Source organism: Caballeronia sp. HLA56 (genome assembly GCF_054655155.1).
Genome location: NZ_BAAHOB010000001.1, coordinates 682,763 through 795,319, shown reverse-complemented (window position 1 = coordinate 795,319; position 112,557 = coordinate 682,763). Strand labels below are relative to the sequence as shown.

Here is a 112,557-nt window from a genome sequence, read left to right as displayed (position 1 = left end):
CCGACGCTGGTGCCCGTCATGATGAGGCTACGGAATGCCTCGATCTGGCGAAAACGAATCATTTTGGGACGGCTTTGTCAAGCGGCTCTGGTAGTGCAGTTTCGGTACTGCGAGGACGCAGATCTTATAGGAAACAATGCTTTACTGCCTTTTCGCTGCGCTTTGACGCATGCCGACCGTGTGTGTTTTGCCAACAATTCGCACGAGTATTCGAAAAATTTAGTCACTATAACCACATGTGAGTGGCATCCGTCTTATTGATACGAAATACTCGCCGCCAACCTAGAAGCGCGATGAAAGGCCCGGCGTAAGCCAAAGGCTGGCCGCGGCGCGCGGGGGCAGTGCTTCGGGCTCTACGAATCTAGCCATGATGATTCGTAGAGCCAATTGTTTAGTGCAGCCAAACTAAACGACCGGCGCAACAGCAACGATAACCAAGACAACGAGACAAGAAGGAAAACGCAATGCGCACGACCTCACTTACGCCCAAATACACTCTCGCGATGCTCGCGGCGCTGGCCTTCACGATGTCGGCGCACGCTGCCATCGTGCCGTCGGGCGTTACGCTTGCCGCCAAGCAGGAACTGGTGCGCAATAACGGCTCCGAAGTCGAAACGCTCGACCCCGCGCTGGTCGAAACGGTCGTGGCGGCGAACGTCACGCGCGACCTGTTCGAGAGCCTCACCGCCGCCAACGCGGACGGCACCGTGGTGCCGGGCGTGGCGGAAAAGTGGGAGCAGAAGGACGCAACAACCTGGCTCTTCCATCTGCGCAAGAACGCCCGTTGGTCCAATGGCGAGGCTGTCAGCGCAAACGATTTCGTGTACGGCTGGCAGCGTTTCATCGACCCGAAGACGGCATCTTCTTATGCGAGCGTGTTCGGGCCGTTTCTCCTGAATGGCGCCGAGATCGTCGCGGGCAAGAAGCCGGCTAGCGCGCTCGGCGTGCGCGCCATCGACGCCTATACGATCGAAGTCAAGACCGCCGGCCTCGTGCCGTTCCTCCCGGAACTGATGTCGAATCAGAACTTTGCGCCGGTGTATCGCGCGGGCGTCGAGAAATATGGGAAAGACTGGACCAAGCCGGGCAAGCTCGTGAGCAACGGCGCGTTTCAGTTGAAGGACTGGCAGGTCAACAGCAAGCTCGTGCTGACGAAGAACGCGAGTTACTGGGACAAGGAACATGTGCAGCTGACGCAAGTGACCTATCTGCCCGTCGAGGACGAAAACACGGACGTGAAGCTCTTCCAGTCGGGCGATAACGACATGACTTATCAGATTCCGACTGGCACGTTTGCCAAGTATCGCCAGCAGTTTCCGAACGACATTCGCAATTCGCTGATCCTCGGCACGCGCTATTACAGCTTCAACAATCGCGATCCGCTCCTGAAGGACGTGCGCGTGCGCAAGGCCTTGTCAATGGTGATCGACCGCGATCTGCTCGCGCAGCGCGTGACCGCCGACGGCCAGACGCCCATGTACGGGCTGATGCCCAAGGGCGTGCAGGGCGCGGATGTATCGGCATATGACTGGTCTGCCTGGCCGATGTCCAAGCGCGTCGAGGAAGCGAAGAAGCTGCTCGAACAAGCCGGCGTGAAACCCGGCACGAAGCTGCGTTTCGCCATGAACACGAGCGACTACAACAAGAAAATGGCGATTTTCGCGGCGTCGGAATGGAAGACCAAGCTCGGCCTCGACACGCAGATCGAATCGATGGAATTCAAGGTTCTGGTCAAGAAGCGTCACGAGGGCGACTATCAGATCGCGCGCAATGGCTGGGTCGCCGACTACAACGACGCCACCACGTTCCTCACGCTCGTGCAGTGCAAGTCCGAGCAGAACGACAACTTCAATTGCAATCCGAAGGCCGACGCCCTCGCGCAGCAAGCCAGCGAGACGACCGATCAGGCGAAGCGCACGCAGTTGCAGACGCAGGCGGCGAAACTCGTGATGGAGGATTATCCGTTCCTGCCGCTCCTGCAATACGGCCTGCCGCGACTGGTGAAGAGCTACGTAGGCGGCTATTCGCTCAAGAATCCGATGGATCACTACGGCAGCAAGGACCTCTACATCGTCAAGCACTGAGATACCTATGTGGTCTTATACATTGCGGCGCGTGCTGCTCACGCTGCCTACGCTTCTCATCGCGATCACGGTGTGCTATTTGCTGCTGCACGCCACGCCCGGTGGTCCGTTCGACGGCGAGCGCAAGGTTTCCGCCGAAGTGCTCGCGAATCTGCAGGCGAAGTATCACCTCGGCGAGCCGTTGTGGAAGCAGTACCTGCTGTATCTCGACAGCTTGTTGCACGGCGACCTGGGCGCCTCGTTCCGCTATGCCGACTGGAGCGTGAACGAACTCGTGCTGCGCGCCTTGCCGGTGTCGCTCTCCATCGGCGGCGTGTCGATGCTGCTCGCCATCATTATCGGCGTCGCCTTCGACGTGGCGGCGGCGCTTCGGCGCAACAGCATGATCGATTACGCGCTCATGTTCGTGAGCAACGCGGGCAACGCGTTTCCCTCGTTCGTGATCGGGCCGGTACTGATCCTCGTGTTCGCCATTGCGCTGAAATGGCTTCCCGCGGGCGGCTGGAACGACTTTCAGATGCGCTACATGGTGCTGCCCATCGCGCTGCTCGTGATGATCAACGTCGCCACCGTGGGCCGCGTGACGCGTGCGAGTCTCATCGAAGTGATGAACACGCAGTACATCCGCACCGCGCGCGCGAAGGGCTTGCCCATGCGCACCATCGTGCTTCGCCATGCGATGAAGCCCACGCTCATTCCAGTCGTCTCGGTGCTCGGTCCGCTCGCGATTTCCTCGATCACGGCGGCGGTCGTGACGGAGTCCGTGTTCTCGTTGCCGGGCATCGGCAAGCTGATCGTGAATGGCGCGGCCAACCGCGATTACACACTGGTGCTGGGACTCGTCGTGCTCGTCACGGTGGTGGCCGTGCTGCTCAACCTTTTGGTCGACCTCGCCTATGCGTGGCTCGATCCGAAGATCCGTTACTAAAGGGCGCCCAATGAAATCCGTATCTTTAGCGCCGCTCATGGAACAGGCCGTCGCGGGCCGAAGCCCCTGGCAGGACGCCCGCGCGCGCTTCGTGCGCAACAAGGCGGCAGTGGTCAGTCTCGCGTTGCTCGCGGTGATCACGCTTATCTGCATAGTCGGACCGTGGCTCTTGCCGAATCAGTTCGATTCCGCCGATTGGAACGCCATGAGCGCCGCGCCCACGTTCGAAAACTGGCACCTCTTCGGCACCGATGAAACCGGGCGCGATCTGCTCGTGCGCTGTCTCATCGGCGGACGCGTGTCGCTCGTGATCGGCGCGCTCGCCACGTTGACATCGGTCACGCTCGGCATCGTGTGGGGCGCGCTGGCGGGATTCATCGGCGGGAAGATCGATAACGCGATGATGCGTTTCGTCGACATGATGTACGCCATTCCGTACCTGCTGATCGCCATTCTCATGGTCACGCTGCTCGGCCGCGAGTTCTATCTCGTCGTGCTCACCATCACCGTGTTCTCGTGGATGGACATGGCGCGCGTGGTACGCGGCCAGACGCTCGCCATTCGCTCGAAGGAATACGTGGAAGCGGCGCGCGCCATCGGCGTGCCGACCTCGCGCATCATCGTGCGGCATGTGGTGCCGAATCTGCTCGGCATCGTCGCGATCTATACCACCGTCACGGTGCCCGGCGTCATTCTCACCGAATCCGTGCTGTCGTTTCTCGGGCTCGGCGTGCAGGAACCGATGACGAGCTGGGGCGTGCTGATTCAGGACGGCGTAGGCGTGATGGAAACCTCGCCGTGGATCTTGCTGTGTCCGGCGGCGCTGCTTTCGATCACGCTTTATTGCATCAACTTCGTCGGCGACGGTTTGCGCGACGCACTCGATCCGAAGGACAGGTGAGTCATGCCGCTACTTCATGTCAGCGATCTTCAGGTCGAGTTCAAGACCAACGACGCCACCGTGCGCGCGGTCAACGGCGTGAACTTCACGCTGGAAGCGGGGGAAACGCTCGGTATCGTCGGCGAATCGGGTTCGGGCAAGAGCCAGAGCGTGCTCGCCATGCTTGGGCTGCTTGCATCGAACGGACGCGCGAGCGGGCAGGCGCTGTATCGCGGGGAAAATTTGCTCGGGCTGTCGGGCAAGGCGCTGAACCGCATTCGCGGCAACCGTCTCTCGATGATCTTTCAGGACCCGATGAGTTCGCTCAATCCGTACCTGAGCATCGAACGGCAGATGACCGAAGTGCTCGAACTGCACAAGAACATGACGCGCCGCGCGGCGAAAAAGCGCGCCATCGGCATGCTCGAAGCGGTACGCATCCCGGAAGCGGCGCATCGTATCGGACAATATCCGCATGAGTTGTCGGGCGGCATGCGTCAGCGCGTGATGATCGCCATGGCGCTGCTCTGCGAGCCCGAAGTGCTTTTCGCCGATGAACCGACCACCGCGCTCGACGTCACCGTGCAGGCGCAAGTGCTGCAATTGCTGCGCGATCTGCAGCGCGACTTCGGCACGTCGATCGTGTTGATCACGCACGACCTCGGCGTGGTGGCCGGTCTCTGCGAAAAAGTCATGGTGATGTACGGCGGCCGCGTGATGGAGCAGTGCGATGCGAGCAGCCTGTTCGCAAAGCCGTCGCATCCGTACACCATCGGGCTCTTGCGCGCGTTGCCGCGTCTCGACAAGAGCGGCGGCGAACTGACCGGCATTCCGGGCAACCCGCCGAACATGGCGCATCCGCCCGCGGGCTGCCCGTTTCACGAACGATGCGCGCATGCCGCCGAAGACTGCGTGCAGCACGTGCCCGCGTTGCGGCCGGTCGATGGCGTGCACTGGCTGCGCGCCTGCCATCGTCCCGCCGAAGACATGATCACCCGCTATCAGGAGGCGAGCCATGTCTGATGCATCGGCCCCGACGATACTTTCCGTGCGCGATGTCCGCGTGCATTTTCAGATGAAGTCGAAGATGCGCTTGCCGTGGGCGCCTTCGCGCACGCTCAAGGCCGTCGACGGCGTGAGCTTCGATCTGAAGGCGGGCGAAACGCTCGGCGTGGTCGGCGAATCGGGCTGCGGCAAGTCCACGCTCTCGCGCGCCATTCTCAACCTCATCCCAGCGACCGCCGGCGATATCGTGTGGATGGGCGCGCCGTTGCGCGAAGCATCGACGCGCGAATGGCATCGCGTACGCGGCGACGTGCAGATGATCTTTCAGGACCCACTGGCATCGCTCGATCCGCGCATGACGGTCGGGCAGATCATCGCGGAGCCTTTGCTCGAACATCGGCCGGGCATGAACCGGCACGAGATCGACGTTAAGGTGCGCGCGTTGATGGCGAAGGTGGGTCTGCGCGAGCAGATGATCAACCGCTATCCGCACGAGTTTTCGGGCGGGCAGTGTCAGCGCATCGGCATTGCGCGCGCGTTGATCGTCGAGCCGAAACTCGTGATCTGCGACGAGCCGGTGTCCGCGCTCGATGTCTCCATCCAGGCGCAAATCGTCAATTTGCTGAAGTCGCTTCAGAAGGAGATGAAGCTCTCGCTGATCTTCATCGCGCACGATCTCGCCGTGGTGCGCCATATCTCCGACCGCGTGATGGTGATGTACCTCGGCCGCGTGATGGAGCTTGCCGACAAACACGCGCTCTATGAAACGCCGCGCCATCCGTACACGCGCGCGCTGCTTTCGGCCGTGCCGGTGCCGGACCCGTCGGTCGAGCGCGCCAAGGTCGTGCAGATTCTTTCCGGCGATATTCCGAGCCCGATCGACCCGCCATCGGGCTGCGTGTTTCATACGCGCTGTCCCATGGCCGAGTCGCGTTGTTCGCTGGAGACGCCCACGTTGCGCGCGTTGGCGGAGGAATCCTCCGCCGCCTGCTTCTTTGCTTGATTACATCTAAACACGTCGAATAGAGGAACCCGGAAACTCGCCATAAAGCACTATCAATTTCGCTCGCGCGCAGCATGGCGCGTCTTCTGTTCGCCCTAGCCGTTTGCCACGTTCGTCCCGACCGTTTGTATCGCCGGACGTGGCTTTTCGCATCCGTTCGTTTCGGAATCCTTCATGGATTTCGATGGAGCAATCAACAGGTTGAGTCAGTAGTTGGAGATACTTTTCATGAAAAAACAAAAACGTTCCCTCGCGCTTTCCATTTTGCTTTTCAGCGGCTTCATGGCCGCTTCGGTCGCGTCCTACGGGCAACAAGCCCCGGCACAGACCGACGATACCGACCCGCCGTCGCGGCACACCGAGGCGCCGCCTTCATCGCCGCCCAATACCGAGGCGGATGCGCCCGTGAGCAATCAGGCGAAATCGAACGGGCTGATCGAAGACTCGCATCTGAACTTGCTCACGCGCTCTTACACCGAGCATTTCGAAGCGAAGGGCGCGGAGAAGAAGGACGCGTGGGTGCTCGGCGAGCAAGCGGTATTCGAATCGGGTTACACGCGCGGTCTCGTCGGTCTTGGTTTCGATCTGACGATGTTCGGCGCGCTCAAGCTCAACGGCGGCAGCGGCGCGGGCAACCGCGTGCGAATTGGCGCGCCGGGCGAAGCGGGGCGCACGCAACTCGCGTGGGCGTATCCCGGCGTGTGGGACGTGAAGGCGCGTGTTTCGAACACCGTGTTCAAGTACGGCCAGCAACTCTTCGATAACCCGTTCCTCGTGCCGCACGACAATCGCGCGCTGCCGCCGACATATCGCGGCTTCTCGCTTGCCAGCGACGAGATCAAGAACCTGACCTTGAAGGCCGGTACCGTGGATGGCGTGATCGCGCGCGGCATGGCGAGCGTTACGGGCCTGACCACCGAGTACGGCGGCACGCACATGTCGCAGTTCACGTATTTCGGCGGCGACTGGACCCATGGCGACGATACCGCCGTCACGCTCTACGGCAGCGTCGCGAACAACGTGTGGCAGCAGTACTACCTCTCGGCGACGCAAAGTATCGGCGACCCGAAAACCATGCGCTGGACCGGCGCGCTGAACTACTACTACACGGGCGCGATCGGCGACAAGCGCCAAGGCTCGATCAACAACAACGCGTACAGCCTGGCGCTTGCCGGCACGCACGGCGCGCATACGCTTCAATTCGCATTTCAGCAGATTGCAAGCGATCAGTTCTTCGACTACGTGGGCCAATCCGCGGGCGACTATCTCTCGAATTCGCTGGATGTCGACTACAACGCGCCGCACGAAAAGTCCGTGAGTCTGTCGTATTCGCTCAACATGAAGGAGTACGGCGTGCCCGGCCTGAAGTTCACGCTGTGGGGCGCATATGGCTGGGACGCGGATGCGACAGCCATGGCCAACCAATATGCCAATCCGGATAGCAGCCAGCACGGGCTCTACTGGAAGGACGGGCAGCCGGTGCATGGCACGCACTATGAAATTGGCGTGATACCGAGCTATACGGTGCCGGACGGCAAGTTCAAAAACACGTCGGTCAAGTTTTACTACATGCACCATCACGGCAGCCAATACTATTCGGACGGAACGAGCGACGTGTATCGACTCATGGTCAACGTCCCGGTGAACGTGTTCTGACGCGAAGCGAGAATCCTACAAAATCTCCTCTTTACATTACGTATAGCTTTCATATATAAAGAGAGTGCGTGTTGCGGATTGCCATGTCTCGCCCACGCCCATCGCCCGGCAGCCTCGTGACTGCCGGGCTTTTTTTCGTCCGTTCAACGCGCGGCGGTTAGCTTTCATGCGCTTACGGTATGCATCGTTCTAAGTGAAAACCCCGCCGTTTCTTTCGCTTGACTTACTTGATATATCAAATACTGTGTATATGCGATGGCGGTCGAAGCGTCATCGCAGGAGGCGCCGCTCGGCGTCCGATTACACAAGGCAAGGAGACATGCATGGGAACCGACCGGATGGATCGCGAGACGGAGACGTCGCGCCTGGCGTCGCCGTGGGTGCAGTTGGTGTTCGGCGTGATTTGCATGGCGATGATCGCCAACATGCAGTACGGGTGGACGCTCTTCGTCAATCCGATCGACGAGAAGTATCACTGGGGCCGTGCATCGATTCAGGTCGCGTTCACTATCTTCGTGGTTACCGAGACGTGGCTCGTGCCCGTGGAGGGGTATCTCGTCGACAAATACGGTCCGCGTCCTGTCGTCGTGTGCGGCGGCTTGCTGTGCGCGATTGCCTGGGCGATCAACTCGGTGGCGTCGTCACTGCCGCTCTTGTACTTCGCGGCGGCGGTGGGCGGCATCGGCGCGGGCGCGGTGTATGGAACATGCGTCGGTAACGCGCTCAAGTGGTTCCCCGAGCGACGCGGCCTCGCGGCGGGCATCACGGCGGCGGGCTTCGGCATGGGGTCGGCCGCGACTGTCGTGCCGATTGCGCACATGATCAAGTCAAGCGGATACGAAGCCACGTTCCTATGGTTCGGACTCGGTCAGGGACTCGTGGTGTTCCTGCTCGGCATGGCGCTTTACGCGCCGCCCGCGCAGATGCTCGCCGCGGTCAAGAGCAAGTTGAAGCGCGCCGTCTACAACGCGAGCCCGAAGCAGGTGTTGAGTTCGCCGATCTTCTGGGTGATGTACATCATGTTCGTGATGATGGCCGCCGGCGGATTGATGGCGACCGCGCAACTCGGGCCAATCGCGAAGGATTTCGGGTTGCACGATTCGCCCGTGTCGCTGCTTGGCCTGACGTTGCCGGCGCTGACTTTTGCGCTGACCATCGACCGCGTGCTCAATGGCTTGACTCGACCGTTTTTCGGTTGGGTATCGGACCGTATCGGACGCGAGAACACCATGTTCATCGCCTTTGCGATCGAAGCGGTGGGCATCGTCGCGTTATCGCGATACGGGCAGAGTCCGGTGGCGTTCGTGGTGCTGACGGGTATCGTGTTCTTCGCGTGGGGGGAAATCTACAGCCTCTTTCCCGCGACATGTGGCGATACCTTCGGCCCGAAGTTCGCGGCCACCAATGCCGGATTGCTGTACACGGCGAAGGGAACGGCTGCGTTGCTGGTGCCGTTCTCGAGCGTGATCACATCGATGACGGGAAGCTGGCACGCGGTCTTCATGCTGGCGGCGGGCATGGCGGCAATATCCGCGCTGCTCGCGCTCTTCGTACTCAAGCCGATGCGCAATGCCCATTCGCAGAAGCATGCGCGCGCGGCGGGGTTGGAGATGGCGTATTCACCGGTGAAGGAGTAGAGCGCAAGGCGCGGGCGGGTGGCGTTAGGCGTCGCCCGTCTCGTCTCGTTGGCGCTTTATCGCATGGTGCATCAGCATGGCGGCGACGGCTTCGGGCGCCTCTCGAAGAAGCGAATGAAGCGCCAAGTCGGCGCACCTGCGCCGACGCTAGAACCGCATGCCCATGTTGCACATGCCGAAGCCAATGCCATTGGTGGCGAAGCCGGCGCATCCCAGAATGCCGCATCCGCCAAGCGCGGATAAGACTGCGAAAACCGCGGCGGCGGCAAGAAAAGTACGAACCTGCTTCATGATGTCGAAACGGAATAAACGTGGCGCCGCGATTGTCGCTCAATGGCTAGGCACGTTTGTCACAAAGCGTGAATGCCGAATGAATCACGCTTAACCGCCAGGGCATCGCTCAATGCGGAATCGGCAGCTTGACCGGATCGCCGTCGCCTGCCACCGCAAAGACCAGCAGCTTCGCCGGCTTGGTCGCGCTCGCATTCTTCGATACGAGGTGATGCGCGCCGGGCGGCTCGTACCACGATTCGCCCGGCCCGTAGGTCTTCGCGGAGGACCCTTCGAGTTGTGACGTGACATGACCTTCCAGCACATACGCGAAGATCGAGCCGGGGTGCATATGCGCCTCGGATGCCTGCCCCGGCTTATACGAGACAGTCGCCATCAGCACGTTCTTGCCCGCGATCTCGGGAATCGCCTGCTTCATCACGGGCGTGACGACTTCCGCGGCTGCATCGTGCGCGAACACTCTGGACGCGCTCAACGCCAGCGCCGCCGTCAACATCATGATCTTGCGAAGGTTCATGGCTCTCACCTCACGCGGGCATCTTGCGGAACGCGATCGAAAAGCGGTTCCAGCTATTGATCGCGGCGATGAGCAGCGTCAGGTCGACGATTTCCTCGTCGCTGAAATGCGGCTTCACGGCGGTCCAGACGGCATCGGGTACGTGCTCCTCGGACACGAGCGTGAGCGCCTCGGTCCATTCCAGCGCGGCACGTTCGCGGTCGGTGAAGAACGGCGTTTCGCGCCAGACGACGACCGTCGCCAGCCGGCGATCCGTTTCGCCGCCCTTGCGCGCGTCGGTGGTGTGCATGTCGACGCAAAACGCGCAGCCGTTGATCTGCGATGCGCGCAGGCGGACCAGCTCGGTCAGCGATTTCTCGAGTCCGCATTTGGCGATGCGCTCTTCGACACCAACGAGCGCCTTGATCGCGGCGGGGCTGGCTTTGTAGAAGTCGAGACGTGATTCCATGATGATTTCCTCTTCGCTTGGGGTTTGAAAGAGCGTCCTGAGTGACGCGACAGATGTAGATTAGTCGCTGGATTGGTTTTATGAAATGGCCGATTTTTGGTAAGTTCAGGTAACCAGTGCCGGGTAAAAAAGAGCCCGAGACGATCAGTCGCGAGCTCGATGACAGCGTTCATTCCAGCGCGGAAGCCGGTCCGAAAAACTCGTAGCGGCTCTGCGCATCCGGCACGCCGAGCGTCTTCAGATGCTTTTTCACCGCCTTCATGAAAGGCTTCGGCCCGAGAAAATAGGCATCGACGTCGCGAGTCACGGGCAGCCATCGCGCGAGCAGGGTTTCATCAACGAAACCCGTGCCGTGCGCTTCCTGGTCGCCATCGCGCTGCTGTTCATAGCAGTAGAAACGCTTCAGTTGCGGATGCTGCGCCGCCAGCTCATCCACCACCTCGCGAAACGCATGCACGCCGCCGTGGCGCGCCGAATGAATGAAGTGCACCGGTCGATTCGGATTGGCGACGAGCGCGGCATGCAGCATGGCAAGCGTCGGCGTGATCCCGACGCCACCGCTGATCAGCACGAGCGGCTTCTCGTTATGTTCGAGCCTGAAGTCGCCAGCGGGCGGATAAAGCTCGATGACATCGTTTTCACGTACGTTCGCATGCAGAAAACCGGACACGCGGCCGTTCGCTTTGCGCTTTACGCTGATGCGGTACTCGCGACCATTCGGCGCGGCGGACAGCGAGTAGTTGCGGCGCATTTCTTCGCCATCGATATAAACGCGCAGCCCGATGTATTGACCCGGATGAAAGTCGAGCAGGGCGCCGCCATCTTCGGGCACGAGATAGAACGACACGATCTCCTCGCTCTCCGCGACCTTGCGCGTAACCACGAATCGCCGCGTGCCGCGCCAGCCCCCCGGCGCCTTCTCGCGTTCGCTGTACATGCCTTCTTCCAAGTCGATCAAAAGATCCGCGAGTTGCCGATACGCGGCGGACCATGCCTCGATCACGGCATCGGTGGCGATTTCCTCGCCGAGCACTTCACGGATCGACCTGAGCAGGCAGCGTCCCACGATCGGATAATGTTCCGGGCGGATATCGAGCGCGACGTGCTTATTGATGATCTGCCCGACGAGTCCGCCGAGCTGTTCCAGTTGGTCGATGTGCCGCGCGTACATCAAGACGCCGTTGGCAAGGGCACGCTGCTGCGCGCCGCTCGCCTGATGCGCCTGGTTGAACATCGGACGCACTTCGGGATTCTCGTCGATGAGCATTTTGTAGAAGTGCGTGGTGAGCGCCTCGCCGCCGCTTTCCAGAAGCGGCACGGTGGCTTTGACGATGGCGCGGTGTTCGGGTGACAGCATGGTCGGAGTCCTCGTTCGAGGGCGAAGCAGGGAGCGCTTCGTCTCGCAATTTGCAATACAGGTTCCGTGCCAGAGTAGAATGGTTGTTAAATCAATTGCTTACCTTCGTATATGGTCGATTCGACTCTAGTCAGAAAGACTGCTGAAGTAGTCGCAATGACTTCGCGTGTGTTGCTCGACGCGCTCGTTCCGCTGATCGAAGACCTGTCGCACGAGATGCCGGACACCGAGCGCTACCGTCGCCTTTTGCGTACGCTGCGCGCGCTTTTTCCGGGCGACGCCGCCGCGCTCCTGCGACTCGATGGCGACATGCTCGTGCCGCTCGCGATCGACGGGTTATCTGGCGATACGCTCGGCAGGCGCTTCCGCGTCGGCGATCATCCGCGTTTTGCCCGCATCCTCGCGCGCAGCGAACCGACGCGCTTCGCCGCCAACTCCGATCTGCCCGATCCTTACGACGGCCTCGTCAAGGGCGTGGACGGTCATCTCGAAGTACACGATTGCCTCGGCTGCACGCTTTTCATCGACGAACGGCCTTGGGGTTTGCTCACACTCGACGCACTCGATCCAGCGCGCTTCGACGACATCGACATGGCTTCGCTTCAGGCGTTTCTCAGTCTCGCGGCGGCGACCGTGAGTGTGGCCGAACGCATCGATACGCTCGCGCGCACCGGCGAAGCCGAACGGCAGCGCGCGGAGTCGTATCGGCAGGCGAACGGGACGCGTCGCCGCGAGATGATCGGCAATAGCGAGCCGCACAAGCGCTTGCTGGAAGACATCGCGATCGTCGCTACAAGCGAGCTGACCGTGCTCATTACCGGTGAAACGGGCGTCGGCAAGGAACTCGTCGCGAGCGAGATTCATGCGCTCTCGTCGCGGGCCGACAAGCCGCTCGTGAGCCTCAATTGCGCGGCGCTGCCGGATACGCTCGTCGAAAGCGAACTCTTCGGGCACGTGCGCGGTGCGTTCTCGGGCGCGTCGTCGGACCGGCGCGGCAAATTCGAACTGGCCGACGGCGGCACGCTTTTTCTCGATGAAGTCGGCGAACTGCCGCTCGCCGTGCAGGCCAAGCTCTTGCGCGTGCTGCAGAACGGGCAGTTGCAGCGCATTGGGTCGGACAGCGAGCATAAGGTCGATGTGCGGCTCATCGCCGCGACCAATCGCGATCTCGTCGAGGAAGTCCGGGCGGGACGGTTTCGCGCGGATTTTTATCATCGGTTGTCGGTTTATCCGCTCGTCGTGCCGCCGTTGCGTGAGCGCGGACGCGACGTCCTGTTGCTCGCGGGCTTCTTTCTGGAGGAGAACCGCGCGCGCCTCGGCCTTCTGAGCCTGCGCCTTTCCGCCGATGCGCAAGCCGCGCTGCTTGCTTACGACTGGCCGGGAAATGTCCGCGAACTTGAGCATCTGATCGCGCGCAGCGCATTGAAGGCGCTCGCGGGCGTGCGCGAACGTCCGCGCATCCTGACGCTTACCGCCGCCGACTTCGGTCTCGCCGACACCACGCGCACCGCGTCACCGGGCGCGCCGCCGACACCTGCCGCCGGCGTCGATTTCCGCGAAGCCGTCACCGCCTACGAACGCACGATCGTCCTCGATGCGCTCGCGCGTAACGGGCAGAACTGGGCATCGACGGCGCGTGAGCTTGGCGTCGACCGGGCAAATCTCAATCGTCTCGCGCGCCGCCTCGGGCTCAAGTAAGCGCGCAAATATTTTTCTCGAAAATCTTCACGCGGACGCGCAAAGCGTTTATTGGTGAGGCTAGGCAAGACGGCATGGCGTGGTTACGCATCTCAAAATAATGCGGTTCATTGATCTGGCGCAAACAACGATCACTCGATCCGCACGCAGCAAACGCGCGGATTGAGACAATCTGCAGGCTGGGAAAAACGGTTGGGCTCTTCTAAGATCAGAAGTGCAAAAACGACGATCCGTCGATCCAACCACCCGACAATCATCAGCAGTACGAGCATTGCATTGCACTGAACAACAAGCGCCGGCGACCGCATTGACGTGCACGTCCGGCTGATCGAACACGGCAACTCGAAACGGGGGATACGTGGGAAACGTGGGATACGTGACTAAGCGCACCGCACTCCTGTTGTCCACGCTATTGGCATTCGCGAGCATGGGCGCATTCGCGGCGGAGCCGGCGCTCGAGCGCGCCCCGGACACCATGCAGGCCCGCGTCATGGGCTGCGCCGCCTGTCACGGCGCGCAGGGCGAAGGCACCGGCAACGACTACTTCCCGCGTCTTTCGGGCAAGCCCGCAGGCTATCTGTACAACCAGTTACTCGCGTTTCGGGACGGGCGCCGCAAGTATCCGCCGATGAACTATCTGCTCGCGTATCTACCGGATGCGTATCTCAGGCAGATCGCCGATTACTTCGCGGGCGAGCGTCCGCCATTCCCGCCGCCGAGCGCCGTCACGGCCGATACGAAGACGCTCGATTACGGCAAGGCGCTCGTCACGAAGGGCGATCCCGCGCGCAACGTGCCCGCATGCGTGAGTTGCCACGGCGGCGCGATGACCGGCATGGAGCCCGCCATTCCCGGCTTGCTCGGCTTGCACGCCGACTACATCAGCGCGCAACTCGGGGCATGGCGCTACGGCACGCGCACGACCATCGCGCCCGACTGCATGCGCCACGTCGCGCAGCAGTTGAGCGAGCGCGATATCACCGCCATCGCCGCGTTCCTCGCGTCGTTGCCCGCGCCGCCCGATGTGTCGCCGGTCGCGGCCGGAAGCCTCAAGATGCCGCTCGCTTGCGGCAGCGTCCACAACTAACCGAGGAACCGACGTGCTTCGATTCCGACAACTTGGGACGCTTGCCTTGGCGGTGTTCTTTGCGGCCTGCGCCGTATCGGCGGGCAACGCGTCTGCACAGACGAAGAGTGCCGATGCCGCCACGGTCCAGCGCGGCGAATACCTCGCGCGCGCGGGCGATTGCATCGCGTGCCATACGTTGCCCGCTGGCAAGACCTTCGGCGGCGGCCGTCCCATGGATACGCCGTTCGGCACGCTCTTCACGCCGAACATTTCGTCGGACAAGGAGACCGGACTCGGCAACTGGACCGCCGACGAGTTCTACCGAATGATGCACACCGGCCGCTCGAAGGACGGCTCGCTGCTCTATCCGGCCATGCCGTTCACGTCCTACACCAAGGTCACGCGCGCCGACTCCGACGCCATTTATGCGTTTCTCATGTCCACGCCGCCCGTGCATCAGCCGAACCGGCCGCATGAACTGCGCTTTCCGTTCAACCGGCGCGAACTGCTGATCGGCTGGCGCTCGCTCTTTTTCAGGGAGGCCGAATATCGGCCGGACCCGAAGCAATCGGTGGAATGGAATCGCGGCGCGTATCTCGTCGAAGGACTCGGGCATTGCTCGATGTGCCATACCGCGATCAACGCGCTCGGCGGCAATGTCGCGTCGAAGGCATTCGAAGGCGGCCTGATCCCGATTCAGAACTGGTACGCGCCCTCGCTTACGTCGAACAAGGAAGCGGGCTTGGGCGACTGGAGTATCGACGAAATCGTGGACTTGCTGCACGCGGGCGTCTCGCATCGCGGCGCGGTGTATGGACCGATGGCCGAAGTGGTCTACGACAGCCTGCAATATCTTTCCGAAGACGACGTGCGCGCGATGGCCGTCTATCTCAAGGCGTTGCCCGCGCGCTCCGGCGACAAGTCCGAGCCGCCGACCCAGGCCGTGGTCGAACAGCGCACGAATCTCTCGCCGCTCGGCAAGAAGATTTATGACGCCCAATGCGCCGAATGTCACGCGGCCCAGGGCCAGGGCAAGCCGCCCGATTTTCCGCCGCTCGCGAACAATCAGTCCATCGTCATGAACTCGGCCGTGAACCCTATCCGCATGGTGCTGAACGGCGGCTATCCACCCGGCACGTTCAAGAATCCGCGTCCATACGGCATGCCGCCGTTCGCGCAGTCGCTGTCCGACGTGGAGGTCGCGGCGGTCGTCACGTATATCCGCACCGCGTGGGGCAATCGCGGCGCGCCGGTGACGGTGAAGGAAGTCAACGAGCTGCGCTCCGCGCCGCTTTATTGAGGATCGACGACACATGAACGAAGACCCGAACGAAGACGCGCGGCTTGATGAAATAGTCAAGAGCGGCCCCGCCGGCGCGCTCGCGCTCGCGGGTATTTCCACCGCGATCGTCATCGGACTGTGGTTCGTCTTTTACTTCGCCGTGTTCTTGCCGCGCGGGGTGATTCAGTGATCGTGATTCGTCGAGGCGGCAGATAAATGGCCATTTCCCCCGGTTCGCATGAAGTCGCCGAGCGCGTCGAAAAACGCTGGGCAATGCTTGTCATGGCGATCGTCGTCGTGCTCGTCGCGATGGTGGTCTACACCGGCATCCACTGGGCAATGATGCCGCCTTCGCGCGTCGAGACCGTGCGCCCAGAATCGCTGCATGTATCGGGCGAATTCATCGAAAGCAATCTCGGCAGCGCGCCCGAGGCGGATGGCTCGGTGACGGTGCGGATCGTCGCGCAGCAGTATTCGTTCACGCCGCAATGTCTCGTGGTGCCCGCAGGCGTGCCGGTTACGTTCCGCGCGACGAGTTCGGACGTGGTGCACGGCTTTCTGATCGAGAACACCAACATCAATTCGATGCTCGAACCCGGTTACGTCTCGACCTTCAAGACGACCTTCAACCAACCTGGCGAGCACCTGATGCCATGCCACGAATACTGCGGCACCGGGCATCAGAACATGTGGGCGCATGTGAAAGTGGTGGATCGCGCCGAGTTCATGCAGATGGCCGCGCAATTGCCGGCCAATTCGCGGAGAGTGTCCTGTGTTAAATAGCAAGCGCCTCGTCCTCGCGCATTTCTGGCTGGCGTTCATCGCCTTCGGTGTCGCGCTTTTGCTCGGCGCGTGGCAGATGCTGGTGCGCAGTCCGCTGCATCCGTGGCTACAGAATCCGGAGCTGTACTACCGCTCGGTGACGGCGCACGGCTCGGCCATGGGCTACGTGTTTCCGACCCTGATCGCCATGGGCTTCGGTTATGCGGTAAGCGAACTGGCGCTGAAGCGCCCGCTCGTCGGAAAGCGTTGGGCGTGGCTCGGCTTCTGGCTCGTCGCCATAGGCTCCGTCACCGCGATGGCGCCTGTCGCCATGGGTCTTGCGTCGGTGCTCTACACCTTCTATCCGCCGATGATCGGCAACGCGTTCTATTACATCGGCGTGGTGCTGGTGGTCGTGGGCTCGTGGATCTGGGTCGCGCTGATGTCGGTGAACCTCGCGGCGTGGAAGCGCGACAATCGCGGCAAGCCGGTGCCGCTCGCCATGTTCGCGACCGTCGCGGGCGCTTATTTGTGGGGCTGGACGGCGGTGGGCGCGGCCATCGAAGTGCTGTTCATGATTCTGCCGGTGGCGCTCGGCCTCAAGCACACCATCGACGCGGGACTTGCGCGCGTGTTCTTCTCGTGGACGCTGCACGCTATCGTCTATTTCTGGCTGATGCCCGCGTATATCGCGTATTACACGATCATTCCGCGCGCCATTGGTGGGCGTCTTTACAGCGATGCGATGGCGCGCATCTCCTTCATTCTGTTTCTCGTGGTGTCGATGCCCATCGGCATTCACCATCTGTTCGCCGATCCGCAAGTCGGCTCGGGCTTCAAGTTCATGCATTCGGTGTTCACGGCGCTGGTCGCGGTGCCGACGCTCTTGACCGTGTTCACCATCTGCGCGTCGGTGGAGATCGCGGCGCGGTTGCGCGGCGGCAAGGGCGCGCTCGGGTGGATCAAGGCGCTGCCCTGGTCCAATCCCATGATGCTCGCCGTCGCCTTCTCCTTCGTGATGCTCGGCTTCGGCGGCGCGGGCGGGCTCATCAACATGAGTTATCAGCTCGACTCGACCGTGCACAACACGCAATGGGTGACGGGGCATTTTCATCTGATCTTCGCGGGCGCCATCGTCATCATGTACTTCGCGATCGCCTACGATCTGTGGCCGCATCTCACCGGCCGCGCGCTGCAAAACCTGAAGCTGATGCGCTGGCAGTTGTGGCTGTGGTTCGTCGGCATGATCGTGCTGACGTTCCCGTGGCATTACGTCGGCGTGCTCGGCATGCCGCGACGCATGGCCTTCTACGACTATACGGACCCTGCTGTCGCGGCGCAGGCCGTGTCCGTGATCGTCTCGGTGATCGGCGGGTTCATTCTCGTGGTCTCGGCGGTGCTGTTCTTCATCGTGCTCATACAGGCGCATCGCGCGCCGCGCGTGACGGTCGAGGAATTCCGCTTCAGCCGCGCGTTGCATGAGCCGCGCAGCATACCGGTGGCGTTGAACAGCTTCGCGCTGTGGCTCGTGCTGATGATCGGCCTCACGCTCGTCAACTACGGTTATCCCATCGCGCAGCTTCTCTCGCGGCCGGATACCGCCGTGCCCGCGGTTCCCATCGGAGCGCAGCGATGAGCGACGAACGCCTCTTCACCTTCAGGAACCGCTGGTTCGCGACGAGCGTGCTGGGGATGATCGGCATCGCGGTGGTGTCGGCGCTGATCGGCTTCGTGTGGCTGCCTTCGGTGCATCGCGACGAGCCGTTCACGGGCGTCTGGAACGCCATCTGCAGCGCGGCGGGCGTGCCGCGCAGCTGGTACGCGGGCGAGGGCGGAAAGACCGTCGAGCCGACCGTCACGCTCACGGGTGTCGAAGTCACGCCGCAGTTGCTCGTGAACGTCAACGCGAGCGCGGTTGGACGCGGCGCGACGCTGGCTCTGCGCTGCACGATGTGTCACGGCGAGCGCGGCATGAGCGAGGCCAATTCGCCGAATCTCGCGGGCCAGTATGCATCGGTGATCTACAAACAGTTGATCGATTTTCAGAAGGGCGCGCGCAATAACGCGGTGATGTCCCCGATGGCCGTGAATCTCTCCGATCAAGACATGCGCGATCTTGCCGCTTACTACGCGAGCTTGCCGAGGCCGCCCGCGCAGCGCAAAGTGAGCGCGTCGCTCGCGCCTTCGATCGTTTCCCACGGTGCGCCGATGCGCAACATCGCGCCCTGCGCGACGTGTCACGGCGGTATCGACAGCAAGGCGGGCAGCCCGTGGCTCGACGGCTTGCCGGCCGCTTATACGAAGGCGCAGTTGACCGCTTTTGCCAATGGCACGCGCACCAACGATATCAACGAAGTCATGCGCAACGTGGCGCGCAACATGACGCCGGACGAGATCGAAGCCGCGGCGGCTTACTATGCGCGGGAGCTGGACGCGCATTGAGCGGCAATGACAGTGTTTCAAGGCTCGCGCGTTCGTCGCTTCGAGGGATGAACACGTGTGGCTAGTACTGAGAGTCGGATCGACGAGCCGTACTGCACGATGGGCGCTGACTATCGCGGTGTTGCTTTCTCTTGGCCTGGTTTCCGCGCGAGCCAACGCTGCTTGCTCGTTTTATAACAGTAGCTTTGGAACGGCTTTGGTCGCGTTTGGCAATGTCGACGTGCCGGTAAATTCTCCGGTCGGCGCAAAGATTGCCACGAAAACGGCATCGTACGACAGTCTGGCCGGTCATCAAGGCATCGATTGCGGCGGAGTGTCGACCACGTCAACGTGGAATATGTCGGGGGCGGGAGCGTCCGGAGTCTATCCGACGAACATTCCTGGAATCGGCATACGCGTCTACATGTGGGCTTCATCGAGCTACTACACCACACCGACGTCGCCGACGCTCTTGGCGCTTTCGTATTCATACAGCTACAACGCATGTGCTGGTTGCAACTACGGAACGGGCTATCTGCAGGTTCAGGTCGATCTCGTCGTGACGGGTCCGATCTCCAACTTCGGCGTCAACGCACTTTCCTATAACGTCGCGCCGTGGGTCGTCTTTTCGGGCGGTGGAAGCTCGATCAATGCTGCCAATCTAACCGTGAGCGCGTCGCTCAACATCCCGGCATGCAGCGTCACCACGAGCTCGATTGGAGTGACCCTGCCGATGATCTCTTTCGGCAACGCCGCCAGCGGAGCCGCGAGAGGCGCAACTTCCATCGACCTTAAACTCAACTGCGCGCCGGGCGCCAAGGTGGCCATCACCCTGACGGACGCATCCAATACCGCCAATCGATCCAACGTGTTGAGTCTTCAGACCGGGTCGACTGCATCCGGCGTCGGGGTGCAGATTCTCTACGGTGGAACGGTGGTGTCCTACGGTTCCGATACCTCTTCATGGGGGAACAACAACCAGTTCTTCATTGGCACTTCGACGGGTGGCTCGATGGATGTGCCGCTATCTGTTCAGTATGTTCGTACGGCCGGAGCGCTCGTTCCCGGGACGGTGAAGGCGCTGGCCACGTTCACGATGTCTTATCAGTAGGCCATACTTGGCGAAAGGGTATTCGTTGTCGCCTGTAATGCCTTTCTGTATCGTAATTCGACGCAACGATCGGACCATGAACAACCGGACCCTGCAATGAACGATCACGCCATCCACACCACCGACGTCCTCATCGTCGGCGCAGGCCCCGTCGGGCTTTTCGCTGCCTTCGAAGCCGGCGTGCTCGGCCTTTCGTGCCAGATTGTCGACACGCTCGGGCGCATCGGCGGGCAATGCATCGAACTTTATCCCGACAAGCCGATCTACGACATTCCCGCCGTTCCGTCGTGCACCGCGCGCGAACTCGTGGATCGTCTGCTCGAACAGATTCGTCCGTTCGACGTGCCGATCCACCTCGATCAGCGCGTGATATCGGTGGCGCAACGCGAGGATCATCGCTGGACTGTCGAGACCGAGCAGGGCATGCGTTTCGATGCCGCCGCCATTCTGATCGCCGCGGGCAATGGCGCGTTCGTGCCGCAGCGCCTGCAAGTGCCGCAAGCGGACGCGCTCGAAGACAACGGCGTGCACTACAGCGTCGCGCGTCTGGCAGATTTCGCGGACCGCGAGGTCATCGTCGCGGGCGGCGGCGATTCCGCGCTCGACTGGGCGCTGGCTTTGCGCGGCGTCGCGAAGAAGCTCACGCTGGTGCATCGGCGTAACGGATTTTCGGCGGCGGCGGCATCCGTGGCGGCAATGAAGCGCGCCGTGGAGGCGGGCGAGATGGCGTTCGTCGTCGGCATGATCGATTCGCTCGACGCGCCCGGCAACACCTTGCGCGGCGTGCGTATCAAGCACGTTGACGGCACCACCGATCTCGCCGCCGACAAGCTCGTCGCGCTGTATGGCCTCGTGGCGGATCTCGGGCCTATCGCCCAATGGAACCTGGATGTGCGCGGCGGACGCATCGAAGTCGATACCTCGTATTACGAGTCGTCGCGGCCGGGCATTTTCGCGGTCGGAGATATCGCCAACTATCCGAACAAGCAGAAGCTCATCTTGTCGGGCTTTCACGAGGCATCGCTCGCATTGCGCAAGGCTTACTCGTACGCTTACCCCGACAAGAAGCGCGTGCACATTCATTCGAGTTACGACGCGAAGCTCGCACAGCGCGTGCAGTCAGGCGGCACGCACGCGGCGGAAGGGAGCTGACAGTTGCGCGTCGATCCGCTTCGACCAGGGCGCGCGTCTTGATCGGTCGATTCGTCGCGTGGCTGCTGCTGGTGGCGTGCGTCGCGGCGCTCGGCCTGGGCTATGCGGTCTATGCGCGCCGCATTAGCGTACCCGCGCAATACGATCCTTTCACGCCGCTCGATGTTCGCGCGCCACCCGACTTCTTCACCACGTTCCGACGTTGGCGCACGCTGCACGACGCCGACATGTGCCGGGCCGCGCTCGAACAATCCGGGCTCGACTATCGGCCGATGGCGGATTCATCGGCCCCCGGCGGCTGCGGACTCAAGGACGTGGTGCGCGTGACGCAATCCGCCGAAGTTCGCTACAGCTCGCCGTATCTCGCCACGTGTCCGCTCGCGCTCTCGATGGCGTTCTTCGAGCATCGATACCTGCAGAGCGCCGCCGTCGAACTCTTCGGCGAACGCGTGACGCGCATCGAGCATGTTGGCAGCTACGCGTGCCGCAACGTGAATCATCGGCAAGACGGCGCGCTGAGTCAGCATGCAAGCGCCAATGCCATCGACCTCACGGGTTTCGTGCTCGCCGACGGCAAGCGCATCACGCTCGCGCGCTGGGACGATTCTGCATCGCCCGAAGCGAGCTTCCTGCGACGCGTCCACGAAGGCGCATGCCAGTCGTTCGACACGACCCTCGGCCCCGATTACAACGCGCTCCACAAGACACACTTTCACGTCGACATGGGCCCGTATCGCATCTGCCGCTGATGCGTTCACGTCACGCGTGCTGATGCGCCGGATTACGGCAGGTCGAATGATCGTGAGGACCATCGCTCCATGCCGAGCCGAGGATGATGCTGCAGAAGTTCAGCCGCTTGTAGTTCGGGTCCTTCAGCGCGAGCACGTCTGCTTTCACGTTGCCAAACGTCGTTTCGGGCTTTTTGATGGTGCCTTGCGCGAACGCATCGATGATGCCTTCCTTGAAATTCGCTTCCCGCGGATGTGCCGCCACCACGAGCCGGCGCTGATCCGCCGTGAATTCGTCGTAAGCAAGCCCGAGCACGTCCATCTCAACGCCTGCCGTCACGAGCGCGACGACCGGCTTCTTGTACTGCGGAATGCCCGGCGTCGTGTGCAGCGCGATGGCATCCCATACTTGTTCGATCTCACCTTCGCCGATGCCGTAGCCGAGCAGGAAGTCGCGCGCCGCATTCGCGCCATCCACTTCGAAGCGGTCGTGCGCGCTGCTGTAGGCATCGACGAGTCCCATGTCATGGAACATCGCGCCGATATACAAGAGTTCCGCGTCATACTTCAGCTGCTTGCGTTCGCCCGCGAGCGCACCGAACAGGAACACGCGGCGCGAGTGGTGATAGAGCAAGTCGGGTTCCGTATCGCGCACGAGTTGCGTGGCTTCGCGCGCCATCTTGCTGTCGGGAATGCGGATGCCAGCGATGATTTCGTTCATTTCAATTACTCCTTGAAGGTTGTTTAACTGATATGGCTCGGCGAGATGGGATCGCTTGCCGGAAAAGTTTCGGCCAGCGCTTCATCGAGCAGATACTCCTGCAAGTCGGCATGCGCGCCGCGTTCGATATCGACGCGGGTGTTTGCTGATGTGTCCATTGCACTCGCCTCCGTGGCGTGAGACATTGCGTTTCGATGAGTATCAGTGTCGGCAAAACGCGCGGTCGCGACAATGAAAACGACGCGTCGAACTCTGCCAGTCGCACGCTGTCTTCTGCCATGTGTTTTCAACGAGCTAAAAACCGCCTTCGCCGATGCCCACCGTTGCCCTCGCGATCTTTCCCGGCGTGCAGGCGCTGGACGTAGCCGGCCCCGTCGATGTCTTCGCGGAAGCCAATATGTTCGTGCCCGCCGCCGATGCCTACGCAATCACGCTCGTCGGCCCCGAAGCGCTTGCGGTGCGCGCATCGAACGGCACGCGGCTGTTGGCGGACGTCTCATGGCATGAAGCGCGCGGGCGCTACGACACGGCGCTCGTCGCGGGCGGTCCGGGTCTGCCTTTCGACGAACCCGATCCCGATCTCACCGCCTGGCTCGCCGATGTCGCCGCAAAATGCGAGCGTTACGGCTCGATCTGCACGGGCGCGTTTGCGCTGGGTCATGCCGGTCTGCTCGACGGGCGCGGAGTGACCACGCACTGGCAGAATGCGCCGCGTCTGGCCGAGCGCTTTCCACAGGCGCGCGTGGAGCTGGATCGCATCTATATGCGCGATGGGCGGCTCGTGACGTCGGCCGGAGTGACGGCGGGTATCGATGTGGCGCTCGCGCTCGTCGCGGAAGATCACGGGGCGCGCGTGGCGCTTGCGGTGGCGAAGCGCCTCGTCGTGTTCGCGCAGCGGCGCGGCGGACAGTCGCAGTTCAGCCCTTATCTGAGCGCGCCTGCCGACGAGACATCGCCGGTGGCGAAAGTGCAGGGTTACGTGATGGAGCACATCGGCGAAAGGCTCGCAGTGTCGCAACTCGCAAAGGTCGCGGGCATGAGCGAGCGCAATTTCGCGCGGGCCTTCGTGCAGCTCGCGCAGATGACGCCGCACGAGTTCGTCGAGCGCGCGCGGGTCGATGCTGCGCGCAACGCGCTCGAAAGCACGGATACGCCGCTCAAGACCATGGCCTACGAATGCGGCTTCGGCACCGCGGACCGCATGCGCCTCGTGTTCATGCGGCGGCTCGGGGTATCGCCGAACGACTATCGGCTGAGCTTCAGGACACGCTTTTCAAAGTGATGGAACAGGCGTCGCCGTGCGTTCGTTAAAATTGGGATGACGAGGCGTGCCGCTGTTGCGGCTTTTCTTGCTGCGGGCACGCTGCATCGCAAACTAAATCGACAGACGGAAGATCGAATGACGACACAAGCGTCCCCCGTGCAGGACCCCTTCGAGCGGCGCGCATTGCTGCTGCATCTCGGCGATGTGCTGGAAACCGTGTTCTGCCTGAGTCAATGCGTCGATGACTATCCGAGCATCGCCGATGCGGTGCGTGGTAACGATGCGCTCGCGGACTTCACGCTGCTTGGCTTCGTCGCGGGCGACATGACGCCGCGCGAGTTCATCCGGCGCGCGTCGGGCGCGTTTTTCGTGTGGCCCAAGGCGCTGCTCGACGAGACGCTCAATCGGCCGATGCTCGCGAATACCGTGAGTCACGATCTATTCGAAGACAACGCGAAAGGCTGGGATGCGTATGTCGAGGAACGACGCCGCGAGGTGGTTTGGTTTGCCGAGGACTTGCCGGAGGTCGAGCAGAACACAGCGTCATTGGATGCAGCCGAGTCCGGCGATTCAGCGAAGACGTCGCGGTATGCGACTTGGCCGTGGCCGGATAAGGCGAAGGATGCGTCATAGCGTGCCAAGCAATGGTCGAGCGGGGCGAGGACATTGGCAGCCTGTTCGTAACGCATCGAGGCGCGCGGACCTACGAACACGCCCGCGTTCTGCGATCGTCCCAACCCCGCACGAAGCTCAGGGCTTCTTGCTCATACTGCCCGCGCCCGCATCCATCCCCAAGCCATTCGGCCGATCCGGCGCCGGTCCCTTTCCCGCCGAGGTCTTGCCCGGCGTCGTCTTGAGCGCATCGCTCGCCGATGCCGCCGCCGCGGCAGGTGGCGTCGAGCTGTGTTCCTGATAAGCCGGAGTACTGTCGTAGTGCAGCTTGTTTGGTTGCTGGGCGCTTGCCACGACTGCGATCGTGCCGCCGAGCAGTATCCCCGCCGTGCGGCTGAGTGCGCCGATTATCGGTTTCATGTATCGCCTCCCGTTGTTGTGCGCCTGATTGTAGCCAGCAAACAACGGACCCGCGAACATAGCTTGTTCTCGCGCAAAGTCCCCCGCAGGAGAGCAGACGACGGCGTCTTGCCTTGACGCGCATCAACGCCGGGCGGTGCTGCGCTCGGGACAATTCCTGTGCAGGACATCGATCCAGAACAGGGAAAACCAGCAATGAAAACAGTGAAAGCAGGCATTAGCGCCATCGTCATGGCATGCGCGGCATTGTGCGCGGGCATGGCACACGCGGCGGAAGATTCGTCGTCGAACGTTTCGATGAGCGGCATCCATGCAGGCGATGTGCTCGTGCGGTTGCGCGCCATCAGCATCGAGCCGCAAGTGAGCGCGGGCGGGGCGCTCGGCACGCTCAACACCAACGTGAACAACTCCATCGTTCCCGAACTCGACTTCACCTACATGATTCGCGACGACATCGGCGTCGAGCTGATTCTCGCGACCTCGCGGCATCAGGTGACATCGAGCATAGGCGGGCTCGGCGGCGTGGGCGTGTTGCCGCCGACCTTGCTGTTGCAATACCACTTCAATCATGCGGGACGCGTGCGGCCCTATGTCGGCGCGGGTATCAACTACACGCTCTTCTACAACGACAAACTGAAAGCGGGCGACGCCGATGTCTCCATCAAGCACAGCAGCTTTGGCCCCGCGCTTCAGGCGGGCGTCGATGTGCAGGTCGCGAAGAATCTGTTCGTCAACGCGGACGTCAAGAAGATCTGGATGCGCACGAGCGCGTCGGCGGGCGGCGTCGATCTTGGCTCGCTCAAGATCGACCCGTGGGTGTTCGGCGTTGGCGTGGGCATGAAGTTCTGAGGGAGAAACAGGCGGCGACCGACCCGTTTTATCGAAAATTGGCGGATGAAGCCGGTGCTTCTGGCGTGGAACACTTTGCCGGCACGGTATTCTTGCAGCAGGCCCGGCGCAGACGCGCGCGGTCACCTGCCGCCTGAGGCCGGCGTGACCCCGTGCGCGCTGCAACGACTAATAACACCGCATCGGGGAAACGCAAGCCAATGAGACCTTCCACTTACGCGGGATTCGCTTTGCTCGTCAGTTGTGGCGCGGCCTTCGCGCAACAACCGCTCGCCTTGCCCGGCCGCAGTCAGAGCACGGGGCAGCAGAGCGTCGACAACGCGGCCTGCTACGCCTATGCCAATCAGACGACCAAGGTCGTGATGGCGCGCGAGCCGCAGACCGCACCCAAGAACAACGCCATCGAGACGCGCACGCTCGGGGCTCCGCGCCCGGTCGAGCCGCCGTTGCCGCCGGTTGCATCGGGCGCGCTGGCCGCGTCGGCGGCGCCGGCATCGGGCGCATCCGCGACGATGGCGGGCCGGCCCGCAGGCGCTTCGGCGACGGTTGCCGCGGGCGCATCGGCGCCGATGGGCGCATCCGGAGCCGCGGTCGCTGCAGGTGCTTCGGGCGCATCGGGCGCCGTGGCGGCTTCGGGCGCATCGGATGCAAATTACGCCGAGATGAAAATGCCGCCGATGCCGCCGCCCGAGCCGCCAATGGTGCGCTACTGGCGCGCGTACGGCGAGTGCATGCAAAATCGCGGTTACTACGTTCGCTGAAGCCAAGGGCCGTCGATGAGCGCATTCGATCGAGTGCGCTCGTTGCATCGGCTAATGCAGGGCGCTTGTCGCGCTCGTGGCTATACGGCTGAAGCAGACGGTGAAAGAGTATTCAACTCTTGCGGACGCGGCCAGACAACACGGCCCAGGCAGTCTGCATCTTGCGACCTACGCTCATAACGAACGCGCCCGAGGGCCAAGCGAATAGAAGCTCCTTGCAGCGCGAAACGGAGACTTCAGATGAACGCCATGACGTCCCTTCACGAAGGCCAATGCGCGTGCGGCGCGGTGCGCCTTGCGGTTTTCGCGCGGCCGCTGCAAGTCAATCTCTGCCACTGCATGACATGCCGCCGCATTCACGGCGCGCCGTTCGGCGTCTATGCCATCTTCGAGCGCGACGCCGTGCAGATCACGGGCGATACCGTCGCGTGGCAAAGCTCGGAGACCGGGCATCGGCATCATTGCCTGACATGCGGCTCGCCTATCTATCTCGCCTTCGACGGCGTGCCGGAAATCGAAGTGCCAACCGGCATCTTCGACGAAACCGGCCTCTTTCCGCCCACTTACGAAATCTGGTGCAAAAACGCCGAGCCGTGGCACGACGCGCAGGGCAGGCCGCGCTTCGCGCGCGGCCGACAGAACTAGTTCATCAGCACTCGACGATTGCCTTCACCACGCCCGCCTTCGGGTCGAGTAGCGACGAGAAGCGCTCGGGCACGTCGGCGAGCGTGAGCCGGTGGGTGTTGAGCGCATCGGTCGGCACTTCGCCGCGACGCATGGCATCGAGCACGGTCTCGAAGTCCTCGGGCGTTGCGTTGCGGCTCGCGAGCAAGGTTGCTTCGCGCTTGTGAAACTCGGGATCGGCGAACGAGATGCGGTCCGGCACGATGGACACCAGCACGTACTTGCCGCCATGCGCGATGAATTCGAAGCCGCGTTCCATTGCGCGCGAGTTGCCCGTGGCATCGAAGACGACATCGAAGAATTCGCCGTTGGTGAGGCTCGACAACTCTTCCTTGTCGCGCTCGCCGATTTGCACGGTCGCGTCCGCCTTCAACTCGCGGCGGCAGAAGTTCAGGCGATCTTCACGCGTGTCGAGCGCGGTCACGTTTGCGCCGCGCAGACGCGCAAAGGTGATCGCCGCCATGCCGATCGGCCCCGTGCCGACGACCAGCACGCGTTGTCCCGGTTGCACATCCGCGCGGCGCACCGCATGCGCGCCGATCGCGAGGAATTCCACCATCGCGGCCTGATCGAGCGTGACGCCTTCGGCCTTGTGGACGAATTGCGCGGGGAGGTTCAGATACTCCGTGAACGCGCCGTCGCGATGCACGCCGAGCACCTGAATGTTCACGCAGCAATTGGTTTTGCCCTGGCGGCATGCAATGCACTTGCCGCACGACAGATAGGGCATGACATAGACGGTGTCGCCCGCCTTGAGTCCGCTCGATGCATCCGCCTCTTCGATCACGCCGGAGAGTTCATGCCCCATCACGCGCGGATACGACAAGAACGGCTGATTGCCGGTGAAGATATGCAGGTCGGTCCCGCACACGCCGACGCGCTTCACGCGCAGCAGCACCTCGTTGTCGCCGCGCGCGGGCTTCTCGCGCTGTTCGGCCTTGAGGGTTCCGGGGGTTTCGCAGATGACGGTCAGCATGGCGTGTCTCTTTATGTGGTTCGTGTGGGGGCGGCAGCGCATTAATTTAGCGATACGCGGCGATCTGGTCAAGCCAATTTTGATATTCGATAAAGTGGTAAGGCCGGATTGTGCGTCAGCGCGGCGGCGCGTTTCGCCTTATATTCTGAGCATCTCAATAAGGTTTCAGGACGGCACGTGCTTGCACTTCAGGATTTTGTCGAGCGGCATCCGCGGCTATTCGTGCTGTCGGGCGCGGGTATCAGCACCGAGTCGGGTATTCCCTGTTATCGCGATCGCGAGGGCCAGCGCACGGGCCGTCAGCCGATTCTGCTGAAAGAGTTTCTAGGCAACGACTACGCGCGCCGCCGTTACTGGGCGCGCAGCCTGATTGGCTGGCCGGTGGTGGCGGATGCGCAACCGAACGCGGCGCATCACGCCGTGCGGGCGCTGGCGGCGCGTTCGCGGGTGCATCGGCTGGTGACGCAGAATGTCGATGGCTTGCATACGCGTGCTGGAAATCCCGATGTCATCGAGCTGCACGGCAATCTCGGCCGCGTGCGCTGCATGGCTTGCGGCGCGGCGCTTACGCGCGTGGCGGTGCAGCGGATGCTGGAAGAAGCGAACCCGGATTTTACGAATTACACGGCGCCGTCGGTGCCGGATGGCGATGCGCAAATCGAGAATATCGACTTCGCTTCGTTCAATGTGCCGGGCTGCACGCGTTGTGGCGGCGTGCTCAAGCCGGACGTGGTGTTCTTCGGCGAGAGCGTGCCGCGCGCGCTGGTGCAGGACGCGGCAAGCTCGCTCGAAGCCGCCGACGCGATGCTCGTGCTCGGGTCATCGTTGATGGTGTATTCGGGCTATCGATTCTGCGAATGGGCGGCGAAGAGCGGCAAGCCGATTGCGGCGGTCAATATTGGCAAGACGCGCGCGGATGCATTGCTTGCGTTAAAGGTCGAGGCGCCTTGTTCGGAGACGCTCGAGGCGTTGATCGAGGGGTTGGATGGGGGGTGAGCGGGGACGCTCGATGCGTTGAACGAGCGTTCCCACGTGTCCACTCAGCCCGCTTCACCCGTCATCGAATCGATCCCCTCCAGCAACCTCTCCGCCTGCTCCATCCGCGTAAAAACCCCCGGCGTCACACGCACGACATCGCTTGCATCCGGAATCGGCCGCGCGACCGTGAACACGCCAAACCTGTCCTTCAACGTCTTCACGATGACATCGCTCGCCAGTCCTTCTATGCGAAACGCAGTGATACCCGCCGTCATCGATGCATCCGCTGGCGTCATGACCCGCACGCCCGGCAGCGCGCGCGCCGGTTCGGCCCAGGCGTCGCGCAAGGCCCGCAGACGCGCTTCCTTCGAGCGCGCGCCAATGCGCTGATGCAACTCCAGCGCCGCCGGCAACGTGAGCCAAGCCGCGAAGTTCGGCGAACCCGTGTGCACGCGCGAACGGATATCGTCGGCGGGCCAGGTCGTATCGCCGAGATAGCAACTAATTGAACCGAGACGCTCTTTCTTGATGTAGATCGCCCCGCAACCGAGCGGCGCGCCAATCCACTTGTGCAGATTCAACGCGACAAACGGCGCGTCGAGCGTCGGCACGTCGAAGTCGAGCATGCCCCAGGAATGCGCGGCATCGACGATCACGTCTGCGCCCGCAGCTTTCGCGAGCGCCGCGATCTCGCGAACCGGCGGCACCAGCCCCGTCGCAAAACAGACATGCGACAGCAGCACGAGCTTCGTGCGCGGATGCGCTTTCAACGCCGACGTGTAAGCGTCGAGCACGGCCTCGCGCGTGGCAGGCTCGGGCATCGTCATGCGCACCGGCTCGACGCCGCGCCGTTCGCGCAGCCATTCCATCGCATCGCGTCCGCACGGGTAGTCGAGGTTGCTGTAGAGCACGGTATCGCCCGGTTCGAGGCCGTTATAGCCGCTGATGAGCGCAAGCAGCGCCTCGGTCGCGTTGCGCGTGAGCTCGATTTCATCGGCGGAACAGCCCATGGCGCCAGCAAGACGCTGACGCAGGCCATCGTGGATCGTCATCCAGTGCGGACGCACGAGCAGCGTGGTTTCGCGGTTCAGGCGATCGATCCAGTAATGGAACATCGACTTCACCGGCTCGGCCATGGCGCCCCAGTAGCCGTTTTCCAGATTGATCAGGTCGTCGGACTGTCTATACAGCCCGCGCACCGCGTCCCACCAGTTTTTGGCATGAGCGATGTTCGTGGCAGGCGCGAGGGGTAACGCGGCCAGGGCGGCGTTGAATTCAGGCGTGCGGAAGTCGAGATGTTCGGTCATCGGTCTTTTGATCGCGTGAGGAGCATCAAGTATCGCCGATGAAGTATCGATTGGACAAAGTTACCGCCGTTGCGACGAAGGTATGGACAAAATGCCGACTAATCGTATTTCCGCCCCTTCAGACTTCGCAACCGCCCGCCGTAATAGTTCCTAGAGCGCCAAGCCCCGGATGAGGGCAAACGTTCGCTTGTACGCCGCGCAAGGCGCACGAGTCGAACATACGACGCCGAAACAGTTCCACGAACTGACTGAGAGAACCTTCAAATGAACTTTAGAAACATCACGATCAAGAACAAACTGGTCGCCGGCTTCGGCATTCTTGCCGTCCTCGTGGTGCTCGTCGCAGGCATGTCGCTGCGCTCGCTTTCCCAGGCGACCGACGGCTTCGCGAACTACGTCAACGGCATCAACGCGCGCGCCGATGTGGCCAGTCAGTTGCGCACCGCGGTCGATCGCCGCGCCATTGCCGCACGCAATCTCGTGCTCGTCAGCAAGCCCGCCGATCTCGAATTGGAAAAAGCCCAGGTCACGCGCGCTCACGAAGACGTGCAGGCGCGCCTGAAACAACTCAAGGACATGATCGCCTCGGCGAGCGACACGAGCGAGAAGGCCCGTGGCCTTGTCGCCGAAATGGCGCGCGTGGAAGGCTTGTACGGCCCGGTGGCGACGGATATCGTCGGCCTCGCGCTCGCCGGCAAGCACGACCAGGCGATCTCCAAGATGGACGACGAATGCCGTCCGCTGCTCGCCCAACTGGTCAAGGCCACCGACGACTACGCGAGCTACACGGCCACGCGTCGCGAAGAGATCGTGCGTGATTTCGAAGCTCAGTACGAGATGCAGCGCAACGTGCTGATCGCGCTGTGCTCGTTCGCCACGCTGTTCGCGGTGGCCGCGGGCTTTGCGATCACGCGTTCGATCACCCGGCCTATCGAGGACGCAGTCGAGATCGCGCAAACCGTGGCGCGTGGCGACTTGCGCAGCACGATCATCGCCGATTCGAAGGACGAGACTGGCGACTTGCTGCGTGCGCTTGCCGAGATGAACGAACGCCTGACCGAAACCGTGAGCCGTGTGCGCGACAGCAGCGGCGCGGTGGGCGGCGCCGCCAAGGAGCTGGCCACAGGCAATACGGACCTGAGCCAGCGCACCGAAGAGCAGGCGGCGTCGTTGCAGGAAACGGCGGCGAGCATGGAGCAATTGACGTCCACGGTGCGCCAGAATGCCGACAACGCGCATCAGGCGAGTTCGCTCGCGTCGAATGCCTCGAATGTCGCGCGAAAGGGCAGCGATGTGGTCGGTCGCGTGGTCGACACCATGCACGGCATCAGCAACAGCTCGTCGAAGATCGCGGAGATCACGGGCATCATCGAAGGCATCGCTTTCCAGACCAACATTCTGGCGCTCAACGCGGCCGTTGAAGCGGCGCGCGCGGGTGAACAGGGACGCGGCTTTGCGGTCGTGGCAAGCGAAGTGCGCAGCCTCGCGCAGCGCTCGTCGTCGGCGGCGAAGGAGATCAAGGAACTGATCGCCGATTCCGTCGAAAAGGTGAAGGACGGCTCGGCACTCGCGAGCGAAGCCGGTACGACCATGACCGAAGTGACACAGGCCGTGGCTCAGGTGACCGACATCATGTCGGAGATCGCGGCGGCATCGGCGGAGCAGGGACGCGGCATCGAGCAGGTGAATCAGGCCATCACGCAGATGGACGAGGTCACGCAACAGAACGCGGCGCTCGTCGAGGAAGCCGCGGCCGCATCGCAGGCGCTGGAAGAGCAGGGCCGTCGTCTGAACGAAGTCATGGCGTTCTTCGTGGTCGAAGGCGGTGGTGTTGCGCCCCGGTCGTATGCGCCTGCCGCGCCCGTGGCGCGTACTGCCGCGCGCGTTGCCGCACCCGCGCGTACGCGGCGTGCCGCGCCCGTGGCGACCGCTGCGGCGACGCATGGCGACGAGTGGAGTTCGTTCTGACCGATCGCGCGCAGTAGCGCGTTGAAGCTGCGTCGGACCGATGCCGTGCGTAGCGGCGTCGAACGAACGCCGCCACGGCTTTGAAGCGTGCTTACTTCGATACGACGAACTCGCAAGCGGCCTGCAGCGGCGCAAACCTCACGCCGCTGCCTGCCAAGCATCAATGATGTTCGAACTCCGCACGCGGCTTCGGCGTTGCCTTGACCTTGGTGTACTGGAATTCGGGCAGGGCCTTGATCGCGTCCTTCGTCGCGCCGGGCAGCACGAGCTTGCCGCCCTGGAAATCGAGTTGTTCGACCGGAATGGCGACGTCGTGATGCGAGACGCCGAGGAACTGGTTTGCCGCGATGATCGCGAACGAAACCGAACGGTCCGGCGCCACGATGATGTCGTGGATCACGCCGACCTTCGCGCCCTGTTCATTGAAGACGGGCTTGTTGAGAATCGACTTCCTGACGCTCCAGCCGTCGATGATGGCGGTCGATACCTCGACCGATACGCCGAGCGTCTGTGCGCCCGCAACTTGCGCGTAGGACGCGGTGGAAGTCAGGCCAATGGCCGATGCGGCGAAGAGCAATGCCACGAGTTTCGAGTTCATCTTCCAATCCTCAAAAGATTTGGCAAATCAGTTCTTGGGAATTGCGCGAATCTAGCGCGGTAGAAGTGTGAACGTTTATTGCGAATTTTGCAGGGAACGTGCTCATACGCACGGCGTGCACCCGCTTGGGGCGCACGCCGTGACGCGGAAATCGAAGAAAATTCAGTGTGAAATGCGTTTCAGCGCTTCCGCTTTGTGCACGGCATGCTTGCCGCTCTTGTCGCTTTCCACCTCGTAGTGCGGATCGGACTTCGATGCATTGACCGTATGGCCATCGACTGTCGTGCGTTCGTGGATCGCTTTCACGACATGGCCCGTGGTCTCGCCCTGCGGCGTATTCCAGCTAACGTGATCGTGCAGCTTGAGGGATTGAGTCATCGCGTCTCTCCATCGTTGAAGTGCCAACGAAAGCGCAACGGCCATGCCCACGCGCGGCTACTTCAAGCGGGCGAGCGTCCCTTCATTCTCGTGGCCATCGAAAAAGCGTTGCAGCGCGTCGTTAAAGATCGCGGGATCGGGCGCGGTGCGCGCGAAGAGCGTCATCGACGAATGAAACTTCACGTCGTCCGGATACCCAAAAATTTGCTCGACGCTCGAATTCTTCACGCCGTTGACGATGCGCGTCAATTCGACGAGCCGCGCGCCGAGCACAGGATGCGCGATATAGGCTTCGGCTTCCGCGCGGGACTGGATGGCGTAATGCCGCGCCATGTGGCTATGGCCGAGACCTGCGATTTGCGGGAACACGAACCACATCCAGTGCGTGCGCTTGCGGCCGGCGGACAACTCGGCGCGCACGTCGTCGATGACGGCTTCTTGTGCATCGACGAAGCGTTGAAGATCGAAGGTATCGCTCATGGCATGTCCTGGCTCTCTAGTCACGCGACGGCATCCGCGATGCGCTTTCGCAGCGCCGCATCCGGATAATCGCCAATGCCCGCGCGCACGTTGTCGATCATGTACTCGCGCCGTCCGGTGCCCGGAATCACGCAAGTGACGGCAGGGTTTCCCAACACGAATTTGAGCAGAAGCTGTGCCCAACTCGTGCAGCCCAAATCGGCCGCGAACGCGGGCAGCGGTTTTGCGCGAAGCGAGGCGAGCAGCGAGCCGCCGCCGAACGGCTGATTGACGAGCACAGCGACGCCGCGCTCGGCGGCAAGCGGCAGCAGCCGTTCCTCGGCGTCGCGGTCGTTGGCCGCGTAGTTGATTTGCACGAAGTCCACACGCTCGGATCGCAGCACCGCTTCGACCTGCCCGAACGCGCTCGACGTGTAATGCGTGACGCCGATATAGCGCACGCGCCCGGCCGCTTTCCAATCGCGCAGCGTGGCGAGTTGCGTGCGCCAGTCGAGCAGATTGTGGATCTGCATGAGGTCGATGCGCGGCGTTTTGAAAAGGCGCATCGACTGTTCCATTTGCGCGATGCCCGCCTCGCGTCCATCGGTCCACACCTTGGTGGCGATGAACGCCTTGTCGCGTGCGTGCAATTCGGCGAGCAGGTCGCCCGCGACGGCTTCGGACGAGCCATACATGGGCGATGAATCGATCACCGAGCCGCCCGCCGCGAACAGCACGCGCAGCACTTCGGCGAGTTCGCGACGGCGGGCGGCGTCGTCGCCGACGTCGAATGTGCGCCACGTGCCGCAGCCGATTACAGGCAGCGCTTCGTTGCTCGATGGAATCGGGCGCTTGTGCATGGGCGTCGACTGCGAGGGCGCGATCTGCGCGACGAGCGGGTTTGTCGCTCCGGCGAGCGCCGCCGTGGCCGCGACACGCAGGAACCGTCGGCGATCCGGTGAACGGCCGTTCATGGCAGAGAAGAACCATGACGCCGTGCATGGTTCGAGTTAGGCAAAGGCATCATCGATCAGGCTCCTGGCGAAGACATGCAAGAACAGACGCAATGTCTGGTGCAACCCGCGTCTCGCAGCAGGATAACCCGATACCGAAACGAACGATGCCGGCGCTACTTCTTCTTAAGCCCGTCGAGACAGACTCGGAAACGGTTACCATAACCGGCGCGTTTGTTTCACGTACGTGCTCGCCTGATCGATACGCTTGCGTCTATGCTCGGAAGTCGTACCCGGCAACGAAAGCTCGATCCGACATTTTTTTGCAGCTAAGGCGAACCGTGCAATTAGCATGTGCGCCCGAGCGCCGGCATTCGCGGCTTCGCTCTTCGCACCTTGCAAAACAAAAATGAGTCTCCCAGACGCCCAGAACTTACCGCTCAACATAGACAGCGTGCGCGCCTTGCGCGTGGCCGGGCGCGCCGTCGAAGCGCAGGCCATGATCACTCGACTCGCCGCCTTGCCCGATCCGGGCATATGGATCGGACAACTCGGCATCGACTTGAACTATCTCGGCATGCGCGAGCTTGCGGAACGTTGTCTCAGGATAGCGCTTACGCATGACATGTCTCCCTTAGTGCGCTACCAGCTCACCGAAGAACTCGCGATGGTGCTTTACTCGAGCGGCAAGTATCACGAAGCGCATGCACTGCATCGCATCAACCGCGATGTCGGACGCGGAGAGTCGCTTCTCCACGTGCTCTTTAGCGGTGACATGCCGTGGATCGACCTGGCGCGTCCCAAGCTGCTCGGCATAGACGAACCCGTTGCCGGCAAGTCGATTTTGATCTCCATCGAAGGCGGCTTCGGCGATTTCGTGCTCTATTCGCGCTACGTCGATGCCTTGCTGCGGGAAGGCGCACGAGAGTTGGTCATCGAAGTCTTCGACGAGTGGCGCGATGTCGTCCGCCCGCGCGAAGGCGTGCGTCTTGTCATCCCGACGGCCGAGCAACGTGCGCACGAGATGCAGCATTGCGACCGCATTACGTACGTGTTCAATCTCTTCGCGCGCTATCAGCATTCGCCATATTTTCCGATGGAGAATCCCGGCGGCATGATCGCATGCAATCCCAATCGCGGCTTGCCACATGAAGCGCTTGCATCGATGCAACGCGAACCGAAGCGGATGAAGGTCGGTATCGGCTGGCGCAGCGCCAGCAACGTGCGCCATGAGCCGTACCGGTCGATGCAACTCCAACAACTGGCCGCGTTGTTCGCCAATCCCGATTGCCGCTTCTACTCGCTTCAGGTCGGCGCGCTGACCGATGACGAACGTGCGTTGATGCAGGCGCACGATGTCATCGACATGGCGCCGTATCTCGCGGCTTTCGGCGATACGGCATACGTGCTCGACGAACTCGATTTGTTCATCACCATCGACTCGGGGCCCGCGCATCTTGCAGGCGCGTTGAATCGTCCCGTATGGGTGCTGCTTGCAAACGCGTGCGATTGCCGCTGGTATGACTGTCAGCGCTTCACGCCCTGGTATCCGTCTATGCGGCTTTATCGTCAGACGCAACTCGGCGACTGGTCGCATCCGCTCGACGAATTGCAGGCCGATCTGGCGCAGCTCGCTGCACGCTGACGCCGCTCGACCCCGGCGCGCTTCATGTACGATTGACGCAGCTCCCACATGCGCCCGCGACATGACTCGTCTATCGATCCGTTTGGTTCTCGTCCTGGCGCTCGTCTTGGCGATCGCGCTGACTGGCATTGCGCATGCCGCATCCGGCGACGACGATCCATCGACCGTTATCAGCGACAGCCACGAGTTCGTCGTGGCCGAAGACGGTTCGGTGACGGAGGACGATACCACCGTGTTGCGCGCGAACACGTCGGCCGGCATCGACGAAATTGCGCAGCGTTACGTCTGGTACGACCGCAGCGTGTCGAACGTGGAAATCGTCGAAGCCTATTCCGTCGATGCCAACGGCGCGCGTCACGATGTTTCGCCCGAGCAGATCCGTGACATCCAGGAGCCGCGTTCGGCAGGCGCGCCCACGTTTCAGGACGCCAAGCTGCGCGCGGTGATTTTTCCGGCGGTGGGCATCGGCTCGACGGTGCATCTGCGGTTTCGCAAGAGCCAGGCGAGTCCTGTCATCGCGGGGCAGTTCAACTATTACGTCGATCCAGGTTCGCGGCCGGTGCTTGCACAGCGGCTCATCTTCGATCTGCCCGCGACCAAGCCGCTCTTCGCCGATGCGCGCGGCTATGAAGCCGAGCCGCCCGTCACCGCGAATGGCCGCACGCGCTATGCGTTCGATTACCGTCGCGAACACATTGCGCGCATCGAAACCGGCTCGGTCGCTTACGCGCAATACGGCGACCGTCTGATGGTGTCGACGTTTCCCGATTACGCGAGCTTCGCCGCGAGCTATCGCGAACCTTCCGTGGACCCGAGCACGAAAGATCCCGCCGTGATCGCGTTCGCGCAATCGCTCACACGCAACGACGCCGACGCGCGCGCCAAAGCAAAGACGCTCTACGACTGGGTACGCCGCAATATCCGCTATGTCGCGATGTTCATCGGTCAAAGTCCCGCCGTGCCGCATCGCGTGACGGAGGTACTTGCGAATCGTTATGGCGATTGCAAGGACCATGTCGCGCTGTTCGGCGCGTTGCTCGATGCCGTGGGCATTCGCAACGAGCCCGCGCTGATTGGCCTGGGCGCGGTGTATTCGCTGCCTTCGGTGCCAGGCTACGGCGCGGGCGCGATCAATCACGTCATCACATGGATGCCCGATCTGAATCTATATGCGGATAGCACGGCGGCGAGCGTCGAGTTTGGCTATCTGCCACTCGCGGACATGGATCGCCCGACCGTGCTCGTGAATGCCGGCAAGCTTTCGCACACGCCATCCACGCAGCCCTTGTCGCGCGCGGCGCGATTGCAGATCGACGTGGCGCCCGGAGGCGTCGCCAACTTTGCGTACTGGGTCGAGGATGCAGGATGGAGTGCCGAGATCGAGCGTATGAATTTGCGTTCGGCGAATACGGAGCGGCGCGAGCAGATCGCAACGGACCGTCTGCGTTATACGAATCTGCGTGGCGCGGGCGCGCTCACGACCAGCGATGTCGATGCCACGAGCGGCCCCTTCGCCACGACCGTGAACGGCACGCTTGACGACGTGGTCTGGCCCACTGGCACGACCGCGTTGCCCGCGTTGACGAGTCTCTCGGGCGGCATCGCGACGCAGGCGCGCAACTGGCTTGCGGAGCGCGTGCGTACGCAACCTTATCTGTGCGTAGGCGGCGTGTTCGACGAGGTATCGCAGATCGTGCTTCCTCGTACGATGCACGTGGTCGAAGTGCCCGACAACCTCGACCTCGATAGCGGCTTCTTCCGCTTTTCATCGCGCTATCTGTTCGATGCAGCGACCAACACGATTCAGATCTCGCGCACTTTCACCGCGAATTTCGGCAAGCAGGTCTGCACGCCCGAGGACTTTCAGGCGGCGCAGCCGGTGCTTAAGAAGATCGAGCGCGATACGCAAGGGCAGATCATCGTGAAGGCGCGTCATTGATAAGACATGGTGAAGGTGACGAGCCCGGACAGGCTGCCAGGCGACACGGTCGATGCCACCCGGATGTATTGCACGACGAGCGGAATGCTCATTGGGCCGCCTGTCGACGTGGCGACCATCCATTGGCCCGGGTTGCCAGCCACGGATGTATCGGCGCCAAAATTCACCGCTGTATCGCCGTTGAGGATTTGCAATGCAACACCTTGCGCGGTCGAATCGCTAGTCGGCGTCAGTGTGTTGGAGCGGTTGCCTGGCGCCACGCTGTCAGTTAGGGTCACGAATACGCGTATGTTCGACGCGCAGTCGAGGTTGATCGAAAGCGGTGTTGGCTCGGCGGATGCACCGACCGCCTTCAATGCAGATGTATTCACCGTTTTCATCGTGACATAAATTACCGACGACTTGACCGAACAAGTCGCGCCGACTACCGCGAATGGCGAGGTGCTCAGAATGGCGTCGACGAGCGTTCCTCCAAGCATCATCTGCGCGGTCAAGGCGCCATTCACTGTACCGTTCCCTACCGATCCGGTTGCGACGACCTCCACGCCGAGCGTCGTTCCGTTCCAGGCCCACTGACCATTGAAGGTCTCCCCGTCGCCAGCGCCCCAGTATCGCCGCACGCCGCCGTAGCTGTCGTAAAAGCGCATACCGATGCCCGGCACGTTGGTGGCGAAAGTGTAAGGACTCGCGGAGACCTGGGCGCCGCCGGTGACGCTCCGGTTGACGATCCCGTTACTTGCGCACGTGGCGAAATTACCTGAAGCCGGGATGGCGGTTTGCTGCGGAGCGTTATACAGCAACGTACCGACCGCGGTATCGCGTCCAACGCTGACGCTAGGAATTGCGAAGACGTAAGTCTGCGTGCTCTGACCATTTATCCAGGTGCAGACTGCGTGCGCCACGTTCGAACCTAGCAGCGCTGCAACGGCAATGGCCACTCTTGCCGAGGAAAAGCGCGCTGTGGCGTACGGTGACGAAGTGAAAAAACGCATGGCTTTCACGATGATCGGAAGGGTCAATGAGTATGCCGATCGTTGCGGATGAATCCTGCCCTGGACGATTAAGCGATAGCACAAAATTCATTCGTCATCACGCTTGCGTTGCGTGCCTTCACTGCGCGTCACGCGCTACACGAAAACCGTTCTGCGATTGCCTCACGCTCGAGCTGTATTTGAATCGCGTGGCCGATTGCATATAGCTCGCGCCTTCGCGCCACGAGCCGCCGCGAATCACGCGCACTGAACATGATGGATCGTCCCACGCGTGGCCATCGGCCGGTGCGCCTTTGTAGTTGCCGTGCCAGCAGTCGGCGACCCATTCCCAGACGCTGCCGTTCATGTCGTGGAGACCATACGGATTCGCGGCAAATGAGCCTACGGGCGTCGGCGCTTCGGGACGATAAGGCTCGCCGCAATCCTTGCAGTCGGCGTTGCCTTTCTTCATTTGATCGCCCCACCAGTAAGTGCTCTGCGTGCCGCCGCGCGCCGCATATTCCCATTCGGCCTCGGTCGGCAGGCGATATGCCTTGCCGCCCACCTTGCTCAACCATTTGACGTAGACCTGCGCGTCGTCCCAACTGACGTTGCGCATCGGCGCATTGGCGGGCGGCGCGTTGCCGGCGTCGCCATCGGGTGAGATACGTGTGCATGCGCCGGCATCGGCGCATGCATTCCATTGTTCGATTGTCACTTCATATTTGCCGATGAGATACGGCTGCGCAATGGCCACGCGATGCGGCGGCTTTTCTGCGGGATCGTCGTTGTTGCTGCCCATGTTGAAGCTGCCAGCCGAGAGCGGGACCAGCGCGGGACAAGACGGGCAGTCTTTTACTTCGGCCCCTGCGGAAGTCTTCGCTGCGGGTTTGGATGCAACTGCGACAGTGGCGGTCGTGGTTGCCGGTGCAGGCGTGGGCGTGGGCGTGGGCGCGGTTTGACGCGGCTTTTCAACGACGACAGGCGGCGCGGGCTTGGGCGTCGGCGCCGGAGTAGGCGAAGCTGGCAACTGCGGCGATGCCGCGGGCTTCGCACTTGCGGCCGCCGCACGCAAGCGATCGATACGCGCCTTGGCAAGCGTGGCGAATCGTCCGTTCGGATACGCCTTCAAATAGGCTTCGTAATCGCTTGGGTACGTGCTGTCCTTGATCGATTCCCAGAAGGTCAGTTCGTATTGCTCGCTGCTGTCCTTGGGAAGAATGCCTCGCGTATGCGTACCCGTGGCGGATTGCGTCGCATCGATGGCGTCCGTGGAAGCAAACGACATCGGTGCGAGTGTGAATGCGGCATCGAGTGTCGATGCGATCCACGGCCGTTGGCTATCGTGCGTCAGCCGCGCGACATTTGCGGCGGCTATTTCGAATACCCGGGATGTGGTGCGTGCTTCGCCGGACATCGCTCGTAACAGCGCGGCGGTGTAAAGGCCGTTGCGTTCCGTCTCGGCGGCTTCGGTCGCAAAAGTAGTTGCGTACGCAACCAGTGTGTTCGCGGGCAACGACACGCTCTCGGTGGGCGCGGCACCGAAGGGATCGTTCAGACACATGTCGAGCACGACGATGTTCGCGGCATCCGGACGGCGCTGCACCATGCGCGCCACGACATCCTTCACCGGAATACCTTTCTCGACCAGCGTGACGGGCGCATCGGCGCGGGCATCGAGCGGGGCGAGCAGGGCATCGCCGCCTGCCTGCAGACCGTGGCCCGCAAAGTAGACGAGCGCGGTATCGTGTGGACCCAGTTGCATGACGAACGTGTCGAGCGCGTCGCGCATGGCGGTTTCGTTGAGATCGATACGGCGCGTCACGTTGAATCCGAGCGACGTGAGCGCAACGCTCATATCGTATGCGTCGTGCTCCGCGGCCGGCAGCGGGGCGTCGCCGTAGTGCGTATTGCCGATAACGAGCGCCATGCGATTCACATGAGTGTCGGCGGCCGCGACCGGAGGTCTCTCAAGCGGTGGATCGGAAGGCGCTGCGAACGCGCCGCCCATCGTCACGAACATGCCTGCGATGAAGAGAGTCCGCCACATATTCACACCCTTTCGGTCCGGCTTGATTAGGGGCGCGCCGTTCGCGCGTCTGTCGTTGTCGCCTGGATGCTCATGCAAAGTCGGCGCATGCGAGGACCATGCATTTGCCGTCGCGCTCGTGCATCTGCAGCACAAACAAAGATAGCACGCGGTCAGTCGGCACTTAAATCCCCATTAAGCAGGTATGCGTGATGAGGAGTGCGCTTCCGTTCTCTGGTAAGTATCTTTTTTAAACGTTACGTTCTAATCTAAAAACCTGACGACGGCTTGATCGCTCCACGCACGAGCGTACGACAGTATCTTCAGCTCGCACATTCGTCAGTCCTTCATGTGACTGTTCATCAAGAGGCATGCACAACATGTTGAGAAGAACCGTGCTTGGCGCACTGGCTTCACTCGCCGCCGTCGCCGCCGATACGTCTTTTTCCGCCGCGCGTCAGCGCACTCCCGCTCCGCCGAACGCCGAGGCATACATCATCTGGCCGCCCGACGGCGCCGTGATCTCGGGCGGCAAACTTTGGGTACGCATGGGACTGCGCAACATGGGCGTCTGTCCGAAGGGCGTGGACATGCCCAACGTCGGACATCACCACTTGCTGATCGATACGGACCTGCCACCGCTCGATCAGGAGATTCCCTCCGACCGCAATCACTTTCACTATGGCGCGGGCGAGACCGATGCGCGCCTGGAGCTTCCGCCGGGCAAGCACACGCTACAGCTGCTGATGGGCGACTACAACCACGTACCGCACGATCCTCCTGTTTATTCCAAGAAGATCACCATCACGATGAGATGAAGCATGCACGGCAACCGCGCAGCCGAGGGGAATGACATGAAGAACCGAACCGTCAGCGCAATCGCGCTATCACGTTTTGCATTGCTTGCCGCTGTGTTTGCAGTGCAATTCGCCGTAGCGGGGCCGACGCCGGCGCCCGCCAACGCTTACGCCTATATCGGCTATCCAAACGATGGCCAGACCTTCGCGGCGGGCAAACCTATCAAGGTGTGGTTCGGTCTACGGTACATGGGCGTAGCGCCGCGCGGCGTCAAATTCCCTAACACGGGGCATCATCACCTGTTGATCGATACGGACTTGCCGCCGATGGATCAGGAGATTCCGTCAGACCGCAATCACTTGCACTACGGCGCGGGCGAAACGGAAACGACTATCGAACTTCCACCGGGCAAGCACACACTTCAGCTCTTGATGGGCGATGACCGGCACATCCCGACCGACCCGCCTGTGTACTCGAAGAAGATCACGATCTACGTCAAGTAAGCGGCGCGCATGCCTTAAGCGCCGCCTTTCCCTGTTGATACGCCGTATCCGCAGACGTTTCGCGGATGAGAGCGTTCGTCTCGGGCCCAAGAAAAGCGATGTCGTTCGATAACGGACAGTTGGAGTCCGAAGTGTTGGTAGAAGACCATCATCAGTGGGTTGAGTTTTAAGCGCATTACGTCGACCGTGCTTATGTGCGACAAGGCTTTGCTAGATATTTTTCCGCATCGAACGACGACTGGCACACCCTATGCATTTAACAGCTCACGCAAACAAGTTGTCGCCAACCACCACCCGATGCGCAAAGCGCGAAGTCCCAAGGAGAACCGCCATGACCACGCTGACCATTCAAGACCTGCCTGTTACCGAAGAGCTCGATCGCCAGACGATGTCGGCCGTGCGCGGCGGCATGTCGTTCCTGTTTCCCGGCATCGACATCACGAAGTTCGAATCTTCGTTCAGCACGCAGCAACTGATCGGCCAGACCCAGAACACGGTGAATCAAAACGGCGTGGGCGTGGCCTTCGGCGGCAACATGATGTCGAACGTCATGCCAAAGCAGGAAGCGCAGAACATCAGCACCGTCAACCTTGGCGCCAGTCCCGTACTGAGCTAAATCAACCTTATCCAGGAGCCTTCGATCATGTCCACTCTGACCATCCGCGATCTTTCCCATCAAGCCGAAATGGACCGTGACGCAATGTCGGCCGTGCGCGGCGGCATGAATTTCCTCATGCCGTTCTATAGCAGCAGCGCGTTCGATCTGAGCGGTACGACGGAACAACTCGCAAACCAGACGCAAAACACGTTCAACCAGAACGGCCTCAACGCTGCATTCGCAAGCGACATGACCTCGAACGTCAAGCCGAAGCAGGACGCACACAACGTCAGCAACATCAACGTGTTCACGCCGTTTGTTTCGTGAAGCCGGGAATAAAAGCGGCAGTGACGCGGTAAAGCATCAATGTGGTTACGCGGTAAAGGCGAGGCACGGGGAGTCTCGCTTGCAATACCCGCCCGCCGTTCGCAAGACGGCGGGCGGCCTCCGATTCGATCCGTATGGCATCCCGTTCCGCCTTGTGATTTACTCGATGAATCGACGAGCCGGGCCGCGACGCCTCCACACTCAACCTGACCGTCGGTGCGCGTTCACCGGGAGCGAGATCGTGCAAGCCTTGTTGCCATCGTTGCGCTTTGGCTCTTTGCGCTTAGGCTCTTTGCGCTTTGGGCTGCTACGCGTCGGCCTTGCAAGCGGGCTTGCTCTGCTCGCCGGTTGCATCGACGTGAAGGTGCCGACTTATCAACGCCCGGACACGCCTGAGAAGACCGCCTTCACCAAGATCGACGCGCCCAAGGTCGCAGCGGCTGCCACCATTCAGCCCGACTGGTGGAAGCAGTTCCACGATCCCGCGCTGGATACGCTCGTCGGCCAGGCTATCGACAACAACTTCGATATCAAGGTGCTGGCCGCGCGCATCAACGTGGCGGGCGCGCAGATCGGCGAGGCCCGTGCGGGCGCGTTGCCTTCCATGGATGCGGGTGCGGGCGCGAGCTTCGAAAAGACCACTGGCCAGATGTTTTCGAAGCAATACAACCTGGGCACGCAAGTGAACTGGGACATCGACATCTGGGGCGCGGTGGAAAAAGGCGTGCAAGCCCAGAAGGCCGAATTTCGCGCGACGGAGGCCGACTGGCGCGCGGGTTATCTCGAACTCGTCGCCAACGTTTCGACCACTTACTTCCAGATTCTTCAGTTCGACGATCAGATTGAGCAGCAGAAGAAGACCATCGCGACCAACCGGCAAATCCTGACGATCTTCGAGGGCATGGAAAAGAACGGTCTCGTGCCCCATACGCAGGTTTTGACGCAGCGCGCGGAATTGAACCGCCTCACGCGCGATCTGCTGGAATTGCGCCGTTCGCGCGATCTTGCCAATAACGCGCTCGCTACATTGACAGGCGTTCCCGCAGGCGAATTCAAGCTGCCGGAAGGGCATCTGCAAACGCGTGTGCAGGCGCCGCCGGTGCCGTCGGGGCTGCCATCGCAGTTGCTCGCACGGCGTCCCGATCTCGTCGCGGCGGAGTATCGCGTGCTCGAATCGTATGACCTCGTCGGTCAGGCGAAGCTCGCGCAATTGCCGACCATCAGTCTCACCGGGCGCGGCGGCAGCGCCAGTTTCGCGCTGACGGACCTGCTCAAAACTTTCACCTTCAGCTTTCTGCCAAGCATCAACATCCCGGTTCTCGATCCGAGCGTTCGTGCTCACGTGAAGACCACCGAAGCGCAAACCACGGTCGCGGAACAGCAATATCGCAGCACCGTCATGAGCGCGTTCGAGGAAGTAGAGAATGCGCTCGTGAATCTCGATTCGCATACGAAGCAGCGCGTCGAGTTGCAACAGGAAGTAGAGCATCTGACCATCGTCGCGGCGCAGATCGACGCGCAGCTCAAGGAAGGCGTGATTTCTCAGCTGGAAGTGTTTGAAACCGAGCGCACCTTGCTCGCCGCACAGCTTGCGCTGCTCGCCAATCATCAGCAGATCCTGTCGGATACGGTGACGCTCTATAAGGCGCTCGGCGGCGGATGGCCAACGGTGAATGTTCAGAACGCATCCACGGATACACCTCAGTGAGCAATCCTCAAGCTTTGCTAACGATCGTTCCATATCGCCTCAAGCGGCTCGCGTATGGCGTTTTAAGCCAGTGCTGCACGATTGACTACGATAATGCGTGACTTAAACTTTCAACACCCGCCGTCGCATAGCTCGGCTGGCGGGACGACCCATCCGCTCCATGCGCCGCTCAAGGCTCGTGGACTCACTTCGTGACATGGACATGGCTCCAGGCGATCCGATAGCGGAACAGCAGCCGAACGTGGGCGAAGCGTTCGATGTCGTCCTGAAGCCGCTCGCTCGTAACGGAATCGGCGAGAATTTGGCGGAGATTCGTATCGACGAAAATCTCTTCGCCATTGGCCGCGCGGAAGCACCGTTCGATACCAGCCCGCCCGAAGCCGTCGCCCAACTCTCGCGTCGTCATGCGCGCATCTTCATCGAGCATGGCCTCGTCTATATCGCCGATCTCGGCAGCAAGAACGGCACCGCCGTGAATGGCACACCCGTGCGCGAAATGCCCGTGCGCGTTCGTGCGGGCGATGAGATCGGGTTCGGCAACCGTCTCGCATACCGCGTGCAATTTGCACCGCGCAAGCGCCGCAACGTGGCCGTCAAGCCCTTGAGCATCACGCTCGTTCCGCAGCGCAACGACCTGAACTTGCAGCCAGTCGAATTGCTGCAATTCCCGTTTCTCGTGAGCAAGAGCGACGCTACGTTTGCGCGTCATCGAGAGCAGTATCCACATCAGGTGAATTACGTATCGCGGCGGCATGCGCACGTGTTCGTCAAGGGCGCGGCGCCGTTCGTCGAAGACCTTGGCAGCACCAACGGCACCTTCGTGAATGGCGCGCGCCTGGGCGAGTCAGCGGTCGAACTGAAGAATGGCGACACGCTTGCCTTCGGAGGCACGCATTTCGTCTATGTCGTGCATCTGCATGGCGAAGAGAGCGAATCGACGCTCACGGAAATGGCTGCCTCGCATGCCGACAATAACTTCGACAGCGACAAGACGACCTTCGTCGGATCGGCGCACTCGTTCCTCGATATCTTTTGCGTCGATCAGGCTGCGGCGATCGAAGACGAAATCAATCTGGATTCGCAGCCTGTCCCCGCAAAAGAAGCCGCCCCTGAAAAGAAGCGGCGTGGCAAGACGGCGCTTTTCGTTTCCGAATTGCATACGGCCTTCGCAGGCGATGACCGTCGTACAACGCGCCGCACGCGCATGATTGGAGCGGGTGTGCTGATCGCGATGCTCGCCGGTGGTGCGGCGCTCTTTTACAGCGGATCGAACGAACGTCAGGCGAAATCGCTGCTGGCGCAGGGCGACTATGCACAAGCTGCGAGCGTCACGAGCGACTATCTGCTTACGCATCCGCAAGACACGCAATTCGCCGCGATGAACACGGAAGCCGTGCTCAAGGGAAATGTTCCGCGCTGGCTGGCCGCGTTGCAACATGGCGACTTCGCCAACGCCGACGCCATCATCGCGCAGATGAAAGCCCTCGGTCAGAACAATCCCGATGTGCGCTCCATGATCGACGAGCTCGACTGGATAGGCAAACTGGAGAGCTTCGTGATGAGCCGCGGAGGTCCTGATGCGCCCATTCGCATGTATGACGATGAAGGACGGATCGGCGCAATTCTGAAGCACTGGGAAGCGGATGCGTCGGGGCATCAACGCGATCTCGACCGGCTTGCGGGCTATGTGCCCGAGTTTCGCGAGCCGTATGCGCTTGCACTTAGTCATCTGCGCAAGTTGCAGAGCGACGACTCTGTCTACCTCGCGGCTATCGAGCGATTGAATGCGACCATCGTTAAGGGTCTTGCGCAAGACGATCTCGATTCCATCGACGGCGCGCTCAAGGATTATGCGGACAAATATCCGCGACTGGGCGGCCTCGATCGCGTGCGCGCCGATCTCAAGCGCTATGCGGATCTGCGCAGCGCGGCGAGCGGCACGAGCCTCGCACCGCTTGCCGCAACCATAAATACGGCGAATTTTTCGACGCCGCCTTTTCAGGAGCGGTATCAACAGATCAGTGCGGATCAACTGCCGCCACCTGAGGTGCTCAGACAATACGCTGCAATCGCCGATGCCTGGCGCGACGGCAAGACGCCGGATGCGTTGGACGGGTTGCAGAAATTGCCGCAAGGCTCATGGTCCGCGACTGCGCAAAAGGAACTCGCGCACAAGAAAGCCGTGGCCGCGCAATACGCAGATTTGCAGAAGGCGCGCGGCACGAAAGCTTATGACGAAGCGCTGCTGTCGTTCTACGAAACGCTCGATCTCGATAGCGACACGTGGTTCGCAAACAAGGTCGTGCCTGATGTCGCTTCGCTCCGGGACAAGGCTGCTGCGCGCGCGCAAAGCCTCATGTCGCAAGCACAGACGCTATGGAATCAGTATCGGACGAACGGTGGCATCGGCGGATCGCAACGGCTCGAATCGGGTGTGTCGGACACGTTCCGCAGTCAGGCGCGACTTCTCACCGATGCCGAGGATGCGGCCACACGCGGCATGCGCATCTTCCGGCAAGTGAAGGCCGACAACGGTAAGTGGGCGGCGCTTGCAAGCGAGATAGACAACGAGGCGAGCCTGCAGCGCCGCTCGCTGCAGGATCTACGCATGGTGCTCGAACCGCAGTTGCTCAAGACCAAGCTCGGCTTGATCGGTGCCAACACCATCACGACGGCAACCACGGGAGGCACGAGCGGTGAAGAAAGACGCGCACCTTAAACCTTTATCGGAAGCGCTGGTCGATCATGGCGCGGAAGGTATCGCCATACTCACGGCCGAGCCGCTGCGCCTGACGCAAGCCCTCATCTACACGATGGTCGCGCTGGTCGCGTCCGCGCTCGTCTGGTCGTTCGTGGGACATGCGGATGTCACCGTGGCCGCGCAAGGCACGCTCGCGCCGGAGTCCGAAGTGCGGCGCTTCTACGCGCCGATCGACGGCGAGCTTGCCGAGCTTTTCATCGCGGAAGGCCAGCCCGTACGCAAAGATGACGTCGTCGCGCGCCTCAATGCACGTGGTGCAATCGAAGCGGCGACCAATGCGCTCGAAGCGCAACTCAAGCTCGACGATGCGGAACGCGAATGGAAGCAGTTCCCCGAGAAGAAGCTGCTCATGCAGCGCAAGATCGTCGCGCTGAAGAATCAGATGGAAGTGGAAGAGCATCAGCATCAACAGCGCGTGAACGAAGGCACGAGCAAGCTCGCGGAAGGACAGAAGGCGCAATTGCAGGAACAACGCAGCGTGCTCGAAAACGCCCGCCGCGCACGCGATGCCGCGAAGACCGAACTCGACCGCTTCACACGGCTCTTTGCCTTGCCGGGCGGCGGCGGGGTGTCGGAATCGCAAGTGGAAGTCAAACGCAACGCGTATCTCGAAGCCGATGGCGGCTATCGCGTGGAACAGTCGAAACTTGCAGAACTGGATTTTCGTCTGAGCCACGAATTCACGCAGGCGAAGGCGCAACTCGAAACGAGCGGACAGGAATCGACCAATCTGCGCTTGCAATATGAATCCGCCATGCGCGAAGTGGCGAGCACGGAAGACAAGTTGCGTCTGCAACTACAGACCGCGCGGCTCGTGGCGGATGCTGCCGCGCGCATCAAGTTCGAAAATATCGACAAGGATAATTTTCTGCTGATACTCGCGCCGGTATCGGGCGTCGTCACCGATGTCACATCCACGCAGACCGGTGACAAGATTCAGGCAAACACGCCGTTGGGCGGCATTGCCCCCGCCAACGCCAGGCCCGTGTTAAAGATCGAAATTGCGGAACACGATCGTGCTTTTCTTCGCGAGGGACAGCACGTCAAGCTCAAATTTAACGCGTTTCCTTACCAACGCTATGGCGTGATCGACGGCACGCTCGCGTTCATCTCGCCCGCGACCAAGCCGAGCCCTGGCACGAAGCAGCCTGTCTACGAAGGACGCGTGACACTCGATCGCGACTTCTATCAGGTGGCCGACACGAAATATCCGCTGCGTTACGGCATGACCGCCACTGCCGAGATCGTCGTGCGCGAGCGCCGGCTCATCGACCTCGGGCTCGACCCCTTCCGCAATGTGGCGGGATAGGGAAGGAGGGTTACGCACGCGGAACCGGTCGGACATGCTGCGAGATGCATCCTCAAATCAACGGAGAACGACATGACGGCGATAGTGCGAATCGACGACGAAGTGGTCGATGTCGGCGAACTGATTAGACTGTTGAAGCTCAACGGCCAGTTCGACGGCCTGCTGGAGCAACTGGTGCGCGACAAGCTGACCGTGCGCGCGGCGAAGAAGGCGGGCGTCAAGCTAAGCGACGATGAGATCCAGACGCGCGCCGACCAGTTCCGTCGCATTCGCGGACTGCATCGCGCGGCCGACATGAACAACTATCTCGATGCGCTTTCCGTGAGTCTCGACGAGTTCGAAGTGTTCATCACCGACACGCTGTATCAGGAAAAAATGCTTGAAAACATCGGTACGGAGCGCGAGGTCGAAGAATATTTTCAGCTCAATTCGCCGAAGTTCGACAGTATCGAAGTGAGCCACATTCTGCTCGATACCGAAGGCAGCGCGCGCGAAATGATCTCGTATCTCAACGACGACCCAGACAGCTTTGCGGACATGGCCCGCGAACATTCGCTCGCCGATACGCGCGAAGAAGGCGGCGTGATAGGCCGCGTGATGCGCGGGCAACTCAAGCCGGAGATCGAAGCGAAGGTCTTCAATGCAGAAGCCGGTGATCTGCTCGGCCCGTTCATATCCGCCGATGGCTCTTCCTATGAGATTTTCTCGGTTACGTCGAAGTATCCCGCGAAGCTCGATCAGGACGTTGCAGCCGAGATTCGCCGGCTATTGCGCGAGGAATGGCTGGTGGCGCGCGCGCAGGAACATGTGATCGAAGCACGTTAAGCCAGAACCAAGCCGAAACTACGACAGAGCGAACGATATGGACGCCCCTTCGAGCCTGGATGCGCCCGCCGACTTTCTCGCGACCGTGGAGATTCTTTCGCCGTTCACGCGCGAGGAGATCGCGCAACTCGCGGAACATGCTCAGTCGCGCCGCTTTGGCTTCGGTGAAACCGTGTGCAATGCGCGGGATTCCGCCGACGGGCTCTACGTCGTGAAGGCCGGCTCTGTGCGCATCTTTACCGAGGAGCACGGCAAGGAAATCAGCATGGGAGTGAAGAAGGCGAGCGAGACGTTCGCGGATATCGCCATGCTGCGCGAGTATCGCCATGAATCGTCGGTGCGTTCTTCAGGCAAGACAGAACTGCTGTTCATCCCGCGCAATGCGATCGAGCCGATTATCGCAAGAAACCCGGCTGCGCTCGCGTTCGTCACGAGCTTCGTCGCGATCAGTTCGGCGGGCGGCTTCGTCGCGAAACTGTTCGATCTGCGCGGCAAATTGAACAAGGCCGAACTCGAGGAATGCGTGCGCAGCGTGGGCGTCAAGCGCGTCGGCGAAGGCAAGGAGATCTTCAAGCAAGACTCGCGCGACGACCGGCGCCTCTATGTCGTGCGGCAGGGCGAAGTGCGGATCGTGCGCGAAGACGGCAACGAAAAGCATGTGCTCGCCACGCTCGGGCCTGGTGAAATCTTCGGCGAGAAGGCGTGCGTGATGCGTCAGGAGCAGATGGCGTCGGCCATTGCGCTCACGGACACGCGCCTGCTCGTGATCCCTGAAAAGACGGTGCATTTCATCATCGAGCGCAATGTGAAGCTGCGCGAAGTGCTGGAAGAACGCATTCGTTTCAGCGAGCGCGAACTGCAGCGTCAGAAGAAACTCGCTGAGCGTCGCAGACTGCCGTCGATGCTCGATCTCCACACCAAGCCCGAGATGGGCGAGCGCGTCATCAAGCGCTTTGCGTGGGTCGAGCAGGCCGAGGAAATGGATTGCGGCGCCGCGTGTCTTGCGATGATCTGCAAGCACTACGGCATCAACATGACGCTCGGCAAACTGCGCGAACTGGCGAACGTCACGACGCAAGGCGCAACGCTCGACAGTCTTGCGCGCGCCGGCGATGCGCTCGGCTTCACCACGCGCGGCGTGCAGTGCACGTTCGAGTCGCTACGCGGCTTCGAGATGCCGTTCATCGCGCATTGGGAGGGATATCACTACATCATCGTCTACGGCATTTCGAAAGACAACGTGTGGGTCGCGGACCCGGCCATCGGCTTCAAGAAGATGACCGTGGGCGAGTTCGAGCGCGGCTGGAGCGGCACATGTCTGCTCTTTTCTCCGGTGCAGGACATGGCGCGGCAAGCGGTATCGCGTTCGCCGTGGATTCGCTTCGTGGGGTATCTAAAGCCGTACAAGAAGGTCCTGCTGCATCTGTTTCTAGCGACCTTCGTGATTCAAGTGCTGGGCGTAATTCCGCCGCTCATCATCCAGAACATTCTCGATGGCGTGATCGTGCATCAGAACGTCAGCTTGCTGCATGTGCTGATAGGCGGGTTGATCATCTCGAACCTGTTCACTCAGCTCATGTCGACCATTCGTGCCTATCTTGCGAACTTCATGGTGCGCAACATGGACTTCGCGATGATGTCGCAGTTCTTCAGGCACACGTTCTCGCTGCCCTTCAGCTTTTTCGCCAAGCGCAAGACCGGCGACGTTTTCGCGCGCTTCCAGGAAAACCACACCATTCGCGCTTTTCTCACCGAATCCACGGTGACGACGGTACTCAATCTGCTGATGATCTTCATCTACTTCACGATCATGTTTCTCTACAACGTGAAGCTGACCTTGTTGCTGATTGCCTTCGTCATCCCGATGACGGCGCTTACCATCCTCGCCACGCCGCGCATCAAGCAGAATGCGCGCGAAGCGTTTTCTTCGGCTACAGACGCACGTTCGTTTCTCATGGAAGCCTTGGGCGGCGTCGAAACGGTGAAGGGGATGGGCATCGAGCGTGCGGTGCGGCTCAAGTGGGAAAAGAAGTACGCAAAGTCGCTCGAAGTGCAATACAAGTCGCAACGCTTCAATATCGGCGTAGGCTTGTGCAGCCAGTTGCTGAATGCAGGTACGACTATCGCCGTATTGTGGGTCGGAGCAAACCTCGTGCTTTCGCGCGAACTGAGCATTGGCCAGTTGATTGCGTTCAATGCTTTCATGGGTAGCGTGCTGTCGCCGCTCATGGGCCTCATCAACTTATGGAGTCTCGTGAACGATGCCGGCGTGGCAATGGAGCGTCTCGGCGATGTGCTCGACATAGACCCGGAGCAGAAACCTTCGGAGATGGAGCAGCGCGTGATGTTGCCCGACTTGCAGGGCGAAATCAGCTTTAACGGTGTGTATTTTCGCTATGGCGAAGGCGACACGCCTTACGTGCTGGAAAATATCAGCTTCGATATCAAGCCCGGCGAACTCATCGCGGTAGTCGGAAGAAGCGGTTCAGGCAAGACGACGCTTGCCAAGCTGCTCGTTGGTTTCTATGCGCCGAGCGAAGGCAAGATGACAGTGGACGGCTACGACCTGAGCGTCATCGACAAGGGATTTTATCGCGCGCAGATTGGTTATGTCATGCAGAGCAACTTGCTGTTCTCGGGCACGATAGCGGAGAACATCGCGAGCGGCGAGGAGTCGCCGGATAGAAGGCGTATCGAGGAAGTGGCCAAGATGGCGGATGCGCATGCGTTCATCGTCAAGCTGCCGCTAGGGTATGAGCAGGTGGTGGGCGAACGTGGCGTGGGTTTGTCGGGTGGACAGATTCAGCGGCTCTGTATCGCGCGCGCGCTGTATCACGACCCACGTCTGCTGGTTTTCGACGAAGCCACGTCCGCGCTCGATACGCAATCCGAGAGCAATATCCTCGGCAACATGCAGGAGATTCTCAAGGGACGCACCGCGGTCATCATCGCGCACAGGCTTTCCACCATCATGCGTGCCGACAAGATTCTGGTGCTGTATGAAGGCGGTATCGTGGAGCAGGGCAGGCATGATGAGCTGGTCGCAAGAAAGGGCATGTATTACCAACTCGTGCAGAAGCAACTGAGCGCAGCATGAAAATACTAGACCAACCGGAAAGCGACAGCGGCGTGCCCGCATCGGCCATATCGTATGCGGGCATCATCGAGAAGATCGAGATTTTGCGTTCCACCTTGCGATGGACATCGCGGCTGGAGCGGCCGGAGATCGAAAAGCTTCTGCGTCAGGCGAGTTCCTTGCGCGATGAGGTCATGCAGCTTTCGCACAAGGAGCGCTTCATTCAGGCCGCTGCTGCCGAACCTCGACGCGATATGTCACCGGGCTCGCGGCGTCAGGCCTTGATCGAACGCAGCTTCGTATTCGAAGGCACGTTCGGCGATAACCCGAAGCTGCTCGAAGCCCTGGAAATAGCGGAAAAAGCCGCGCCTACGGATCTTCCCGTGCTGATCGACGGCGAGAGCGGCACGGGCAAGGAACTGATGGCCAAGGTCATTCATGCGAATGGCTCGCGCGCTGACAAGCCTTATATCTCCGTGAATTGCGGGGCCATTCCAGATAATCTGCTGGAATCCGAACTATTCGGGCATCGCAAGGGCGCGTTCACGGGCGCGACCAACGACCGCAAGGGCAAGTTCGAGAGCGCGCATACGGGCACCATATTTCTCGATGAAATTGGCGAGCTGCCGTTGGTTGGGCAGGTGAAGCTGTTGCGCGTGCTCGAAGCGCACGAGATTCAGCGCGTGGGTTCGGATGAAGCCATTTCGGTGGATGCGCGCATCGTCGCGGCGACGAATCGCAATCTGCGGCGCTTCTGCGATGAAGGTCGCTTTCGCGAAGACCTGTTTTATCGCTTGAGCGTGATTCATCTGACCTTGCCCGCGCTGCGTGAACGCCGCGACGAGATACCGCTCTTGCTGTCTTACTTCGGCGATGAAGCGGCGGCCACGCTCAAGCGCCGGCCCATCAAGATGTCCCCACGTTTAAGGGACTTTATGCGCAATTACGATTATCCCGGCAACATCCGCGAGTTGCGCAACATCATCTATCGCATCGCTTGTCTTGCAGGCGAGATGGCGGATATCGAGCATCTTCCGCTGGACATCCGGCCGAAGACATCGCTCTCATTGGCGATGGGCGGTCCTGCCGCGAATGGCAACGGCATTGCGACGGCGAGTTCGCTGAGCGAAGCCAAGCGCGTTGCGAGTGACGAAGCGGAGCGCGCATTTCTCGAACGTGGGTTGCATGAAGTGGGCGGCACGGTGGCCGAACTTGCGCGGCGGTATGAGATGAACCGGTCGCATCTGCAGATGCTTTTAAAGAAACACGGGCTGCATTCGAAGGACTTCAGGCTTGCGGCGCAAAAGAGCAGGGAAGGACAGTAGCTTCAATGTAGTGATCGTCCGTGTTAGACTGTACATACAATTGTCAATACGGGTGATGCGTGCATTTCGAGTGGGACGAAGCCAAGAACCAGACCAACATTCGGAAGCACGGCATTGATTTTCGAGACGCAGTAGACGTATTCAACCATCCGGTTCTGACCTGGTTGGATTCGCGGGAGGACTACGGCGAGGAGCACTGGATTGCGCTGGGCTGGATGAGCGCCACGGTGGGCGTCGTAGTGTATGTCGAGCGGTGCGCAGACGCGGTGCGAATCATCTCGGCGCGCAAGGCAACCAGACATGAGGCAAAGCGCTATGAGCAAAAAATCGGCAACTGACTGGAAGCGGCTCGAGCAGGCACGAGACGCTGATATCGACCTGACTGAAATCCCGGAGCTTGACGACACCTTCTTCGAACAGGCTCAACTGCATGTGCCGCCGAAGCAGGCCGTCACCATGCGGCTGGATGCAGACGTGCTCAAATGGTTTCGTGAGCAAGGGAAGGGGTATCAAACACGCATCAATCGGCTTCTGCGCGCGTATATGCAGATGCATCAGCAGCGCCATTCGTAAGCGCTTACAGGCCAGGATTAACCTGCGTCCTATCCAAAGCCATCAAATCCTCCGCACGCGCGACGACAACCGAAATGTTGTCGCGCCCGCCGCGTTCCAGCGCAATCTCCAGCAGCCTCTGCGCCGCGAGCTCGCAACTGCTCAACGCAAGCTGCGCCACCATCTCGTCCTCGCTCACTTCGTTCGAAAGACCATCGCTGCAAAGCAGGAACGTATCGCCATCGTGCAGCGTGATGGAATCTTCGTCGAGATCGAGGAAGTCGAGCGCGCCAACCGCACGCGTGATGAGATGCTGCGCCGGATGATGCAGCGCCTCTTCCGCCGTCAATTGTCCGCGCGCCTTCAATTCTTCCACGTGACTGTGATCGCGCGTGAGTTGCCGCAGCCGCCCGCGCCGCAGTAGATAGATACGGCTGTCGCCCGCCCACAGATAACCGCATACGCCGTCTCGCGCAGCCAGCAACACCACCGTGCTGCCGATTCGCGATACCTGCCGTCGCGCCGCTTCCGCACGCAAGCGCGCGTTGATATCGAGCAAATGCGCCCGTGCATCCGCCAGTGCGCTTTGTGCCGTCATGCTCGCCAAGCTCTCGATCACCATGCGGCTCGCCAGATCGCCGACCGCGTGACCGCCCATGCCGTCTGCGACGGCCCACAGGCCATGTTCGGGCGCATCGAGCAGCGCGTCTTCGTTGATCTGGCGCACGAGGCCCGCGTCGGTGCGCGCAGCGGATGTCCATCGAAACTCGTTGCTGAAGGTCACGGCAACCTCCCAAGGTCCTGACTGGCGCGTCATGCGGTCGGCCGAGGCGCGCGGCCCCAGTCATTGTGCACTCAACCGCCGAGCTTATCCCGCGCGATTGCTGGACAGCGCGTTGGGACTGACGGTGAGCGTCGCGCCCGCGCCGGTGTTGTTCACATCGACGCTCTGATACTGGTTGACCATCTGACCGACGCTGATGTTGTTCGTGATGTCGTAGATGTTCACCACGCTGCTGCCGCCACCGCCTTGCTGACGGTCCGCGACATATGGCGTGATCCAGCCGAAGAGCCAAGGCGCGCCACCGCCGCCACTGATGGCCAACATCGCCGCGCGATCGAGTTCGCGGTCGTGATCCAGATCGGTGATGGTGATTGCGCTCATTGCGGCTCTCCTTGTTTGCTCGAATTCGATGCGGGCACTTATGCAAGGGCTATGCCGATTTGCATGCGCCTCCGCCATCGGCTTATTCGATGCGGCCTTCGCCCTATGTCGATGCCCGCGCCTTTGCGTCATCAGTTGGACCGTCGCCAACAACCGCTGTTGGCAGACAACCGAACGACCAACACTACCAACCGAACGCGCACGGGCGCTCTATTGATGCTCTGGCGCCAACACATCGCCCTCCTAGACTGTTGGTTAATAATCAACAACCGCTATCTGGAATCTAACGTAAAACGGTGATTTTCTACATAAATCAAACATTTAAGAACACTGGCAAGAAACCTGCAAACGACTCCGCAACAAGCCGCCGAACAGACACTTCGGCGCGACGAGACCAAAATTGGAGCGAGCCATGTCGAACACCCAACCGTCCGGACCGAACGATACCCAAGCTGCCGCGTGCAGCCTGTCGTTCGATGACGAACCGGCCATCGGCGCCGAACTCGTCACGCGCCGCTCGGGTTACGAACATCACGGACTCTATGCGGGCAACGGCCGGGTTATCCATTACGCGGGATTCGCCAAGTCGCTGCATCGCGGTCCGGTGGAAGAAGTCAGTCTCGCGCAATTCGCGGGCGGCCATGACGTAACCATCCGCCAAAACCCGACCGCGTGCTTCGTCGGCCTGGAAGCAGTGCGCCGCGCCCGCAGCCGGCTCGGTGAAGACCGGTATCGCTTGTTGACCAACAACTGCGAGCACTTCGTGACGTGGTGCCTGTTCGGCCAAAGCCAAAGCCGCCAGGTTCGCGCCTGCTTCGCCCATCCGCGCGTGGCGTGGCGCGCGGTGACGGGATTGTTTCGCGCCTATGTCGCTGCCGATCGGCAACGCCGCCTGAACGCCGCTCTCGTCGCCTGAACGGCATGACCAGAAAGGAGACCATCATGCACACCATTCAAAACTCGCTGCACTGGGCCGTCGACAAATGGCTCGCCCCGAGCGCGGCGCATCCGGCACGCGTCGTGCGGCTGTGTCGCTCGCAGGTCACGGGCTCGCGCTACGTCTGCATCGAGGCGTGGCACGCGAACGGACCGCTTGCGATCATCTTCTTCCGGCACGACGACGGCACCTGGAACGTGTTTCCCCCGCAAGCAAGACGCCCGTCGATGAGCCCGCAACGGCTTGCCGCCTGATACAGCGAAAGCGCCCGAGCCGCGCGAAGTCCCGGCTTTGACACGATGATCGCGCTGCCGCTACTCTAGCGGCAGGTTTATCGGCCGTGAGCACAGGCAGCCATCGCTGTGGTAGTTTCACGTCCGAGAACCCGCCCGACCATTGAGGACTTTGCCGATGACCCAGCCCGACTCCACTTCCCCCGCCCGCGCGATGCCCGATTCCGAAGTCGGCGACAATCCGCTCGGCATCGCGGGGCTGGAGTTCGTCGAGTTTTCCAGCCCGGACCCGCAGGGCCTCGCCGCTTTATTCGAGCGGCTGGGCTTCGTGCCGGTCGCGCAGCATGTCAGCAAGGCGGTCACGCTGTTTCGTCAGGGCAGCATGAATTTCCTCCTGAACGCAGAGCCGGATTCCTTCGCGTCGCGCTTCGCCGAATCGCATGGCGTGGGCATTGCCGCCATCGGCATTCGCGTGGTGGACGCGGCGCTCGCTCACGAGCGCGCGGTCGAATTCGGCGCCTGGGATTTCGAAGGCGAGAAGATCGGCCCGAACGAGCTGGCCATTCCGGCCATTCAGGGTATTGGCGACTCGCACATTTATTTCGTCGATCACTGGCCAGGCAAGGATAGCGGCGTGTCCACGATCTACGACATCGATTTCCGGCCCATTGCCGGCGCGAAGGCCGAGCCAGGCGGCACCGGTCTCTTCGAAGTGGATCACTTCACGCAGACGGTCGGCGCGGGCCGCATCCGCGAATGGCTCGATTTCTACCGCGAAGTGCTGCACTTCTCGGAGATTCATCAGGTGCATCCGGACTGGCATGTTTCGCAGGACTCCGCGGTCACGGTTTCGCCCTGCGGCAACATCCGCATTCCGGTGTACGAGGAAGGCACGTATCGCACGGATCTCATGCAGCAGTATCTGCCCGATCACGAAGGTGAAGGCGTGCAGCATATTGCGTTGGCATCGCAAGACATCTTCGCTTCCGTCGATGCCCTCATGGCGCGCGGCATGCGCTTTCTGAATCCGCCGCCGCGTTACTACGATCAGATCGACGAACGCCTGCCCGGACACGGACTCGATATCGACAAGCTGCGTGCGCGCGGCATTCTCGTGGACGGCGAGATTCTGCCGGACGGCACGCCGCAACTCTTCCTGCAAACCTTCGCCGAGCGCGAACCGGGCGACATGTTCTTCGAGATCGTCGAGCGTCGCGGGCATCACGGCTTCGGCGAAGGCAATCTGAGCGCCATCGCGAAGGCACGCGGTTGAGCGTCAGGCGAACGTGCCCGCGCGCTCACTGCACGACGATCGTCCCCGTCATATGCGGATGCAGCGAGCAGAAGTACTTGTAAGTGCCGGGCTTGTCGAACACATGCGAGTAGCTTTGGCCGCTGTCGAGCGGGTCTGACTTGAATGACTTCGCTTCGTCCGCGACCGTATGCAGCATGTCGTCATGATTCACCCACGTCACCTTGGTGCCGACCGGCACGGTGACGCTCGGCTGGCTGAAAGCGAAATTGTCGATGCTGATGGTCGGCGTATTCATCGCCACCATCTGCTGCGCGGGTTCCTCCGCGCACGCCGAGGGAATGATGCCGACGAGTCCCTTGACGACGAGCGCAAGCGCGGCCTGACGCGCGACGCGTCCGGCAAGAGGACGCAATCTGGAGGGCGAGACATAGCTCGCGAGCGTGGCGACGTTCATGCCTTATCTCCTGCAAGCGGGGTATCGACGACGGCGAGATATTCGCGGCCCTGCACATGCGTGACTTCGCGCAGACCGAGCATGGAGCGCAGCTTGTCCGCGCCGACTTTCATCGGTCCGGGCCCCGATGCGGCGCCGGGCGCAGGCTGCGGAAACGCGGTGGACATGGCCGAATAGAAGCGCATGTCGCCTTCCACTTTTTGCGCTACCTGATGCACATGGCCGTTGAGCACCGTGACGGACCCGAAGCGTTTGAAGAGCGCGAGCGCTTGTGCGCTGTCGTCGGTGCCCCAGCCCCATTGCGGATAAAGCGCCCACAGCGGGATATGCGCGAACACGACGATCGGCGTGCTGCTCGAGCGTCCTTGCAGATCGGCCTTGAGCCAGGCGAGTTGCGCATCGCCGAGAAAGCCGAGACCGCCGCCCTTGAGGTCGATGACATTGGTCAGGCCGATGAAATGCACGCCGCTTTCGTCGAAGCTGTACCAGTGCCGGTCGCCGCTCCTGCCGTATTGCGCGGGAAGACGCGAGAAGAACGGGTTGCCGTCCTCGACCAGCACGTCATGCTCGCCCGGCACGTAGTGCACCTGCATGCCCGCCTTGCGGATGATCTGGTCGGCGGTATCGAATTCGGCGGGCTTCGACAGATGCGTGACGTCGCCGGTATGAATCATGAACGCGGGCTGCTTCGGCATGGCGCTTACGCGATTGATCGCTTCTTCCAGCGTGCTCGTCGGTTCCGTGTTCGGGTCCTTGCTGAAGCCAATGTGACTGTCGCTGATCTGCACGAAGCTGAACGAACTCGTCTTCTTCTCAGCCGCCTGCGCCGATGAAATGATGCTCGACACCGGCACGCCGCCGCTCACCGTCCACAGCACGCCCGCGCTGGCCCAGGCCATGCAGGACAATGCAGTGCGCCGGCGCTTGCCGTGGTCGTCGAGTTCCTGCGCGTCGGGCAGGTCTTTCGGGTCGTGTGTCATGCGCACTCCTTGAATACGAACAATGCGGCCGCGTTTCATGGTTTGCTGAAGCTCACGCGCATGGCGGCACGATGCATGGGCGTGAAGCCGGCGCGTTCATGTTCGAGTGCTGAAGCTGCGCGGCATCCGTCCATCGAACCGGCGAGAGCGTCGCGATATTCCCGATTCGTCTCGTCGATTTTATTTTTTCGATTACGCCGCTTCGGCGGGAATAAATCGCGCCCAGGGCGAGTACATGTGACGAGGGCGTTGCAAGGTAATGAAAACGTCGAACCCTGTTCCCAAGGAGACCCGCGCGATGTGGCCCAGGTCCAAAGCAGATAAGTCCGCGGAAAGCCGAACACAGGCGGCGGGCGTGGACGCGCGTTTCGAGGCGACATTCATGCCGCATCTCGATGCCGCGTACAACCTCGCGCGCTGGCTGTCCGGCAGTCCGAGCGACGCCGACGATGTCGTGCAGGAAGCCTATCTGCGCGCCTTTCGTTTCTTCAGCGGCTTCGAGGAGGGCGAGGAAGCGAACGCGCGTGCATGGCTCTTTGCCATCGTGCGAAATACGTGGTTCACGGAATGGCGCCGCCGCGTGCAACTCGCCGACGCGACGCCCTACGACGAAGAAATCGCCGGGGAGCAAGCGCTGCCCGGCTGGTCCGAGGAAGCGGGCATAGACCCGGAAACGCTTGCGGTACGCAAGGACGAGGTGCATATCGTGCATCGCGCACTCGAAACCTTGCCCATTCCGTTTCGTGAAGTGCTGGTCCTGAGAGAGCTGGAAGACATGAGTTACAAGGAAGTGGCCGCCGTGACGGGCGTGCCGATAGGAACGGTGATGTCACGGCTCGCGCGCGGCCGCAAGTTGCTGGCGCTCGCCGTGCACGCCGCGCAGGACAAACCGGGCATGCGGCTCGTGCGTCGCACGGGGCCGGGTCTTGAGGAGTCGGGCAATGGACAATAACGACACCGCCTCGCTCGCAACGAGGCTCATCGACGGCTCGCTGACTCATCGCGCGCCCGCGCATTTGCGTGCTCAGGTGCTCTCGCGCATCCGGGCCGAAGCGGAAGACGTCAAGGTGCGGGAACGCGCGCGCGAACGAAACCAGCAGGACGAGCAGAGCGAACGCTCGGCCCGTTCATGGCTATGGTTCGCCACGCCCGTGCCGTTCTTCGGCGGCGCGTTCGCGGGCGGCACGCTGGCCGCGCTCGTGCTCGGCGCGATGCTGTGGTTTCAGGCCGTGCCGCATGGCGTGAGTGGTGCGGGCGATCCGCTTGCACAGGAGATCGTCGCGAGTCACGTGCGTTCACTGATGTCGGACCGGCCTATCGACGTGCTGTCGAGCGACAAGCATACGGTGAAGCCGTGGTTCAACGGACGTATCGACTATGCGCCGCCCGTCATCGATCCGGCCGGGCCGGGCTTCGCGCTGGTCGGCGGCAGGCTCGATTACGTCAATCATCGGCCGGTGGCGGTGGTGGTGTATCGCTATCTGAAGCATCCGATCGACGTGTACGTGTTTCCCTCGGGCAAGGGCGGCGCATCGCTCGACACGAAGGAAGGGGCGGCCGCCGTCACGCAATCCGACGACGGTTATGCGCTCGCACGCTGGAATCGCGACGGCATGACCTTCTGGGCCGTCACCGATGCCTCCGGCTCGGTCATGCGTCAGTTCGTGCAGGCTATCGAGGCAGGCTCGCCGCGTTAAGCCGGGCCGCGATCAAAAGAGCAATCGTGCGCAAGTTGCGCGCGGCGTTCCTTAAGGAAGCCGCGCGTTTCTTTTGCCGCACGCGCTGATGCGCTTACGCATCTGCAATCTACCTGACTAAGGGTTTATTCCATCTCGTCGCACATTACGTCGCGTCGGGAGTGCGCTAACGCTCGTGCTGTTCGGGTATGTCCGAATATGGTCTGATCCTTACAATTTTCTAATATCGATCACCGCATTCGTAAATTGCCGTTCGAGCGATGCACCGAAACGAACGAGCGGCGAGGGCATGCGCAAAGCCGACCTCATCACATAACGATTCAAGCGACGGAGACAGATATGGGCATGCAGATGAAGCGCATCGCAGGTGCGCTCGCGTTCGGCGTCTTTGCATTGAGCGCGAGCCTCGCGCAGGCCGCGGATCCGATCAAGATCGGCGTCGACGGTCCCTTTACCGGCGGTTCGTCCTCGATGGGCGTCTCCATGCGCGACGGCGTGCGTCTCGCCACTGCCGAGATTAACAAGTCGGGCGGCGTGCTGGGACGGCAGATCGTGCTCGTGGAACGCGACGACGAAGCGAAGAATGAACGCGGCGTGCAGATCGCGCAGGAACTCATCAACAAGGAGAAAGTGGTCGCGGTCGTGGGCTATATCAACACGGGCGTGGCGCTCGCCTCGCAACGCTTCTTCCAGGAAGCGAAGATTCCGGTCTTCAACAACGTGGCGACGGGCACGGTCGTGACGAAGCAATTCGACGATCAGCCCGACAACTACGTATTCCGCAACGCCGCCGCCGACCGCATCCAGGCGCCGATGATCGTCGAGGAAGCCATCACCAAGCGCGGCTTCAAGAAGGTCGCCATTCTCGCGGATTCGACCAACTACGGTCAGCTCGGCCGCGAGGATCTGGAAAAGGCGCTGTCGGCCAAGGGCGTGAAGCCTGTCGCGGTCGAGAAGTTCAACATCAAGGACGTCGATATGACGGCCCAGTTGCTCAAGGCGAAGGAAGCGGGCGCGGAAGCGGTGCTGACTTACGGTATCGGGCCGGAACTCGCGCAGATCGCGAACGGCATGGCCAAGCTCGGCTGGAAGGTGCCGCTCATCGGCAGCTGGACGCTTTCGATGGCCAATTACATCGACAACGCGGGTAACAACGGCGAAGGCGCGCGCATGCCGCAGACCTTCATCCAGGAAGCCAACACGCCCAAGCGCAAAACCTTCATCGACGCTTACGTGAAGGAGTTCAAGCCGAAGAGCGATCGTATCGATTCGCCGGTGTCGGCGGCGCAAGGCTACGACTCGATCTATCTGCTCGCGGCGGCCATCAAGCAAGCCGGCTCGACCGATGGTCCGAAGGTGAAGGAAGCGCTGGAAAACCTCACGACGAAGGTCGAAGGCGTGGTCATGGTCTACGACAAGCCCTTCACCAAGACCGACCACGAAGCGATCAGTTCGAACGTTCCGGTGATCGGCGAAGTGAAGGCCGGCCGCGTGATCTACGCCTACGACGCGGACAAGAAAGGTGGCAGCACGCTTCGCACGAAGCAGACGACGGCGTCGAACTAACGCCGTGCCGCCGCTGTTGTCTCTCCAGGGCCCGGTCGCAGATCGGGCTCTTTTTCAATCGAGCATCCCCCGCCGCCCTGACGCCCGACGATGATCCTTCTCCAGCTCATATATAGCGGCATCGCGCTCGGCATGATCTACGCCGTCATCGCCTTCGGCTATCAACTGACGTTCGCCACTTCCGGCACGCTGAACTTCGGCCAGGGCGATGCTCTCATGCTCGGCGCGCTCGTCGGCCTCACGCTCGTTTCGGCGGGCGTGAACTACTGGCTCATGATCCCGCTCGTGTGTCTTTTCGGGCTCGTGCAGGGCGCGTTCGTGGAGCGCATCGGCGTGCGGCCCGCCATCAAGATCAAGTCGGAGTTCGGCTGGATCATGTCGACCATCGCGCTCGGCATCATCTTCAAGAATGTCGCGGAAAACGTCTGGGGCCGCGACGACCTGCGCTTTCCGTCGCCCTTGCCCGAAGCGCCGCTCAAGGTGTTTGGCGCAAACGTGTTGCCGATGGAACTGCTCGTGGTCGGCGGCGCGCTCGTGATGATGCTCGCGGTGGAGTTCTTCAACCGCAAGACGATCTTCGGCAAGGCCGTGGTCGCCACCGCGAACGATCGCGATGCGGCCGCGCTGATGGGCATCAACACGGGGCTCGTCATCACGTTCTCGTATGCGTTGTCGTCGCTGACGGCGGCGTTCGCGGGCGTGCTGATCGCGCCGCTCACACTTACCGGCGCGACCATGGGCGCGGTGCTCGGCCTCAAGGCGTTCGCTGTCGCGATCATCGGCGGCTTGTCGAGCGGCATGGGCATCATCGTCGGCGGAATGATCCTGGGTATAGCGGAGACGACGACGGGCTTCTATATCTCGACCGGCTACAAGGACGTGCCGGGACTCGTGCTGTTGCTGATCGTGCTTGCGGTGAAGCCTGCGGGCCTCTTCGGCAAGACCGCGATCAAGAAAGTCTGAGGCCGCCTACATGAAAGCAAAGAACATAGTCGCGGCGCTCGCAGGACTCGCCGCAGTCGCGATCTTTCCGGTGGTATCGGGCAATCCGTATTACATCCACCTCGTCGAAACCATCATGATCTACGCGATCCTTCTGTTCGGGCTCGATATCGTGGTGGGTTACACGGGGCAAGTGTCGCTTGGCCATGCGGGGCTCTTCGGCGTGGGCGCTTATACGGCAGGCGTGCTTTTCATCAAGCTCGGCTTGCCGTTCTATCTGACCGCGCCGCTTGCCATCGTGGTGACGGCGGCTTTCGGCGCAATATTGGCGTTGCCCGCGTTGCGCGTGTCGGGTCCGTACCTCGCCATGGTGACGCTCGCGTTCGGCACCATCATCCAGATTCTTATCAACGAGATGGACTTCCTCACCAATGGTCCGATGGGTCTCAAGATTCCCAAGCCGACCATTGCCGGTCACAAGCTCGAGGAAATCCAGTACTACTGGCTCGTGGCGGCACTGTTGGTGGTGTCGCTGATCGTGGTGCATCGCGTGCTCAAGTCGCATCTCGGGCGCGCCTTCGAAGCCTTGCGCGATAGCCCCATTGCGTCGGATTGCATGGGCGTGTCGGTGTATCGGCACAAGGTCTATGCGTTCGTCATCAGCGCGGGATTCGCGGGGCTCGCGGGCTGTCTCTACTCGTACTCCGAGCAGTACATCTCGCCAAACACGTATAACTTCGAGCTGACCATTCTGTTCCTGCTCGCCATCATCATGGGCGGGCGCAAGACACGCACGGGCGCGATCATCGGTTCGACGGTGATCGTGCTGTTGCCGAAGTTGCTCGACGACATCTCCAACTTCCGCGTCGTGGCAACCGCGCTTGCGGTGCTCGTCGTTGCGGGCGCGGCGCTCGCCCTGGCTCGCAAAACCACGACGCTGCAACGCGTGGCGATTCCCGTCATCGGTACAGCCGGTCTTGCGGCGTTTTCCTTCTGGATAGAAGCGCTCACCGACTGGCGTCTCACCATCTTCGGCCTGATGATTCTGCTCGTCGTGTATTACCTGCAAGATGGCATTGTCGGCTTCGTGCGCAAGACGCTCAATTTGGGCCGCGTGCGCGTGACGAAGGTCGACACGCAGGAACTGGCGATGCAGACCCAGCAGGACGACGCCGTCGCCGCCGTCACGACCGAAGGAGCAAGCACCATTCTCGACGTGCGCGGCGTGCTCATGCAATTCAGCGGTCTAAAGGCGCTCAACGATGTGAACATGACCGTCAGGCGCGGCACCATCCATGGCCTAATCGGTCCGAACGGTTCGGGCAAGAGCACGATGATGAACGTGCTCACGGGCATCTACGTGCCGACCGCGGGTGCAATCGAGTATCGAGGCGAGTCGCTCGCGGGACGCACGTCGTCGAAGATCGCGCTGTCGGGCATCGCGCGGACCTTTCAGAACGTGCAGCTCTTCGGCGAGATGACGGCGCTGGAGAATGTGCTCGTCGGCCTGCATCACACCTTCCGTTCGAACTTCGCGGATGTGGGTTTGATGAGTGCGCGCTACAAGCGTGAAGAACGCGCGGCGCGCGAACGGGCGTTCAATATGCTGCGCTTCGTCGGACTCGAACATGCAGCGGCCGAGGAAGCGCGCAATCTTCCTTACGGCAAGCAGCGTCTGCTTGAAATAGCCCGCGCGCTCGCGCTCGATCCACAACTGCTGCTGCTCGACGAACCCGCTGCGGGCCTGACCGCGCCGGATATCCGCGAACTGGTCGCGATCATTCGCAAGGTGCGGCATCACGGCATTACCGTGGTGCTCATCGAGCATCATATGGATGTGGTCATGAGTGTTTGCGACACGGTTTCGGTGCTGGATTTCGGGCAGAAGATCGCGGAGGGCAAGCCCGCCGAAATACAGGCCAACGAGAAGGTGATCGAGGCTTACCTCGGCGGACAAGCGGCGGAAGCCGTATGAACGCAACGCGCCAATCACGCCAACCCGATCATCCGACGAAGCGACACGCGATGCTGACAATCAAGAATCTCCACGCAGGCTACGGCAAGGTCAAAGTGCTGCACGGCATCAGCCTGGATGTCCCGAAGGCGAAAGTCGTCACGCTGATAGGCTCGAACGGCGCGGGCAAGACGACGACCATGCGCGCCATCTCCGGCATGATCCGGCCGACGGAAGGCGAGATCACCATGGGCATCGGCAGCGACGCGAAGCGCATCGACGCCATGGATTCGCACAAGATCGCGCGCCTCGGCCTCGCTCATTCGCCGGAGGGAAGACGCGTTTTCGCGACCATGTCGGTCACGGACAATCTGCTGCTCGGCGCGTTTCCGCGCTTGACTTGGGCGCGTCCGAAAGGCGACGTGGCCGCCGATCTCGAACGCGCCATCGAACTGTTTCCGCGCCTGAAGGAGCGCCGCAATCAGCTGGCGGGCACGCTTTCGGGCGGGGAACAGCAAATGCTCGCGATGGCCCGCGCCATCATGCTGAACCCCGACCTCGTGTTGCTCGATGAACCTTCGATGGGCCTTGCGCCCATTCTCGTCGATGAAGTCTTCCGCATCATCGCGCGACTGAAAGACGAGGGCGTGACCATGCTGCTCGTCGAACAGTTCGCCGCCGCCGCGCTCAACGTGGCGGACTACGGCTACGTGCTCGAGAACGGCCGCGTCGCCACGCACGGCCCCGCCGAGCAATTGAAGAACGATCCTTCGGTCAAGGCGGCCTATCTCGGCGCGAGCCATTAAAGAACCGCGGGCGGGCAAGTCGCACTATCATGGAGGCGTCGCGCGCACCGTTGCGCGCTCATCTTCGAAGGAGCGTCGCCATGATCAGCGGCAAGACCACCGTAATTGCCCATCTCGGCTTTCCGACCGAAGCGTTCAAGGCGCCGATGATCTACAACCCCTGGTTCGACAAACAGGGCATCGATGCCGTGGTCGTCCCCATGGGCGTGAAACCGGAAGATTACGTCGCTTTCGTGCCGCAGTTGTTCAAGCTGACCAACCTGCGCGGCGCGCTCGTCACCATGCCGCACAAGATCACGACCGTCGGCTTGATGGACGAAGTGAGCCCCACCGCGCGCATTGCGGGCGCATGCAACGCCATCCTCAAACGCGAAGACGGCACGCTGCTCGGCGACCAGTTCGATGGCGCCGGCTTCGTGCGCGGCGTCGAGCGCAAGGGCCGCGCGTTGAAGGGCGCGCGCGTTCTGGTGCTGGGCAGCGGCGGCGTGGGCTCGCCGATTGCGGCTTCTCTCGCGGCGGCGGGCGTGGCGGAACTCGCCATCTTCGACACCAACACCGCTTCGGTCGAAGGGCTCGCCGGGCGTTTGCGCGATCACTATCCGGAACTCATCGTGCGTACGGACACGAGAGATCCCGCAGGCTTCGATGTCATCGTCAATGCAACGCCGCTCGGCATGAAAGAGAGCGATCCCTTGCCGTTCGATATCGATCGCATCGCGCCCACGACCTTTGTCGGCGAAGTGGTGATGAAGTCGGAGTACACGCCGCTCTTGCGCGCGGCCAAGGACAAGGGCTGCTCGGTGCAGGTCGGCACCGACATGCTGTTCGAGATGATCCCGGCGTACCTGGAATTCTTCGGCTATGGCACGGCGACCGCCGACGAATTGCGTGCCGTCGCCCAGATCAAGTACGCTTAGACGCAGAAGACGAGCGAGCGCGCGAACACTGACGCGCGCCGGGAAGGACTCAAGCGAGGAGACGCCATGACCGCCAGCAGCGCACCGACACGCCATCCGTTTCCCTCGTCCACGCGGCTTGTCGAGCGCGGCAAGATCGTCACCGCGCGCGAGGCCGTGCGCCTGATTCATGCGGGCGACACCATCGCGACGAGCGGCTTTGTCGGTATCGGCTTCGCGGAGGAAGTGGCGATTGCGCTCGAAGCGCGCTTTCTCGAAGATCACGCCGAGGGCAGCGAACCGGTTGCCGATCTCACGCTCGTGTATGCGGCAGGTCAGGGCGATGGCCGTGGCAAGGGCCTCAATCATCTCGCGCACGAAGGGCTCGTCAAGCGCGTGATCGGCGGTCACTGGGGACTCGTGCCGGGGTTGCAGAAGCTCGCCATCGATAACCGCATCGAAGCTTACAATCTGCCGCAGGGCGTGATTTCACAGCTCTTTCGCGATATTGCCGCGCATCGGCCGGGGCAACTCTCCACGGTCGGCCTCGGCACTTTCGTCGATCCGCGCAATGGCGGCGGCAAGCTCAACGCGCGCACCACGGAAGATATCGTGCGCGTCATGTCGATCGACGGCGCGGAGTATCTGTATTACAAGACCTTCCCGATCGATGTCGCCATCGTGCGCGGCACCACCGCCGATCTCAACGGCAACGTCACGATGGAAAAGGAAGCGCTCACGCTCGAAGCGCTCAGCATTGCGATGGCCGCGCGCAACTCTGGCGGTATCGTGATCGCACAGGTCGAGCGGCTCGCGGAGTCCAATACCCTCAACTCGCGGCAGGTGAAGATTCCCGGCGTCATGGTCGATTGCGTGGTGGTGGCGAGTTCCGACAATCACTGGCAGACCTTCGGCGAGCCTTATAGCGCGGCTTATTCGAGCGAACTGCGGGTTGCGGCAAGTTCGGTTGCACCCATGGCGCTGACCGAGCGCAAGATCATCGCGCGGCGCGCCGCGTTCGAATTGATGGCCAATAGCGTGGTGAATCTCGGCATCGGCATGCCGGAGGGCATTGCAAGCGTGGCGAACGAAGAGCAGGTCATCGACCTCTTCACGATGACGACCGAACCCGGCGTGATCGGCGGCATTCCCGCGGGCGGACTCAATTTCGGCGCGGCGACCAATACGCAGGCAATCATCGATCAGCCGTATCAATTCGACTTCTACGATGGCGGCGGACTCGATATCGCCTTCCTCGGCCTTGCGCAGGCGGACCGCGACGGCAATCTGAACGTGAGCAAGTTTGGGCCGAAACTCGCGGGCGCGGGCGGCTTCATCAATATCAGCCAAGCGGCGAAGAAAGTCGTGTTCGTCGGCACGTTCAACGCAGGCAAGCTCGATGTCGGCTTGGAAGACGGCAAGCTCGTGATTCGCCGCGAAGGCGATTGCCGCAAGTTCGTCGATGCCGTGGAGCATCGCACGTTCAGCGGCCGGTATGCGTTCGAGCGCGGGCAGACGGTGCTGTATATCACCGAGCGCTGCGTGTTCGAATTGACGCAAGACGGGCTCGCGCTGATCGAAGTGGCGCCCGGTGTAGATATCGAGCGGGACATCGTCGCGCAGATGGGTTTTACGCCGGTGATCGACGCGCCGCCGCGCCTCATGGACGAACGCATTTTTCGCGATACGCCCATGGGATTGCGCGACACGCTGCTCGGTTTGAACCTCGCGGAGCGCTTCAGCTACGACGCGCGCAAGAACCTGTTCTTCATCAATTTCGAAGGGCACGAAGTGAAGAATCTTGGCGATGTCGAAGCCATTCGCCGCGAAGTTGCCAAGCAACTAGCGAACGCAAAGGTGCGCCCACATGCCATCGTCAACTACGACAATTTCTCGATTCGCCCCGATATGCTCGATGCCTATTCGGAGATGGTGACGAAACTCGTGGGCGACCACTACGACGGCGTCACGCGCTATACCACGAGCAGTTTCCTGCGCATGAAACTCGGCGATGCGCTCAAGCGTCGCGGCGTCGCGCCTTATATCTACGAAAGCGCCGAGGAGGCGCGCGATCACGAAAGCCGCCAGGCTTGAAGCGGTTATTAGCTTATATCGTCTCGTGATAAACACTTAAGGAACGCACGTTCGCGGTTCGATTGGGACGCCTTTGCTTGCGCACAGATAACCAAAGCTTGAAAACGTCGATGAGCGACCATCGACCGCCGCGCGAGGAGAATCGCAAGCACACTATAATCATCGAGTGAATTGCGCATTCGTATCGAAAGCCGTTTCGTCACGGTCATCACGACGAGCGAGGCGCGCTTCGAATTACTTCAACACGGAGATCAAACATGTCCATCCGCATTGGCGACGAAGCCCCCGATTTCACCGCGGAAACCACCCAAGGCACGATTCATTTCCATGAATGGATTGGTGACAAGTGGGCCATTCTGTTCTCGCATCCGAAGGACTTCACGCCTGTCTGCACTACCGAGCTCGGCTACATGGCAAAGCTCAAGCCCGAGTTCGACAAGCGCAACACCAAGGTCATCGGCCTTTCCATCGACCCGGTAACGAACCACTCGCAATGGGCGAAGGACATCGAGGAAACGCAGGGCACGGCCGTCAACTATCCGATGATCGGCGACGCGGACCTAAATGTCGCGAAGCTTTACGACATGATTCATCCAAACGCGAGCGGCGGTGGCCCGCGCACCGCGGTCGATAACGCGACCATTCGCGCGGTGTTTCTGATCGGTCCGGACAAGAAGATCAAGGCAACCTTTACGTACCCGATGAGCGCGGGACGCAACTTCGACGAAGTGCTGCGCCTGCTCGACGCACTGCAGCTCAACGCCAAGCACACGGTCGCCACGCCGGTGAACTGGAAACCGGGCGAAGACGTGATCATCCCGACTTCCGTTTCGGACGATGACGCCAAGAAAAAGTATCCGGAAGGCTTCAAGACGCTCAAGCCGTATCTGCGAACGGTCGCGCAGCCGAAATAAGCACACGAGCCGACACCGCGCTGGCCGCATGCATGTAGATGCGGCCAGCGCGTTTTCTTTTATGCGTGTCCCGTTCGCCGTTCGGGCGCGGTATCCACTTCACCGGGACGGCGCAACATCTTGTCCACTTCCCCAGCGTGCAGTTCCTCGGTTTGAATCATCTGTCGCGCATATTCTTCGAGCGCGACCGACCGACCTTCCACGATCTTCAGCAGATCGCGATACAGATCCAACGCGAGTTTTTCCGATTGCAGCGATTCGCGCAAAATGGTCGCGATATCGAACGTATGGTTGTCGAGCAACGGACCGATTTCAAGCGACGGATAGGCCCCGAGCGTGGTGATCCATTCGCCCGCCTGATGCGCATGCAGTAACGATTCGTCCGCCTGTTCGCGCAGCCACGAGACGATCGGTATCCGGCCGAAGCCGAAGACCAGGAAGGAGTAGTGGGTGTATCGCACGACGCCCGCCAGTTCGGATTCGAGAATCCGGTTGAGCACGCCGACGACTGCTTCCTTATCGAGTTCCGCCATGTTTGCCTCCGTGTTTCCAGTATGGAACGCTCAGCGTGAAAAGGGCATCACCCATTGTAGTCACGCCGACGCCGTATGTAAGCCGCACGAATCGCGCGCAAGATACGGTCCACGGGAAGGCAACGGCTTTCGAACTTCCTGCTATGCCTCAGACGGTCTCTTCCAGCCAGACCGACGCCGCACGCGAAAGCACCTGCGACATGGCGGAGCGCGCGCCTTCGCCATCGACGGTCTCGATGGCACGCACGACCTTGCCATAATCGCCGAGTTGCGCATCGGTGGAGACAGTCTGCGTGCGAACGGTTGCCTTCATCGCACGGATGCCGACGCGCACCACGCAACCCATCTGCTGCAGCAGTTCGTCGCCACTCGCTTCGATGATGGCGGCTTGCAACGCTTCTTCAGCGGAAGATTGCAGGCTTTCCGAAGGGCCTGCATGGACGAGCCGCTGAAAGGCCGCGTTGATGCCAATACGCTGATGCCGGTTCGCGCGTATGGCGGCGAGCGCGGCAGCGGGCGGATCGACGAGTGCGCGAAACTCGATGAGACGGCGCATGCATTCCTGATCGGGCATGGCGCGCAAACGCCAGTCGGCGACTTCTTCATCGAACACGAGCCATTCTTTCGCGGGCTTGATACGCGTGCCGGTCTTGGGCCGCACATCGAGCATGCGTCGCGAGATCAGAATGCTGAGCGCCTCGCGCATGATGGTCCGGCTTACCCCGTGCTTCTTCGAAAGAATCACTTGCGGAGGCAATACGTTGTCCTTGTATTCCCCGCTGACGATGCTCGCGACAAGCTGATTCACCACGCGCTTGACGAGCGATGTTTCATATCCATGATTCATGTTTTTGTTCTCGTGAAAACGCCCAAGCCTCTGCCGCGCCTCGCCCGTCGCCGAGCGGCTTGCCGCTTTGCTTTTTGTTTCTGCTCTCGGTACCACTCTTCGTTGGGTGATCACGGCTTCTTCGCCGCAACCTGGTCTCCCCGTTATCAGCCATCCCGTAGCGGTCGTCCTTTTATGAACAGCATCGTCGATCCGCTTGACGGAGCGTATCTCCCGCACATACGTTTTAACAATATGGTTCATCACGAAAACGACTGACTATAGTGCGTCCGCACACAGTGTTTTTCGCGCAAGCGTTTGCGAGGAACAGCGTGTCGGCAAGCTCGATGCGGTCTGCGAAGCATTCGAGTGGCTTGCCGCCATGTATCGACATGGAACGCCAACGCTTGCCGATGTGTTATTTTCCGAACCGATAGACGCTGCATTTGCTCGGCGTCACCGGTCAACGACAACGCAACAGAGCGAGGAAAGGACATGAAAGTAGCCGTCATGGGCGCAGGCGCGGTGGGCTGCTATTACGGCGGCATGCTCGCGCGCGCGGGTCATGAGGTCGTGCTGATCGCGCGGCCGCAGCACGTCGAGGCCATAACGCGCGATGGTCTTCGTCTCGAAACACAAACCTTCGATGAACGTGTGCAGCTTGCGGCAAGCACCGAAGCGAGCGCAGTGCAAGGAGCGAAGCTCGTGCTGTTCTGCGTGAAGTCCACCGATACCGAAAGCGCCGCCGCGTTACTCAAACCGCATCTCGAACGCGATACGCTGGTTTTGTCGCTGCAAAACGGCGTCGAGAACGCCGAGCGCTTGCGTGAGTATGTGCCGCAAGAAGTGGCGGCGGCCGTGGTCTATGTCGCGTCCGAAATGGCAGGGCCAGGACATATGAAGCACCACGGGCGTGGTGAACTGGTGATCGAGCCATCAAGTACGAGCGAAGAAGTCGCGCACGCCTTCGTGGCCGCTGGCGTGCCCACCGATATCTCCGACAACGTGCGCGGCGCGCTGTGGGTCAAACTCGTCTTGAACTGCACCTACAATGCGCTTTCAGCGCTTTCGCAGTTGCCTTATGGACGCATTGTGAAGGGCGAGGGCGTGACGCGCGTCATGCGCGATATCGTCGATGAATGCACGGCCGTCGCTCGTGCCGAAGGCGTGACCTTACCTGGCGATGTGGATGCGGCCGTGCGCCGTATCGCGGAGACCATGCCGAACCAATTTTCGTCGACGGCTCAGGACGTGATGCGTGGCAAGCGCAGCGAGATCGACCATCTGAACGGATTGATCGTGCGACGTGGCGATGCGCTCGGTGTAGCGACGCCAGCTAATCGCATGCTGCATGTTTTGGTGAAGCTCGTGGAGAGCAAGGCAGATTGAATGCCGAAGGGAGCCAGGCACGCCTGATGCTCAAATGTAGCAGGCGCAGAACTGTCAGCGCTACAACTCCCGGAGGTTCACCATGAAGTCGATCATCAAAGTCGTGGCCGTTGCTGCCGTTGTGGTGGCGCCGGTTCTTTCTTTCGCTCAGTCGGACACCAATTCGGCCGTGACGCGCTCGCAAGTCAAGCAAGACCTGCAACAGGTCGAAGCGGCAGGCTATAACCCCGCAGCAGGCGACCGCACGACGTATCCGGCCGATGTACAGGCCGCCGAAGGCCGCGCCGCGCGCCAGAATGGTGCAGCGTCGGCCAACGATAGCGCTTATGGCGGCTCGGATTATTACCGCGCATCCACCGGCTCGCGCGCCATGCCGCCCGTAAATAACGACGGCTCCAAGCCGACCTATTTCGGCCACTAAGCGATGCTCGCGGTAGCGCTCTAACGGCGCTACCGCCGTCCGTTTCTGCGCGGTTCATACAACCGCGCTACCATGGCTTTCTCCTCGAAAACGGCAGGAAGAAGCCATGGAACGTACCGTCAAGATTCCCGGTCCCGATCATCCGATTACTGTCCAGCCCAGTCCCGCGCATGTCGTTGTGAAGGCGGGCGGCCGCGTAATCGCCGATACCAGCAAAGCGCTATCCTTGCGCGAAGCCTCGTATGGTGAAGTGCTTTATCTGCCACGCGATGACGCCGACATGTCGCAACTCACGCGCACTTCACACGAGACGTACTGTCCTTACAAAGGCGCTTGCAGCTACTACAGCATCACGAGCCTGGGCGAAAAAGGCGTCAACGCCGTTTGGACCTACGAGCAACCCTACGATGCCGTCGCCGGTATCAAGGACCATCTCGCGTTCTATCCCGACCGTGTCGATTCCATCGAAAAGCAGGGCACTTAAGACTCAACTCAGCGACGACTTCGCCCGGGCGCGTAGCTCGGCGGTGAAGTCGTCGAGCCAGCCTAAGGCCAAGCGCCAGCTTTGCCAGTAAAGATCGATATCGAGTCGCGTCGCCGGCACTAGCTCGACCAGTTCGCCACTTTCGAGCCGCGACTCGACCAGCTGCTGCGGGCACATGCCCCATGCAAGTCCGGACGTGCACGCGCGCAGGAAACCTTCGCCGTGCGGAACGAAATGCGCGGGCGGTGCAATATCGGCACGAACAACGCGGCGAACAAAGCGCTTTTGCAATTCGTCCTTCTCGTTGAAATTCACACACGGCGCGCGACGCAATGCCTCGCGTGTCAGTCCTTCCGCGAAATAGCGCTTGAAATAACCGGGCGAACACACAGCCCGATAACGCATGCGACCAAGCTTGACCGACCGCCAGCCCGGTGCGGCATCGGCTTGCGTGGTGACGGCGCCTTGTACATCGCCCGCACGGATACGCTCTGCGGTGTGATCCTGATCGTCCACGACCACATCGAGCAACAGCGCACGTTCGATGCAGAAGTCAGCGGTGGCGTCGATGAACCATGTGCTCATGCTGTCGTCGTTCACCGCGATGCGCAGCCTGGCGCGGCTCCCGCTCGTCGTGCCGGGTAGTGTGGGCATGCGACCGCCCAGTTCGGCTTCGAGCAATTGCACGCGTTCGGTATGGCGGCACAATAGCGCGCCTGAGGAGGTTGCCTCGCACGGCTGTCCGCGTCGCACGAGCAGGCTGCCCACGCGTTCTTCCAGCAACTTCACGCGCTGCGAGACAGCCGAAGGCGTGACGCTCAATAACGCTGCCGCGCGCTCGAACGAACCGGTGCGAACGACCGCGAGCAAGGCATCGAGCGAGGCGTAGTCGAGCATTAGCGTTCCTTAATCGAACTTAGAAAGATTAGCTGGCTTCATGGGCTTTTACTGCGAGAGACTACGGCTTTCGTCGACCATGATCAAGCCCACGCCATGAATCCCACACCTTTCAAGCTGGAACGTTACTTCGCACAGCACGAATTCACCGCACGGCATTTGCTGTGCAGTTCCGATCCCGAATCGATGTCGGTGCGTGACCTGCTCGCGCTCGAACCGCAAGCAAGCGACGGCTTGTTCGATACCTGGCTCGGCTACACGGAATATCTGGGCGCACCGGACTTGCGAACCGAGCTGGCGGCCATGTATGAGTGCATGGATGCAAGCGGGATCATCGTGCATACGGGCGCTCAGGAAGCGATCTTTTCGTTCATGAACACGATGCTTGAGGCGGGCGATCATGTCATCGTGCACATGCCCGGCTATCAATCGCATTACTCGGTGGCTGAAGCGCTGGGCGTAAGTGTATCGCCGTGGCGAGCAAACGAAGCGGGCGGCTGGGCGCTCGATCCGGCCGATCTCGAAGCGCTGCTGAAGCCGCAAACGCGCGCCATCGTCCTTTGCTCGCCGCACAACCCGACCGGGTATCTGCCATCGCGCGAGGTGTTCGACGCTACCGTTTCGTTTGCGCGCAAGCACGGACTGTGGCTCTTCAGCGATGAGGTCTATCGCGGCCTCGAACACGACTGTACCGACCGCCTTCCCGCCGCATGCGATGTCTACGAGCGTGCAATCACGCTCGGTGCGTTATCGAAGACGCATGGACTGGCGGGCTTGCGCATCGGCTGGATTGCAACGCAAAGCGCCCAAGTGCTGCAACGCATGAGCGTCTTCAAGGACTATCTGACGATCAGTAACAGCGCGCCGAGCGAGTATCTTGCAACCATCGCCGCGCGTCATTCGGGCACGCTCATTGAGCGGAATGTTTCTATCGTCCGTGAAAATCTACGGGTGCTTGATAAATTCATGGCACGCCACGCCATGAATTTCGAATGGCATCGGCCGCGTGCGGGCACGAGCGGCTTCGTGCGGCTCAAGCAGGAGCGCGCCAGCAGCTTTTGCGCCGAGTTGCTGCAGGACACGGGCGTGCTGCTGCTTCCTTCGACCTTGCTCGATTACGGCGACGCACATTTTCGCATTGGCTTCGGCAGGCGGAATATGCCTGCCGTTCTCGATTACGTCGACGCCTGGCTCGAAACGCGCGCACCGCGCTAAAACGTTTATTTCGACGCGACCGCTACGAGCACCGCGTCGTTTCTATAAGCCTGCGGGAATAATTGCTTGAGATTTCCCACCTTAGGCAGATCGTTAATCGCTATATACGTGCTTTCCGGATGTTCGGTCAAGTAATTCTGGTGGTAAGCCTCGGCCGGATAAAAGCCTTTGTAATTCTCGACATGAGTCACGATCTTGCCGGAATAAACATGCGCCGCATCGAGTTGCGCGATATATGCGGTAGCGACATCGCGCTGAGTCGTATTTTGCGGAAAGACTGCCGAGCGATATTGCGTGCCGTGATCCGGTCCCTGGTAATTCAACTCGGTCGGGTTATGCGCGACCGAAAAGAAAATCTGCAAGAGCCGGCCATAAGTCACTTCGGCAGGATCGAAGGTTATGCGCACCGACTCCGCATGGCCCGTATCGCCTTCGCTTACGCGCTCGTATTGAGCGGTATCGGCATTGCCGCCCGTATAGCCCGAGACGACTTCCTTAACGCCACGCACGTGCTGAAACACGCCTTGCACGCCCCAGAAGCAACCGCCGGCAAATACCGCCGTCTCCGTGTGGGTGGCGCCTACGCTCTCGTCATGCGCGGGTACAGGAATGACCTTGGCGTCTTCACTCGAATGCGCGGTTTGCTGCAACGCGAAAGCACCTGCAACCAGCGCAGCCACGCTAAGGGCCTTGCCCGTCTTGCTGAATTTATTCGCCATGATGGCTCCTCGATGAATCAACCGAAGGTGAAGGCATAAGCCTCGACACCCGAATCCAGAAATTCGATGCTAAAGGTGCGGTCCTTGACAGGGCCCGCTTGCCGCACGAGTTGATAAAGGCGCTCTTGCGTCACGGTACCACTTCCATCGGCTGCGACATCGCTACCATGCGAAGCACCGGGTGGCGCGCCGTCAATACTCACGCGAAAGCGCACGGGCTTGCCATCCAGCGAAGGTCCGAGCACGAGATGCAGATCGCGCGCATGGAAGCGATAAACGATTCGTCCCGACTTGCCCGCGAGCGTCGCGTGCTCGGAGCCGATCTTCCACGGGCCGGCAACACCCCAGTCGTTCACATCGAGCGCCTTGGGCGGGGCATAGTCATGCACACGATCCTGCGTCTGGCCGCCAGGCGACATGAACTGCTCGGCGCGCGCATAGCCAATATAAGTTTCGGGTGAGCGCACGTCCGCGTTATCGGCTTGCATCATCGCGCCTTGTGCCGCGATATCTTCGTTGGTGTCGGGCTGCTTCGCCACGGGCGCATTACCGTGACCCGCTTCCGCCAGCAACTGGCGGATCACCTCTTCCGAATGCGCATAGTCGCCCTCGCCGAAGTGGTGATAGCGGATCTTGCCCTCGGTATCCACGAAATAATGCGCCGGCCAATATTCATTGTTGAGCGCGCGCCAGATCGCAAAGTTATTGTCAATGGCTACCGGATAGTCCACACCCAGGTCATGCACGGCTTTCTTCACGTTGTCGACGTTTCGTTCGAATGCGAACTCAGGCGCATGCACACCGATCACCACGAGCCCTTGGTCACGATACTTTTTTGCCCACTCCTTCACATAAGGCAAGGTACGCAGGCAATTGATGCATGAATACGTCCACACGTCGACGAGCACGACCTTGCCGCGCAACGCGTCCTTCGTGAGCGGCGGCGTGTTGAGCCATTGCACCGCGCCATCGAGCGAGGGCAGCGTGCCTTCCACGGGCAACGAAGCCGTCGGCGCAGTCGAAGGCGCCGCGCTCGCGCGCATCATGCGCGGTGCATCGGCATCGGCAGTGGTATTAGCGGCTTTCATGGCGTTATTGCGAGGCGAAAACCGGTCGACCAGCTTTTGTTCTATGCCCGCCGTCGTTACTGTCGATACCCTTGCAAGCACGCCCGTATCGAGGCCCAATGCGATAGCGGCGACGCCTGCAAGCATCGCGACGCCGATGCCGCGCCGTATCCATTCGCCCGCGCCGAGCGAGCGCTTCATCGCGGCGAATACGCGGCCACCGATGACCAGCGCCACGGCAAGCGAAGTCGCGGCGCCCGCGGCATAAGCGAGCAGGAGCAGCGTGGTGCCTACGCTTGCGCCGTTCAATGCGGCACCCGTCAACACGAGTCCGAGAATCGGACCTGCGCACGGTGCCCACAGAAGACCCGTTGCGATGCCGAGCAGGAACGATCCGCCGAAGCTCGCCTTGCCATCGCCGCGCTGGGCGAAAGCCGTCAGTCGGTTACCGGCGCTGACGAGCGGATGCATGATGCGATCGGCCAGGCGCGACAACAGTAAAGCAAGTCCGAACACGGCGAGAAGTGCGATGGCGGCCCAGCGTCCATATTGATTTGCTTGCGTGGCCCAGCCGCCGCCAAGCGCGGCGAGTGTCGCCACCAACGCGAATGTGATGCCCATGCCGAGCAGCAACGGCAAGCCGCTTTTAGCAAACGGCTGATCCGCGCGAGAAAACACGAAGGGAAGGACAGGCAGGATGCACGGACTGAGTATCGTCAGCGCGCCGCCGAGATAGGCGAGAACGATGAGCAGCATGGTCGTGACTTTTTAAAAAGTTAATAAGCGTTGAGGTTGCCAATCAAGCAGCGCCAGCGGTGAACTTCATCGCGACGCCGTTCATGCAATAGCGCAGACCGGTCGGCTTAGGTCCATCGTCGAACACGTGGCCCAGATGTCCACCGCAGCGGCGGCAATGCACTTCGGTGCGCAAGACGCCGAACGAGCCGTCCTGCCGCGTGGCAATAGCGTGATCGAGCGGCGCCCAGAAGCTCGGCCATCCGGTGTGACTTTCGAATTTGGTGCTTGAAGAGAACACCGCAAGGGCACAACCCGCGCACGAGAAAGTGCCGGCCCGATGCTCGCCATTCAACGGACTCGTGTAGGGCCGCTCGGTGCCTTCGCGACGCAGGACGTCGTATTGCATGGAATCGAGCATGCGACGCCATTCGTCGTCGCTATGCGTGATTTCGAACTTCTCTTGCGGCGAGGGCGCGGCCAGCGCACGCAGACGGCCCGTCAAGGCAAACGCGGCTGCGGCAGCGGTGCCCGTCAGCAGAAAGCGGCGGCGGTCTAGCATGATGTCTTTTCCTTCGCTCGATCAGATGAGCCCCATCTTAGGCGTGCGCGGCTTACCGAGTCCTCACCGAAAGTTAAATTAAATGTGATACTTGGCCGCGCCGCTTTTCTGCACAATATCCGGGCTAGCGCTTTAATTCTTTTGAATTTCCTCATGGACCAGCCTAAACGCATTCTGATCGTGGAAGACGACATGCATATCGCCGATGTGCTGAGCCTGCATCTGCGCGACGAGCGCTATGAGGTCGTGCATTCCGCGGATGGCGCCGAGGGCTTGCGCTTGCTCGAACAAGGCGGGTGGGATGCGTTGATTCTCGATCTGATGCTGCCCGGCGTGGATGGCCTCGAAATTTGCCGGCGTGCGCGCGCCATGACGCGCTATACCCCGATCATCATTACTAGCGCGCGTTCCAGCGAGGTGCATCGCATTCTCGGTCTCGAACTCGGTGCGGACGATTATCTTGCCAAGCCTTTTTCGGTGCTTGAACTGGTGGCGCGAGTGAAGGCGCTTTTGCGTCGAGTGGATGCAGTCGCCAAGAATTCGCGCCTGGATACAGGCCGTCTCGAAGTCGCGGGTATCGCTATCGATCCGCTTGCGCGCGAAGCGTGGGTAGATGAGGTGCGCATAGAACTGACACCACGCGAATTCGATTTGCTTTATTACTTCGCCCAGCATCCCGGTAAAGTATTTTCCCGCATGGATCTGCTCAATGCGGTTTGGGGTTATGCGCATGAAGGCTATGAGCACACGGTCAATACGCATATCAACCGCTTGCGCGCCAAGGTCGAAAAAGATGCCACCGAGCCTGCCCGGATCGTGACCGTCTGGGGACGCGGATACAAACTCGCGACGGACAGCGCATCGTGAAGTTCATGAAGCTCACCCTATCGCAACGGCTTTTCGCTGTGTTCTGCGTGCTGCTGCTTGCATGCTGCGGCGCATCGGCATGGTTGCAGATTCGCGCAAGCGATTTGCGCGAGAAGGAAGTCATTCAGAGCCTGTCGCGCGGGCTCGCTGCGCATATCGCCCACGATGGCGCGCTCATGGACGCAGGCGATATCGACGCGCCCGCCGTGCGCCGTCTCTTCAGCCAGTTGATGGTGGTGAACCCGAGCGTCGAAGTCTACCTGCTCGACAACGAAGGCCGCGTTCGTGCCGACGATGCGCCTCCCGGTCATCTGAAGCGCGATCGTGTCGATCTTGCGCCCGTGCATCGTCTGATCAATGGCGCGCCGCTCCCTATTCTGGGCGACGATCCACGCAGCATCGACAAGCGCAAAGTCTTTAGCGCCGCGCCGCTTGCCACGCCCGACAAGCCGCCTTTCGGTTATGTCTATGTGGTTTTGCTTGGCGAAGAGCACGACGAGCTTGCGGCGAAAGCCTCGGCGAGCGCGGTCTTGCGCACCACGCTTCTGTCCATGGGACTCGTGACCTTGCTCGGACTCGTTGCGGGCGTGATCGCTTTCGGGCTCATTACGCGTCCGTTGCGCCGCTTAACCGATGCCATGCGCAGGTTCGATGCAAGCGGGGCATCGGCCGAGCCATCGCCTGTACTGTCGCACGTGGCGGCACGCGAGAACGAGCGGGACGAAATCGTGGTGCTCGAAAGCGCCTTTGCCCAAATGGCCGCGCGCATTGGCGAACAATGGCGCGAATTGCAGCGGCAGGATCGTGAAAGACGCGAACTCGTCGTCAATATTTCACATGACTTGCGCACGCCGCTTTCTTCCTTGCATGGCTACTTGGAAACGCTTTCGCTCAAGGCCGATGTTCTTGCCGACACGGACCGCCGCCGTTATCTGTCGATCGCACTTGCGCAAAGCGCGAAGGTCGGGCATCTCGCGCAATCGCTTTTTGAACTAGCGCGGCTTGAACACGGCATGGTGCATCCCGAAGCGGAGTCGTTCTCGCTCGCCGATCTGCTGCAAGATGTGTTCGAGAAATTCGAACTGCCCGCCGATGCGCGCAAAGTGCGACTCGATGCGCATATCGAGCCGCGCCTGCCCAATGTATCGGCTGATCTTGGCATGATCGAGCGAATCTTCACGAATTTGCTCGACAACGCGATTCATCACACGCCGGAAGGCGGTACGGTCACGGTTAGGCTTGCACATTCAAACGGCCACGTGGAAGTCACGGTAAGCGATACAGGTCCCGGCATTCCAGCCGACGTGCGCGGCGTGCTCTTTCAGCGCGCTTTCGCTTCGGGAGGCAGGCATCGCGGCGGATTTGGCTTGCTGATCGTGCAGCGCATGCTTCAGTTGCATGGCAGCCAGATTCGACTCATCGATTTGGATCAAGCGGGCGCGGCGTTTAGCTTCGAGCTTCCCGCAAGCAGTGCCAGGAGCGGCGAGCATGCTCCGCAGTTGCCCGACCCATCGAATAAAAACGCTTAAAAAAGAGCCCGGCATCGCTGCCGGGCCAAATGGGACGGTCATCACCTACGCTCTTAAGCCTGAAGCAAAGCGCTTTGAGCGTTGCCCGGTTTGACCATCCGCGTGGACCTTGCTTGACTGAACGTGTTTCGTGATGGTTTTAGCCCGGAACCCTTAAACCATCCTTAAGATCGCCTGCGGCGGTTGACATTGGTTACGTTTTTAGTCAGGTGATTTTCTAAAGCAGACCCCCGGCCTTCGTCTTATTCCCCGCATAATCATGAACCTTGGCGCACGCGTCTAAGATGCAGCAAGCAAAACATTCCGGATGACATTTTCGTGTAAGCCATTGGTACTTTCCTCGGCAAAAGTTTTCTTGGTATTCGACAATATGTTTGCTAGCATGTACTGCATCTGCATGTTTAAACTAGCGCTCCGAGTCTCAAAGCGGTCACCCGTTACCTTATTAAGTCTTTTTTGCGCCTGATTTTCTTTAGGCGCATTGGCAATCGACAACGTTGTGCTTTCCATCTAGATCTTTGGCAACGGGCACGCACACTATGGGATATTGCGTGTCAAGCTTATTTCCGTAAGCCAGTGCAAATGCCTGCATGGTATTTTTTCGCCGTTCTAATCGCGAAAAAATGCGGCCCGAAGTGAATGCCGCGCGTTTTCTTGGCTTAAAGAATGATTTTCAGGCAAAGGTTCGCCATTCTCGATAGCTCGAATAATGGCGGCGAAATCTTGCGCTTGCGATCCGCGCAACAGACAGGGAGGGCATGTGGAAACCGAACTGAGTCTACGGCTTGCGAGAGCTTTGCGGCGCTGCGCGTCGCATGGCTGTGTATTTCCCTATCAACGCTTTCACGCGTTATGCGGTAAAGGCTTACCGCTCGCAGAACGCTACGCCGCGCTTGAAACGGCCATAAGCGCCCTGGCCGATCTAAGGGATATGGACTACGGCGTGCTTATGGCGCTTGATTGCGGCCTGCCCGGCGCTGAGTTTTTCCAGCGTTATCTCAGGCATCGATACAGCGAGTACGTCACCTTGATGGGCGACCCGAAGTATCAGCGACAAACGCTCGCGCGCAAACGGGCGCTGGTTGCGCGTGAACGCGAGCGCGTTTTCGAACATGCGCGAGCAATCGAGGAAAAAGGCGAGAAGCAGGCTATCGCAGCCTGAAACAAGCGGCTCGATTTACTCAGGCTTCGACAGTTTCGTCGAGGCCTGCTTTCATCAGCACCCAGTCGCGAAAGCATTTCACCTTTTCGACATTGCGCTCGGTTACGCGATAGGAAAGGAAGTGCGTTTCTCTCGCAAGCGGCGCGAAGATGCCTGCCCCGAGTTCAATCAAATCGCCACGCGCAAGCTCGCGTTCGGCGAGCCGTGTCGTTTCCAGCGCGACACCCATGCCATCCGCCGCCGCCGATATCGCGAGTGCGGCACGGTCGAACGATGGTCTCGGCCCGCGCGGCATTTCCAGTTCGTTCAATGCAAACCATCCCGGCCAGGTCACGCGGCTAAGTTGCGAGTCGATGAGCGTCAGCTTGCGGATCTGCTCGGCAACGGGCACGTCGTCGCGCACGAGCGCAGGCGAACAAAGCGGCACGATGCGCTCCGCTCCGAGCGCGCGCGTGATCACACCGGGACGCTCATGCGCGAAGCCATAGGAGATCGCGACATCGACTTCACGCACGCGCGCGAGATCGGCCGGCTCCGCATCCGATGACAGGCGAATGGTCACCATCGGATGCTCGCTCATGAACTCGGGCAGACGGGGCGCGAGCCACTTCGCCGCGAAGCTCGGCGCGCAGTGCACGGCTAGCACTTGCGCCTGGGGTTCGAGCGCGACCTCACCACACGCGGCCTCGATCACATCGAACACGCGTCCAAGGCTCTCATGAAGCCGGCGTCCTTCGGAGGTCGTCTCGACCCGCCGGTTGCGTCGATGAAAAAGCGGCCTGCCGAAGTACTGCTCCAGCTCCTTCACCTGATGGCTGATGGCCGATTGCGTGAGGTGCAGTTCGCTTGCGGCAAGCGTGAAGCTCTCCAGCCGCGCGGCCGCCTCGAATGCGCGCAAGAGAACGAAGTTGGGGATGCGCCTCATGGCAATTCCTTATGCATGAATGCGTGTCATGGTTCTATGAACAGGCATCGTTTGTCTTTCGTTGTGCGCGCCACGAACATGGAAGCCGTCGAGACATATCCATAACGGTCGTTCAAGGCCACGACACCGGCAAGAGGCACGCGATGCATGCGACGCCGCACCTGCCCCACATCGGAGACACAACAATGAGTTCCCATAGTCCGGTTGCGTACCTGGCGGGCGACGAATCGTCCACCTATGCAAAGGTGACATGGCGCCTGCTGCCATTTCTTTTCGTGTGTTATCTCTGCGCTTATCTCGATCGCATCAACGTGAGCTTTGCCAAGCTGCAGATGCTCAATGATCTGCATTTCAGCGAAGCGGTCTATGGAGCCGGGGCGGGCGTATTCTTTATCGGCTATCTTCTGTTCGAAGTACCAAGTAATCTGATCCTCTTGCGCGTAGGCGCTCGACGCTGGATTGCGCGCATCATGGTGACGTGGGGCGTCATCTCCGCCGGCATGATGTTCGTGACCAGCCCGACGAGCTTCTACATCATGCGCTTTTTGCTCGGTGTGGCCGAAGCTGGCTTCATTCCAGCCATCCTGCTCTACCTCACGTACTGGTTTCCGGCCTCGCGGCGCAGCAAGGTGACCGCGCTCTTCATGACTGGCATTCCGATGTCGGGCGTCGTTGGCGGACCGCTGTCGGGCTGGATCATGAGTCATATGGGCGGCATGCACGGTATCGCGGGATGGCAATGGCTCTTTCTGCTCGAAGGCATTCCGACCGCGCTCTTTGGCATCATCGCGTTCTTTTATCTCGACGATAAAGTCGCCGATGCAAAGTGGCTCAGTGACTCGCAAAAGGCCATGCTCGAAGCGAATCTTCGCGATGAGAAGCCCGCACATGCACTGCATTCCGTGAAGGATGGCCTCTTGCATCCCAAGGTGCTGCTGCTGAGCGTGACTTACTTTTTCTTCACGATGGGCCTCTACGGCGTGAGCTTCTGGCTGCCGACGCTCGTCAAGGCAAGCGGCGTTTCCGATCCGCTCAACATCGGTCTTCTGACGGCAATTCCATATGCGGCCGGCGCCATCGCCATGCTGGCAGTCGGTCATAGCTCGGACAAGCTCGGCGAGCGTCGCTGGCATCTGGCGGGCGCGGGCATTGTCGGCGCAATCGGTCTGTATTTCAGCGTGGTGTATGCGCACTCGACCTTCTTCGGCATGATCGCGCTCACGATTGCGACCATGGGCGTGGTCACGACCATCTCGCAGTTCTGGGTCTTGCCGCCCGCGATTCTCAGCGGCGGTGCGGCAGCCGCAGGGCTCGCGCTTGCCAACTCGGTGGGCAGCATCTCGGGTGTCGTGAGCCCGTGGCTGATCGGCATCATCCAGACGCATTCGGGTTCGACCGGCAATGGTGTGCTCGGTCTTGCGGTAAGTTGCGTGATAGGCGCCCTTATGGTCTTTACGATACCGGCTGCGTTGGTGAATAGCCGCCGTCGCACGGACCGATGAAAGCAGTTCAACACGAAAATTCCTGCAAATGCAGGGCTTTCTCGCGCGATGCCGATTCATGTTCACGTTGCTTCCGCCTGCCTCTGTTCATTCAGTACAAGACCCAGACGCTCGACCAGATTCTTGCGCGCGTTCGCGGTATGAAGATCCGTGAGTTCGGATGCGCGTTGCGCGTCGCCTTCCGCGATTGCCGCCGCAATGGCAGCGTGCTCATCCCAGATCGACTTGCGCTGTCCCGATGCCTGCAAGACCGCGCCCATCACGCGACGCAGATGTACCCAATGCATCTGCGCAGTATCGGCGATCAGCGGATTGCCCGAGGCTTCGTAGATGGCGCCATGAAACGCCATGTCCGCATCGATCATCGCCTTGACATCGTCGCTTTTCGACGCGCGCCGGCCGTTCGCGATCAGCGACTTGTCGAGCTTCGCTCCACGTTCCGCCGCGAGGCGTGCGGCAAGCGAATCCAGTGCACCGCGAATCTCGTAGAGATGGCTGATCCACGCGGGATCGAGTGGGGTGACGAGCAGACCGCGACCGGGTGCGTCCTGCACGAGCCCATCTTTTTTTAGGAGCCGCAGCGCCTGCAGCACGGGTGAACGCGATACGGCGAGTTGCTCGGCGATCTCTTCCTGCGTGATGCGCGTACCAGGCGCGAGCGAGCCGGAACTGATGGCATCGAGCAAGACCTTATAAACCTCGTCCACGTAGTCCGTGCGGGCCTGAAGCTTGAGAAGTTTGGCGGGCATGATGTCGAGCTCAATCTCTGGATACAGAATACGACAAGGTTACAGCCCGCCAGTGCGGCGGTCAACGAACGAAGCCACGCATGCTAGTCCACATTCGCGTTTACCCATAGAGACAACGCAGCAGTCCGTCGTTAATCTTTGTATACAGAGTACGGAGTTCGGTAACCGAAGTCCGGACTTCAACCATCAAAAGCAGCGGACCATATCCATCCCCACATCAGGACGAGACTCTCCATGACGATCAAATCAGACAAGCTGGAAGGGCAGAAGAGCAGTGGCGGCGCCACGCCCGCCGTCAAGAAGCTGATTCCCTTCGGCGGGTACTACACAAGCAAGGTGCCGGGCCACGATCCGGAGTTGACCGAGACCGGTCCCGGCACGCCGATGGGCGAGTACATGCGCGCGTTTTGGCATCCCATCTGCATGTCGATCGAACTGACCGATACTCCGCGTTACCTGAAAATACTCAACGAAGAACTCGTGGCGTTCCGTGACGGCAGCGGAAGGATTGGTGTGCTGCACGCGCATTGCGTGCATCGCGGCGCATCGCTCGAGTACGGTGCCATTCAAGAACACGGCATCATGTGCTGCTATCACGGCATGGTGTTCGATGTGGATGGCGCGTGTCTTCACGTACCGTTCCCTAAGGGCGAAGAAAAAGAGGCCGAGAAGTATGCCTGTTCGATTCGTCAAGGCGCTTATAAAGCCGTCGAACGTAACGGCCTGGTGTTCGCTTATATGGGGCCACCCGAGAACGTGCCGCCGTTCCCTGAATGGGAAGGCGACTACACGGTGCTGCCCGGCGATGAACTCGTCCCCTACAGCAACTTCCAGCATTGCAACTGGCTGCAAGTGCAGGACAACGCCGCCGACAACTATCACCCGACCGCGCTGCATGCGGCCAAGAACGTCGTCAATGGCAACTTCCAGGGCACGACGTTCGATGAAGTCGGCGCGGCCTCGATGGAAGTCGCTCCCGATATGCATTTTCAACCGGTGCAGCAAGGCCGAAGCCTCGCTTGTGCGGGCGCGCGCCGCGTGAACAAGGATCGGCTCTTCGTGCGTGTGCAGCATCAGGTGCTGCCGAACTTGAGTCTGCACGCATATACGTCGGAGGACGGTTCGAAGAAGAAGCTCTTTAGCCGCTTTCATATCGTGCGCTGGACCGTGCCTGTCGACGATCAAAACAGCAAGATGATCGGCTGGCGCGTGATGGGTCCGGGCATCGACACACGCGGTGTGGGCAAGAAGGAAATGGTCGGCTACGAGTCGATCGACTTTCTCGAAGGGCAAGTCGCCATGCGTCGTCCAGAGCGCTTTGGCAAGTACAAGATCGAAGATATCGTACCGATTCCGCCGAACCATCGCGAGCGCGAGACTTATAAGGAAGCGCAATACGCACCGGGCGATTACGAAGCGATCATTTCGCAGCGGCCCATTGCCGTGCACGCGCTCGAGAATCCGACGAAGTTCGATGCGGGCCTCTTCCTCTTCCGCAAGATGTTGCGCGATGCGGTGCGCGGTTCGAACCCGGCGGCATCTGCGCAGAATTTCGCCGATTGGTTTCGCGAGAACGCCGGCTCGCCCAACAGCTTCTGCTCGGGCAACGTGTTCGAAATTCCCGAGGGCAAGACCGTTGAAGAAGAAGTCACGCGTCGTCGCGCCGTCACCAAGAAGATCGTCGCCATTCTCGCGCAGAGCGAGACGATGAAGGGTGATGAGCGCGCTAACTTCGTGCGGCAAAGCTTCGAGGAACTCGAGCAATCGATGAAGCAATAGCGGCATATGGCGAAGGCGCTTTGACCAATGCCGAGCGCTTTCGCAAGCCCGCCGCTCATCGATCGAGGAGACGCAACCATGTCGACACAACCCATATCAACCGACCGCCAGGCACAGACGCTGCAATTGATGGTGCGACAAGTCCGCTTCGAAGGACGCGGCATCAACTCCTATGAGTTCGTCGACCCTGAGGGACATGCATTGCCGCCGTTCACGGCTGGCGCGCATCTGGACATCCATCTTGCAGGCGGCGTGATCCGTCAGTATTCCATCTGCAATGCGCCGCGCGAACGGCATCGCTATGTGATTGCCGTTCTGCGCGATGAGCGCGGACGCGGTGGCTCGAAAGCACTGCACGAGCAACTGCGCGTACAGGACATCGTGAAGGTGAGTCTTCCGCGCAATAACTTTAGTCTCGTCGATGGCGCGCGTCGCGTGTTACTGATCGCAGGCGGTATCGGCGTCACGCCGCTCAAGGCGATGGCGCATGAACTGGACGACGCCGGCATCGACTACGAGATGCATTACTGCACCAGGGACGCAAGCTGCGCCGCGTTTGCCGACGAGTTCGAATCGATGCGCGCAAGCGGAAAGCTGCACCTGCATTTCGATGGCGGCGACCCGGCCACGGGCCTCGATCTGCGCCGGTTGCTCGACGCGCCGCGCGAAGGCGAGCATGTGTATTACTGCGGCCCAGGCGGCTTCATGAAGGCATGCGCCGATGCCGCCGGACACTGGCCCACCGGCACGGTGCACTTCGAGCATTTCAAGGCGCCGGAGCGCAATCTCGACGATGAAGCCGCCAACGATGCACTTGACAGTTTCACCGTGCGCATTGCGAGTACGGGACAAGAGATCGAGGTATCTAAGGAAGAAAGCATTGCAGACGCGTTGGCACTGGCAGGCGTACCGATTGAAACCTCTTGTTGCGCAGGTCTATGCGGCACCTGCAAAGTGCGCTATCTCGAAGGCGAAGTCGAACACAACGACTGCATTCTCGGCGACGACGAAAAGACCGAATTTCTCACGGCGTGTGTATCGCGTGCGACGAGCAGGGTGCTGGTGCTGGATCTTTAGCAAGCGCTTGAACCACCACGAAGGGCAGACAAAGAAATTTGTCTGCCCTTTTTCTTTGCGAGCGTCTAATCCATCCACGCGTAAACCCGCTTGCCTCAAGTTTTTTTTAGTGGAAGACTTGCCTCCCATCTGCCGCGTCGGATACGTGTCCGATATATCGGACAAGCCTCAAACGGATTTTCCTCTTGCGAGATGCACACATGAAACTTGTTAGAGAAAGCGCGCGCTTTGCTCGTTGGGTTGCAATTGCCGGCCTTGTCGCGTTGGCGGCCTGTTCGAAAGTCGAAGCACCAGCGCAGGATGGGGCGGCAAGCTCAACGCTTAAGACCGTTTTGCAACGCGGCACCTTGCGCGTAGGCGATTGCTTGAGCTTTGCGCCCTTCGGTTTCTATAACAAGGACGGCCAGCCGGACGGCTACGACGTCGATCTCGCTAAGGAACTCGCTAAACAAATGGGCGTAAAGCTCGAAGTGGTCAACACCACCAGCGCCAACCGCATTCCAAATCTGCAGACGAGTAAGGTGGATGTCGTGTTCTGCAATTTCACTCGCAATCTCGAACGGGCCAAGGAAATTGCCTTTACCAATCCGTACGTGGTGGCGAGTGAAGCGCTGCTGGTCAAGAAATCGAGCGGGATCAAATCCATCAAGGACATGAGCAACCGCACGATTGCCACCGTCAAAGGCTCGACCAACGGCGACGAAGTGCGCTCACTCAACATGCAGGTGAAGATTCAGGAATTCGACAGCTCGCAAGCCGCCATTCTCGCCGTCAAGCAAGGCCAGGCTGACGCGATGATCGAAGACAACAACTTTCTCGCATACCAGGCATCGCTCGATCAGGAACTTACCGTCACTGACGAAGCCCTCGTGCCGCTTGAATACAACGCGTTCGGCGTCAAGGCCGGCGATCAGGTCTGGCTCAACTATCTGAACCTGTTCCTGTTCCAGATCAACGCGTCCAAGCAGAACGCGCAGCTCTATAAAAAATGGTTTGGGCAAGAGCCGCGTTTCCCGCTCCACCCGCAATATTAATTTAACCGTGACGCCGGTTGCGTGACGTCCAACGTGAGGAAAAATCATGGGCTATGAATGGTTGACGCTTGCTGGCTATTTCAGCGACTTCCTGCATGCCGCATGGCTCACGCTGCAAATCACGCTGCTGGCGTTCATTCTTGCGATGGCGCTCGGTCTTTTGACGGCGCTTGCAAGCGGGTCCAAGAGCCGCGTGCTGCGCGGAATCGCAAGCGTTTATATCGAAGTCATCCGCAACACGCCGGTCCTGCTGCAGATATTCATCGTGTTCTTCGGCTTGCCGTCCCTTGGCATTACGCTCGATGCTTATACAGCAGGCGTGATCGCACTAGGGGTGAACGTAGGCGCTTATCTGGCGGAAGTGTTTCGGGCGGGCATCCAGTCGGTGCCCAAGGGTCAGCTCGAAGCGGCATCGATTCTCGGACTAGAGCGCTCGCAGATCTTCACGCAAGTGGTCTTGCCGCAAGCGGCACGCGCTGTTTATCCGGCTATCGTCAACAACCTAATCCAGCTTTTGCTCGGCACGTCGCTGCTTTCCGCGATTGCACTGCCCGAGTTGAGCGGTACGGCGACCGTCATCAATTCGCGCACGCTGCTTTACGTACAGACTTTCACGGTCACGCTTCTTGCCTATCTCGTGCTCAGCAACCTGCTTTCCTGGGCTGCAGGGCAGATTGGCTTGAGGCTCTTTCATCCGCCGCTCGTCATCAGGAAGCCTTCGCGCCGATCGTTCATGCTGCGCCGTCCTGCCGCGCGCACTTAATCGGAGAGCGAGACATGTCGAGCGATTTATTGACGACGAGCCTGTCGATCCTTTTGCAAGGGCTCTTGATGACGCTGGCCTTGTCGGCCGCGTCGATCGTGGGCGGTACGGTAATCGGTCTTCTGGCCGCCGTGCTTCGTTCTTTCGGGCCTTGGGGCACCGACAAGATTGCAAGGCTCTACACCGAACTCTTCCGCGGCACGCCAGTGCTCATCACACTGATGTTCATCTATTTCGGCGTGTCCTACTTCGGCTATGCCATCGATGTCTTTGCCGCCGGAGTCGTCGGCTTGAGCGTTTATCAAGGCGCGTATATCGCCGAAGTATTTCGCTCAGGCATCGAGGCGGTCCCTAAAGGACAGTGGGAAGTCTCGCAGATTCTCGGTCTCTCCAAAGCGCAAGCGTTCTTCTCCGTAGTCTTGCCGCAGACCGGCCGGATCGTTTTGCCACCGCTGGTCGGGCAATATCTCTCGCTTATCAAGGACACGTCGATCGTTAGCATGATCGGCATGTCGGAGTTGATGCACGGCGGCCAGGCGATCGTCGATCGCGTGGGCAAGCCAGTCGAGATTTATGGCCTCGTCGCCATACTGTATTTCATCGTGTGCTTTCCGCTGTCGCAGTGGGTGCGCCGTCACGACCGTAGAAGGAGCGTGCTGTCATGAGTGAAGCGTCGATCATCAACCTCGCGGGCGTGAGCAAGTCGTTCGGTGCCACGCAAGTGCTGCGGGAAATCAATCTCGATGTGAGGCTCGGAGAAGTGCTTGTCTTGATCGGCGCATCGGGCTCGGGCAAGAGCACCGTGTTGCGTATCATGAGCGGCCTTGAAACCGCGGATGCGGGCGAAGTGTGGGTCAACCAGGTGCCGCTGCACGATGCACGTCGCGCTAAAGAAATTCGCGGACATGTGGGCATGGTGTTTCAGCAGTTCAATCTGTTCCCGCACAAGACCGCGCTCGGCAATGTCACGCTTGCACTCATCAAGGCGCGCAAAATGAGTCCCGCCGATGCCAAGAAGCGCGCCATGGATGCGCTCGACCGTGTTGGCCTCGCCGATCGTGCGACGCATTATCCGAGTCAATTGTCGGGCGGCCAGCAACAACGCGTTGCCATTGCACGCGCACTCGCCGTTGAGCCAGGCATCATGTTCTTCGACGAGGCGACTTCCGCGCTCGATCCGGAACTCGTCGGCGAAGTGACCGAAGTCATGCGCGGACTGGCGCGCGATGGCATGACGATGGTCGTGGTCACGCACGAAATGGGTTTTGCGCGCAAGACGGCGGATCGTGTGGTGTTCATGGACAAGGGCGTGATTACAGAGCAGGGCGCACCCGAGCAAATCTTCGTGAATCCGCAGAACGAACGCACGCGGCAGTTTCTGCATCGCGTGCTGGATCATTGAGCGGAGCCCGGCCGATGTCGACAGTGGAAACGTCGCGTGCGCGCGGGGTGGATCGGGTCGTGGCGATCATGAAGCAATTGCATCTAGCTCGCAGGCCGCTCGCGATGCGCGAATTGATCGAAGCGACTGGCGCGCCGCGTTCGAGCATCTACGAACTGGTCGCAATTTTAAGCGAGGCGGGTCTACTGGAAGCGGGCCCCGACGGCAGCATCTTCTTTGGCCGGGAGATGCATTACTACGGCTCCGATTACGCGGTGCACAACGATCTGATCAGCCGCGCGCATCAGTCCATTCTCGCGCTCGTGCGCAGCCACGACGAGACCGCGCAACTGTGCATGCTCGAAGGCGACAAATACACGGTCGTGCTTTCAGAAAACAGTTCTCGACCTTTCAATATCAGTTCGGATATTGGCGTCAAGGTCCCCATTCCCTGGACGGCATCGGGCAGGCTGCTGCTGGGTCATTTGAGCGGCGACGCAATTCGCGCGCTCATTCCTGATGAAGACTTCGTTCTGGACAACGGCAAGCGAGTAGATTTCACAGACTTCCTCACCGATGTGGAACGCGCAAGGGAGCAGGGCTTCTGCTGCACGACAGGCTTGTCGCATACGTTTCGCTATTGCATGGCCGCGCCCGTTCGCGATCGTTCCGGTTTGGCCGTCGCGGCGCTCTGCTTCATGACGAGTCGCGACACCGATCCAGAGAAACGCGATCTCATGCTTGACGACCTCATTCGCTCTGCACGCGCCTTATCGCAACCTCATAGGCGGGGATGATTCGCCGCTTTGCGAAAAGCCAAAAGCCAAAAGCCAAAAGCCAAAAGCCAAAAGCCAAAAAAATATAAGCAAACCCTAAAAAGCTCTGTGCGATGCCGCGCGGATTGTTTGCAGTTAAGCGCATTTGCCAGACAAGACATCATGCACCCCATGCAATGATCGCCAATAGATAGTCCGTTTGAACAAAATTCGCGTCGGCACATCGCAAGTGCTAAGCGGGCTTAATATAATTGGTGACAAGTAACCCTCGCTGCATGGCGGCGCAAAGCCCGGAGAGAAGCTTTGCGCAACGCCCGACTAGGACTAGCTGGAGTCCCGTGTCGATGGGAATAGCACTTGCTGCCCGTTCCCTTTGTGCCTGCAGTTGTCCAAGCATAATAATGACGCATGCAGGCTGGCGGTTTCGAAGGCACTCCTTGCTTACGTCTGAACACCGCCAAAGACGAGGAAAATACAAATGAGACCGGTGGTTTTCGGCAAAAGATTCGGATGGCTGCACGCAGGCGCCGGCACGCGCGGCGTCGTTCTCTGCAACACCTATGGCCACGAATATGTATGGACTTATAGCGGCCTGCGTCACCTGGCAGACGCTCTTGCGGCCCGCGGCTTGTGGGTCTTGCGCTTCGACTATCTCGGCACGGGGGATTCAGCCGATCTAGAAGCAGGACAAGATCTGTTCGATTCGGCGGTGGATGACATCGGTTCAGCCGTCGATTTCCTCAAGGAACAGACGGGTATCGAACACGTCACGCTAGCGGGCTTTCGGGTCGGTGCCGCGTTCGCTTTGGCTGCGGCGCTCAAGCGTCCCGTCGACGATCTCGCCTTGCTTGCGCCAGTCGTGAGCGGACGCACCTATATCCGCGAACTCGGCGCGGTGCGCAAGACCTGGCTCGACCAGCTCGCACCGCCCCTTCGCGAAGCGCAACCCAAGACTGGTCCGCTCAACGTGCTGGGTCAGGTTTATGACAATGCCTTCAGAGCCCGGCTGGAAAAGATCGATCTCGCGTCGCAAGTGAAAAGTGCGGCTGATGCGCCCGCCAATCGCGTATTGCTGATGCACGCACGAACGAGCTCGAAAGACCCGCTGCTGGATGCGCTCAGTGGGCTTGGCGTCGATACGCAGACACAACCCTTTGAAGATTTGCTTGGCTTCATTCAAGAGTCGGCATTCACGGTATTGCCCAAGGCTGCTTTGGCAACGGCCACTGAGTGGATTGCAAACGGCGCGCTCGAAGCAGGCCCCGTTAATACATCGGCTGCGGCACATGACGTGTGGCCAGATCTCGTCATCGAAACGCCGGAGGCTGTCGAGCGTCCCGTGCGAATGGACGAACAAGGACTCGTAGGCGTGCTGTGCGAGCCGCGTCATGGTGCAGCGCGTGGCCCTGTGTTTGTCATGACGAATACGGCGGCGAGTTCACGCGTAGGCGATAGCCGGCTTTCCGTGCGGATTGCACGCGAGCTAGCATCACGTGGTATTGCTTCATTGCGGTTCGATGCACGCGGCCGTGGCGACAGTCCGCTTCCTTCGGGCGATGTGCAGTCAGACACGCCCTTCGGCAGAATCTATAACGTGGTCGCAACCGAAGACACTGGCGTCGCCGCGCGTTGGTTGTCCCGGCAAGGCTACAAGACGATTTATGCGTTCGGCATTTGTTCAGGTGCGTATCACGCTTTGAAGGCAGCGGTCAGCGAGAGCGTTATTACCGGCGTGATTTCGGTGAATATCCCTACGTTCAAGCGTCCCGAGGACAAAACGCCCGAAGCGTTGCGCGAATCCACACGCAACTCCATGGCGGGTTATGCGTTCTCCATGCTCGATCCGCAGAAGTGGAAAGCCATTTTGCGCGGCGATAAGAATCTGCTTCGCGTAATGGGCTTTATCGGCGGCTACATGCTCACGCGTGCGCGTTCACGTGTCGTCGATGTATTGAGGCTCGACAGCCTGAGCAAAACGCCGCCCGAGCAGGCCACTACACCCATGCCGATCATTCGCGCGCTCGACGCTAGAGGCGTGAACACGGTGCTGGTCTACGGCGCCTACGATGCGGGCCTGGACTTGCTCGCCGCGCATTGCGGCAAGCTGGGCGCCCGACTCAAGCGGCTTCGTTCAGTGCGTGTCGCAACTTACGCCGATGTCGATCATTCGTTGTTCAATGCCGCGAGTCTTCCGCAAGTGATCGCGTTGTGCGAGTCGGTTATCACGCAGACGAACGTGCAGACCGAAGTTCCAGGCGTGTCGCAACAGCGAAACCATAGCAGCGCACTGACCGATCAACGCGTTTGATGCTTCTGCCTATAAGCGACAAGTAGTGCACGCACGCGTTCTGCAAGGTCGTCGACGGGGCCATCCACGATTGCTCCGTCGATCACCTCTTCAATGGGCAGCGCGCGGACAGGGCCGGGCCCAGCACCGAGTTCCTCACGCCAGCGCGTGAACTGCGCAGTCGAACTCGCATAGACGATTCGCCCAAGCCCCACCCATGCATGCGCCGCCGAACACATCGGACAATGCTCGCCCGATGTGTAGACCACGGCATTCTTGCGCGCGGGCTCGCTCATATTTTCCGCAGCCCACTTTGCAATAGCGAACTCAGGATGCAAGGTCTTGTCGCCCGTGCTGATGCGGTTACGATCCTCAAAGAGCACGTGACCGTCGCTCGCCACCAGTAGAGAACCAAAGGGTTCATCGCCTTGGTCGAGCGCTTCTTTAGCCAGTTCGATGCATCGTTCGAGATGTTTCCTGTCCACGCTATCTATCATTCGACCTCTCCGTTGTTTGCTCGCCTTCTTGCACATTGAACACGCCTCAATAAACCGGATTCAAGCATTCGTACCGACCGCCGTTAAGAAGAAAACAGGCCTTTTCTTCATATCATTAGGGTCGTAACTCGATTTCGCTTTGCGGCGGTTTGCCGGGGTGCAGGTGATGAACGTTTCATGTTTCCTAGCGGTATGGCTAATGGTGTTCAGCCTTGCCAGTGGCGCGCGCGCGGCTACGTCGCCGCTCAATTACACCACGTCCTGGATAGGCAACACTTTCGGCTTCGGCGATGGCAAGTGGATGCAGCAGGACATACAAGCCATCCGCGTTGCACCGGAAGGAACCGTCTATACCAATAGTCCGTGGGATGAAAGCGGCGCCGAGATCGCGGCGTATCGCAATGGCGACCGCATCGCGGTGGCGGGCGCGACGCATGGTTGGGGCGCGGCGGGCGGCGACGCCATTGCATCGAACAGCACATACCTCTATGCGGCGATGTCCATCGGCAATCAAGGCGGTGGCCTCGTCGGCGCGGATTATCCGCCCAACGGTTATACGTGGTTCGGCATTACGCGACGCACGATCGCCAACATCGCCAAGGGCGCGTCTTTTACGGGCGGCGCCGGCAACAGCGCGAATGCTACCAAGAACAGTTTCCTGATCGTGGCGACTGTGCCGGCCGGAACGGACGCGGGCATTCGCGGCCTGGCCGCTAACGATAGCGAGCTTTTTGTTTCCGACGCGTCGAGCAATCAGATCGTCGTGTTCGATGCCAACACGATGAGGCGTAATCGCGCGTTCAACGTGACATCACCGGGACGCATGGCACTCGATATAGACGGCACGCTTTGGGTCATTACAGGCACGTTCAACGGACACCCCGCCATTGCACATTATTCGACGACGGGCGCGCTACTTGGCGGCGTGCCGATACTCCCGATAGGAACGGTACCCGCGGATATCGCGGTCACTCCATCGGGTGATCTTTATATCGCAGATAACGGCGTGGGCCAGCAGATCTTGCCTTTCCGAAAAAACGCAGCGCTAGCTGCGATCGGCACGCTCAAGGGCGTGAATCATGCGACCGCTGGCACGATCGAAGCAGGGCGCTTCAACTCGGTCACGGGTATCGGTTTCGATCAGGCCGGCAATCTGTACGTTGGACAAAATGGCGAAGGTCCGCGAGCTCTGAACTCTGCCTCGGTGGGAACGGGCGCGGTGCTGCAGGCTTTCAAAGGCGTCACACGTTCTGTTACATGGGAACTGGACGGTCTCGTGTTCGTCGATGGCGCGAGCTTCGATCCCGGCGCGCCGAACACCATCTATACCGGCTCGAAAGTCTTTACGATGGACTGGAGCAAGGCGCCCGGCAAGCAATGGACGTACACGGCGCATACCGTGGACCGCTTCACTTTTCCTGATGACCCTTCGATTCACATCGGACGCGCGGTGCGTGGCCAGCCGATGGTACGGCGCCTGAACGGCAACCGGCCGTATCTATTCACGCTCGATCCATATTCGCATCAGCTCTATGTGCATCGCTTCGACGCCGCGCACGGTTATACGGCAATACCATCGGTCATGTTCGCCGAGTCCTATATTTCAGGCGGTTTTCCAGCGAATCAACCGGCCTATGGCGAATGGATGTGGCGCGACATCAATGGCGATGGCCATCTCGACACGAGCGAATTCATAGGCAATCCATCGACGGGGAGTCTGATAGGCAACAGCTTCATCTGGGTCGATTCCCTTGGCAACGTATGGTTCGGTACCCCGACGAGCGGCATACGAGAAATGCCGCTGCAGGGCTTCGATGCCTTGGGCAATCCGCTTTACACCTATACATCGGCGAAGACTTATACGATGCCAGCGCCTTTCACGCGCATTGGCCGAGTGCTTTACGTGCCTGAGACCGACACGATGTATATCTCGGGCTTCACGCAAACCATTCCCTATGATGCCGCGCGCTGGAAAGAGGCCGGCCCATATCTCGCGCGTTACGACAACTGGACTCGCGGGCCGCGCGTCATGACCTATCTCATCGCGCTGCCTTGGGACACGACGGCCAACCCCGTAATCACGCCCGTTGGACTTGCGACAGCGGGCAATTACCTCTTTGTTGCGGGCCTCTTCACGCAGAAGGTTTATGTGTACGACGCGCGCACCGGCGCACACGTTGGCTGCATGTCACCGGGCGCGAACGTAGGCTGGGCTAGCGGCTATGTCGATGTGGAACTGGGTATCAGCGCCACGCTAAGGGCCAATGGTGAATACGACATTCTCGTGGAAGACGATGCCCGCGCCAAGATTCTGATGTACCAGTGGAAGCCATGAATTCTTGGCGCAGTGCAACGCGCCAACAAGTTAGACGCGGCAAGCAAATGAATGTGGCCTTGCTGCAACCGCATAGCCGTTCATCGCTATCGCCAGCTATTGAGCCTACAAAATATCCAAGGGAAAGTCCTAAGAAAAACATCTGATGTCTGATGTATATTTGACTGCATGCTACCTAAGAGAGCAACATGCGTCTAAGCGTAGAGCGCTCAATGAGCGACAAGATTCAAGAGTCGCTTTTGACTATGATCCGTGAGCGCAAGCTCAAGCCAGGTGATCAGATTCCTACGGAACTGGAACTCTGCGAATTGCTCGGGGTAGGCCGTTCGAGTTTGCGTGAAGCCGTTGCTCAGATGATCTCGCACGGTCTGCTGTCTCGGGTACAAGGTCGCGGCACCTTCATCAGACAAATTTCGCTGAAGTTGCAGGGCGGTCTGGATGATCTGATGTCCGTAACCGACATGATCAAGAGCGTCGGCGCCGTGCCTTCAACGAGTCGCATACAGATGGATACCATTGCGGCATCGGAGAGTTTGTCAGAAAGACTCGGCATCGAGCTTGGGGCGCCGTGCGTACGTATCGAACGCGTTCGCCGCGCGGACGACGCCGTAGCCGCCTATTGCATCGACACCATTCCGAAGACGCTCTTCGATGCAGCGGACGGTGAAGTCGGCGAATCGCTTTTCGGCATGTTTGCGCGCACGGGCCGGCGTCTGTCGCATACGCATACGTCGATACAGCCGACCATCCTCACGCCGCGCGATCTGCCGGAACTCGGAGACGGCTTCGGTTTGTTTCTCCTGCTGGACGAAGTGGATTTCGATCAGAGCGGGGAACCGCTCTGCTATAGCAACGACTACTACAACACGAGCATTTTCAAATTCGATCTGGTGCGCAAGCGTCGCTAAGACAATCTTGCGTTTAGACGCGCACCAGAAGCAACATCGGAGGAGACACCGATGGAGTTCGAGGCTTTTACCGCAAGCGAGCTTGCCGCGTATCTCGGCGCAATTCCCGAGATACGTGCGCTGCTTGGCGAGCCGCACGATCTGGAAGTGGCCGAAGTCGGCGACGGCAACCTGAACTATGTGTACTTCGTGACGAACACGAAGGCGCTGGAACGCAGCGTCGTCGTCAAGCAGGCGCCGCCTTTTTTAAGACTAGTCGGCAAGACGTGGCCGTTGTCGTGTCAGCGCATGGAGCATGAGGTAGCGGCGTTACGCCGCTTCGGCGCGCTATGTCCGCGGCATGTGCCGAAGGTGTATCACGCTGACAGCAAGCGCTTTCTGATGGTGATGCAAAGGCTCGCCTCGCATCGCATTTTGCGGCAAGGACTGATGGATGGCGTCGTCTATCCGAAGCTCGCCGCGCATCTGTCGACGTATCTTGCGCAAACGCTTTTCCACGGGTCCGATCTGTTTCTCGCGCCGGACATCAAGAAAGAGGCCATGAGCGCGGCGGTCAATTCCGAGCTGTGCAAAATCACCGAGGACCTCGTCTTTACGTTTCCTTTCGAAGATCATCCGTCGAACGTGTACAGCGCTGCATTGCCTGCGTCATCGCTTGAACGACTGAGGACCAGCGAAGCGTTGCGCATTGCCGCGGGCGACATGAAATGGGCGTTCATGAATCACGCCGAGACCTTGCTGCATGGCGATTTGCACACCGGCTCGATCATGGTCAACGAAGACGAAACCTTCGTGATCGATCCGGAATTCTCGTTCTACGGACCGATGGGCTTCGATATCGGCGCGGTGCTCGCAAACCTGCTGCTCGCGTATTTTTCGCGCGACTGGCATGGCCGTATAGACGATCGAGATCCTTCCGCCTATCAGGAATGGTTGCTCGTTCAAATGGCCGAGGTCTGGAATGGCTTTAACGCGCAATTTCTAAAGCTGTGGCGCGAGCACGAAAGCCGTAGCGAACGCGGCTTTATAGGCGGTCACGCAGAAGCGCGATCTGTCGAAGGTTATCGCGCGCACTTCATGCGTCGGCTGTTAGCGGATACGCTCGGCTTCGCTGGCTGCAAGATGATTCGGCGCATCGTCGGCATGGCGAAGGTCGCGGACATCACGCGCATTCCAGATGCTCAGGCGAGGGCGCGTATCGAAGTGCGCTGTCTGCGGTGCGCGGAAGACCTGCTGGTCAAGCGCGCGACGCTTGGCAGTATCGAACAGGTCGTCATGCTTGCGCGCGAGGTTCAGCGCGAAACAATCACACATGCATAGTCCACTCGGAGCTTCCATGGTTGCGCAGTCCTTGTTCCCCACGCTTGCCCCGACGATCGAATGGTGCGATGGCGATCTCCTGCTGCTCGATCAGACGCGCCTGCCGCATGAAATCGTGGTGGAGCATGTCGCCGATGCAGCCGCCGTCTGGCGAGCCATTCACGAATTACGCGTGCGGGGTGCGCCCGCCATCGGCGTCGCGGCAGCATACGGATTGTGCGTCGCCATGCAGGACGCGCGCGACTTGCCCTTGACGCAATTTCGTGCCGAGCTTGAACGGCGCGCGGGCTGGCTCGATACCGCGCGCCCCACGGCGGTGAATCTGAGTTGGGGATTGAGACGCATGCTGCAATGCGCGCGCGCATGCAACGCAAGCGACTCGAAGGCGCTTTACGAAGCTTTGGTGGATGAGGCCAAACAGATTCATGCGGAAGATCAGGCGCTATGCGAAGGTATCGGCATGCATGGTCTGCCGCTTATCGAACCGGGCAGCGGCGTGCTCACGCATTGCAATGCAGGTGCGCTTGCCACCACAGGCTTAGGCACGGCCACCGCGCCGATCTATGCCGCACATCGCGAAGGCATTGCGTTCAAGGTGTTCGCGGACGAGACGCGGCCGCTTTTGCAAGGCGCGCGCCTGACCGTGTTCGAACTGCAGCAGGCGGGCGTGGATGTAACGCTGATCGTGGATAGCGCGGCCGCGTCGATCATGTCGCATGGACTGGTGGACCTCGTGATCGTCGGCACGGACCGGGTTGCGGCAAATGGCGACTTCGCCAACAAGATCGGCACACTGAGCGTGGCCATCGCAGCGAATTACTACGGCATACCGTTCTACGTGGCTTGTCCTTCGTCCACACTGGACTTCCGCACACCGACCGGCGCGCAGATCGAGATAGAAGAACGTCGCGAAGAAGAGGTGACATCGCTTGCAGGGCAACCTATTGCGCCGCGTGCCATCAACGCGCGCAATCCCGCATTCGATGTCACGCCGCATGAACTCGTCACGGGCTTCATCACGGAGCGCGGTATCGTGAAAGCGCCTTTCGAACGTTCGTTGCGTGGTTTCTTCGCAGCCGAAGGTAATGCCGCATGAGCGCGGTGGATGAAGGCGCGCTGCGCCGGAGTATTGTCGAGACCTCGCTCGAAATGGAGCGGCTCGGCATCAATCAGGGAACCTCGGGTAACGTCAGCGCGCGCTTCAACGACGGCTTTCTCATCACGCCCAGCGGCGTTCCTGCGCGTGAAATGCACGAAGACATGATGGTGTGGCTGCCGTTAGATGTCAGTGACGACGCGAGCGTGCTGCGCACGGCTCGCCCGTCTTCGGAATGGCGCATTCATCGCGACATTCTTCGAGCACGGCAAGACATGCACGCGGTCGTGCATACGCATTCCATAGCGGCCACGGCGCTTGCCATTCATGGACGCGATATTCCCGCTGTGCACTACATGGTCGCGGCCGCCGGCGGACATTCCATTCGCTGCGCGCCTTATGCGCTCTTTGGCACGCAAACTCTTTCCGATCACGCTTTAGCCGCGCTTCTGAACCGGCGTGCGTGTCTGCTCGCGCATCATGGTGTGATCGCGCTCGGCACCGATCTTGCGCGCGCCGTGTGGCTCGCGCATGAAGTGGAAGTGCTTGCCAAGCAATATCTTCTCGCCTGTCAGTTGGGTGCTCCGCCGCTTCTTTCGGAGGAGCAGATGGATGAAGTGTTGGAGAAGTTCAAGACTTATGGCCGACGCGACAAGAAGGATTCTTAGCGCGCTTGCCTTGAGGAAATAGTCGTTTGCATCGTAATGAATAAATCCTACAACGGAGACAGCTATGGCCTGGAATTCAGCAAGATTCGACGGATGGGGCACGTTCGGCAAATCGACCGGCGCGGTTTTTTTATGCGCGGCGGCCGCGCTTAGCGGTTGTTCCAAGAGCGACAACAGTTCGGCCGCCAGCAGTTCGGGCGCGAGTTCGAGCGAAGCCGCGAGCGCTCCCGCAAGCGCACCGGCGCCGGCCGCTGCCGCGGGCGGCAAGGCGAAAATAGGCTTTTCGATTGCAACGCTTAACAATGCGTTCTTTGTCGGGCTCAAGGCCGGCGTGGAGAAGGGCGCCAAGGAGCAAGGCTTCGATCTCGTCCAGACCAATGCCAATGGCGACGCGCAACAGCAGGTCAACGACGCCATCAACTTGCTGAGTCAAGGCGTGACTGCCCTCGTGCTGAATCCTATCGACTCCAAGGCCATCATTCCGGCTGTCGAGAAAGCCAACTCGATGAACATTCCGGTCTTCACGCTCGATCGTGGGTCGGATGGCGGCAAGGTGACTTCGTTCGTTGCGTCGGATAACGTCGCGCTCGGTCAAACCGGCGCCAAGTGGATTGCCGATCAACTGACCAAACGCTACGGTTCGGCTAAAGGGAACGTGGTGGATTTGATCGGCCTTGTCGGCACGACCGCCGCCACCGACCGTGAGAAAGGCTTTAGCGACGAAATGGCGAAGTATCCCGACATCAAGGTGGTTGCGCGTCAGGAAGGCGCATTCGATCAGGAGAAGTCGCTTAACGCGATGACCAATATCCTGCAGAAATATCCGCAAATCGACGCTGTATTCGGCGCCAACGACGACAACACCGTGGGTGCGGAAAAGGCTATCGACAATGCGGGCCGCTATAAGCCGCTCGGCGATAAAGCGCACATTCTCGTGATCGGCGCGGATGGCACGGCGCAGGCGCTTTCCGCCATTCGCTCGGGCAAGCAGGACGCGACCATCTCGCAGAACCCCATTCAGATGGCCGCCAAGTCGCTGCAGTTCATCGCGGACTACAACGCCAAGAAGGACGTTCCGGCGAATTATGCCTGGCCGACTTTACTCATCGACAAATCGAATATCGATTCGGATGAGACCAAGAAGTACGGGCTGTGGTCAGAGGAAGTCAAACAGTAAGGCAAGCCGCGGGCACACGCTTAAGACTTCAAGCGTTCAAGCGTTTGAGCTCTAGCGCGTTGCCCGCTAACGGAATGCACGACATGACAGTCGAAACGGAAGCGCAAGCGCAGGCGCCGCTCAAAGCGTCCGCGCCGCTATTGCGCATGCAAGGCATCGTCAAGAGCTTTCCTGGCGTCAAGGCGCTGCGCGGCGTCAGCCTCGAACTGCGAACGGGCCATGTGCTCGCTATTGTCGGCGAGAATGGCGCGGGCAAATCGTCGCTCGTGAAGACCTTGTCTGGCGCGTATGAGCCGGACGAAGGCACGATCGAGATCGACGGCGTACCGCTTGCGCGCGGCACCAACGCGGCGATCGATGCAGGCGTGGCCGTGATTTATCAGGAGCTCTCGTTGATCAACGACATGACGGTCGCGGAAAATTTATTCCTTGGCCGCATGCCTGCAAAGAACGGCTTCGTCAAGCAACGCGAGGCCAACCAGCTTGCGCGCGAAGCGCTGGATCGCGTGGGACTCGACAACGTGCCGCCGTGGATGCGCCTCGGCGACCTGCCGCTCAACAAGAGGCAGCTCGTGGAAGTAGCAAAAGCCGTGGCGCGCGATGCCCGAATTCTCGTCATGGACGAACCCACGGCCGCGCTGCAGAGCCAGGACATCGCCAATCTTTATGCCGTGGTGCGGCGGCTGCGTGCCTCGGGCATGGGCATCATCTTCATTTCGCATCATCTGGAAGAGGTGTTCGAACTCGCCGATTCCGCCGTCGTCATGCGCGATGGCGCGACGGTTGGCGCGCGTCCGATGTCGCAATGGACCGAAGCCGAACTCGTGCAGGCAATGGTCGCGCGCAATCTCGAATCGTTCTATCCGTGGGAGCCGCGTCCTTATGGCGATGTCGTGCTCGAAGTGCGCAATCTCGCTAGCGCGCCGTTGCTTCGCAATGCGAGCTTTACGGTACGCTCGGGCGAAATCCTGGGCATAGCGGGCATTGCCGGGGCAGGACGCACCGAATTGCTCAAGACGATCTTTGGCGCGCTGCCCGCAACCGGTGGCGAGATTTTCGTGAAGGGCAAGAAGGTCACGAATCATTCGCCCACTCAAGGCGTGCGTCACGGCCTCGTTTATACCTCGGAGGACCGCAAGCTCGAAGGGCTCGTGCTCGATGCCAACATCGAAGAGAACATCGCACTGTCGAGCCTTAAAGCGCTTGCGAGCGGCGGCTTCGTGAGCCGCGCCAAGAAACGCAAGCTGGCGCAGGAAGCAAGCACGCGCTTCGGCGTTCGCTCGTCTTCGGTGTTGCAGATCACCGGCACGCTTTCCGGCGGCAATCAGCAGAAAGTCATTCTTGGCCGCGCAACGGCGACCGCACCCGTGGTCATCATGCTCGATGAACCCACACGCGGCATCGACGTGGGTGCGAAGACCGAAATCTACGCACACATGGTGTCGATGGCGCGTGCGGGCGCAGCGGTCGTCATGGTGAGTTCCGAGTTGCCGGAGTTGCTCGGCATGTCGGATCGCGTGCTCGTGATGTATCGCGGCAGCATCGTGACGGAGCTACCGCGCGACAAAGCGGACTCTGAAACTGTCATTCAATGGGCTACAACAGGAGCAGGCGCATGACCTCCACGGCAGCCAACCGCGAGGACTCGGAGGCGCTCTCGCGCCGCGTGATTCGCCAACTGAGGAGCGGCATCGGGCCATTGTTTGCCGCACTCGTCATCATCTGCATCGCCTTGTCGATTGCATCGCCCGAGTTTCTGACGACCAGCACGCTCACCAACATCATGGTGCAGGTCTCGGTGGTGGGCATTGCGGCGGTAGGCGGCACGTTCGTCATCATCACGTCGGGGATCGATCTGTCGGTCGGATCGCTCGTTGCGTTGAGCGGCATGGTCGCGGCCACGGTCATGGCAGGATCGAGCCCAGGCGCCGTCGGTCTCGGCGTTGGAGGGTTATGCGTCGCAATTGCGGTCGGGGCCACGGCAGGCGCGCTCAACGGCCTTGCCGTGTCGTGGTTGCGCCTCGTGCCCTTCATCGTCACGCTCGCGATGATGGCCATGGCGCGCGGCCTCACGCTCGCCATTTCCGATGGTCGCACGAAGTTCGATTTCCCCACCGCCTTCACGGCCTTCGGCGCGAAGACCGTCGCGGGCTTGCCCATGCCGATGATCGTCATGCTCGTGATCTTCGCCATAGGCCATGTGCTCTTGCGCAAGACCACGTTCGGGCATCAGGTCTTTGCAGTCGGCGGCAATCAGGAAGCCGCGCGTCTTGCCGGTATTCCCGTGCGCCGCGTGGTTTTCTTCACCTACATGCTGGCCGGCGTAACTGCTGCCATCGCTGGGATCGTGCTTGCCGGACGGCTCAATTCCGCCTTGCCGTCCGCGGCCAACGGACTCGAATTGCAGGTGATCGCCGCTATCGTGATTGGCGGGACATCGCTTGCGGGTGGACGTGGCTCGATCGTGGGCACCTTTATCGGCGTCGTGCTGATCGGCGTGATCAACGTGGGTTTGTCGCTACTCGGCGTGAATCCCTTCTGGACGCAATTCATTCAAGGTGGGGTCATTTTCGCGGCTGTCTTGCTCGACGCGCTTAGTCAGCGGCGCAAGCGTTAGACGTGTTCTTGCAACGCACCCTAAAACCGGAGGAGCACAACATGAAGAAAATCATTAACCAGCCCGATGTCTTCGTCGATGAAATCATCGAGGCTTTGCTTATCGCTCATCCCGCGTGGATCAAGAGCGCGACGGACGACAAACGCGCGCTCGTGCGCAAGGACGCGCCCAAGGAAGGCAGAGTGGGAATCGTGACAGGCGGCGGCTCGGGGCATTTGCCCGGCTTTCTCGGGTACGTCGGCGTGGGGCTTTGCAGTGGCGTGGCCGTGGGCAACGTGTTTTCATCGCCCTCGGCGGAACAGATATTCGAAGCGACCAAGGCAGTGGATGGCGGCGCGGGCGTGCTTTACGTATACGGCAACTATGGCGGCGACGTCCTGAATTTCGACCTTGCCGCCGACTTGGCCGAACCCGAAGGCATCGACATCAAGACAGTGGTGTTGACCGACGATGTAGCATCCGCGCCGAAGGAACGTGCGGCCGACAGGCGCGGCGTCGCGGGCATGTTGTTCGCGTTCAAATGCGCGGGCGCCGCCGCTGAACGCGGCGATTCGCTCGATGAGGTCACGCGCATTTGCGCCAAGGCGAATGCCCATTGCCGGACCATGGGTGTGGGCCTCTCGCCGACGATACTGCCTGCGGCAGGCAAGCCGACCTTCACATTGCCCGATGGCGAGATGGAAATCGGTATCGGCATTCATGGCGAACCGGGAACGCATCGCGGCAAGCTCGAAACGGCCGATGCCATCGCCGAGCGGCTTATCGGTCAGATTCTCGGCGATCTGAACGCGCCTAAGGGATCGAAGCTCGCGATACTCGTGAACGGCCTCGGCGCGACGCCGCTCGAAGAACTGTATTTGCTGTATCGCCGTTCCTCGCAACTCATCGCCGATCAGGGCCTGAAAATAGCGCGCTCGTATGTCGGCGAATACGTAACGAGTCTGGAAATGGCGGGGGCATCGATCACGGTGATGCTGCTCGACGACGAACTCGAAGCGCTGCTCGAAGCGCCCGCGAGTTCGCCATTTTTCCGCGATGGCACCGCATCGTAAGAGGAGTGCGCGATGAGCGTATCGAACCAGGAACTGCGCGCTATCTTGACGCGTGCGCTAAGCGCGCTGCCGGCGCATGCCGACGAGTTACGCGACCTCGACGCCGCTTTGGGCGACGGCGATCTCGGCATCACGGTGCAATCAGGGTCCATTGCCATCGTGAAGGCGCTTGCCGCTTTGAACGATGACGCCTCGCTTACCGACGTATTGTTCGCTGCGGGCAAGGCGTTCTCGACAGCGAATCCATCTACGTTTGCAGCGCTCGTCGGCGGCGGCTTGCTCGCGGCAGGCAAGGCGATGAACGGCAAGGACACGGTGAGCCGCGACGAGGCGCTTGGCATCGGACGCGCGGTGGCTGCGCGCATCATCGAACGTGGCAAGAGTCAGGTCGGCGACAAGACCGTGCTCGATGCACTCGTGCCGAGTCTCGATACGCTCGAAGCATTGCAAGGCAGCGCGACTGAGTTGCTCGATGCCATGATCGCGACTGCGCAAGCGCAGGTAACGGCTACGGCCTCGAAGCAATCGCAAAAGGGTCGCGCGGCGTGGGTGCAAGAACGCAGCATCGGCCACGCTGACCCTGGTGCGACCGCTTATGTGCGCTTTTTGCAGGCCTTGCGCGAAGCGGTCGCCAGTTGAATCAATCCAGCGTGATGCCGTCGAAACGATGGCCTCCAAGCGGACTGATCAGATAGCCGTGCACGCGTTTCGAGATCGGCTGAAACGTATTGGCGTGCGCAAGCGGTGTGTACGGCACCTGATCCTTGAAGACGACTTGCGCTTCTTCATAAAGCTTCGTGCGCGCGCTTTGATCTGTTATGAGGCGCGCCTTAGCCAAGAGATCGTCGAACTGCTTGTTGCACCATTTCGCCATGTTGCTGCCATGCACTGCATCGCAGCCCAACGTGGTGCCGAGCCAGTTGTCGGGGTCGCCGTTATCGCCTAGCCAGCCGTAGAGAATGGCGTCGTGCTCGCCATTGGTCTTTGCGCGCTTGTTATATTCGGCCCATTCGTAGCTGACGATATTCGCCTTTACGCCGATCTTCGCCCAATCCGATTGGATCAGTTGCGCCATCAGTCGCGCGTTCGGGTTATAGCCGCGCTGCACGGGCATGGCCCATAGCGTAATGGTGAAGCCATCGGGAAAGCCCGCTTGCTTCAACAACTCGCGCGCCTTCGCGGGATCGTGCGGTGCGTCTTTCAGCGCCTTGTTATACGACCATTGCGAAGGCGGCATCGGGTTCGTGGCCAGCGTGGCCGCGCCTTCGTAGACGGTCTTGATGATCGCCTGCTTGTCGATCGCCATGTCCAGCGCGCGGCGCACCGTCACGTTGTCGAGCGGCTTGTGAGTCGTGTTGTAGCCCACATAGGCAACGTTGAAGCCCACGCCCGACAACACCGTGAGCTTCGGATTTTTTTTCGCCTCGACGATATCGGCAGGGCGCGCAAACGAGGTGAGTTGGCACTCGCCGCTCGCGAGCTTTTGTTCGCGCACGGCGGCATCGGGCGTGATCGAGAAGACGAGCTTGTCGATATGCACGTCCTTGCGATTCCAATAGCTTGGGTTCGCGTCGTAACGAATGGTCGCGTCCTTTTGATAATCGCGGAACACGAAAGCGCCGGTGCCGACAGGCTTCTGATTCATGTCCTCCGGCCGGCCTTCCTTGAGCAATTGCGCGGCATATTCGGCGGAAAAGAATGGACGCGAACTCCATGGCGATGTTGCGCACGAAAACGACATCGGCCGTCTTTAGTGTGAAGCGCACGGTGTTGTCGTCGAGCTTCTCGACCGATGCGATGTTCTTGTCGTAGCCGAGATCGGTCAAATACGGAAAGCTCACCGGGTGCGCCTTCTGGAACGGGTCGTTCGGGTCGATCATGCGTTTGAACGTGAAGACTACATCGTCGGCGTTGAAATCACGCGTGGGCTTGAACCACGATGTCGACTGGAATTTCACGCCGCGTCGTAGATGGAAGGTGAAGGTCTTGGCATCGGGCGACTCGTCCCACTTTTCGGCGAGGCCTGGCGTCAGGTCGAGCGTGCCGCGTTTGAATTCGACCAACGTGTCGTAGACGGCATGCGCGCTGGCGTCGAAGTCGGTGCTGGTGGTGAACTGGGCGGCATCGAATCCGGCGGGGCTGCCTTCGGAACAGAAGACGAGGGTCTTGCTTTGAGCCGATGCGGTCTGCGGCGTGGCGATGAACGCGGCGAGAAGGGAGACGGCAAAACCGCACAGAGCGCGTGCGCTTCTTCGAGTCGGAGCTTTAACCATTGTGCCTCGCTGGGATGGAGATGAGTGGATGAGGCGTACTTTAGCAAGGGATTGGCTTCTAAGTCGTCGAGCGTAATTGCGTGACGCGCTGATCGGGAAGTGGTGTCGCTGCTCGGATTTATAGCCGAGCGTCCAACATAATAAAACTAATGTCTAATATCGACCGACGAGAGATAATTTTTTTATCGGTTTACGTTGTAGAACGTGAGTGAATTATCTGTGTCACCATCAAAGCTTCATCTATTGAAGCAGATGCGGCCTTTGGCGAAGAAACCGTCGCGTCGAACGCAAGCAAGTAGAGCCGACGATGCGCGCCAAGTTAGGCTTACGCATCGGGTGCCGTAAAAAATCAGCGCTTTCTAGAAAACAGGCCTCACGTTTCACGCGAGCCTGCCGTAATCGTGAACATGAACTCAAAAACCTCTCTCCCATTCGCTCCCGGCAGCGCCTTGCACGGGAATACTCAATCCGTCGCTTTAGCTGTCGCCGCGCTGCGAAAGGCGCGAGGCAAGCTCAATCCCGACGACGTCGCAGCAGGCACGCGCGAGTTCGAAGCGCTTGAACTGGATTTCCTGAGGGATATGATCGATTTTCTGAGCGTCGATCCGAACGAGCACTGCTGGTTCGACGATTAAACGCAACGGCCGCTTCCATCTGCGGCCGTTGATTCGTTTCACCGACTGGCGGGCGTTGGAATCCGTGGCGAATCTCAAGCCAATGACCGCCGCCTGAGCGCCTCACGCCTCCAACTGCTCCAGCACCTGGCCCTTGGTTTCGATTCCGAGGAAATGCACCGCCAGCGCAGCCAGCAACGGCACCGCGCCGAGCGCATAGAAGGCGAGGTCCATTTGGCCGCCGAGCAGCGTCTTGCCGACGAGCGCCGGCGCGAAGATCGCAGCCACCTTGAGCCATGCGCCGCCAAGTCCGCAGCCGAATGCGCGGATGCTGGTCGGATACAGTTCCGGCGTATAGACATAAGCGGTGATGAAGCCGCACGCCATGAATCCAAGCCCAAGCGCGCAGAACGTCGCGACCACGTAGACGGATTCATGCTGGAACACGCCCGCAAGCACCAGTGAAATCGAGCACAGAACGAACGACCAGTTGATGACCGGCTTGCGCCCAACCTTGTCGACGATCAACGCGCAGGTGAGCGAGCCGATCACGCCGAGCACGGAAGCCGCGACGGCCAGGTTCAACGCGAGTTGCAGCGGTGCGTGATAAACCGTCTTGTAGATGGTAGGCAGCCACGTCGAGAGACCGTACTGAATCACCCCGCACGTCATCCATAACATCGCGACCGCGATGGTGCGTTTTAGATACGCCGGGCCGATCAGATCGAGACGGCGGCGCTTCGGATGGCGCAGCGCCATGGCATCGAATTCGGCGACGTTGCCAAGCGGCGGCAACGGGCCTTTCACCGAGGCCTCGAAGGCGCCGAGCGCATCGCTCGCTTCGCGCATGCGGCCGCGTTCCGAGAGCCAGCGCGGCGATTCCGGCACCAGCGTGCGCAACAGGAAGAACAGCACGAGCGGCACGCCGCCGATGATATACATCGCTTCCCAGCCGAAGCGCGGCACGATCCACGCGCCAAGCCCGTTCGATGCCAATAGTCCGATGGGAAACACGATCTCGTACAACAGCACGAAACGTCCGCGTCCATGCGCACGCGTGATCTCGTTGATGTAGGTCGCCGCCACCGGCAATTCGCCGCCCAATCCCAGCCCCTGCACGATACGCAACGCCACGAACACCGCGAACGAAGGCGCGAAGCCGCACGCGATACTGGTCAGCCCGATGATGCCCGAGCTCCACGCAATGGAACGCACACGCCCGTAACGTTCCGCGAGCGATGGAAACAGGAACGCGCCTACGAGTTGCCCGATCGATCCCGACGCAATCAGAAAGCCCACTTGCCCCGGCGTCAGCCCCCACTTCTGTATCAGAAGCGGCAACGTGGCCGCAATGACGATGACATCGAAGCCATCGAAAAAAGTCGCCGCGCCGATCAGAATCCGGGCGCGCACCTGCATCGCATTGGCGGGCAGCCTCTCGATGCGCGCGATAATCGATCCTTTCGTCACCGGGGAAGCGGCGGCTGCGGCCGCGCCCTCGGCAGTGGTGGCGGTGCCGCCGTGCTCGGCGACCGTATTGCCCATGGTCCTCATGCCTGCTCCTGGGTGATTCGGTAAAGGGGTGATGGTTGTCTCAGGCGAGCGCTTTCGCGGTGTCGGCGAGGGCGGCGAGGTCCACCGCGCGTCCCTGGCTCATCCATTTCTTCGCGACCTTGAGATCGCGCGCCGCGTTGATCGCAATCACGCCGCGCAGCGCGTCGCCATCGAAGAAGAAGAGCGAAGCTCGGCGCGCTTCGAGATCGCCACGTACGACATGTGTGTAGCCGGGCGCGATATCGCCGAGAATCTGCAGATTGACGTCGAATTGATCCGACCAGAACCACGGAATTTCCGCATACGGCGCGCGCACCCCGAGTACGGCGCGTGCCGTGGCAATAGCCTGATTTTGCGCATTGGCCCACGATTCGAGCCGCACGCGACGCTTGAGCCACGCATTTGGATGATTGGCGACATCTCCGCAAGCGAACACGCAAGCGTCCGACGTGGCGCCGAATTCGTCGACGACGATGCCATCGTTCACGTCCAAACCCGCATGTTCGGCAAGCGCCGTGTGCGGATTCAGGCCGATGCCCGCTACCGCAAAA

At 60.7% G+C, this 112,557-nt stretch carries 108 protein-coding genes and 1 pseudogene (2 of these 109 only partly in view); 77 read left to right on the top strand and 32 right to left on the bottom strand.

What is annotated here, in order from left to right:
• A protein-coding gene (locus tag ACYQ47_RS03720) for a LysR substrate-binding domain-containing protein (protein ID WP_459904506.1) crosses the window boundary here: on the bottom strand, positions 1 to 62 show its beginning. The gene continues 841 nt to the left of window position 1, outside the view; only the first 62 of its 903 coding nucleotides appear in the window; the start codon lies at positions 60 to 62; its stop codon lies off the left edge, out of view.
• Between the two features lie 402 nt (positions 63 to 464).
• Here ACYQ47_RS03720 and ACYQ47_RS03715 point away from each other — a divergent pair, with 402 nt between their 5' ends.
• The 7 genes from ACYQ47_RS03715 (at position 465) to oxlT (ending at position 9,193) form a co-directional block, all read left to right on the top strand.
• Complete coding sequence (locus tag ACYQ47_RS03715; RefSeq protein ID WP_459904504.1) at positions 465 to 2,084, top strand: peptide ABC transporter substrate-binding protein; 1,620 nt, start codon at positions 465 to 467, stop codon at positions 2,082 to 2,084.
• Between the two features lie 7 nt (positions 2,085 to 2,091).
• Positions 2,092 to 3,012: an oligopeptide ABC transporter permease OppB gene (gene oppB, locus ACYQ47_RS03710; protein WP_459904502.1), complete on the top strand. Its 921-nt coding sequence runs from the start codon at positions 2,092 to 2,094 to the stop codon at positions 3,010 to 3,012.
• Positions 3,013 to 3,022: 10 nt separating this feature from the next.
• On the top strand, positions 3,023 to 3,913 hold the full coding sequence (locus ACYQ47_RS03705; protein WP_309849053.1) for an ABC transporter permease subunit: 891 nt from the start codon (positions 3,023 to 3,025) through the stop codon (positions 3,911 to 3,913).
• A gap of 3 nt (positions 3,914 to 3,916) precedes the next feature.
• Positions 3,917 to 4,915 carry an ABC transporter ATP-binding protein gene (locus ACYQ47_RS03700; RefSeq protein WP_459904500.1) on the top strand — a complete coding sequence of 333 codons (999 nt, stop codon included), beginning with the start codon at positions 3,917 to 3,919 and terminating at the stop codon, positions 4,913 to 4,915.
• The gene (oppF, locus tag ACYQ47_RS03695; RefSeq protein WP_459904498.1) at positions 4,908 to 5,900 is read left to right on the top strand and encodes a murein tripeptide/oligopeptide ABC transporter ATP binding protein OppF; all 993 of its coding nucleotides are present in this window, start codon (positions 4,908 to 4,910) and stop codon (positions 5,898 to 5,900) included. Before ACYQ47_RS03700 ends, oppF begins: the two co-directional genes overlap by 8 nt.
• Before the next feature lie 228 nt (positions 5,901 to 6,128).
• On the top strand, positions 6,129 to 7,556 hold the full coding sequence (locus ACYQ47_RS03690; RefSeq protein WP_459904496.1) for an OprD family outer membrane porin: 1,428 nt from the start codon (positions 6,129 to 6,131) through the stop codon (positions 7,554 to 7,556).
• 323 nt (positions 7,557 to 7,879) lie between these two features.
• On the top strand, positions 7,880 to 9,193 hold the full coding sequence (oxlT, locus tag ACYQ47_RS03685) for an oxalate/formate MFS antiporter (protein ID WP_459904494.1): 1,314 nt from the start codon (positions 7,880 to 7,882) through the stop codon (positions 9,191 to 9,193).
• Positions 9,194 to 9,593: 400 nt separating this feature from the next.
• Here oxlT and ACYQ47_RS03680 read toward each other — a convergent pair whose 3' ends face one another.
• From ACYQ47_RS03680 to hmpA, 3 genes are all read right to left on the bottom strand, one after another.
• The gene (locus ACYQ47_RS03680) at positions 9,594 to 10,001 is read right to left on the bottom strand and encodes a cupin domain-containing protein (RefSeq protein ID WP_244829591.1); all 408 of its coding nucleotides are present in this window, start codon (positions 9,999 to 10,001) and stop codon (positions 9,594 to 9,596) included.
• A gap of 10 nt (positions 10,002 to 10,011) precedes the next feature.
• Complete coding sequence (locus ACYQ47_RS03675) at positions 10,012 to 10,449, bottom strand: carboxymuconolactone decarboxylase family protein (RefSeq protein WP_459904492.1); 438 nt, start codon at positions 10,447 to 10,449, stop codon at positions 10,012 to 10,014.
• Between the two features lie 169 nt (positions 10,450 to 10,618).
• Positions 10,619 to 11,806, bottom strand: coding sequence for an NO-inducible flavohemoprotein (gene hmpA, locus ACYQ47_RS03670; protein ID WP_459904491.1), 1,188 nt, complete (start codon positions 11,804 to 11,806; stop codon positions 10,619 to 10,621).
• A gap of 111 nt (positions 11,807 to 11,917) precedes the next feature.
• Here hmpA and norR point away from each other — a divergent pair, with 111 nt between their 5' ends.
• The 10 genes from norR (at position 11,918) to ACYQ47_RS03620 (ending at position 22,050) form a co-directional block, all read left to right on the top strand.
• The gene (gene norR, locus ACYQ47_RS03665) at positions 11,918 to 13,504 is read left to right on the top strand and encodes a nitric oxide reductase transcriptional regulator NorR (RefSeq protein WP_244829594.1); all 1,587 of its coding nucleotides are present in this window, start codon (positions 11,918 to 11,920) and stop codon (positions 13,502 to 13,504) included.
• 427 nt (positions 13,505 to 13,931) lie between these two features.
• On the top strand, positions 13,932 to 14,591 hold the full coding sequence (locus tag ACYQ47_RS03660) for a c-type cytochrome (protein ID WP_250493649.1): 660 nt from the start codon (positions 13,932 to 13,934) through the stop codon (positions 14,589 to 14,591).
• A 13-nt stretch (positions 14,592 to 14,604) separates the two neighbouring features.
• Positions 14,605 to 15,873 carry a c-type cytochrome gene (locus tag ACYQ47_RS03655; protein ID WP_250526748.1) on the top strand — a complete coding sequence of 423 codons (1,269 nt, stop codon included), beginning with the start codon at positions 14,605 to 14,607 and terminating at the stop codon, positions 15,871 to 15,873.
• A gap of 13 nt (positions 15,874 to 15,886) precedes the next feature.
• Positions 15,887 to 16,045 (top strand): hypothetical protein, encoded by a 159-nt coding sequence (locus ACYQ47_RS03650; protein WP_250493447.1) that lies wholly within the window; start codon positions 15,887 to 15,889, stop codon positions 16,043 to 16,045.
• A gap of 26 nt (positions 16,046 to 16,071) precedes the next feature.
• On the top strand, positions 16,072 to 16,638 hold the full coding sequence (locus ACYQ47_RS03645; protein ID WP_244829597.1) for a cupredoxin domain-containing protein: 567 nt from the start codon (positions 16,072 to 16,074) through the stop codon (positions 16,636 to 16,638).
• The gene (locus ACYQ47_RS03640) at positions 16,628 to 18,253 is read left to right on the top strand and encodes a b(o/a)3-type cytochrome-c oxidase subunit 1 (protein WP_459904490.1); all 1,626 of its coding nucleotides are present in this window, start codon (positions 16,628 to 16,630) and stop codon (positions 18,251 to 18,253) included. The genes ACYQ47_RS03645 and ACYQ47_RS03640 overlap by 11 nt, the downstream gene beginning before the upstream one ends.
• Complete coding sequence (locus ACYQ47_RS03635; protein ID WP_244829599.1) at positions 18,250 to 19,059, top strand: c-type cytochrome; 810 nt, start codon at positions 18,250 to 18,252, stop codon at positions 19,057 to 19,059. The genes ACYQ47_RS03640 and ACYQ47_RS03635 overlap by 4 nt, the downstream gene beginning before the upstream one ends.
• A gap of 55 nt (positions 19,060 to 19,114) precedes the next feature.
• Entirely contained in the window at positions 19,115 to 20,149 is a 1,035-nt protein-coding gene (locus tag ACYQ47_RS03630) for a fimbrial protein (RefSeq protein ID WP_459904489.1), read from the top strand.
• Between the two features lie 96 nt (positions 20,150 to 20,245).
• Complete coding sequence (locus ACYQ47_RS03625; RefSeq protein WP_459904487.1) at positions 20,246 to 21,301, top strand: NAD(P)/FAD-dependent oxidoreductase; 1,056 nt, start codon at positions 20,246 to 20,248, stop codon at positions 21,299 to 21,301.
• A 38-nt stretch (positions 21,302 to 21,339) separates the two neighbouring features.
• Positions 21,340 to 22,050, top strand: a complete 711-nt coding sequence (locus ACYQ47_RS03620) for an extensin-like domain-containing protein (protein WP_459904486.1) — start codon at positions 21,340 to 21,342, stop codon at positions 22,048 to 22,050.
• 10 nt (positions 22,051 to 22,060) lie between these two features.
• Here the strand turns inward: ACYQ47_RS03620 and ACYQ47_RS03615 are convergent, their stop codons facing one another.
• Both ACYQ47_RS03615 and ACYQ47_RS03610 read right to left on the bottom strand, forming a co-directional pair.
• Positions 22,061 to 22,750: an HD domain-containing protein gene (locus ACYQ47_RS03615; protein ID WP_250467140.1), complete on the bottom strand. Its 690-nt coding sequence runs from the start codon at positions 22,748 to 22,750 to the stop codon at positions 22,061 to 22,063.
• A gap of 23 nt (positions 22,751 to 22,773) precedes the next feature.
• Entirely contained in the window at positions 22,774 to 22,908 is a 135-nt protein-coding gene (locus tag ACYQ47_RS03610) for a hypothetical protein (protein WP_309960272.1), read from the bottom strand.
• Positions 22,909 to 23,063: 155 nt separating this feature from the next.
• Between ACYQ47_RS03610 and ACYQ47_RS03605 the strand changes: the two genes are divergently transcribed.
• Positions 23,064 to 24,032 carry a GlxA family transcriptional regulator gene (locus ACYQ47_RS03605; protein WP_459904485.1) on the top strand — a complete coding sequence of 323 codons (969 nt, stop codon included), beginning with the start codon at positions 23,064 to 23,066 and terminating at the stop codon, positions 24,030 to 24,032.
• 117 nt (positions 24,033 to 24,149) lie between these two features.
• The gene (locus ACYQ47_RS03600) at positions 24,150 to 24,647 is read left to right on the top strand and encodes a hypothetical protein (protein ID WP_459904484.1); all 498 of its coding nucleotides are present in this window, start codon (positions 24,150 to 24,152) and stop codon (positions 24,645 to 24,647) included.
• A gap of 117 nt (positions 24,648 to 24,764) precedes the next feature.
• Here ACYQ47_RS03600 and ACYQ47_RS03595 read toward each other — a convergent pair whose 3' ends face one another.
• Positions 24,765 to 25,046: a hypothetical protein gene (locus ACYQ47_RS03595; RefSeq protein ID WP_244829605.1), complete on the bottom strand. Its 282-nt coding sequence runs from the start codon at positions 25,044 to 25,046 to the stop codon at positions 24,765 to 24,767.
• Positions 25,047 to 25,277: 231 nt separating this feature from the next.
• Between ACYQ47_RS03595 and ACYQ47_RS03590 the strand changes: the two genes are divergently transcribed.
• From ACYQ47_RS03590 to ACYQ47_RS03580, 3 genes are all read left to right on the top strand, one after another.
• Positions 25,278 to 25,895, top strand: a complete 618-nt coding sequence (locus tag ACYQ47_RS03590) for an OmpW/AlkL family protein (RefSeq protein ID WP_250526914.1) — start codon at positions 25,278 to 25,280, stop codon at positions 25,893 to 25,895.
• A gap of 200 nt (positions 25,896 to 26,095) precedes the next feature.
• Complete coding sequence (locus ACYQ47_RS03585) at positions 26,096 to 26,656, top strand: hypothetical protein (protein WP_244829606.1); 561 nt, start codon at positions 26,096 to 26,098, stop codon at positions 26,654 to 26,656.
• 240 nt (positions 26,657 to 26,896) lie between these two features.
• Positions 26,897 to 27,301, top strand: a complete 405-nt coding sequence (locus ACYQ47_RS03580; protein WP_250467132.1) for a GFA family protein — start codon at positions 26,897 to 26,899, stop codon at positions 27,299 to 27,301.
• Positions 27,302 to 27,305: 4 nt separating this feature from the next.
• Here ACYQ47_RS03580 and ACYQ47_RS03575 read toward each other — a convergent pair whose 3' ends face one another.
• Positions 27,306 to 28,316 (bottom strand): zinc-binding alcohol dehydrogenase family protein, encoded by a 1,011-nt coding sequence (locus ACYQ47_RS03575; protein ID WP_250467130.1) that lies wholly within the window; start codon positions 28,314 to 28,316, stop codon positions 27,306 to 27,308.
• 108 nt (positions 28,317 to 28,424) lie between these two features.
• Here ACYQ47_RS03575 and ACYQ47_RS03570 point away from each other — a divergent pair, with 108 nt between their 5' ends.
• Positions 28,425 to 29,312: an NAD-dependent protein deacetylase gene (locus tag ACYQ47_RS03570; protein ID WP_284503350.1), complete on the top strand. Its 888-nt coding sequence runs from the start codon at positions 28,425 to 28,427 to the stop codon at positions 29,310 to 29,312.
• Positions 29,313 to 29,356: 44 nt separating this feature from the next.
• Here ACYQ47_RS03570 and ACYQ47_RS03565 read toward each other — a convergent pair whose 3' ends face one another.
• A complete protein-coding gene (locus ACYQ47_RS03565) occupies positions 29,357 to 30,601 on the bottom strand; it encodes an aminotransferase class V-fold PLP-dependent enzyme (protein WP_459904483.1) in 1,245 nt (414 codons plus the stop codon).
• Positions 30,602 to 30,865: 264 nt separating this feature from the next.
• Between ACYQ47_RS03565 and ACYQ47_RS03560 the strand changes: the two genes are divergently transcribed.
• Complete coding sequence (locus tag ACYQ47_RS03560) at positions 30,866 to 32,569, top strand: methyl-accepting chemotaxis protein (RefSeq protein ID WP_459904481.1); 1,704 nt, start codon at positions 30,866 to 30,868, stop codon at positions 32,567 to 32,569.
• Positions 32,570 to 32,729: 160 nt separating this feature from the next.
• Here ACYQ47_RS03560 and ACYQ47_RS03555 read toward each other — a convergent pair whose 3' ends face one another.
• The 4 genes from ACYQ47_RS03555 to ACYQ47_RS03540 all read right to left on the bottom strand — a co-directional run bounded on the left by ACYQ47_RS03555 (position 32,730) and on the right by ACYQ47_RS03540 (position 34,978).
• Positions 32,730 to 33,167, bottom strand: coding sequence for a PRC-barrel domain-containing protein (locus tag ACYQ47_RS03555; protein WP_244829612.1), 438 nt, complete (start codon positions 33,165 to 33,167; stop codon positions 32,730 to 32,732).
• 162 nt (positions 33,168 to 33,329) lie between these two features.
• Entirely contained in the window at positions 33,330 to 33,545 is a 216-nt protein-coding gene (locus ACYQ47_RS03550; protein WP_459904480.1) for a hypervirulence associated TUDOR domain-containing protein, read from the bottom strand.
• Positions 33,546 to 33,602: 57 nt separating this feature from the next.
• On the bottom strand, positions 33,603 to 34,025 hold the full coding sequence (locus ACYQ47_RS03545; protein WP_459904479.1) for a DUF1810 domain-containing protein: 423 nt from the start codon (positions 34,023 to 34,025) through the stop codon (positions 33,603 to 33,605).
• Between the two features lie 20 nt (positions 34,026 to 34,045).
• Positions 34,046 to 34,978 (bottom strand): aldo/keto reductase, encoded by a 933-nt coding sequence (locus tag ACYQ47_RS03540; RefSeq protein WP_459904478.1) that lies wholly within the window; start codon positions 34,976 to 34,978, stop codon positions 34,046 to 34,048.
• 388 nt (positions 34,979 to 35,366) lie between these two features.
• On the opposite strand from ACYQ47_RS03540, the gene ACYQ47_RS03535 reads away from it, so the two are divergent.
• Both ACYQ47_RS03535 and ACYQ47_RS03530 read left to right on the top strand, forming a co-directional pair.
• Positions 35,367 to 36,602, top strand: coding sequence for a glycosyltransferase family 9 protein (locus ACYQ47_RS03535; protein WP_459904477.1), 1,236 nt, complete (start codon positions 35,367 to 35,369; stop codon positions 36,600 to 36,602).
• Between the two features lie 61 nt (positions 36,603 to 36,663).
• Positions 36,664 to 38,541: a DUF3857 domain-containing transglutaminase family protein gene (locus ACYQ47_RS03530; protein WP_459904476.1), complete on the top strand. Its 1,878-nt coding sequence runs from the start codon at positions 36,664 to 36,666 to the stop codon at positions 38,539 to 38,541.
• Here ACYQ47_RS03530 and ACYQ47_RS03525 read toward each other — a convergent pair.
• Entirely contained in the window at positions 38,535 to 39,533 is a 999-nt protein-coding gene (locus ACYQ47_RS03525; protein ID WP_459904475.1) for a fimbrial protein, read from the bottom strand. The genes ACYQ47_RS03530 and ACYQ47_RS03525 overlap by 7 nt on opposite strands.
• 118 nt (positions 39,534 to 39,651) lie before the next feature.
• Positions 39,652 to 41,562 carry an SUMF1/EgtB/PvdO family nonheme iron enzyme gene (locus ACYQ47_RS03520; RefSeq protein ID WP_459904474.1) on the bottom strand — a complete coding sequence of 637 codons (1,911 nt, stop codon included), beginning with the start codon at positions 41,560 to 41,562 and terminating at the stop codon, positions 39,652 to 39,654.
• A gap of 359 nt (positions 41,563 to 41,921) precedes the next feature.
• Between ACYQ47_RS03520 and ACYQ47_RS03515 the strand changes: the two genes are divergently transcribed.
• From ACYQ47_RS03515 to ACYQ47_RS03460, 12 genes are all read left to right on the top strand, one after another.
• A complete protein-coding gene (locus ACYQ47_RS03515) occupies positions 41,922 to 42,359 on the top strand; it encodes a DUF4399 domain-containing protein (RefSeq protein WP_459904473.1) in 438 nt (145 codons plus the stop codon).
• Positions 42,360 to 42,395: 36 nt separating this feature from the next.
• Complete coding sequence (locus ACYQ47_RS03510) at positions 42,396 to 42,842, top strand: DUF4399 domain-containing protein (protein ID WP_244829620.1); 447 nt, start codon at positions 42,396 to 42,398, stop codon at positions 42,840 to 42,842.
• A gap of 331 nt (positions 42,843 to 43,173) precedes the next feature.
• On the top strand, positions 43,174 to 43,458 hold the full coding sequence (locus tag ACYQ47_RS03505) for a hypothetical protein (protein WP_250493432.1): 285 nt from the start codon (positions 43,174 to 43,176) through the stop codon (positions 43,456 to 43,458).
• Between the two features lie 27 nt (positions 43,459 to 43,485).
• Positions 43,486 to 43,767: a hypothetical protein gene (locus ACYQ47_RS03500; protein WP_459904471.1), complete on the top strand. Its 282-nt coding sequence runs from the start codon at positions 43,486 to 43,488 to the stop codon at positions 43,765 to 43,767.
• Positions 43,768 to 44,008: 241 nt separating this feature from the next.
• The gene (locus ACYQ47_RS03495) at positions 44,009 to 45,475 is read left to right on the top strand and encodes an efflux transporter outer membrane subunit (protein ID WP_459904470.1); all 1,467 of its coding nucleotides are present in this window, start codon (positions 44,009 to 44,011) and stop codon (positions 45,473 to 45,475) included.
• A gap of 202 nt (positions 45,476 to 45,677) precedes the next feature.
• Positions 45,678 to 48,194 carry an FHA domain-containing protein gene (locus ACYQ47_RS03490; RefSeq protein WP_459904823.1) on the top strand — a complete coding sequence of 839 codons (2,517 nt, stop codon included), beginning with the start codon at positions 45,678 to 45,680 and terminating at the stop codon, positions 48,192 to 48,194.
• Positions 48,172 to 49,545, top strand: coding sequence for an HlyD family efflux transporter periplasmic adaptor subunit (locus tag ACYQ47_RS03485; RefSeq protein WP_244829623.1), 1,374 nt, complete (start codon positions 48,172 to 48,174; stop codon positions 49,543 to 49,545). Before ACYQ47_RS03490 ends, ACYQ47_RS03485 begins: the two co-directional genes overlap by 23 nt.
• 72 nt (positions 49,546 to 49,617) lie before the next feature.
• Complete coding sequence (locus ACYQ47_RS03480) at positions 49,618 to 50,370, top strand: peptidylprolyl isomerase (RefSeq protein WP_250467109.1); 753 nt, start codon at positions 49,618 to 49,620, stop codon at positions 50,368 to 50,370.
• Between the two features lie 37 nt (positions 50,371 to 50,407).
• A complete protein-coding gene (locus ACYQ47_RS03475) occupies positions 50,408 to 53,467 on the top strand; it encodes a peptidase domain-containing ABC transporter (protein WP_459904469.1) in 3,060 nt (1,019 codons plus the stop codon).
• On the top strand, positions 53,464 to 54,771 hold the full coding sequence (locus tag ACYQ47_RS03470) for a sigma-54 interaction domain-containing protein (RefSeq protein WP_250493429.1): 1,308 nt from the start codon (positions 53,464 to 53,466) through the stop codon (positions 54,769 to 54,771). The genes ACYQ47_RS03475 and ACYQ47_RS03470 overlap by 4 nt, the downstream gene beginning before the upstream one ends.
• A 59-nt stretch (positions 54,772 to 54,830) precedes the next feature.
• A complete protein-coding gene (locus tag ACYQ47_RS03465; protein ID WP_459904468.1) occupies positions 54,831 to 55,109 on the top strand; it encodes a BrnT family toxin in 279 nt (92 codons plus the stop codon).
• Entirely contained in the window at positions 55,087 to 55,344 is a 258-nt protein-coding gene (locus ACYQ47_RS03460; protein ID WP_459904467.1) for a BrnA antitoxin family protein, read from the top strand. The genes ACYQ47_RS03465 and ACYQ47_RS03460 overlap by 23 nt, the downstream gene beginning before the upstream one ends.
• Before the next feature lie 4 nt (positions 55,345 to 55,348).
• Here ACYQ47_RS03460 and ACYQ47_RS03455 read toward each other — a convergent pair whose 3' ends face one another.
• The gene (locus ACYQ47_RS03455) at positions 55,349 to 56,107 is read right to left on the bottom strand and encodes a PP2C family protein-serine/threonine phosphatase (protein ID WP_459904465.1); all 759 of its coding nucleotides are present in this window, start codon (positions 56,105 to 56,107) and stop codon (positions 55,349 to 55,351) included.
• An 84-nt stretch (positions 56,108 to 56,191) separates the two neighbouring features.
• Positions 56,192 to 56,488 carry a hypothetical protein gene (locus ACYQ47_RS03450; RefSeq protein WP_244829628.1) on the bottom strand — a complete coding sequence of 99 codons (297 nt, stop codon included), beginning with the start codon at positions 56,486 to 56,488 and terminating at the stop codon, positions 56,192 to 56,194.
• Positions 56,489 to 56,900: 412 nt separating this feature from the next.
• On the opposite strand from ACYQ47_RS03450, the gene ACYQ47_RS03445 reads away from it, so the two are divergent.
• The 3 genes from ACYQ47_RS03445 (at position 56,901) to ACYQ47_RS03435 (ending at position 58,931) form a co-directional block, all read left to right on the top strand.
• Positions 56,901 to 57,404 carry a lecithin retinol acyltransferase family protein gene (locus tag ACYQ47_RS03445; RefSeq protein ID WP_459904464.1) on the top strand — a complete coding sequence of 168 codons (504 nt, stop codon included), beginning with the start codon at positions 56,901 to 56,903 and terminating at the stop codon, positions 57,402 to 57,404.
• 26 nt (positions 57,405 to 57,430) lie between these two features.
• Entirely contained in the window at positions 57,431 to 57,679 is a 249-nt protein-coding gene (locus tag ACYQ47_RS03440; protein WP_244829630.1) for a hypothetical protein, read from the top strand.
• A gap of 157 nt (positions 57,680 to 57,836) precedes the next feature.
• Complete coding sequence (locus ACYQ47_RS03435; protein ID WP_244829631.1) at positions 57,837 to 58,931, top strand: 4-hydroxyphenylpyruvate dioxygenase family protein; 1,095 nt, start codon at positions 57,837 to 57,839, stop codon at positions 58,929 to 58,931.
• Between the two features lie 25 nt (positions 58,932 to 58,956).
• Here ACYQ47_RS03435 and ACYQ47_RS03430 read toward each other — a convergent pair whose 3' ends face one another.
• Together ACYQ47_RS03430 and ACYQ47_RS03425 are read right to left on the bottom strand one after the other, a co-directional pair.
• Positions 58,957 to 59,367: a cupredoxin domain-containing protein gene (locus ACYQ47_RS03430; protein ID WP_250493426.1), complete on the bottom strand. Its 411-nt coding sequence runs from the start codon at positions 59,365 to 59,367 to the stop codon at positions 58,957 to 58,959.
• Positions 59,364 to 60,347: a metallophosphoesterase family protein gene (locus ACYQ47_RS03425; protein ID WP_459904462.1), complete on the bottom strand. Its 984-nt coding sequence runs from the start codon at positions 60,345 to 60,347 to the stop codon at positions 59,364 to 59,366. The genes ACYQ47_RS03430 and ACYQ47_RS03425 overlap by 4 nt, the downstream gene beginning before the upstream one ends.
• Before the next feature lie 298 nt (positions 60,348 to 60,645).
• On the opposite strand from ACYQ47_RS03425, the gene ACYQ47_RS03420 reads away from it, so the two are divergent.
• From ACYQ47_RS03420 to ACYQ47_RS03380, 9 genes are all read left to right on the top strand, one after another.
• Complete coding sequence (locus tag ACYQ47_RS03420) at positions 60,646 to 61,299, top strand: RNA polymerase sigma factor (RefSeq protein WP_250467091.1); 654 nt, start codon at positions 60,646 to 60,648, stop codon at positions 61,297 to 61,299.
• A complete protein-coding gene (locus ACYQ47_RS03415) occupies positions 61,289 to 62,044 on the top strand; it encodes an anti-sigma factor family protein (protein WP_459904461.1) in 756 nt (251 codons plus the stop codon). Before ACYQ47_RS03420 ends, ACYQ47_RS03415 begins: the two co-directional genes overlap by 11 nt.
• A gap of 345 nt (positions 62,045 to 62,389) precedes the next feature.
• On the top strand, positions 62,390 to 63,610 hold the full coding sequence (locus ACYQ47_RS03410) for an ABC transporter substrate-binding protein (protein WP_404989441.1): 1,221 nt from the start codon (positions 62,390 to 62,392) through the stop codon (positions 63,608 to 63,610).
• Positions 63,611 to 63,700: 90 nt separating this feature from the next.
• The gene (locus tag ACYQ47_RS03405) at positions 63,701 to 64,573 is read left to right on the top strand and encodes a branched-chain amino acid ABC transporter permease (RefSeq protein WP_250467085.1); all 873 of its coding nucleotides are present in this window, start codon (positions 63,701 to 63,703) and stop codon (positions 64,571 to 64,573) included.
• A 10-nt stretch (positions 64,574 to 64,583) separates the two neighbouring features.
• Positions 64,584 to 66,527, top strand: coding sequence for a branched-chain amino acid ABC transporter ATP-binding protein/permease (locus tag ACYQ47_RS03400; RefSeq protein ID WP_459904460.1), 1,944 nt, complete (start codon positions 64,584 to 64,586; stop codon positions 66,525 to 66,527).
• Positions 66,528 to 66,577: 50 nt separating this feature from the next.
• The gene (locus ACYQ47_RS03395) at positions 66,578 to 67,312 is read left to right on the top strand and encodes an ABC transporter ATP-binding protein (protein WP_250467084.1); all 735 of its coding nucleotides are present in this window, start codon (positions 66,578 to 66,580) and stop codon (positions 67,310 to 67,312) included.
• A gap of 80 nt (positions 67,313 to 67,392) precedes the next feature.
• Positions 67,393 to 68,229 (top strand): shikimate dehydrogenase family protein, encoded by an 837-nt coding sequence (locus tag ACYQ47_RS03390; RefSeq protein WP_244829643.1) that lies wholly within the window; start codon positions 67,393 to 67,395, stop codon positions 68,227 to 68,229.
• Positions 68,230 to 68,295: 66 nt separating this feature from the next.
• The gene (locus tag ACYQ47_RS03385) at positions 68,296 to 70,302 is read left to right on the top strand and encodes an acyl CoA:acetate/3-ketoacid CoA transferase (protein WP_459904459.1); all 2,007 of its coding nucleotides are present in this window, start codon (positions 68,296 to 68,298) and stop codon (positions 70,300 to 70,302) included.
• A gap of 257 nt (positions 70,303 to 70,559) precedes the next feature.
• Positions 70,560 to 71,216, top strand: a complete 657-nt coding sequence (locus ACYQ47_RS03380; RefSeq protein WP_244829646.1) for a peroxiredoxin — start codon at positions 70,560 to 70,562, stop codon at positions 71,214 to 71,216.
• Positions 71,217 to 71,275: 59 nt separating this feature from the next.
• Here ACYQ47_RS03380 and ACYQ47_RS03375 read toward each other — a convergent pair whose 3' ends face one another.
• Together ACYQ47_RS03375 and ACYQ47_RS03370 are read right to left on the bottom strand one after the other, a co-directional pair.
• Complete coding sequence (locus ACYQ47_RS03375; protein WP_244829647.1) at positions 71,276 to 71,749, bottom strand: ferritin-like domain-containing protein; 474 nt, start codon at positions 71,747 to 71,749, stop codon at positions 71,276 to 71,278.
• 148 nt (positions 71,750 to 71,897) lie between these two features.
• The gene (locus ACYQ47_RS03370) at positions 71,898 to 72,596 is read right to left on the bottom strand and encodes a FadR/GntR family transcriptional regulator (RefSeq protein WP_244829648.1); all 699 of its coding nucleotides are present in this window, start codon (positions 72,594 to 72,596) and stop codon (positions 71,898 to 71,900) included.
• A gap of 474 nt (positions 72,597 to 73,070) precedes the next feature.
• On the opposite strand from ACYQ47_RS03370, the gene ACYQ47_RS03365 reads away from it, so the two are divergent.
• From ACYQ47_RS03365 to ACYQ47_RS03355, 3 genes are all read left to right on the top strand, one after another.
• Positions 73,071 to 73,964: a ketopantoate reductase family protein gene (locus ACYQ47_RS03365; protein ID WP_459904458.1), complete on the top strand. Its 894-nt coding sequence runs from the start codon at positions 73,071 to 73,073 to the stop codon at positions 73,962 to 73,964.
• Positions 73,965 to 74,046: 82 nt separating this feature from the next.
• Positions 74,047 to 74,385 (top strand): DUF4148 domain-containing protein, encoded by a 339-nt coding sequence (locus tag ACYQ47_RS03360; protein ID WP_244829652.1) that lies wholly within the window; start codon positions 74,047 to 74,049, stop codon positions 74,383 to 74,385.
• A gap of 106 nt (positions 74,386 to 74,491) precedes the next feature.
• Positions 74,492 to 74,869: a DUF427 domain-containing protein gene (locus tag ACYQ47_RS03355; protein WP_459904457.1), complete on the top strand. Its 378-nt coding sequence runs from the start codon at positions 74,492 to 74,494 to the stop codon at positions 74,867 to 74,869.
• Positions 74,870 to 74,872: 3 nt separating this feature from the next.
• Here ACYQ47_RS03355 and ACYQ47_RS03350 read toward each other — a convergent pair whose 3' ends face one another.
• Positions 74,873 to 75,766, bottom strand: a complete 894-nt coding sequence (locus ACYQ47_RS03350) for a LysR family transcriptional regulator ArgP (protein ID WP_459904456.1) — start codon at positions 75,764 to 75,766, stop codon at positions 74,873 to 74,875.
• Between the two features lie 96 nt (positions 75,767 to 75,862).
• On the opposite strand from ACYQ47_RS03350, the gene ACYQ47_RS03345 reads away from it, so the two are divergent.
• Entirely contained in the window at positions 75,863 to 76,981 is a 1,119-nt protein-coding gene (locus ACYQ47_RS03345; protein ID WP_459904455.1) for an aminotransferase class I/II-fold pyridoxal phosphate-dependent enzyme, read from the top strand.
• A 5-nt stretch (positions 76,982 to 76,986) separates the two neighbouring features.
• On the opposite strand, the gene msrA is transcribed toward ACYQ47_RS03345, so the two are convergent.
• From msrA to msrB, 3 genes are read right to left on the bottom strand one after another with little or no spacing between them, the layout of a single operon-like run.
• Complete coding sequence (gene msrA, locus ACYQ47_RS03340; RefSeq protein WP_459904454.1) at positions 76,987 to 77,700, bottom strand: peptide-methionine (S)-S-oxide reductase MsrA; 714 nt, start codon at positions 77,698 to 77,700, stop codon at positions 76,987 to 76,989.
• Positions 77,701 to 77,717: 17 nt separating this feature from the next.
• A complete protein-coding gene (locus ACYQ47_RS03335) occupies positions 77,718 to 79,523 on the bottom strand; it encodes a cytochrome c biogenesis protein DipZ (protein WP_459904453.1) in 1,806 nt (601 codons plus the stop codon).
• 43 nt (positions 79,524 to 79,566) lie between these two features.
• On the bottom strand, positions 79,567 to 80,064 hold the full coding sequence (gene msrB, locus ACYQ47_RS03330; protein WP_244829658.1) for a peptide-methionine (R)-S-oxide reductase MsrB: 498 nt from the start codon (positions 80,062 to 80,064) through the stop codon (positions 79,567 to 79,569).
• 153 nt (positions 80,065 to 80,217) lie between these two features.
• Here msrB and ACYQ47_RS03325 point away from each other — a divergent pair, with 153 nt between their 5' ends.
• Both ACYQ47_RS03325 and ACYQ47_RS03320 read left to right on the top strand, forming a co-directional pair.
• A complete protein-coding gene (locus ACYQ47_RS03325) occupies positions 80,218 to 80,931 on the top strand; it encodes a response regulator transcription factor (RefSeq protein WP_459904451.1) in 714 nt (237 codons plus the stop codon).
• A 5-nt stretch (positions 80,932 to 80,936) separates the two neighbouring features.
• Entirely contained in the window at positions 80,937 to 82,460 is a 1,524-nt protein-coding gene (locus tag ACYQ47_RS03320) for a sensor histidine kinase (protein ID WP_459904449.1), read from the top strand.
• 279 nt (positions 82,461 to 82,739) lie between these two features.
• On the opposite strand, the gene ACYQ47_RS03315 is transcribed toward ACYQ47_RS03320, so the two are convergent.
• Positions 82,740 to 82,970 (bottom strand): hypothetical protein, encoded by a 231-nt coding sequence (locus ACYQ47_RS03315; RefSeq protein ID WP_459904448.1) that lies wholly within the window; start codon positions 82,968 to 82,970, stop codon positions 82,740 to 82,742.
• A 439-nt stretch (positions 82,971 to 83,409) separates the two neighbouring features.
• Between ACYQ47_RS03315 and ACYQ47_RS03310 the strand changes: the two genes are divergently transcribed.
• On the top strand, positions 83,410 to 83,622 hold the full coding sequence (locus ACYQ47_RS03310; RefSeq protein WP_459904447.1) for a hypothetical protein: 213 nt from the start codon (positions 83,410 to 83,412) through the stop codon (positions 83,620 to 83,622).
• A 19-nt stretch (positions 83,623 to 83,641) separates the two neighbouring features.
• Here the strand turns inward: ACYQ47_RS03310 and ACYQ47_RS03305 are convergent, their stop codons facing one another.
• On the bottom strand, positions 83,642 to 84,547 hold the full coding sequence (locus ACYQ47_RS03305) for a LysR substrate-binding domain-containing protein (RefSeq protein ID WP_250467058.1): 906 nt from the start codon (positions 84,545 to 84,547) through the stop codon (positions 83,642 to 83,644).
• A 185-nt stretch (positions 84,548 to 84,732) separates the two neighbouring features.
• Between ACYQ47_RS03305 and ACYQ47_RS03300 the strand changes: the two genes are divergently transcribed.
• On the top strand, positions 84,733 to 86,049 hold the full coding sequence (locus ACYQ47_RS03300) for an MFS transporter (RefSeq protein ID WP_244829664.1): 1,317 nt from the start codon (positions 84,733 to 84,735) through the stop codon (positions 86,047 to 86,049).
• Positions 86,050 to 86,111: 62 nt separating this feature from the next.
• Here ACYQ47_RS03300 and ACYQ47_RS03295 read toward each other — a convergent pair whose 3' ends face one another.
• A complete protein-coding gene (locus ACYQ47_RS03295; protein ID WP_244829665.1) occupies positions 86,112 to 86,798 on the bottom strand; it encodes a GntR family transcriptional regulator in 687 nt (228 codons plus the stop codon).
• A 234-nt stretch (positions 86,799 to 87,032) separates the two neighbouring features.
• On the opposite strand from ACYQ47_RS03295, the gene ACYQ47_RS03290 reads away from it, so the two are divergent.
• The 8 genes from ACYQ47_RS03290 to ACYQ47_RS03255 all read left to right on the top strand — a co-directional run bounded on the left by ACYQ47_RS03290 (position 87,033) and on the right by ACYQ47_RS03255 (position 95,916).
• Positions 87,033 to 88,577, top strand: coding sequence for a Rieske 2Fe-2S domain-containing protein (locus ACYQ47_RS03290; RefSeq protein WP_459904446.1), 1,545 nt, complete (start codon positions 87,033 to 87,035; stop codon positions 88,575 to 88,577).
• Between the two features lie 78 nt (positions 88,578 to 88,655).
• Positions 88,656 to 89,654 (top strand): PDR/VanB family oxidoreductase, encoded by a 999-nt coding sequence (locus ACYQ47_RS03285; protein WP_250467053.1) that lies wholly within the window; start codon positions 88,656 to 88,658, stop codon positions 89,652 to 89,654.
• A gap of 200 nt (positions 89,655 to 89,854) precedes the next feature.
• On the top strand, positions 89,855 to 90,688 hold the full coding sequence (locus ACYQ47_RS03280; RefSeq protein WP_309960346.1) for an ABC transporter substrate-binding protein: 834 nt from the start codon (positions 89,855 to 89,857) through the stop codon (positions 90,686 to 90,688).
• Between the two features lie 46 nt (positions 90,689 to 90,734).
• A complete protein-coding gene (locus ACYQ47_RS03275) occupies positions 90,735 to 91,451 on the top strand; it encodes an amino acid ABC transporter permease (protein WP_244829669.1) in 717 nt (238 codons plus the stop codon).
• 14 nt (positions 91,452 to 91,465) lie between these two features.
• Entirely contained in the window at positions 91,466 to 92,116 is a 651-nt protein-coding gene (locus ACYQ47_RS03270; protein ID WP_244829670.1) for an amino acid ABC transporter permease, read from the top strand.
• Positions 92,113 to 92,853 carry an amino acid ABC transporter ATP-binding protein gene (locus ACYQ47_RS03265; RefSeq protein WP_309960348.1) on the top strand — a complete coding sequence of 247 codons (741 nt, stop codon included), beginning with the start codon at positions 92,113 to 92,115 and terminating at the stop codon, positions 92,851 to 92,853. Before ACYQ47_RS03270 ends, ACYQ47_RS03265 begins: the two co-directional genes overlap by 4 nt.
• A 14-nt stretch (positions 92,854 to 92,867) precedes the next feature.
• Positions 92,868 to 93,629 (top strand): IclR family transcriptional regulator, encoded by a 762-nt coding sequence (locus ACYQ47_RS03260; protein WP_310393284.1) that lies wholly within the window; start codon positions 92,868 to 92,870, stop codon positions 93,627 to 93,629.
• Between the two features lie 457 nt (positions 93,630 to 94,086).
• Complete coding sequence (locus ACYQ47_RS03255) at positions 94,087 to 95,916, top strand: serine aminopeptidase domain-containing protein (RefSeq protein WP_459904445.1); 1,830 nt, start codon at positions 94,087 to 94,089, stop codon at positions 95,914 to 95,916.
• On the opposite strand, the gene ACYQ47_RS03250 is transcribed toward ACYQ47_RS03255, so the two are convergent.
• Positions 95,904 to 96,392 (bottom strand): nucleoside deaminase, encoded by a 489-nt coding sequence (locus tag ACYQ47_RS03250; protein WP_459904444.1) that lies wholly within the window; start codon positions 96,390 to 96,392, stop codon positions 95,904 to 95,906. The two genes, ACYQ47_RS03255 and ACYQ47_RS03250, sit on opposite strands and share 13 nt — an antisense overlap.
• Positions 96,393 to 96,558: 166 nt before the next feature.
• Between ACYQ47_RS03250 and ACYQ47_RS03245 the strand changes: the two genes are divergently transcribed.
• The 10 genes from ACYQ47_RS03245 to ACYQ47_RS03200 all read left to right on the top strand — a co-directional run bounded on the left by ACYQ47_RS03245 (position 96,559) and on the right by ACYQ47_RS03200 (position 108,204).
• Positions 96,559 to 98,727: an NHL repeat-containing protein gene (locus ACYQ47_RS03245; protein ID WP_459904443.1), complete on the top strand. Its 2,169-nt coding sequence runs from the start codon at positions 96,559 to 96,561 to the stop codon at positions 98,725 to 98,727.
• A 212-nt stretch (positions 98,728 to 98,939) separates the two neighbouring features.
• Complete coding sequence (locus ACYQ47_RS03240) at positions 98,940 to 99,635, top strand: GntR family transcriptional regulator (RefSeq protein ID WP_250467041.1); 696 nt, start codon at positions 98,940 to 98,942, stop codon at positions 99,633 to 99,635.
• A 51-nt stretch (positions 99,636 to 99,686) separates the two neighbouring features.
• Positions 99,687 to 100,955 (top strand): S-methyl-5-thioribose kinase, encoded by a 1,269-nt coding sequence (gene mtnK, locus ACYQ47_RS03235; protein WP_459904442.1) that lies wholly within the window; start codon positions 99,687 to 99,689, stop codon positions 100,953 to 100,955.
• A gap of 16 nt (positions 100,956 to 100,971) precedes the next feature.
• Positions 100,972 to 102,051 (top strand): S-methyl-5-thioribose-1-phosphate isomerase, encoded by a 1,080-nt coding sequence (gene mtnA, locus ACYQ47_RS03230; protein WP_459904441.1) that lies wholly within the window; start codon positions 100,972 to 100,974, stop codon positions 102,049 to 102,051.
• Complete coding sequence (locus ACYQ47_RS03225) at positions 102,048 to 102,719, top strand: L-fuculose-phosphate aldolase (protein ID WP_459904440.1); 672 nt, start codon at positions 102,048 to 102,050, stop codon at positions 102,717 to 102,719. The genes mtnA and ACYQ47_RS03225 overlap by 4 nt, the downstream gene beginning before the upstream one ends.
• A 64-nt stretch (positions 102,720 to 102,783) precedes the next feature.
• Complete coding sequence (locus tag ACYQ47_RS03220; RefSeq protein ID WP_459904439.1) at positions 102,784 to 103,896, top strand: sugar ABC transporter substrate-binding protein; 1,113 nt, start codon at positions 102,784 to 102,786, stop codon at positions 103,894 to 103,896.
• 74 nt (positions 103,897 to 103,970) lie between these two features.
• Positions 103,971 to 105,515: a sugar ABC transporter ATP-binding protein gene (locus ACYQ47_RS03215; RefSeq protein WP_459904438.1), complete on the top strand. Its 1,545-nt coding sequence runs from the start codon at positions 103,971 to 103,973 to the stop codon at positions 105,513 to 105,515.
• On the top strand, positions 105,512 to 106,513 hold the full coding sequence (locus tag ACYQ47_RS03210) for an ABC transporter permease (RefSeq protein WP_250467031.1): 1,002 nt from the start codon (positions 105,512 to 105,514) through the stop codon (positions 106,511 to 106,513). The genes ACYQ47_RS03215 and ACYQ47_RS03210 overlap by 4 nt, the downstream gene beginning before the upstream one ends.
• 41 nt (positions 106,514 to 106,554) lie before the next feature.
• A complete protein-coding gene (locus tag ACYQ47_RS03205; RefSeq protein WP_250467029.1) occupies positions 106,555 to 107,565 on the top strand; it encodes a dihydroxyacetone kinase subunit DhaK in 1,011 nt (336 codons plus the stop codon).
• 12 nt (positions 107,566 to 107,577) lie between these two features.
• The gene (locus ACYQ47_RS03200; RefSeq protein WP_459904437.1) at positions 107,578 to 108,204 is read left to right on the top strand and encodes a DAK2 domain-containing protein; all 627 of its coding nucleotides are present in this window, start codon (positions 107,578 to 107,580) and stop codon (positions 108,202 to 108,204) included.
• Between the two features lies 1 nt (position 108,205).
• Here ACYQ47_RS03200 and ACYQ47_RS03195 read toward each other — a convergent pair.
• Positions 108,206 to 109,838: pseudogene (locus tag ACYQ47_RS03195) on the bottom strand (ABC transporter substrate-binding protein).
• Positions 109,839 to 110,239: 401 nt separating this feature from the next.
• On the opposite strand from ACYQ47_RS03195, the gene ACYQ47_RS03190 reads away from it, so the two are divergent.
• Entirely contained in the window at positions 110,240 to 110,473 is a 234-nt protein-coding gene (locus tag ACYQ47_RS03190) for a hypothetical protein (protein ID WP_250467024.1), read from the top strand.
• A gap of 102 nt (positions 110,474 to 110,575) precedes the next feature.
• Here the strand turns inward: ACYQ47_RS03190 and ACYQ47_RS03185 are convergent, their stop codons facing one another.
• Positions 110,576 to 112,006 carry an MFS transporter gene (locus tag ACYQ47_RS03185; protein WP_404989423.1) on the bottom strand — a complete coding sequence of 477 codons (1,431 nt, stop codon included), beginning with the start codon at positions 112,004 to 112,006 and terminating at the stop codon, positions 110,576 to 110,578.
• 40 nt (positions 112,007 to 112,046) lie between these two features.
• Positions 112,047 to 112,557: the final stretch of an NAD(P)/FAD-dependent oxidoreductase gene (locus tag ACYQ47_RS03180; RefSeq protein ID WP_250467022.1), read on the bottom strand. Its footprint extends 725 nt past the window's final position; only the last 511 of its 1,236 coding nucleotides appear in the window; its start codon lies beyond the right edge, outside the window — the gene reads right to left on this strand; its stop codon occupies positions 112,047 to 112,049.

What these genes read in the sequence shown, in the direction of transcription:
- ACYQ47_RS03210 (WP_250467031.1), top strand. Translation starts at nt 105,512, where the DNA reads ATGACCTCCACGGCAGCCAACCGCGAGGACTCGGAGGCGCTCTCGCGC.
- ACYQ47_RS03410 (WP_404989441.1), top strand. Translation starts at nt 62,390, where the DNA reads ATGCAGATGAAGCGCATCGCAGGTGCGCTCGCGTTCGGCGTCTTTGCA.
- ACYQ47_RS03555 (WP_244829612.1), bottom strand. Translation starts at nt 33,167, where the DNA reads ATGAACTCGAAACTCGTGGCATTGCTCTTCGCCGCATCGGCCATTGGC.
- ACYQ47_RS03370 (WP_244829648.1), bottom strand. Translation starts at nt 72,596, where the DNA reads ATGAATCATGGATATGAAACATCGCTCGTCAAGCGCGTGGTGAATCAG.
- ACYQ47_RS03575 (WP_250467130.1), bottom strand. Translation starts at nt 28,316, where the DNA reads ATGCTGACCGTCATCTGCGAAACCCCCGGAACCCTCAAGGCCGAACAG.
- ACYQ47_RS03285 (WP_250467053.1), top strand. Translation starts at nt 88,656, where the DNA reads ATGTCGACACAACCCATATCAACCGACCGCCAGGCACAGACGCTGCAA.
- ACYQ47_RS03290 (WP_459904446.1), top strand. Translation starts at nt 87,033, where the DNA reads ATGACGATCAAATCAGACAAGCTGGAAGGGCAGAAGAGCAGTGGCGGC.
- ACYQ47_RS03585 (WP_244829606.1), top strand. Translation starts at nt 26,096, where the DNA reads ATGAGACCTTCCACTTACGCGGGATTCGCTTTGCTCGTCAGTTGTGGC.
- ACYQ47_RS03300 (WP_244829664.1), top strand. Translation starts at nt 84,733, where the DNA reads ATGAGTTCCCATAGTCCGGTTGCGTACCTGGCGGGCGACGAATCGTCC.
- ACYQ47_RS03700 (WP_459904500.1), top strand. Translation starts at nt 3,917, where the DNA reads ATGCCGCTACTTCATGTCAGCGATCTTCAGGTCGAGTTCAAGACCAAC.
- ACYQ47_RS03350 (WP_459904456.1), bottom strand. Translation starts at nt 75,766, where the DNA reads ATGCTCGACTACGCCTCGCTCGATGCCTTGCTCGCGGTCGTTCGCACC.
- norR (WP_244829594.1), top strand. Translation starts at nt 11,918, where the DNA reads ATGGTCGATTCGACTCTAGTCAGAAAGACTGCTGAAGTAGTCGCAATG.
- ACYQ47_RS03595 (WP_244829605.1), bottom strand. Translation starts at nt 25,046, where the DNA reads ATGAAACCGATAATCGGCGCACTCAGCCGCACGGCGGGGATACTGCTC.
- ACYQ47_RS03365 (WP_459904458.1), top strand. Translation starts at nt 73,071, where the DNA reads ATGAAAGTAGCCGTCATGGGCGCAGGCGCGGTGGGCTGCTATTACGGC.
- ACYQ47_RS03425 (WP_459904462.1), bottom strand. Translation starts at nt 60,347, where the DNA reads ATGACACACGACCCGAAAGACCTGCCCGACGCGCAGGAACTCGACGAC.
- ACYQ47_RS03265 (WP_309960348.1), top strand. Translation starts at nt 92,113, where the DNA reads ATGAGTGAAGCGTCGATCATCAACCTCGCGGGCGTGAGCAAGTCGTTC.
- ACYQ47_RS03295 (WP_244829665.1), bottom strand. Translation starts at nt 86,798, where the DNA reads ATGCCCGCCAAACTTCTCAAGCTTCAGGCCCGCACGGACTACGTGGAC.
- ACYQ47_RS03385 (WP_459904459.1), top strand. Translation starts at nt 68,296, where the DNA reads ATGACCGCCAGCAGCGCACCGACACGCCATCCGTTTCCCTCGTCCACG.
- ACYQ47_RS03550 (WP_459904480.1), bottom strand. Translation starts at nt 33,545, where the DNA reads ATGACTCAATCCCTCAAGCTGCACGATCACGTTAGCTGGAATACGCCG.
- ACYQ47_RS03260 (WP_310393284.1), top strand. Translation starts at nt 92,868, where the DNA reads ATGTCGACAGTGGAAACGTCGCGTGCGCGCGGGGTGGATCGGGTCGTG.
- ACYQ47_RS03590 (WP_250526914.1), top strand. Translation starts at nt 25,278, where the DNA reads ATGGCATGCGCGGCATTGTGCGCGGGCATGGCACACGCGGCGGAAGAT.
- ACYQ47_RS03335 (WP_459904453.1), bottom strand. Translation starts at nt 79,523, where the DNA reads ATGCTGCTCATCGTTCTCGCCTATCTCGGCGGCGCGCTGACGATACTC.
- ACYQ47_RS03430 (WP_250493426.1), bottom strand. Translation starts at nt 59,367, where the DNA reads ATGAACGTCGCCACGCTCGCGAGCTATGTCTCGCCCTCCAGATTGCGT.
- ACYQ47_RS03280 (WP_309960346.1), top strand. Translation starts at nt 89,855, where the DNA reads ATGAAACTTGTTAGAGAAAGCGCGCGCTTTGCTCGTTGGGTTGCAATT.
- ACYQ47_RS03480 (WP_250467109.1), top strand. Translation starts at nt 49,618, where the DNA reads ATGACGGCGATAGTGCGAATCGACGACGAAGTGGTCGATGTCGGCGAA.
- ACYQ47_RS03565 (WP_459904483.1), bottom strand. Translation starts at nt 30,601, where the DNA reads ATGACCGAACATCTCGACTTCCGCACGCCTGAATTCAACGCCGCCCTG.
- ACYQ47_RS03225 (WP_459904440.1), top strand. Translation starts at nt 102,048, where the DNA reads ATGAGCGCGGTGGATGAAGGCGCGCTGCGCCGGAGTATTGTCGAGACC.
- ACYQ47_RS03515 (WP_459904473.1), top strand. Translation starts at nt 41,922, where the DNA reads ATGTTGAGAAGAACCGTGCTTGGCGCACTGGCTTCACTCGCCGCCGTC.
- ACYQ47_RS03310 (WP_459904447.1), top strand. Translation starts at nt 83,410, where the DNA reads ATGGCGCTTGATTGCGGCCTGCCCGGCGCTGAGTTTTTCCAGCGTTAT.
- ACYQ47_RS03650 (WP_250493447.1), top strand. Translation starts at nt 15,887, where the DNA reads ATGAACGAAGACCCGAACGAAGACGCGCGGCTTGATGAAATAGTCAAG.
- ACYQ47_RS03215 (WP_459904438.1), top strand. Translation starts at nt 103,971, where the DNA reads ATGCACGACATGACAGTCGAAACGGAAGCGCAAGCGCAGGCGCCGCTC.
- ACYQ47_RS03490 (WP_459904823.1), top strand. Translation starts at nt 45,678, where the DNA reads ATGGCTCCAGGCGATCCGATAGCGGAACAGCAGCCGAACGTGGGCGAA.
- ACYQ47_RS03275 (WP_244829669.1), top strand. Translation starts at nt 90,735, where the DNA reads ATGGGCTATGAATGGTTGACGCTTGCTGGCTATTTCAGCGACTTCCTG.
- ACYQ47_RS03675 (WP_459904492.1), bottom strand. Translation starts at nt 10,449, where the DNA reads ATGGAATCACGTCTCGACTTCTACAAAGCCAGCCCCGCCGCGATCAAG.
- ACYQ47_RS03315 (WP_459904448.1), bottom strand. Translation starts at nt 82,970, where the DNA reads ATGGAAAGCACAACGTTGTCGATTGCCAATGCGCCTAAAGAAAATCAG.
- ACYQ47_RS03645 (WP_244829597.1), top strand. Translation starts at nt 16,072, where the DNA reads ATGGCCATTTCCCCCGGTTCGCATGAAGTCGCCGAGCGCGTCGAAAAA.
- mtnK (WP_459904442.1), top strand. Translation starts at nt 99,687, where the DNA reads ATGGAGTTCGAGGCTTTTACCGCAAGCGAGCTTGCCGCGTATCTCGGC.
- ACYQ47_RS03420 (WP_250467091.1), top strand. Translation starts at nt 60,646, where the DNA reads ATGTGGCCCAGGTCCAAAGCAGATAAGTCCGCGGAAAGCCGAACACAG.
- ACYQ47_RS03660 (WP_250493649.1), top strand. Translation starts at nt 13,932, where the DNA reads ATGGGCGCATTCGCGGCGGAGCCGGCGCTCGAGCGCGCCCCGGACACC.
- ACYQ47_RS03440 (WP_244829630.1), top strand. Translation starts at nt 57,431, where the DNA reads ATGCACACCATTCAAAACTCGCTGCACTGGGCCGTCGACAAATGGCTC.
- ACYQ47_RS03400 (WP_459904460.1), top strand. Translation starts at nt 64,584, where the DNA reads ATGAAAGCAAAGAACATAGTCGCGGCGCTCGCAGGACTCGCCGCAGTC.
- ACYQ47_RS03680 (WP_244829591.1), bottom strand. Translation starts at nt 10,001, where the DNA reads ATGAACCTTCGCAAGATCATGATGTTGACGGCGGCGCTGGCGTTGAGC.
- ACYQ47_RS03380 (WP_244829646.1), top strand. Translation starts at nt 70,560, where the DNA reads ATGTCCATCCGCATTGGCGACGAAGCCCCCGATTTCACCGCGGAAACC.
- ACYQ47_RS03475 (WP_459904469.1), top strand. Translation starts at nt 50,408, where the DNA reads ATGGACGCCCCTTCGAGCCTGGATGCGCCCGCCGACTTTCTCGCGACC.
- ACYQ47_RS03715 (WP_459904504.1), top strand. Translation starts at nt 465, where the DNA reads ATGCGCACGACCTCACTTACGCCCAAATACACTCTCGCGATGCTCGCG.
- ACYQ47_RS03395 (WP_250467084.1), top strand. Translation starts at nt 66,578, where the DNA reads ATGCTGACAATCAAGAATCTCCACGCAGGCTACGGCAAGGTCAAAGTG.
- ACYQ47_RS03325 (WP_459904451.1), top strand. Translation starts at nt 80,218, where the DNA reads ATGGACCAGCCTAAACGCATTCTGATCGTGGAAGACGACATGCATATC.
- ACYQ47_RS03470 (WP_250493429.1), top strand. Translation starts at nt 53,464, where the DNA reads ATGAAAATACTAGACCAACCGGAAAGCGACAGCGGCGTGCCCGCATCG.
- ACYQ47_RS03560 (WP_459904481.1), top strand. Translation starts at nt 30,866, where the DNA reads ATGAACTTTAGAAACATCACGATCAAGAACAAACTGGTCGCCGGCTTC.
- ACYQ47_RS03705 (WP_309849053.1), top strand. Translation starts at nt 3,023, where the DNA reads ATGAAATCCGTATCTTTAGCGCCGCTCATGGAACAGGCCGTCGCGGGC.
- ACYQ47_RS03580 (WP_250467132.1), top strand. Translation starts at nt 26,897, where the DNA reads ATGAACGCCATGACGTCCCTTCACGAAGGCCAATGCGCGTGCGGCGCG.
- hmpA (WP_459904491.1), bottom strand. Translation starts at nt 11,806, where the DNA reads ATGCTGTCACCCGAACACCGCGCCATCGTCAAAGCCACCGTGCCGCTT.
- ACYQ47_RS03520 (WP_459904474.1), bottom strand. Translation starts at nt 41,562, where the DNA reads ATGTGGCGGACTCTCTTCATCGCAGGCATGTTCGTGACGATGGGCGGC.
- ACYQ47_RS03205 (WP_250467029.1), top strand. Translation starts at nt 106,555, where the DNA reads ATGAAGAAAATCATTAACCAGCCCGATGTCTTCGTCGATGAAATCATC.
- ACYQ47_RS03505 (WP_250493432.1), top strand. Translation starts at nt 43,174, where the DNA reads ATGACCACGCTGACCATTCAAGACCTGCCTGTTACCGAAGAGCTCGAT.
- ACYQ47_RS03530 (WP_459904476.1), top strand. Translation starts at nt 36,664, where the DNA reads ATGACTCGTCTATCGATCCGTTTGGTTCTCGTCCTGGCGCTCGTCTTG.
- ACYQ47_RS03540 (WP_459904478.1), bottom strand. Translation starts at nt 34,978, where the DNA reads ATGAACGGCCGTTCACCGGATCGCCGACGGTTCCTGCGTGTCGCGGCC.
- ACYQ47_RS03450 (WP_244829628.1), bottom strand. Translation starts at nt 56,488, where the DNA reads ATGAGCGCAATCACCATCACCGATCTGGATCACGACCGCGAACTCGAT.
- ACYQ47_RS03320 (WP_459904449.1), top strand. Translation starts at nt 80,937, where the DNA reads ATGAAGCTCACCCTATCGCAACGGCTTTTCGCTGTGTTCTGCGTGCTG.
- ACYQ47_RS03610 (WP_309960272.1), bottom strand. Translation starts at nt 22,908, where the DNA reads ATGGACACATCAGCAAACACCCGCGTCGATATCGAACGCGGCGCGCAT.
- msrB (WP_244829658.1), bottom strand. Translation starts at nt 80,064, where the DNA reads ATGCTAGACCGCCGCCGCTTTCTGCTGACGGGCACCGCTGCCGCAGCC.
- ACYQ47_RS03600 (WP_459904484.1), top strand. Translation starts at nt 24,150, where the DNA reads ATGACGACACAAGCGTCCCCCGTGCAGGACCCCTTCGAGCGGCGCGCA.
- ACYQ47_RS03240 (WP_250467041.1), top strand. Translation starts at nt 98,940, where the DNA reads ATGAGCGACAAGATTCAAGAGTCGCTTTTGACTATGATCCGTGAGCGC.
- ACYQ47_RS03360 (WP_244829652.1), top strand. Translation starts at nt 74,047, where the DNA reads ATGAAGTCGATCATCAAAGTCGTGGCCGTTGCTGCCGTTGTGGTGGCG.
- ACYQ47_RS03615 (WP_250467140.1), bottom strand. Translation starts at nt 22,750, where the DNA reads ATGAACGAAATCATCGCTGGCATCCGCATTCCCGACAGCAAGATGGCG.
- ACYQ47_RS03250 (WP_459904444.1), bottom strand. Translation starts at nt 96,392, where the DNA reads ATGATAGATAGCGTGGACAGGAAACATCTCGAACGATGCATCGAACTG.
- ACYQ47_RS03635 (WP_244829599.1), top strand. Translation starts at nt 18,250, where the DNA reads ATGAGCGACGAACGCCTCTTCACCTTCAGGAACCGCTGGTTCGCGACG.
- ACYQ47_RS03525 (WP_459904475.1), bottom strand. Translation starts at nt 39,533, where the DNA reads ATGCGTTTTTTCACTTCGTCACCGTACGCCACAGCGCGCTTTTCCTCG.
- ACYQ47_RS03390 (WP_244829643.1), top strand. Translation starts at nt 67,393, where the DNA reads ATGATCAGCGGCAAGACCACCGTAATTGCCCATCTCGGCTTTCCGACC.
- ACYQ47_RS03545 (WP_459904479.1), bottom strand. Translation starts at nt 34,025, where the DNA reads ATGAGCGATACCTTCGATCTTCAACGCTTCGTCGATGCACAAGAAGCC.
- ACYQ47_RS03510 (WP_244829620.1), top strand. Translation starts at nt 42,396, where the DNA reads ATGAAGAACCGAACCGTCAGCGCAATCGCGCTATCACGTTTTGCATTG.
- ACYQ47_RS03200 (WP_459904437.1), top strand. Translation starts at nt 107,578, where the DNA reads ATGAGCGTATCGAACCAGGAACTGCGCGCTATCTTGACGCGTGCGCTA.
- oxlT (WP_459904494.1), top strand. Translation starts at nt 7,880, where the DNA reads ATGGGAACCGACCGGATGGATCGCGAGACGGAGACGTCGCGCCTGGCG.
- ACYQ47_RS03605 (WP_459904485.1), top strand. Translation starts at nt 23,064, where the DNA reads ATGCCCACCGTTGCCCTCGCGATCTTTCCCGGCGTGCAGGCGCTGGAC.
- ACYQ47_RS03405 (WP_250467085.1), top strand. Translation starts at nt 63,701, where the DNA reads ATGATCCTTCTCCAGCTCATATATAGCGGCATCGCGCTCGGCATGATC.
- ACYQ47_RS03305 (WP_250467058.1), bottom strand. Translation starts at nt 84,547, where the DNA reads ATGAGGCGCATCCCCAACTTCGTTCTCTTGCGCGCATTCGAGGCGGCC.
- ACYQ47_RS03445 (WP_459904464.1), top strand. Translation starts at nt 56,901, where the DNA reads ATGTCGAACACCCAACCGTCCGGACCGAACGATACCCAAGCTGCCGCG.
- ACYQ47_RS03220 (WP_459904439.1), top strand. Translation starts at nt 102,784, where the DNA reads ATGGCCTGGAATTCAGCAAGATTCGACGGATGGGGCACGTTCGGCAAA.
- ACYQ47_RS03435 (WP_244829631.1), top strand. Translation starts at nt 57,837, where the DNA reads ATGACCCAGCCCGACTCCACTTCCCCCGCCCGCGCGATGCCCGATTCC.
- ACYQ47_RS03535 (WP_459904477.1), top strand. Translation starts at nt 35,367, where the DNA reads ATGAGTCTCCCAGACGCCCAGAACTTACCGCTCAACATAGACAGCGTG.
- ACYQ47_RS03625 (WP_459904487.1), top strand. Translation starts at nt 20,246, where the DNA reads ATGAACGATCACGCCATCCACACCACCGACGTCCTCATCGTCGGCGCA.
- ACYQ47_RS03355 (WP_459904457.1), top strand. Translation starts at nt 74,492, where the DNA reads ATGGAACGTACCGTCAAGATTCCCGGTCCCGATCATCCGATTACTGTC.
- ACYQ47_RS03375 (WP_244829647.1), bottom strand. Translation starts at nt 71,749, where the DNA reads ATGGCGGAACTCGATAAGGAAGCAGTCGTCGGCGTGCTCAACCGGATT.
- ACYQ47_RS03415 (WP_459904461.1), top strand. Translation starts at nt 61,289, where the DNA reads ATGGACAATAACGACACCGCCTCGCTCGCAACGAGGCTCATCGACGGC.
- oppF (WP_459904498.1), top strand. Translation starts at nt 4,908, where the DNA reads ATGTCTGATGCATCGGCCCCGACGATACTTTCCGTGCGCGATGTCCGC.
- ACYQ47_RS03255 (WP_459904445.1), top strand. Translation starts at nt 94,087, where the DNA reads ATGAGACCGGTGGTTTTCGGCAAAAGATTCGGATGGCTGCACGCAGGC.
- ACYQ47_RS03345 (WP_459904455.1), top strand. Translation starts at nt 75,863, where the DNA reads ATGAATCCCACACCTTTCAAGCTGGAACGTTACTTCGCACAGCACGAA.
- msrA (WP_459904454.1), bottom strand. Translation starts at nt 77,700, where the DNA reads ATGGCGAATAAATTCAGCAAGACGGGCAAGGCCCTTAGCGTGGCTGCG.
- ACYQ47_RS03245 (WP_459904443.1), top strand. Translation starts at nt 96,559, where the DNA reads ATGAACGTTTCATGTTTCCTAGCGGTATGGCTAATGGTGTTCAGCCTT.
- ACYQ47_RS03690 (WP_459904496.1), top strand. Translation starts at nt 6,129, where the DNA reads ATGAAAAAACAAAAACGTTCCCTCGCGCTTTCCATTTTGCTTTTCAGC.
- ACYQ47_RS03270 (WP_244829670.1), top strand. Translation starts at nt 91,466, where the DNA reads ATGTCGAGCGATTTATTGACGACGAGCCTGTCGATCCTTTTGCAAGGG.
- mtnA (WP_459904441.1), top strand. Translation starts at nt 100,972, where the DNA reads ATGGTTGCGCAGTCCTTGTTCCCCACGCTTGCCCCGACGATCGAATGG.
- oppB (WP_459904502.1), top strand. Translation starts at nt 2,092, where the DNA reads ATGTGGTCTTATACATTGCGGCGCGTGCTGCTCACGCTGCCTACGCTT.
- ACYQ47_RS03500 (WP_459904471.1), top strand. Translation starts at nt 43,486, where the DNA reads ATGTCCACTCTGACCATCCGCGATCTTTCCCATCAAGCCGAAATGGAC.
- ACYQ47_RS03185 (WP_404989423.1), bottom strand. Translation starts at nt 112,006, where the DNA reads ATGAGGACCATGGGCAATACGGTCGCCGAGCACGGCGGCACCGCCACC.
- ACYQ47_RS03460 (WP_459904467.1), top strand. Translation starts at nt 55,087, where the DNA reads ATGAGCAAAAAATCGGCAACTGACTGGAAGCGGCTCGAGCAGGCACGA.